The 112,925-nt window shown below is 69.5% G+C and carries 97 protein-coding genes and 15 pseudogenes (2 of these 112 running past the window's edge); 56 read left to right on the top strand and 56 right to left on the bottom strand.

What is annotated here, in order from left to right:
* The 3 genes from ABZ877_RS09305 to ABZ877_RS09295 all read left to right on the top strand — a co-directional run.
* A protein-coding gene (locus ABZ877_RS09305; protein ID WP_361066869.1) for a zinc-binding dehydrogenase crosses the window boundary here: on the top strand, positions 1-237 show its final stretch. It extends 672 nt beyond the left edge of the window; only the last 237 of its 909 coding nucleotides appear in the window; its start codon lies beyond the left edge, outside the window; the stop codon is at positions 235-237.
* Between the two features lie 70 nt (positions 238-307).
* Positions 308-1,225 (top strand): AraC family transcriptional regulator, encoded by a 918-nt coding sequence (locus ABZ877_RS09300; RefSeq protein WP_361066866.1) that lies wholly within the window; start codon positions 308-310, stop codon positions 1,223-1,225.
* Positions 1,226-1,644: 419 nt separating this feature from the next.
* Positions 1,645-3,399 (top strand): endo-1,4-beta-xylanase, encoded by a 1,755-nt coding sequence (locus ABZ877_RS09295; protein WP_361066863.1) that lies wholly within the window; start codon positions 1,645-1,647, stop codon positions 3,397-3,399.
* Between the two features lie 22 nt (positions 3,400-3,421).
* On the opposite strand, the gene ABZ877_RS09290 is transcribed toward ABZ877_RS09295, so the two are convergent.
* From ABZ877_RS09290 to ABZ877_RS09280, 3 genes are all read right to left on the bottom strand, one after another.
* Positions 3,422-3,562: a hypothetical protein gene (locus ABZ877_RS09290; RefSeq protein ID WP_361066861.1), complete on the bottom strand. Its 141-nt coding sequence runs from the start codon at positions 3,560-3,562 to the stop codon at positions 3,422-3,424.
* Positions 3,563-4,300: 738 nt separating this feature from the next.
* Positions 4,301-4,771, bottom strand: coding sequence for a hypothetical protein (locus ABZ877_RS09285; RefSeq protein WP_361066858.1), 471 nt, complete (start codon positions 4,769-4,771; stop codon positions 4,301-4,303).
* 467 nt (positions 4,772-5,238) lie between these two features.
* Positions 5,239-5,691 (bottom strand): Rrf2 family transcriptional regulator, encoded by a 453-nt coding sequence (locus ABZ877_RS09280; protein WP_361066855.1) that lies wholly within the window; start codon positions 5,689-5,691, stop codon positions 5,239-5,241.
* Positions 5,692-5,849: 158 nt separating this feature from the next.
* Between ABZ877_RS09280 and ABZ877_RS09275 the strand changes: the two genes are divergently transcribed.
* Both ABZ877_RS09275 and ABZ877_RS09270 read left to right on the top strand, forming a co-directional pair.
* On the top strand, positions 5,850-6,320 hold the full coding sequence (locus tag ABZ877_RS09275) for a nuclear transport factor 2 family protein (protein ID WP_361066852.1): 471 nt from the start codon (positions 5,850-5,852) through the stop codon (positions 6,318-6,320).
* A gap of 332 nt (positions 6,321-6,652) precedes the next feature.
* Positions 6,653-7,636, top strand: a complete 984-nt coding sequence (locus ABZ877_RS09270; RefSeq protein ID WP_361066849.1) for a recombinase family protein — start codon at positions 6,653-6,655, stop codon at positions 7,634-7,636.
* Here ABZ877_RS09270 and ABZ877_RS09265 read toward each other — a convergent pair.
* Together ABZ877_RS09265 and ABZ877_RS09260 are read right to left on the bottom strand one after the other, a co-directional pair.
* Positions 7,611-7,986: pseudogene (locus ABZ877_RS09265) on the bottom strand (IS5/IS1182 family transposase); the annotation flags it as partial. The gene ABZ877_RS09270 and the pseudogene ABZ877_RS09265 sit on opposite strands and share 26 nt — an antisense overlap.
* A gap of 164 nt (positions 7,987-8,150) precedes the next feature.
* Entirely contained in the window at positions 8,151-8,552 is a 402-nt protein-coding gene (locus ABZ877_RS09260) for a hypothetical protein (protein WP_361066846.1), read from the bottom strand.
* A 113-nt stretch (positions 8,553-8,665) separates the two neighbouring features.
* On the opposite strand from ABZ877_RS09260, the gene ABZ877_RS09255 reads away from it, so the two are divergent.
* Together ABZ877_RS09255 and ABZ877_RS09250 are read left to right on the top strand one after the other, a co-directional pair.
* Complete coding sequence (locus tag ABZ877_RS09255) at positions 8,666-9,385, top strand: DUF4253 domain-containing protein (protein ID WP_361066843.1); 720 nt, start codon at positions 8,666-8,668, stop codon at positions 9,383-9,385.
* Positions 9,386-9,721: 336 nt separating this feature from the next.
* Positions 9,722-9,955 carry a hypothetical protein gene (locus ABZ877_RS09250; protein ID WP_361066840.1) on the top strand — a complete coding sequence of 78 codons (234 nt, stop codon included), beginning with the start codon at positions 9,722-9,724 and terminating at the stop codon, positions 9,953-9,955.
* 112 nt (positions 9,956-10,067) lie between these two features.
* Here ABZ877_RS09250 and ABZ877_RS09245 read toward each other — a convergent pair.
* Positions 10,068-10,250 (bottom strand): annotated as a pseudogene (locus tag ABZ877_RS09245) (zinc ribbon domain-containing protein); the annotation flags it as partial.
* A gap of 109 nt (positions 10,251-10,359) precedes the next feature.
* On the opposite strand from ABZ877_RS09245, the pseudogene ABZ877_RS09240 reads away from it, so the two are divergent.
* The 3 genes and pseudogenes from ABZ877_RS09240 to ABZ877_RS09230 all read left to right on the top strand — a co-directional run.
* Positions 10,360-10,667: pseudogene (locus ABZ877_RS09240) on the top strand (DUF2199 domain-containing protein); the annotation flags it as partial.
* Positions 10,612-11,237: pseudogene (locus ABZ877_RS09235) on the top strand (hypothetical protein). The pseudogenes ABZ877_RS09240 and ABZ877_RS09235, both read left to right, overlap by 56 nt.
* A gap of 352 nt (positions 11,238-11,589) precedes the next feature.
* Positions 11,590-12,261 (top strand): hypothetical protein, encoded by a 672-nt coding sequence (locus ABZ877_RS09230; protein ID WP_361066837.1) that lies wholly within the window; start codon positions 11,590-11,592, stop codon positions 12,259-12,261.
* Positions 12,262-12,915: 654 nt separating this feature from the next.
* On the opposite strand, the gene ABZ877_RS09225 is transcribed toward ABZ877_RS09230, so the two are convergent.
* Positions 12,916-13,332 carry a hypothetical protein gene (locus ABZ877_RS09225; RefSeq protein ID WP_361066834.1) on the bottom strand — a complete coding sequence of 139 codons (417 nt, stop codon included), beginning with the start codon at positions 13,330-13,332 and terminating at the stop codon, positions 12,916-12,918.
* A 134-nt stretch (positions 13,333-13,466) separates the two neighbouring features.
* Positions 13,467-13,958 (bottom strand): MarR family winged helix-turn-helix transcriptional regulator, encoded by a 492-nt coding sequence (locus ABZ877_RS09220; RefSeq protein ID WP_361066831.1) that lies wholly within the window; start codon positions 13,956-13,958, stop codon positions 13,467-13,469.
* A 92-nt stretch (positions 13,959-14,050) separates the two neighbouring features.
* Here ABZ877_RS09220 and ABZ877_RS09215 point away from each other — a divergent pair, with 92 nt between their 5' ends.
* Entirely contained in the window at positions 14,051-15,331 is a 1,281-nt protein-coding gene (locus ABZ877_RS09215) for a multidrug effflux MFS transporter (protein ID WP_361066828.1), read from the top strand.
* A gap of 443 nt (positions 15,332-15,774) precedes the next feature.
* Here ABZ877_RS09215 and ABZ877_RS09210 read toward each other — a convergent pair whose 3' ends face one another.
* Positions 15,775-16,278, bottom strand: a complete 504-nt coding sequence (locus ABZ877_RS09210) for a hypothetical protein (protein WP_361066826.1) — start codon at positions 16,276-16,278, stop codon at positions 15,775-15,777.
* 152 nt (positions 16,279-16,430) lie between these two features.
* Between ABZ877_RS09210 and ABZ877_RS09205 the strand changes: the two genes are divergently transcribed.
* Entirely contained in the window at positions 16,431-16,658 is a 228-nt protein-coding gene (locus tag ABZ877_RS09205; protein ID WP_361066823.1) for a hypothetical protein, read from the top strand.
* Between the two features lie 241 nt (positions 16,659-16,899).
* Here ABZ877_RS09205 and ABZ877_RS09200 read toward each other — a convergent pair whose 3' ends face one another.
* Positions 16,900-17,346 (bottom strand): hypothetical protein, encoded by a 447-nt coding sequence (locus ABZ877_RS09200; protein WP_361066820.1) that lies wholly within the window; start codon positions 17,344-17,346, stop codon positions 16,900-16,902.
* A gap of 697 nt (positions 17,347-18,043) precedes the next feature.
* On the opposite strand from ABZ877_RS09200, the gene ABZ877_RS09195 reads away from it, so the two are divergent.
* The 6 genes and pseudogenes from ABZ877_RS09195 to lysA all read left to right on the top strand — a co-directional run bounded on the left by ABZ877_RS09195 (position 18,044) and on the right by lysA (position 24,364).
* The gene (locus ABZ877_RS09195) at positions 18,044-18,958 is read left to right on the top strand and encodes a helix-turn-helix domain-containing protein (RefSeq protein ID WP_361066818.1); all 915 of its coding nucleotides are present in this window, start codon (positions 18,044-18,046) and stop codon (positions 18,956-18,958) included.
* Positions 18,955-19,791: a helix-turn-helix domain-containing protein gene (locus ABZ877_RS09190; protein WP_361066815.1), complete on the top strand. Its 837-nt coding sequence runs from the start codon at positions 18,955-18,957 to the stop codon at positions 19,789-19,791. Before ABZ877_RS09195 ends, ABZ877_RS09190 begins: the two co-directional genes overlap by 4 nt.
* 821 nt (positions 19,792-20,612) lie before the next feature.
* Positions 20,613-20,939 carry a hypothetical protein gene (locus ABZ877_RS09185; RefSeq protein ID WP_361066812.1) on the top strand — a complete coding sequence of 109 codons (327 nt, stop codon included), beginning with the start codon at positions 20,613-20,615 and terminating at the stop codon, positions 20,937-20,939.
* 222 nt (positions 20,940-21,161) lie between these two features.
* A pseudogene (locus tag ABZ877_RS09180) lies at positions 21,162-21,410 on the top strand (ISKra4 family transposase); the annotation flags it as partial.
* 1,189 nt (positions 21,411-22,599) lie between these two features.
* Positions 22,600-23,007, top strand: a complete 408-nt coding sequence (locus tag ABZ877_RS09175) for an SAV_915 family protein (protein ID WP_361066809.1) — start codon at positions 22,600-22,602, stop codon at positions 23,005-23,007.
* Between the two features lie 16 nt (positions 23,008-23,023).
* Positions 23,024-24,364 carry a diaminopimelate decarboxylase gene (lysA, locus tag ABZ877_RS09170; RefSeq protein ID WP_361066807.1) on the top strand — a complete coding sequence of 447 codons (1,341 nt, stop codon included), beginning with the start codon at positions 23,024-23,026 and terminating at the stop codon, positions 24,362-24,364.
* A 799-nt stretch (positions 24,365-25,163) separates the two neighbouring features.
* On the opposite strand, the gene ABZ877_RS09165 is transcribed toward lysA, so the two are convergent.
* The 3 genes from ABZ877_RS09165 to ABZ877_RS09155 all read right to left on the bottom strand — a co-directional run bounded on the left by ABZ877_RS09165 (position 25,164) and on the right by ABZ877_RS09155 (position 28,122).
* Positions 25,164-25,946: an IclR family transcriptional regulator gene (locus ABZ877_RS09165; protein WP_361066804.1), complete on the bottom strand. Its 783-nt coding sequence runs from the start codon at positions 25,944-25,946 to the stop codon at positions 25,164-25,166.
* A gap of 71 nt (positions 25,947-26,017) precedes the next feature.
* Positions 26,018-26,950, bottom strand: a complete 933-nt coding sequence (locus ABZ877_RS09160) for a dihydrodipicolinate synthase family protein (protein WP_361066801.1) — start codon at positions 26,948-26,950, stop codon at positions 26,018-26,020.
* A 2-nt stretch (positions 26,951-26,952) separates the two neighbouring features.
* Positions 26,953-28,122 (bottom strand): mandelate racemase/muconate lactonizing enzyme family protein, encoded by a 1,170-nt coding sequence (locus ABZ877_RS09155; RefSeq protein ID WP_361066798.1) that lies wholly within the window; start codon positions 28,120-28,122, stop codon positions 26,953-26,955.
* Positions 28,123-28,239: 117 nt separating this feature from the next.
* On the opposite strand from ABZ877_RS09155, the gene ABZ877_RS09150 reads away from it, so the two are divergent.
* Positions 28,240-29,586: an MFS transporter gene (locus tag ABZ877_RS09150; RefSeq protein WP_361066795.1), complete on the top strand. Its 1,347-nt coding sequence runs from the start codon at positions 28,240-28,242 to the stop codon at positions 29,584-29,586.
* A gap of 1,244 nt (positions 29,587-30,830) precedes the next feature.
* Here ABZ877_RS09150 and ABZ877_RS09145 read toward each other — a convergent pair.
* Positions 30,831-31,052: pseudogene (locus ABZ877_RS09145) on the bottom strand (transposase); the annotation flags it as partial.
* Between the two features lie 257 nt (positions 31,053-31,309).
* Between ABZ877_RS09145 and ABZ877_RS09140 the strand changes: the two are divergent.
* From ABZ877_RS09140 to ABZ877_RS09130, 3 genes are all read left to right on the top strand, one after another.
* Positions 31,310-31,750, top strand: a complete 441-nt coding sequence (locus tag ABZ877_RS09140) for a MarR family transcriptional regulator (RefSeq protein WP_361066792.1) — start codon at positions 31,310-31,312, stop codon at positions 31,748-31,750.
* A gap of 82 nt (positions 31,751-31,832) precedes the next feature.
* Positions 31,833-32,723 (top strand): NmrA/HSCARG family protein, encoded by an 891-nt coding sequence (locus tag ABZ877_RS09135; protein ID WP_361066790.1) that lies wholly within the window; start codon positions 31,833-31,835, stop codon positions 32,721-32,723.
* Between the two features lie 96 nt (positions 32,724-32,819).
* Positions 32,820-33,719 (top strand): NADP-dependent oxidoreductase, encoded by a 900-nt coding sequence (locus ABZ877_RS09130; protein ID WP_361066787.1) that lies wholly within the window; start codon positions 32,820-32,822, stop codon positions 33,717-33,719.
* A 249-nt stretch (positions 33,720-33,968) separates the two neighbouring features.
* Here ABZ877_RS09130 and ABZ877_RS09125 read toward each other — a convergent pair.
* Both ABZ877_RS09125 and ABZ877_RS09120 read right to left on the bottom strand, forming a co-directional pair.
* A pseudogene (locus tag ABZ877_RS09125) lies at positions 33,969-34,055 on the bottom strand (IS5/IS1182 family transposase); the annotation flags it as partial.
* Positions 34,056-34,178: 123 nt separating this feature from the next.
* On the bottom strand, positions 34,179-34,649 hold the full coding sequence (locus tag ABZ877_RS09120) for a MarR family transcriptional regulator (RefSeq protein WP_361066784.1): 471 nt from the start codon (positions 34,647-34,649) through the stop codon (positions 34,179-34,181).
* Positions 34,650-34,700: 51 nt separating this feature from the next.
* Here ABZ877_RS09120 and ABZ877_RS09115 point away from each other — a divergent pair, with 51 nt between their 5' ends.
* Positions 34,701-35,642, top strand: a complete 942-nt coding sequence (locus tag ABZ877_RS09115; RefSeq protein ID WP_361066781.1) for an amidohydrolase family protein — start codon at positions 34,701-34,703, stop codon at positions 35,640-35,642.
* A gap of 391 nt (positions 35,643-36,033) precedes the next feature.
* A pseudogene (locus tag ABZ877_RS09110) lies at positions 36,034-36,354 on the top strand (cupin domain-containing protein); the annotation flags it as partial.
* Positions 36,355-36,739: 385 nt separating this feature from the next.
* On the opposite strand, the gene ABZ877_RS09105 reads toward ABZ877_RS09110, so the two are convergent.
* Entirely contained in the window at positions 36,740-37,996 is a 1,257-nt protein-coding gene (locus ABZ877_RS09105; protein WP_361066779.1) for an alpha/beta hydrolase, read from the bottom strand.
* A 140-nt stretch (positions 37,997-38,136) separates the two neighbouring features.
* Between ABZ877_RS09105 and ABZ877_RS09100 the strand changes: the two genes are divergently transcribed.
* Positions 38,137-38,583, top strand: coding sequence for a MarR family transcriptional regulator (locus tag ABZ877_RS09100; RefSeq protein ID WP_361066776.1), 447 nt, complete (start codon positions 38,137-38,139; stop codon positions 38,581-38,583).
* Here ABZ877_RS09100 and ABZ877_RS09095 read toward each other — a convergent pair.
* From ABZ877_RS09095 to ABZ877_RS09085, 3 genes are all read right to left on the bottom strand, one after another.
* The gene (locus ABZ877_RS09095) at positions 38,568-39,710 is read right to left on the bottom strand and encodes a polysaccharide deacetylase family protein (RefSeq protein ID WP_361066773.1); all 1,143 of its coding nucleotides are present in this window, start codon (positions 39,708-39,710) and stop codon (positions 38,568-38,570) included. The two genes, ABZ877_RS09100 and ABZ877_RS09095, sit on opposite strands and share 16 nt — an antisense overlap.
* A complete protein-coding gene (locus ABZ877_RS09090) occupies positions 39,638-40,063 on the bottom strand; it encodes an acyclic terpene utilization AtuA family protein (RefSeq protein WP_361066770.1) in 426 nt (141 codons plus the stop codon). The genes ABZ877_RS09095 and ABZ877_RS09090 overlap by 73 nt, the downstream gene beginning before the upstream one ends.
* Before the next feature lie 146 nt (positions 40,064-40,209).
* The gene (locus ABZ877_RS09085) at positions 40,210-41,064 is read right to left on the bottom strand and encodes a methyltransferase domain-containing protein (protein ID WP_361066767.1); all 855 of its coding nucleotides are present in this window, start codon (positions 41,062-41,064) and stop codon (positions 40,210-40,212) included.
* An 84-nt stretch (positions 41,065-41,148) separates the two neighbouring features.
* On the opposite strand from ABZ877_RS09085, the gene ABZ877_RS09080 reads away from it, so the two are divergent.
* Positions 41,149-41,688 carry an XRE family transcriptional regulator gene (locus tag ABZ877_RS09080; protein ID WP_361066928.1) on the top strand — a complete coding sequence of 180 codons (540 nt, stop codon included), beginning with the start codon at positions 41,149-41,151 and terminating at the stop codon, positions 41,686-41,688.
* Positions 41,689-41,872: 184 nt separating this feature from the next.
* Here the strand turns inward: ABZ877_RS09080 and ABZ877_RS09075 are convergent, their stop codons facing one another.
* Positions 41,873-43,396 (bottom strand): monooxygenase, encoded by a 1,524-nt coding sequence (locus ABZ877_RS09075; protein WP_361066764.1) that lies wholly within the window; start codon positions 43,394-43,396, stop codon positions 41,873-41,875.
* Positions 43,397-43,460: 64 nt separating this feature from the next.
* Between ABZ877_RS09075 and ABZ877_RS09070 the strand changes: the two genes are divergently transcribed.
* Positions 43,461-44,129, top strand: coding sequence for a TetR/AcrR family transcriptional regulator (locus tag ABZ877_RS09070; protein WP_361066761.1), 669 nt, complete (start codon positions 43,461-43,463; stop codon positions 44,127-44,129).
* A gap of 209 nt (positions 44,130-44,338) precedes the next feature.
* Here ABZ877_RS09070 and ABZ877_RS09065 read toward each other — a convergent pair whose 3' ends face one another.
* From ABZ877_RS09065 to ABZ877_RS09055, 3 genes and pseudogenes are all read right to left on the bottom strand, one after another.
* The gene (locus ABZ877_RS09065) at positions 44,339-44,989 is read right to left on the bottom strand and encodes an HAD family hydrolase (protein ID WP_361066758.1); all 651 of its coding nucleotides are present in this window, start codon (positions 44,987-44,989) and stop codon (positions 44,339-44,341) included.
* Between the two features lie 155 nt (positions 44,990-45,144).
* Positions 45,145-45,738: pseudogene (locus tag ABZ877_RS09060) on the bottom strand (nucleotidyltransferase family protein); the annotation flags it as partial.
* A gap of 179 nt (positions 45,739-45,917) precedes the next feature.
* Entirely contained in the window at positions 45,918-47,390 is a 1,473-nt protein-coding gene (locus ABZ877_RS09055; RefSeq protein WP_361066755.1) for a M1 family metallopeptidase, read from the bottom strand.
* Positions 47,391-47,759: 369 nt separating this feature from the next.
* Between ABZ877_RS09055 and ABZ877_RS09050 the strand changes: the two genes are divergently transcribed.
* The 4 genes and pseudogenes from ABZ877_RS09050 to ABZ877_RS09035 all read left to right on the top strand — a co-directional run.
* On the top strand, positions 47,760-48,506 hold the full coding sequence (locus tag ABZ877_RS09050) for a maleylpyruvate isomerase family mycothiol-dependent enzyme (protein WP_361066752.1): 747 nt from the start codon (positions 47,760-47,762) through the stop codon (positions 48,504-48,506).
* A gap of 564 nt (positions 48,507-49,070) precedes the next feature.
* A complete protein-coding gene (locus tag ABZ877_RS09045) occupies positions 49,071-50,177 on the top strand; it encodes a hemopexin repeat-containing protein (RefSeq protein ID WP_361066749.1) in 1,107 nt (368 codons plus the stop codon).
* 487 nt (positions 50,178-50,664) lie between these two features.
* Positions 50,665-52,101 (top strand): vanadium-dependent haloperoxidase, encoded by a 1,437-nt coding sequence (locus ABZ877_RS09040; protein WP_361066746.1) that lies wholly within the window; start codon positions 50,665-50,667, stop codon positions 52,099-52,101.
* Between the two features lie 107 nt (positions 52,102-52,208).
* A pseudogene (locus tag ABZ877_RS09035) lies at positions 52,209-52,602 on the top strand (amino acid permease); the annotation flags it as partial.
* Between the two features lie 192 nt (positions 52,603-52,794).
* On the opposite strand, the gene ABZ877_RS09030 reads toward ABZ877_RS09035, so the two are convergent.
* The 8 genes from ABZ877_RS09030 to ABZ877_RS08995 all read right to left on the bottom strand — a co-directional run bounded on the left by ABZ877_RS09030 (position 52,795) and on the right by ABZ877_RS08995 (position 61,234).
* On the bottom strand, positions 52,795-54,279 hold the full coding sequence (locus tag ABZ877_RS09030; protein WP_361066743.1) for an alkaline phosphatase family protein: 1,485 nt from the start codon (positions 54,277-54,279) through the stop codon (positions 52,795-52,797).
* Positions 54,280-54,503: 224 nt separating this feature from the next.
* Positions 54,504-55,556 carry a 2-aminoethylphosphonate ABC transporter substrate-binding protein gene (locus ABZ877_RS09025; RefSeq protein ID WP_361066740.1) on the bottom strand — a complete coding sequence of 351 codons (1,053 nt, stop codon included), beginning with the start codon at positions 55,554-55,556 and terminating at the stop codon, positions 54,504-54,506.
* A 70-nt stretch (positions 55,557-55,626) separates the two neighbouring features.
* Positions 55,627-56,424 (bottom strand): ABC transporter permease subunit, encoded by a 798-nt coding sequence (locus ABZ877_RS09020; protein WP_361066737.1) that lies wholly within the window; start codon positions 56,422-56,424, stop codon positions 55,627-55,629.
* Positions 56,411-57,283, bottom strand: coding sequence for a 2-aminoethylphosphonate ABC transporter permease subunit (locus tag ABZ877_RS09015; RefSeq protein WP_361066734.1), 873 nt, complete (start codon positions 57,281-57,283; stop codon positions 56,411-56,413). Before ABZ877_RS09015 ends, ABZ877_RS09020 begins: the two co-directional genes overlap by 14 nt.
* Positions 57,276-58,340, bottom strand: coding sequence for an ABC transporter ATP-binding protein (locus tag ABZ877_RS09010; RefSeq protein ID WP_361066731.1), 1,065 nt, complete (start codon positions 58,338-58,340; stop codon positions 57,276-57,278). The genes ABZ877_RS09015 and ABZ877_RS09010 overlap by 8 nt, the downstream gene beginning before the upstream one ends.
* Positions 58,340-59,095, bottom strand: coding sequence for an HAD family hydrolase (locus tag ABZ877_RS09005; RefSeq protein ID WP_361066728.1), 756 nt, complete (start codon positions 59,093-59,095; stop codon positions 58,340-58,342). The genes ABZ877_RS09010 and ABZ877_RS09005 overlap by 1 nt, the downstream gene beginning before the upstream one ends.
* A 97-nt stretch (positions 59,096-59,192) precedes the next feature.
* On the bottom strand, positions 59,193-60,317 hold the full coding sequence (locus ABZ877_RS09000; RefSeq protein ID WP_361066725.1) for a TIGR03364 family FAD-dependent oxidoreductase: 1,125 nt from the start codon (positions 60,315-60,317) through the stop codon (positions 59,193-59,195).
* Between the two features lie 161 nt (positions 60,318-60,478).
* A complete protein-coding gene (locus ABZ877_RS08995) occupies positions 60,479-61,234 on the bottom strand; it encodes a GntR family transcriptional regulator (RefSeq protein ID WP_361066722.1) in 756 nt (251 codons plus the stop codon).
* A 313-nt stretch (positions 61,235-61,547) separates the two neighbouring features.
* Between ABZ877_RS08995 and ABZ877_RS08990 the strand changes: the two genes are divergently transcribed.
* The 3 genes from ABZ877_RS08990 (at position 61,548) to ABZ877_RS08980 (ending at position 64,207) form a co-directional block, all read left to right on the top strand.
* Positions 61,548-62,024 carry an ATP-binding protein gene (locus ABZ877_RS08990; protein WP_361066719.1) on the top strand — a complete coding sequence of 159 codons (477 nt, stop codon included), beginning with the start codon at positions 61,548-61,550 and terminating at the stop codon, positions 62,022-62,024.
* Between the two features lie 351 nt (positions 62,025-62,375).
* The gene (locus tag ABZ877_RS08985) at positions 62,376-63,833 is read left to right on the top strand and encodes a GAF domain-containing SpoIIE family protein phosphatase (RefSeq protein WP_361066716.1); all 1,458 of its coding nucleotides are present in this window, start codon (positions 62,376-62,378) and stop codon (positions 63,831-63,833) included.
* A 5-nt stretch (positions 63,834-63,838) separates the two neighbouring features.
* Positions 63,839-64,207, top strand: a complete 369-nt coding sequence (locus ABZ877_RS08980) for an STAS domain-containing protein (protein WP_361066713.1) — start codon at positions 63,839-63,841, stop codon at positions 64,205-64,207.
* Positions 64,208-64,284: 77 nt separating this feature from the next.
* Here the strand turns inward: ABZ877_RS08980 and ABZ877_RS08975 are convergent, their stop codons facing one another.
* The 9 genes from ABZ877_RS08975 to ABZ877_RS08935 all read right to left on the bottom strand — a co-directional run bounded on the left by ABZ877_RS08975 (position 64,285) and on the right by ABZ877_RS08935 (position 76,153).
* Positions 64,285-66,597: an FdhF/YdeP family oxidoreductase gene (locus ABZ877_RS08975; protein ID WP_361066710.1), complete on the bottom strand. Its 2,313-nt coding sequence runs from the start codon at positions 66,595-66,597 to the stop codon at positions 64,285-64,287.
* A gap of 56 nt (positions 66,598-66,653) precedes the next feature.
* The gene (locus ABZ877_RS08970) at positions 66,654-67,247 is read right to left on the bottom strand and encodes an SRPBCC family protein (protein WP_361066708.1); all 594 of its coding nucleotides are present in this window, start codon (positions 67,245-67,247) and stop codon (positions 66,654-66,656) included.
* A gap of 183 nt (positions 67,248-67,430) precedes the next feature.
* Positions 67,431-67,967 carry an alpha/beta hydrolase fold domain-containing protein gene (locus ABZ877_RS08965; RefSeq protein WP_361066705.1) on the bottom strand — a complete coding sequence of 179 codons (537 nt, stop codon included), beginning with the start codon at positions 67,965-67,967 and terminating at the stop codon, positions 67,431-67,433.
* 93 nt (positions 67,968-68,060) lie between these two features.
* Entirely contained in the window at positions 68,061-68,153 is a 93-nt protein-coding gene (locus tag ABZ877_RS08960) for an alpha/beta hydrolase fold domain-containing protein (RefSeq protein ID WP_361066702.1), read from the bottom strand.
* Positions 68,154-68,258: 105 nt separating this feature from the next.
* Positions 68,259-70,916 carry a hypothetical protein gene (locus tag ABZ877_RS08955; RefSeq protein ID WP_361066699.1) on the bottom strand — a complete coding sequence of 886 codons (2,658 nt, stop codon included), beginning with the start codon at positions 70,914-70,916 and terminating at the stop codon, positions 68,259-68,261.
* Positions 70,917-71,539: 623 nt separating this feature from the next.
* Positions 71,540-72,811 carry a hypothetical protein gene (locus ABZ877_RS08950; protein ID WP_361066696.1) on the bottom strand — a complete coding sequence of 424 codons (1,272 nt, stop codon included), beginning with the start codon at positions 72,809-72,811 and terminating at the stop codon, positions 71,540-71,542.
* A gap of 38 nt (positions 72,812-72,849) precedes the next feature.
* Complete coding sequence (locus ABZ877_RS08945; RefSeq protein ID WP_361066693.1) at positions 72,850-74,118, bottom strand: HAMP domain-containing sensor histidine kinase; 1,269 nt, start codon at positions 74,116-74,118, stop codon at positions 72,850-72,852.
* Complete coding sequence (locus tag ABZ877_RS08940; RefSeq protein ID WP_361066690.1) at positions 74,109-74,762, bottom strand: response regulator transcription factor; 654 nt, start codon at positions 74,760-74,762, stop codon at positions 74,109-74,111. The genes ABZ877_RS08945 and ABZ877_RS08940 overlap by 10 nt, the downstream gene beginning before the upstream one ends.
* 59 nt (positions 74,763-74,821) lie before the next feature.
* Positions 74,822-76,153, bottom strand: coding sequence for a hypothetical protein (locus tag ABZ877_RS08935; RefSeq protein WP_361066687.1), 1,332 nt, complete (start codon positions 76,151-76,153; stop codon positions 74,822-74,824).
* Between ABZ877_RS08935 and ABZ877_RS08930 the strand changes: the two are divergent.
* Positions 76,064-76,545, top strand: a pseudogene (locus ABZ877_RS08930) (IS5/IS1182 family transposase); the annotation flags it as partial. The gene ABZ877_RS08935 and the pseudogene ABZ877_RS08930 sit on opposite strands and share 90 nt — an antisense overlap.
* 801 nt (positions 76,546-77,346) lie before the next feature.
* Complete coding sequence (locus ABZ877_RS08925; RefSeq protein ID WP_361066684.1) at positions 77,347-78,459, top strand: hypothetical protein; 1,113 nt, start codon at positions 77,347-77,349, stop codon at positions 78,457-78,459.
* A gap of 812 nt (positions 78,460-79,271) precedes the next feature.
* Here ABZ877_RS08925 and ABZ877_RS08920 read toward each other — a convergent pair.
* Positions 79,272-80,117, bottom strand: a complete 846-nt coding sequence (locus ABZ877_RS08920) for a DUF3152 domain-containing protein (RefSeq protein ID WP_361066681.1) — start codon at positions 80,115-80,117, stop codon at positions 79,272-79,274.
* 161 nt (positions 80,118-80,278) lie between these two features.
* Here ABZ877_RS08920 and ABZ877_RS08915 point away from each other — a divergent pair, with 161 nt between their 5' ends.
* The 6 genes from ABZ877_RS08915 to ABZ877_RS08890 all read left to right on the top strand — a co-directional run bounded on the left by ABZ877_RS08915 (position 80,279) and on the right by ABZ877_RS08890 (position 85,045).
* The gene (locus tag ABZ877_RS08915; RefSeq protein ID WP_361066678.1) at positions 80,279-80,968 is read left to right on the top strand and encodes a response regulator transcription factor; all 690 of its coding nucleotides are present in this window, start codon (positions 80,279-80,281) and stop codon (positions 80,966-80,968) included.
* A 77-nt stretch (positions 80,969-81,045) separates the two neighbouring features.
* Positions 81,046-82,485 (top strand): HAMP domain-containing sensor histidine kinase, encoded by a 1,440-nt coding sequence (locus tag ABZ877_RS08910; protein WP_361066925.1) that lies wholly within the window; start codon positions 81,046-81,048, stop codon positions 82,483-82,485.
* The gene (locus tag ABZ877_RS08905; protein ID WP_361066675.1) at positions 82,482-83,174 is read left to right on the top strand and encodes a hypothetical protein; all 693 of its coding nucleotides are present in this window, start codon (positions 82,482-82,484) and stop codon (positions 83,172-83,174) included. Before ABZ877_RS08910 ends, ABZ877_RS08905 begins: the two co-directional genes overlap by 4 nt.
* Before the next feature lie 175 nt (positions 83,175-83,349).
* Positions 83,350-83,517 carry a hypothetical protein gene (locus ABZ877_RS08900; RefSeq protein ID WP_361066674.1) on the top strand — a complete coding sequence of 56 codons (168 nt, stop codon included), beginning with the start codon at positions 83,350-83,352 and terminating at the stop codon, positions 83,515-83,517.
* Between the two features lie 119 nt (positions 83,518-83,636).
* Entirely contained in the window at positions 83,637-84,230 is a 594-nt protein-coding gene (locus ABZ877_RS08895) for a hypothetical protein (protein WP_361066671.1), read from the top strand.
* A gap of 581 nt (positions 84,231-84,811) precedes the next feature.
* Positions 84,812-85,045, top strand: coding sequence for a hypothetical protein (locus ABZ877_RS08890; RefSeq protein WP_361066933.1), 234 nt, complete (start codon positions 84,812-84,814; stop codon positions 85,043-85,045).
* Between the two features lie 53 nt (positions 85,046-85,098).
* Here ABZ877_RS08890 and ABZ877_RS08885 read toward each other — a convergent pair.
* Positions 85,099-85,200 (bottom strand): annotated as a pseudogene (locus tag ABZ877_RS08885) (hypothetical protein); the annotation flags it as partial.
* A 77-nt stretch (positions 85,201-85,277) separates the two neighbouring features.
* Here ABZ877_RS08885 and ABZ877_RS08880 point away from each other — a divergent pair.
* The gene (locus ABZ877_RS08880; RefSeq protein WP_361066669.1) at positions 85,278-86,429 is read left to right on the top strand and encodes an SMI1/KNR4 family protein; all 1,152 of its coding nucleotides are present in this window, start codon (positions 85,278-85,280) and stop codon (positions 86,427-86,429) included.
* 421 nt (positions 86,430-86,850) lie between these two features.
* A pseudogene (locus ABZ877_RS08875) lies at positions 86,851-86,934 on the top strand (hypothetical protein); the annotation flags it as partial.
* A gap of 438 nt (positions 86,935-87,372) precedes the next feature.
* On the opposite strand, the gene ABZ877_RS08870 reads toward ABZ877_RS08875, so the two are convergent.
* The gene (locus tag ABZ877_RS08870) at positions 87,373-87,855 is read right to left on the bottom strand and encodes a hypothetical protein (RefSeq protein ID WP_361066922.1); all 483 of its coding nucleotides are present in this window, start codon (positions 87,853-87,855) and stop codon (positions 87,373-87,375) included.
* A 711-nt stretch (positions 87,856-88,566) separates the two neighbouring features.
* On the opposite strand from ABZ877_RS08870, the gene ABZ877_RS08865 reads away from it, so the two are divergent.
* Entirely contained in the window at positions 88,567-88,719 is a 153-nt protein-coding gene (locus ABZ877_RS08865) for a hypothetical protein (RefSeq protein ID WP_361066666.1), read from the top strand.
* Positions 88,720-89,012: 293 nt separating this feature from the next.
* On the top strand, positions 89,013-89,348 hold the full coding sequence (locus ABZ877_RS08860) for a transposase (RefSeq protein ID WP_361066663.1): 336 nt from the start codon (positions 89,013-89,015) through the stop codon (positions 89,346-89,348).
* Positions 89,349-89,722: 374 nt separating this feature from the next.
* On the opposite strand, the gene ABZ877_RS08855 is transcribed toward ABZ877_RS08860, so the two are convergent.
* From ABZ877_RS08855 to ABZ877_RS08840, 4 genes are all read right to left on the bottom strand, one after another.
* Positions 89,723-90,322 carry a sigma-70 family RNA polymerase sigma factor gene (locus tag ABZ877_RS08855; protein WP_361066660.1) on the bottom strand — a complete coding sequence of 200 codons (600 nt, stop codon included), beginning with the start codon at positions 90,320-90,322 and terminating at the stop codon, positions 89,723-89,725.
* 172 nt (positions 90,323-90,494) lie between these two features.
* Positions 90,495-91,223 (bottom strand): hypothetical protein, encoded by a 729-nt coding sequence (locus ABZ877_RS08850; RefSeq protein WP_361066657.1) that lies wholly within the window; start codon positions 91,221-91,223, stop codon positions 90,495-90,497.
* 345 nt (positions 91,224-91,568) lie between these two features.
* The gene (locus ABZ877_RS08845) at positions 91,569-93,206 is read right to left on the bottom strand and encodes a carboxylesterase family protein (protein ID WP_361066654.1); all 1,638 of its coding nucleotides are present in this window, start codon (positions 93,204-93,206) and stop codon (positions 91,569-91,571) included.
* A 438-nt stretch (positions 93,207-93,644) separates the two neighbouring features.
* Positions 93,645-95,459 (bottom strand): coagulation factor 5/8 type domain-containing protein, encoded by a 1,815-nt coding sequence (locus ABZ877_RS08840; RefSeq protein WP_361066651.1) that lies wholly within the window; start codon positions 95,457-95,459, stop codon positions 93,645-93,647.
* An 857-nt stretch (positions 95,460-96,316) separates the two neighbouring features.
* On the opposite strand from ABZ877_RS08840, the gene ABZ877_RS08835 reads away from it, so the two are divergent.
* A complete protein-coding gene (locus ABZ877_RS08835) occupies positions 96,317-97,276 on the top strand; it encodes a PHB depolymerase family esterase (protein WP_361066648.1) in 960 nt (319 codons plus the stop codon).
* Positions 97,277-97,419: 143 nt separating this feature from the next.
* Here ABZ877_RS08835 and ABZ877_RS08830 read toward each other — a convergent pair whose 3' ends face one another.
* Positions 97,420-98,364 (bottom strand): LysR family transcriptional regulator, encoded by a 945-nt coding sequence (locus tag ABZ877_RS08830; RefSeq protein WP_361066645.1) that lies wholly within the window; start codon positions 98,362-98,364, stop codon positions 97,420-97,422.
* 403 nt (positions 98,365-98,767) lie between these two features.
* On the opposite strand from ABZ877_RS08830, the gene ABZ877_RS08825 reads away from it, so the two are divergent.
* From ABZ877_RS08825 to ABZ877_RS08800, 6 genes are all read left to right on the top strand, one after another.
* On the top strand, positions 98,768-99,589 hold the full coding sequence (locus ABZ877_RS08825) for an ABC transporter substrate-binding protein (RefSeq protein ID WP_361066642.1): 822 nt from the start codon (positions 98,768-98,770) through the stop codon (positions 99,587-99,589).
* Positions 99,586-99,876 carry a hypothetical protein gene (locus tag ABZ877_RS08820; RefSeq protein WP_361066639.1) on the top strand — a complete coding sequence of 97 codons (291 nt, stop codon included), beginning with the start codon at positions 99,586-99,588 and terminating at the stop codon, positions 99,874-99,876. Before ABZ877_RS08825 ends, ABZ877_RS08820 begins: the two co-directional genes overlap by 4 nt.
* The gene (locus ABZ877_RS08815) at positions 99,852-100,952 is read left to right on the top strand and encodes an iron ABC transporter permease (RefSeq protein ID WP_361066636.1); all 1,101 of its coding nucleotides are present in this window, start codon (positions 99,852-99,854) and stop codon (positions 100,950-100,952) included. The genes ABZ877_RS08820 and ABZ877_RS08815 overlap by 25 nt, the downstream gene beginning before the upstream one ends.
* Entirely contained in the window at positions 100,949-101,797 is an 849-nt protein-coding gene (locus tag ABZ877_RS08810; protein WP_361066634.1) for an ABC transporter ATP-binding protein, read from the top strand. The genes ABZ877_RS08815 and ABZ877_RS08810 overlap by 4 nt, the downstream gene beginning before the upstream one ends.
* 352 nt (positions 101,798-102,149) lie before the next feature.
* A complete protein-coding gene (locus ABZ877_RS08805) occupies positions 102,150-104,435 on the top strand; it encodes a heavy metal translocating P-type ATPase (protein ID WP_361066632.1) in 2,286 nt (761 codons plus the stop codon).
* Complete coding sequence (locus ABZ877_RS08800; RefSeq protein WP_361066630.1) at positions 104,432-104,962, top strand: copper chaperone PCu(A)C; 531 nt, start codon at positions 104,432-104,434, stop codon at positions 104,960-104,962. Before ABZ877_RS08805 ends, ABZ877_RS08800 begins: the two co-directional genes overlap by 4 nt.
* On the opposite strand, the gene ABZ877_RS08795 is transcribed toward ABZ877_RS08800, so the two are convergent.
* A complete protein-coding gene (locus ABZ877_RS08795) occupies positions 104,952-105,908 on the bottom strand; it encodes a LysR family transcriptional regulator (RefSeq protein ID WP_361066627.1) in 957 nt (318 codons plus the stop codon). The two genes, ABZ877_RS08800 and ABZ877_RS08795, sit on opposite strands and share 11 nt — an antisense overlap.
* An 88-nt stretch (positions 105,909-105,996) precedes the next feature.
* Here ABZ877_RS08795 and ABZ877_RS08790 point away from each other — a divergent pair, with 88 nt between their 5' ends.
* The 3 genes from ABZ877_RS08790 (at position 105,997) to ABZ877_RS08780 (ending at position 108,398) form a co-directional block, all read left to right on the top strand.
* A complete protein-coding gene (locus tag ABZ877_RS08790) occupies positions 105,997-106,395 on the top strand; it encodes a hypothetical protein (RefSeq protein ID WP_361066624.1) in 399 nt (132 codons plus the stop codon).
* A gap of 64 nt (positions 106,396-106,459) precedes the next feature.
* Positions 106,460-107,365, top strand: coding sequence for a sugar phosphate isomerase/epimerase family protein (locus tag ABZ877_RS08785; RefSeq protein WP_361066621.1), 906 nt, complete (start codon positions 106,460-106,462; stop codon positions 107,363-107,365).
* 244 nt (positions 107,366-107,609) lie between these two features.
* On the top strand, positions 107,610-108,398 hold the full coding sequence (locus ABZ877_RS08780; protein ID WP_361066619.1) for a glycine betaine ABC transporter substrate-binding protein: 789 nt from the start codon (positions 107,610-107,612) through the stop codon (positions 108,396-108,398).
* A gap of 120 nt (positions 108,399-108,518) precedes the next feature.
* Here ABZ877_RS08780 and ABZ877_RS08775 read toward each other — a convergent pair.
* From ABZ877_RS08775 to ABZ877_RS08750, 6 genes and pseudogenes are all read right to left on the bottom strand, one after another.
* Positions 108,519-108,693 (bottom strand): annotated as a pseudogene (locus ABZ877_RS08775) (IS701 family transposase); the annotation flags it as partial.
* Between the two features lie 487 nt (positions 108,694-109,180).
* On the bottom strand, positions 109,181-110,089 hold the full coding sequence (locus tag ABZ877_RS08770) for a DJ-1/PfpI family protein (protein WP_361066616.1): 909 nt from the start codon (positions 110,087-110,089) through the stop codon (positions 109,181-109,183).
* 7 nt (positions 110,090-110,096) lie between these two features.
* Positions 110,097-110,702 (bottom strand): isochorismatase family protein, encoded by a 606-nt coding sequence (locus tag ABZ877_RS08765; RefSeq protein WP_361066614.1) that lies wholly within the window; start codon positions 110,700-110,702, stop codon positions 110,097-110,099.
* Positions 110,703-111,487: 785 nt separating this feature from the next.
* Positions 111,488-111,985 (bottom strand): 4-hydroxythreonine-4-phosphate dehydrogenase PdxA, encoded by a 498-nt coding sequence (locus ABZ877_RS08760; RefSeq protein ID WP_361066611.1) that lies wholly within the window; start codon positions 111,983-111,985, stop codon positions 111,488-111,490.
* Positions 111,918-112,373 (bottom strand): annotated as a pseudogene (locus ABZ877_RS08755) (4-hydroxythreonine-4-phosphate dehydrogenase PdxA); the annotation flags it as partial. The pseudogene ABZ877_RS08755 and the gene ABZ877_RS08760, both read right to left, overlap by 68 nt.
* A gap of 123 nt (positions 112,374-112,496) precedes the next feature.
* Positions 112,497-112,925 carry the 3' portion of a nucleotide-binding domain containing protein gene (locus ABZ877_RS08750; protein ID WP_361066608.1) on the bottom strand. Its footprint extends 321 nt past the window's final position, so 429 of the gene's 750 nt are visible here — the last part of the coding sequence; its start codon lies beyond the right edge, outside the window; it ends in the stop codon at positions 112,497-112,499.

Raw genomic sequence — 112,925 nt, 5'->3', positions numbered from 1 at the left:
CAGGACACCACGTTCCCGTCCGGGGCCTTGTTCGGCTTCGGCGCGCCCCGCACCATCGCCACCTACGGCGACATGACGCCGACCGGCGATGAACTGACGGACCTGCTGGGCCTCATGGCCGCCGGGAAGCTCTCGGCACCGGTCGGCCTGCGCGGCGACTGGAGGGACGTGGGCGATGCCGTCCAGGCGCTGTTCGCGCGGAAGGTGCACGGGAAAGTTGTCCTTGACGTGGCCTGAGGCTGTGGGCGAGGACACACGTGTCGTCGGCCGTCGGCGGCGGTTCGCGTCGGTGGACGAGAATGGACGCATGGATGTGCTGGCGGAGGCTTTGCGTGTTTCGGGTGCGCGTGGCGCGCTCGGGGTCAAGCTGAAGGCTGGAGGAACCTGGGGCCTGTGGCTGGACTCCTTCCCGGGAGCGGCACTGCACGTGGTGTCCCGCGGCACCATGTGGCTCCACGTCACAGGCGAGAAACCTCTTCAGGTCCAGGCCGGCGACGCCGTCCTGGTACCGCCGGGCACCGCACACGGGTTGGCCGGCGCCGCCGACGTGGCGATGGGTTCCTGCGACCGGGAAGAGGCGGCCCGAGCCATGTGCGATGGCCGTGCCCTGCGTCTGGGCTCGGCGCCGGTACAGACGGAAGTGATCGTCCTGCACTATGAGCAGGACCCGGAGGTACACACACCGGTGCTCACCTCCCTCGCCCGGCCGATGCACGTCACAGCCCGGGAGAACGCGCAGCTCGGAAGGACCGTCGAACTTCTCGCTGCCGAGCTCGCACAGCCGCAACTCGGCACCACGGCCGCCATCAACAGCATCGTCGACCTTCTGCTCGTCCAATTCGTACGCGCCTGGCTGGCCCGCCACCCGCAGGAGCAGTCCGGCTCATGGCTGGGAGCGATGCGTGATCCGGTCGTGCGCGACGCTCTGGCATGTGTCCACGCCCGACCGGAACACCCCTGGACCACGGAGTCCCTGGCCGCCGCGACGAAGGTCTCCCGGGCGACGCTGTCCAGGCGTTTCCGGTCCGCCCTCGGACAGACACCGGGCGCGTACGTGACGCAGTGGCGCATCGACCTGGCGTCCGTCCGGCTCCGCGATACCGATGAGCCGGTCGAGTCGATCTCCAGCACGGTCGGATACGGCTCTCCGCACGCTTTCAGCCGTGCCTTCAAACGCGCCCGAGGCACGGCCCCGGGCGAGTACCGTTCTCGACTTCGCCAGTGAAGCGGGCTCGGGGGAGGGGAGCACCAGTCAGGTGGTGCCCCCGTGCCCACACGCCACGAGACACCGCGCCGACGGGGCGTGGCCGTGTCGCTTCGGGGTCTGTGAACCATGCGGGCAGAGCGGCTGTGGCCGACTCCCCGGCTCCGCCTGCGGGTAGAGCGGTCCCGTCAGTAGTGAAAGGGCGTACCCAGCGCTCCTACAAGGCGCCCCAGGGCGCGCACCTGCGGTAGACCCGGCTGTGGCAGCTGAGCACGGGAACGAAGTCGAGTGAACGAACAACACTCCCGAGGACTTCAGGCACGCTCCGCCACACGAAGCAGGAACATGCCACACGAAACTGCCGTACCTCATGTGTGATGAACTGTGGCCCGGTTTCGAGATGTTGACCTCGTCTCGAACAAGACAGTGGGGGAGAGACCGTGAACCTTGGTGGGGCCACGTGGCGGCGACTGACTGCCGTAGCGCTCGTCATGGCGGTGGCGGCCGGGTGTACGGGGCAGGGCGAGGGCGCGGGCGGCGGAAACGACGAAGACCTGCTGCGGAACCACGACTGGACGCAGTTGCCGGGCACCACCGCGCGAAACGACATCCTGCGGGTCAGCGCATTGGATCGGCGCATCGTGGAGCAGGACTCCTCCGGCGGCCAGCCCAACCCCCCACTGAACCTGGCCGGCCCGCATCTTGAGTCCGATGGCGACTTCACCGTCACCGCGCGCATGTCTGGTGTGGGCGACGATGGCGGCGGCTCATGGCTGCGGCTGTACGGACGGGTACCGGTCATCTATGACGAGTGGCGGCAGGAGCGGCCCTCACTGCGCGTCGGCGTGACCGCCGACGGACATGTGAAGGTACAGATATGGGACGGCGAGGACGATGAGCCGGCCACTTCCAAGGATTTCGACTGCGGCTGCTCCGGAACGGTGACGCTCGCCGTGTCGAGCATCGGTGACACCTTCCGGGTGAAAGCCGACGGGCGGCAGCTGGGAACCGTGCAGGACCCGGGGGTGCTCGCCGAAGGCACTGTCTGGTTCGGTCTGGAGGCGGACGCGGGCGAGGACGAGCACCGAGAGGGATGGCGTCTGACGCGGCTGACCGCGCGGGCAGAGAGCGGAGACTCGCTCCGCGTGATCAAGGCGCCGCGGCTCCGCCAGAAGCAGACCGACGACTCGCTGCGTGCGCGGGCCGCAGAGGTGGGGCGGCCGTTCGACATCGGCACCGCCCTCGCCGAGAACCCGCTGCTCACCGACGCACGCTACCGGGCGCTCGCGGGGAGCCAGTTCTCCATGCTCACTCCGGAGAACGCGTTCAAGCCACAGTTCCTCCACCCGCGCCGGGGCGTCTACGACTTCCGCGACGCGGACCTGCTCGTACGCTTCGCCCGCGCGAACGACATGAAGGTGCACGCGCACACCCTCGTCTGGCACGAGGCTCTGCCCACCTGGATGCGGGAGAACGACGACCCCGAGGAGGTGCGTCGGACCATGCTCCGGCACATCGCCGTGGTCGCCGGGCACTTCAAGGGAAAGGTCGCGGAATGGGACGTGGTCAACGAGCCCATGTCCGACGACGAGGAGAGCTACACCAACGGGGACCTCGGTCTGCGCTCCGAGCAAAGCCCGTGGTTCGAGGCCATGGGCGAGGAGTACATCGACGAGGCGTTCAGGACCGCCCACCGGGCCGATCCGAAGGCACGGCTGTTCCTCAACGAGTACGGGGTCGAGGAGGAAGGCGAGCGCTGGGACGCCCTTTACGATCTCGTCAAGCGGCTCAAGGAACGCGGCGTACCGATCGACGGCGTGGGTTTCCAAAATCATGAGTACGCGCCCGGCGACCGCACCGACCCGGAGACCTTCCGCGGCCATGTGCGCGATCTGGCGGAGCTCGGGGTTCAGGCGCGGGTGTCGGAGATGGACGTCCCCATAGGTGAGGACGAGGAGGACGGACGGCAGACCCAGGCTGATGAGATGGCGGGCAAGCTGCGCGTCTGCCTGGAGGAGCCGAACTGCACATCGTTCTCCACATGGGGATTCACCGACCGGTACGGTTCCACCGCCGACATCAAGGTCTATCCTCCGCGCACGGCCGATTCCCTGCCTTGGGACGCGGCCCTGCGGCCGAAGTTGGCGTACGAGCGCCTGCTCAAGGTCTTTGACGACGAGAGAACTGGGCGGTAGATCGCTGTCATGGGGCTTCATCTCATGGGGCTCCGGAGCCGCGTGCCAGAGCGGCGAGCCACACCGTCATTTTGCCCAGGTGCAGGTACAGGGGCGTGTAATCCCGGTACTCCTGCCAGACCTTCCGGTTCCGCGTCTCGACCTCGAGCCCACCCAGGGCCATGGGCGCCACCGTGACACGGGGCATGACACGGGCCAGCCCCTACTTGAGCTCCGTCCGTGGTTGGCGCCGCGTCATTGCGCTGCCGCGACCAACCCGGCCGATAAGCCCGCGGATCGCTACACCACCCGGCGGGACCCGCGATCGGCGAGCATCTGTCCGACGCCTTCCCCTGCGTGCGCGGAAAAGTCCCTGCAGCCGACATGAGCAGGTTGAACCGAGGACGATGCGCTGGGGCTGATCGGTGCCCTGCTGGCCGTGGTCGGGTTCACGGCCACGGCCCGCCGCATCGACCCGACTGCGCGAGCCTCTGGGACTGCCCGAGCTGCAGCGTGGATGGCGGACGAGGACCCCCCGCCCTCGAGTTGCGCCGTGCCGTCCCCCTGCGGCGGCTGCAGCGCACCGCCTACGGCATCAGCTGCTGCCTTGACGCGGCCAGCCAACCCGACAATCCGCCGGGCGAGGGTTGACGTCGACTGCCACTCTGCTTCGACGCCTGGTGTCCCCTGGGGCCGCAGCGGACACCAGATGCGACCCCAGCTCCCGTCCTTCTTTCCGGTGGTCTGCTCCCACGAGCCGCAGGGAAAGGAGCACCCCGCGTGGCGAGCGGGAAGGGGAGTCGCTCGCAGTGCGTACCGTGCCCGCTCGCAGTCTCAGAGCTGCTGACGGGCGGGAGACGACCTCAGTAGCCGGCTGACTGATCAGGAAGCCCTGGCTTCCGGGGGCATCGCGCGCAGACGGTCAGGCTCGACGGTAGCTGTCGACCGGGCCACCCCAGCCACCGGCGGGCCCGTCGAAGTCGATCACGAGCGCGGAGTCGTCCGGTTTCATCTTCAGGTGGCCGAGGCCGCGCCCGCCGTCCTTGCCACCCTGGCAGGTGTAGGTGATGGTCGCGGATTCCTTGTCGTCCTTCACCGGCACGAAGGTGCCCGTGCACGAGAGCTTGGCGCCCTCGGCCTTGGCTTTGCCGTCCTTGATGGTGAGGGTGTCCAGTGTGGTGTCACTGGGGGTGGCGATGTACTTCCAGGTGCCAGATGCCCGTTCCAGGAGCGTGCCCTGAGGAGCGGCGACCCGCGCGGGCTTCTCTGTCGCGCCGGTGGTGCCACTCGCCGTGCCGTCTGCCGCCTTCCCATCCGTGTTCTCGTTACCGCAACCGGCGGCCATCACGACCACGCTGAGCATCGCGATCGCTGTCCATCGCGCCTTGCGCACACCAACGCCCGTACTCTCCTTGCGCTGTTACAACGGCCGCAAAACGTAACAGGTGCCGGCGGGCGAGCCGATCTGCCCCTTGGCGGCACCCGGCCGCCGAACCGCCTCCGACGGCGCCGGGGCCCGGCCGACTCACCCGCCATGGCCGGTCGAGGGAGTGGATCAGGGCGGCACCGCAGAATCCGCGCGTATGTCGCGCGGCTCCGCAGCCAGCTCGGCGGTTGGTCATCGTGTGTGCTGCGTGGACTGCAGGACTGCTGTCAGGAACCGGTGCACCGATTCCAGCTCTTGCGTGTCGAACGTGTCGGCGACGGTGGTCACTTCCTGATCACCGGTCCGAAGAAGGCCCAGCCGAGTTCATGTGCTGTGTCCTCCACGGTGAGCAGCACGCGGCGCCGGTCGGCGGTGTCCTGGGTTCGGCGTACAACAGCACTCCTACCGCCGCCCCCTACGCCTCGGTGAGCAGGTCAGAGGGTTGGCGAGGGCGTACCGGCAGCGTCAAGTACGTCCCTGAGCACCTTCTCGAGCGTGACGCGGGCCAGTTCGCGCCTCAGGGTCTCCTCGATGTCCTGGTAGATGCCCCGCATTGCCGGTTGGATGCCGTGACCCACTACGCATCCCTGGTCCGGGGTGGTGCGGTGCATCGCGAACAGCGGGCCGGGTTCCACTGCCTCGTACACGTCGAGCAGGGTGATCGACTTTAGCTCACGCGCCAGCGACCAGCCCGCACCCACGCCTCGCCGGGACTCCACGAGCCCGGCCCTGCGCAGTTCGCCGAGCAGCCGCCTGATCACCACGGGGTTGGTGTTCGCGCTGGCTGCGATCTGCTCGGAGGTGGCGACCTCGTGGCCCTGGCGCTGGTAGAGACCGATCCAGGCCAGCGCATGGGCGGCCATGGTCAGCCTGCTGTTGGCGCTCATGATGCCTCCTCCGGTTGCAACGTTCCATGTTACGGCAGTGCAGTCGTAACAGCGAAGGTTGCGACAGGCCGTCGTAACGCTTACCGTTACGACAAGTGGAGGGCGATCAATGACAAGCGCGGACCGTGAGCGTGTTGCGAACTCGATGGAGGACAGGAATGGAAAGTAACGAAAAGATCATTCGCGAGGCTTACCGGCTTGCGGAAGGGGACGTTCTTGACGGTGACGGTTTCCTGGCCTTGTTCACCGAGGACGGGTCGTTCAACGACATGTCGACCTCGCAGAGTTTCCGCGGAGAGCAGATTCCTCAGGTGATCGCTGGCCTCGCCCGCTCGTTCCCCGATGTACACCGTGAGCTGCTCGAGGTGCATGCGTTCGGTGATGTCGTTGCCGTCGAGCTGCGAATCCAGGGCACGCATCTCGGAGGGTTTCCGACTCCGGTCGGCGAGATACCGCCGACCGGGAACCGGATCGACGTGCCGGCGGCGGACCTCTGGTACCTCCGTGACGGGAAGATCGAAAAGTTCAATTGCTACAACTCGAAGAACGTGTGGCTTGACCAGATCGGGGTCCACCCTGACTTCAAGTCCGCAGTCGAAGCCACCGAGGCAGGAGCCACGACGGCGTAACTCTGCCGGTCAGCGCCGAGTATGCGACAAGACACTCCCTTCTTCGGGCCGCGTACCCGGCGCTGCTTCTTAAACAAAGTTGTTGTTCGCACCCAACCGCCGACATGGTCCGGCAGGCCGACTCATCGAGTATCTGCAGCCCTGGTCGGCAGGTGGGGCAACGACCCACATCGAGTGACGGTCTCCGGGCCCGCCTCCACGAGACACACGGCTGCGACGAGACCTCATCCCAAAGATCATCGAGGCACGCGGGGCCGGACTGGCCTTCCCCATGCCGCCAAGGCCTGCGCATCCGACGCTGACCGTGGACGAGTTCCACTTGTGCGCGGACCGTGAAGGGCTCGGCCTGCCCTGATTCCGTGACGAGCACGATAACCGGCGCGGAGGTTGGCATAAGAGACGGCACCACCCGCGCCCCTTGCTCCGCTCCTGGACAGGACGACGACTCCCAGCTCGACGCCTTGCGGGCCACGGCACCTCGAGGGACAGGGCCCTCAGCGACAAGACCAACACCCGGGTCTGCTGCGGAGGGCCCAGTTCGAGGAGGTGCTCGTACGGTGCGGGAGGTCAAGGCCCGCGCCCCGCACTGCCGCGTCGTCCTTACCGTGTACGAGATGAAGCGACTCGGTCGCGACGCCACCGAACTCATCGCGCCCGCCGACAACCTCACTGCCCACGGCCTGGTCCTGAAGATGCACGCCGGGCCCCTGCCCGGCACTTACGACCCCACCGGCCCCGGCAAGCTGCTGTTCGCATTCTTCTCGGCGATGGCGGAGACCGAACGGGAGGACATCCGGGAGTCGACGCTGGAGGGGCTCGACACGGCAGCCCGCGAGGGCAAGCACGGCGGCCGACCCCCGGCCACCACCGCCGACATGCTCCACACCGTGCTCCGCCACCGCGCGGGCGGCGAGTCCGTCGAGCAGATTCAGCCCGACCGGATCGCCCTCACCGGCAGGGGCAAGGGACTGAACCCCTCCGTCGCCAGCATCTACCGGGCGCTCGCCGACCACGCCGAGTGTGAGGCGCACCCCGAAGCCGTTGAGGCCGCGGACGCCGAACTCGCCGCTCCACGAAGACCCTGGACGTTCCCGCCCCGCGTACGGCGGACGAGCCGGAGCCCACCCGGTACCCCGCGGTCCTCCAGTTCGAAGAGGGCGGCCCGGCCATCACCGGTAAATGGACCGTCGACGCTCTTGCCCTGCGCACGTACCGCGGCGGGGTCGGGCTGTACGGCAGCCAGGACAGCGTGGTCGTCCGCCTCAAGGCCCGGCATCGTTGCGACTGCCGGCGGTAGTTCTTGCTTGAGGCTGTGATGCCGCGGTCCCGGGTGGGAGCGAGCGTGCTGTCGACGATGTAGACGGTGTTCTCGCGCTTGCGGCGGGTTAGGGAGATCGCCAGCAACGGCGCGAGGTGGTCCAGGAGCCGGTCCGTGGCCGACCTCGAGGTCCCATACGGCGGCGCGACCTGCCGCAACGTCAGGTTCATGCACCAACACGCACGAACTGGCAACGCCGGTCCTCCAGCGGCAACCGCCGTGGCCGGGCCCGCTTGACGTCACCACGCGCCGACCCACCAGCGCCACGAACCGGTCGAGCTGCACCGGACTCAGCCCGGTGAACGGCTCGATCCGCTTCAGTGCATCTGCTGACATCACCCCGCCCATAACCGGAAGCGCCCCAACAGCCCCATCAGTCACTGGGACAGCCTCCAGCGGCACCTGTCCAAAGGGCTCCGCACCCGCTACGAGCGACGCCCCGATCTCCATCAGGTCGGCCTTGCAACCGCATATGGCGTCGCCATCTACATTTACGGACTCCCCTGAAGTGTTCAATCGGTGACGCTGAACCACCCTGGTCGCACCTCGGTCAGAGGCGGTTGCAGGGTCTGCACCGCGGTCCGCAGGTTCTGATCCGTGACGGCAAGGGGCTCCGGCAGGCTCAACCCGTACCAGTGCAGCCGCCAGAGGTCGAAGACTTCGCTCCCGTCGGCCGCGAAGTCGACATCTACCTCGGTACCGTTGTCGCTGGCGAAGCGGCACCCTGTTCCATGAACCGTGTAGGAATGGGTGCCGACCCGCCCACTCCGGCTGATTTGGCGCGAGTGGACCAGGCCGAGGACATCTGCGAGTCGCTCAAGCGAGGGGATCGCCGCCCTCATGGCCTCGTCAACTCCGTTCAGAGCATCGACGTAACCGAGCACGAGCTCTCGTGCGGCCCCAATCCGTTCCATGCGAGTCACCCCTTTGAGCCCGTAGTTGCAGAGATTAGGCGGCATGTGGCCGGGCCGCACGGTGTTTGTGCTGGTCCTCACCGCATGTCAGTGCAGTCGCGTAGGTTCCGCCTGTGCCTGTGCCTGAGATTTTCGACGAGAAGGTCCTACGCCTGCTGGACGGCTTGCCGCCCGGCAGGTTGCTGGGGCCGTGCAAGCCTCCGTATCCGGTCGTGTGGCTTGGCGACGGCCCGCTCAGGGACGCCGCCGACTGGTGGAGACGGCTGTACGCGCAGCGGGGCGAGACCGGCCTTTACCCCCTCCTGCTTGAGTATCCGTACGACTCGTTGCAGCCCGCGTCAGGTCCCTACGGCGCTGGTGTCGATGCCGGCTCCTGGCTGCGGAGCCGGTGGCGGCCCGACGAGTGGCCTCCCTTCGAGAAGTGGCCCGGTCTCGCTCGGCCTGCTGAGGTGATGAGGGACCCCGATGTCTGCGCGGGGGAAGTGGCGACCGGACTGGTCCGTGACGGCCTGGCCCGGTGCCCGGCTCTCGTCCAGATCGATCGTGGCGCTGACGCACTCGCCGCACTGCGTTGGCGGGGGATGACTGAGCAGATGTCAGCCGTGTTGCGCTCCTGGGAGGACCGGTTCGGTGTCCGTGTCGTGGGGTTGGGACATGCGAGCTTGTATCTCTCGGTCGCCGGCCCGCCGACGGAGGCACACCAGGCCCGTGTTCTTGCCGCGGAGCACTTCCTCGCCTGCCCGGACGTCTTCTTCGCGGACCTCGACCTGGACTGGGACACGTACCACGAGGAGCTCATGGGGCGCCACGAATGGCGGTTCTGGTGGGACTGAGAGTGGGTGGGACCGCGAGCGGAGACGGCGACCCTACTGCGCTGGCACCCGACCGCCGACCGGGCCACGATGGCCGTACGGAACAAGTTCGCCCGAGGCCGCGGCCACCAGGATGTCGAGTACTACCGGCCGACCAGGAAGCCGACGGCGCCCGACCGCACGCGGCTTCTACCGGACCGCGTGGGGCTCCTGCCGCCCACAATTGTCCCCGCATAGGCCGGGTCGGCCACGCGCTGTCCCAGGGCTGTCTGATCGAAGGGGCGGTCCATGAATTGGTCAATGCCTGAGGCCAGTAGGTTGGGCCGGGTCAGGGCGTGGGGAGTCGTAGGGGTGTGTATGAGCGGTAGTCAGGTCACGATCCAGCTCACGAGTGATGAGGCGCTGGTGCTGTCGAACTGGCTGGAAAGGCTTCAGATGACAGACCTGAGCCGCGTTGTCGACGATCCGGCGGTCTGGGCGCTGATCCACCGGATCGCTGGAACGCTCGACAAGACACTTCCTGAGCTGTTCGCGTCTGACTATGACCAGCGACTTGAGGCCGCTCATCGGCGACTTCGGCCTGAGGGTTGATGGTGTCGTCCGGCCGCCGGAGCGCACGGCGTTCTGCAACGGGACTGAGCGCGGCTGCGTGCCGCGGGCGGGAGAGTAGGGCGGTGGCCGGGCCGGGTGGCCGGTGCTTGATGTTGACGGCGGCGCCGATGTCGGCGTGAGTGGCGTGCCTGCAACGGGTGCAGGTGAACGGCTCGCGGGTGCGGCGGCTCTTGGCGTCGACGTGGCCGCAGCTGTTGCAGGTCCGGGAGGTGTACGCCTGGTTCACGGCGGTGACGCGGGCCCCGTGCCGGGCGGCCTCGGACAGTTCCTGCACAAGCGTACCGAGAAGGTGCTGAGCGGATTGTCGGCAGCGGTTCGAGTCCTGTTGTCGGGAGATGGATTGGGCTTCTGACCGGCACGCCTACGCTTCCGGTGAGGACATGGGCATGATCGAGATACCGGCCATCGGCAGCGAGGAGGTGTTCTCCTGGGGCGTGTGGACCTCGCTGAGCCGCGAGAGCCTCTTCCAGACTGCGGATCTGTGGGACACCCCCGGCCGTGAGGCCGAGGCACCGTACTTCGGCTGGCTCATCACCGAGCTGCCGGTCCACCCGGCCACGACCCTCAACCTCAAGACGCGCGTCACCCCCGCCCCGTCGGCGAGCGCCCTTTCGTCGAACTGGAGCCGACCGAGCATCCCCTCGCCGTCGAGCACGTCGAACAGCGCACGGGGATCACCTGGGACCGCGTGCCCCCGGCAGGACATCCGGCACCACCGCGACGCATGGATCAGGGCCGGCATCCCCGCCGCGGAGATCGAACGGGCCGCCAACTTCCAGGACCGGTGGGGCGGCCTCGCCCTTCCACCGGCCCCGTTCTACGAGGGCGGCCCACGCGTCCTCAACGCCGGCCGCCCCGACGGACCGGCCGCCGAGAGCTAGTCCTTCCCGGCGGGGGACTGCCGGGTCTCCATGGCCTACGGATTCATGATCGGCCCCGACGGTGCTTTCGGCATCGACGGCCACCACTGGACGCCCCTGTATGCGAGCACCGACGGATGGGTGGAGTCCTTGGCGCTCGCCGCGCATGCCCGCCGCTCGGCCACAATCGTCACACGGCTTATCGGCAAGGCCGCTGCGGCACTGGACCTGGGCGGCTACGAGCCTGTGCCCGAGGCACAGGGCGTGATCGACACCTGGTGGCGGGGCAAGGACTTGCTCGTCGCCCTGTACAGGGGCGAGGCCGTGGGCTCGATGCCCCGCAATGCCTTGAAGCGGACATCTACGAGGGCCTCGACGAGTGGTACCTTCACGGCGGCTGACCCGCAGGCGCGAGCGTGAGCATCTACTTGGCTAGATCGGCCAACTACCCCGCTCAGTCACACTTCCGGCTGTGACTGAGTGCGATGGTTGGCCCGTCAGCGCGAGAGCTGGCCCGCTGGAGCCGCCCCACTGTGCAGGTCAACCTGCTGGACGCGCGCTTCACTGGCGGCGGGGCGAGGCGGAATGGTTGTGCGGGTGAAGGCGGCAATTGCATAACCGTCCGACGGATGCTTGATCACATCACCTCTCCCCGGATTCCACCTGCTGCTCGGGACCGGACAGGATGAGTCCATCACCCACCTGCGGCTTCGGGCGTCTCCGCGTCAGGCCTGGTACTCAGAGGATCGACCCTTGTACAACGGCCGGACGACGACCCTGCTTCTGGTGCTCTTGGGACTGACCCTCTCAGCCTGCTCCTCGAACTCGCCCGCACCGCCGAAGAGCGGCCCGCAGGCCGTGCGCGACCGGCTGGCCGCAGCCGATGACGTCCCGTACTCGGCCGCGCTCAGAGCTGTCACGCAATCCGGGCCCAGGCGACTCCAACTCGTGGAGGGGCGGGTCAACCTCAACGCGCCTTTCACGGGGCGTACGACAGACAGAACCGATCAGTACACCGAAAACGTCGTTATCACCCGGCAGAAGGTGTACAGGCGCCCCAGCGGAACTCACAAGGCATGGCAGGAGTTCCCTGCGCCGACGGCCAAGGGGGGTATCCCCGTGGACAGACTCCCGCAGTACATCCGGCTCATGCTCGGCCACAGCGCCTCGGTGCACCAAGAGAGCGAGCCCCTGCGTATTTCGGCCCGACTCACCCCGAAGGACGTCGAGTCGGTGGACACGACCGTCGGCCGTAACCTGCGACCCGCCACCGCGATAGACGTCGACGCATGGATCGATCGCGAGGGCCGGATCGTACGCATACGCCAGAAGATCCACTTCGAGTCCGCCCCAGACATCAAGGCGACGATCACGCTCACTGAGTTCAAGAGCGCCATGCAGGTAAGCGCACCCGTCGGGCGCTGAGCATCAGCCATGTAACTGTTGAGAACCTGGCACGCTGAGTACCCGCTGGCCTATCGGGCCAACTACGGCGCTCGGTCGCAGCGGTGGATTCCTGTGCGGCCGCGCCGGGCGGGGGAGAGAGCGGACGTACGGCAATGGGGCCGCCCTGCATCAGGGGGGGAGGCGGCAGGTGGGGAAGGTCGGTCGCCGTGAGATCGGGGCGGGTGCGGTGTCAGCGGGCGGGGTGGCGCCCGCGGCCGGAGGCATCACGGGTGACGTCGATACCGACTTTTACAACCAGGCCGGTTCGACGAGCGTGACGTTTAATGAGGCGCAGCGGCCCCATCCGGCTCTGAAGGTCCAGCCCGTCCATGGATGCCCGGGCTGCCCGGCCACAATCGGGGGAGCGACCGTGGTGCTGGCCGTGCGGGCCAGGGCGGTGGTGCGGCCGACGTACTGCAGCCGTTCCGCCACCGCCGGCCGGATAGGTCGTCCAGCCGTTTGAGACGACGCCCTCCATCCCTACCGATGATCACGTCAGCCATTCGTGCACGGTTTACGGATCGGTGGTCGACGGGCACAGCGTCGAAGGCGCCGACAACCGGCGGGCGGTGAACAGGGCCTCGAGTTGAGCCCGGCGCCGCCGGTAGGGCCATCCGGTCGTGTCCGTCCCGGCTAGGCGCAGCAGACCAAAGGCGACGTAGTGTGCCGACTGCTCTCGGGCCGCGGGTGGCAGCAGCGCCGCGGCGGGGCGAGGCGGTGCTGCCGCCACCCGAACGCGAGGCGTCCCGCGTTATCCCACACGATCAATTCGCCGTTCAGCGCGGTCGCCTCCGGGATCTGCACCGCTCCTGCCACGATCCCCCGGAAGGCCGGCGCCATCTGGATGCCCTGCCGGGAGCGCAGCGCCACCCGGTGCGCGTCGACGGGTCCGCCGTACCAGTACGCCGGGCCTGCCAGGCCGGGCTGCTCCGCCGCCCTGACGGACATTTCTCGGGCTGCCGCCGCGAGGGCCAGGAGCTCCATCGTCGGCGTCCGCCGCTCGGGCATGATCAGCACCGAGCACTCCTCCCGCACTCCGCGGGACGCCACGCTAGCTCCACCGTCCCCCCACCGTGACAGCCGAGAATGACTGCCCGACGGCCGGTTCCGCAGACGTGTCAGGGCGCGACGAGCGGGCCGGGGAGGGGCTGTCCCGGCTGGCGCGCGGTGCCGTGACTCGGGAGTTAGCCCCGGCCCGGACCGCTCCGCTGCTCCCGCAGAGCGGTGGCGAGGGAGCCCAGGGCCGTGGCGGCACCGGCGAGCGCGGCGCGCTCGTCCGGGGACAGAGCCGCCAGGGCGTCGGCGAAGATCTCCGACCACGCCTGTTCGATCCGGGCCATGCCCTGGATCGCGCCCATGGTCGGGTACAGCTCGATGGCCCGGCGGTCGTGGGGCGCCGGTTCGCGGCGCAGGAGACCCTGGGAGACCAGGCCGCGCACCGTGGTGCTCACGTTGCTGGCGTGCAGGCCCAACTCCTGTGCCACGGCGCCGACGCCGATGCCCGGCGACTCCAGTACATGGCGCAGCACCTCCAGGTCGGAGGGCGGGAGGGGCGTCAGACCGGCTTCGTCCACCCCGCGCAGCCGCAGTACCCGCCCGAGGGCGTACAGGGCCGGGGTCAGCTCCCTCGCGTCGCGCTGAAGCGCTTCGTCACCTGCCGGTTCGTTCGCCTTCATGAACCGACAGTAGCAATACTTATAGCTATATAACTATAGTGAACCGGCGGAACCAGCGGAGACTCGCCCATGCCAGTTCTGAGGAGTACGTGATGTCCACACCGTCCACCGCCCGCGGGCGGACCGGCTCGGGAACGCCCGCGGTGTCGCTCACCGCGACGCTCGCCCTGCTGTCCTTCGTGATGCCGCTGGCCACGGACATGTACCTCCCCGCCTTCCCGCGGATGGCCGACGACCTGGGCACCGACCCCTCCGGAGTCCAGCTCACCCTCACCGCCTTCCTGATCGGACTCGCGGCGGGACAGCTGGTGCTCGGTCCGCTCTCGGACCGCTACGGCAGGCGGCGACCGATCCTCGTGGGCCTCACCGTGTGCGCGCTCGCCACGGCGCTGTGCGCGCTCGCCCCCACCCTCCCGGCGCTCATCGCACTGCGCTTCTTCATGGGCTTCGCGGGCGCCGCCGGAATCGTCGTCGGACGCGCGGTCATCTCCGACGTCGCCACAGGAGCCGTCGCCGCCCGACTCTTCGGCGTGCTGATGGCCCTGGGCGGAATCGCGCCCATCGTCGCCCCGCTCGCCGGCGGCGCCGTCGTCAGCGACGCGGGCGGCTGGCGCGGGGTGTTCTGGGTACTGGCCGGGGTCTCGGTGCTGATGCTGCTGGCCGCCCTGGCCTTCATCCCCGAGAGCCTGCCCGAGGAGCGGCGCCGCGCGGGCGGCATCACCTCCACCTTGCAGGCCGCCCGCTCCGTCCTCACCGACCGGGTCTACGTCGGCTACACCCTGGCCTTCTCCTTCGCCTGCGGCGCGCTCTTCTGCTACATCGCGGGATCGGCGTTCCTGCTGCAGAACGTGCTCGGCCTCAGCGTCGGCCAGGCATCCGTCGCGTTCTCCGTCGGCGCCCTGACCGCCACCCTCTCCAGCACCGCCAACACCAAGCTCGTCGGTGTCTTCCCGTCGGCCCTGCTCCTGCGCATCGGCCTCGGCACCCTCCTGCTCGCCACTACGGCAGCCCTTGGCATCACCCTGGCCGGGCAGCTCAACCGCGTATCGGCGCTCGCGCTCATCGGCATCGGATTCCTCGGCCTCGGCCAGGCCTTCGGCACGGCCACGGCCCTCGCCATCGAACGGGTCCCGTACGCCGCCGGGACCGGCTCAGCCGTGCTCGGCACGCTGCAGAGCGTCCTCGGAGCCGTCGTCGCACCCCTCGTCGGCCTCGGAGGCGACGACACCGCCGTGCCGCTGTTCACCGGCATGGCGGGCTGCTCGCTGGTCGCGGTCCTCGCCCTGTTGCTGACCCGCGAGAGCGGCCCGGCCGGCGCGCCGGAGGCGGCCCCGGCCGACGTGCTGGAGGGTTCGGCCGGGGCCACGACCTGACACACCTCCATGACACCTGACCAGGCCGGCCTAGCTTTCCTCAATGGTCGCGCGGCAGCAGTTGGCGATCAGCAGGCGTTCGGGATTCACCTCGCTCCGGTGTGTCCGCCGGGTGGCCTTGCTCGACCAGGCTCGGCTCGAATCGATGCCGTCGCCAACTCTGAGGCGCTTCCCTTGTCTTGCAGCTGGCGGCCGCGAAGACAACCCCAACCTGACCGCAGCGCTGGCAGCGGAATACGGCCGTCACCGGCCTTGCCTTCCAGGGGCGCAGATAGCGGAGCGGACCGACTGGCAGGTGGAGTTCGCGCACCCGACGCCGACCGGGAATCTCGTGCCCGACGGGCTCGGGCTCCTGGCCCGACGGCGACCACGCGTTCTTGGAGATCGACCGCACCCCTTTGCGGTGGCGACGGGCCTGTTCGCCATGTCCCCTGGTGCTCCTGCTACTCCTCGGGTCGGCAATGCCCCCGGGGCGGCGGAGGTGCCCGCTGTACGCACGGAGCGACCAGCCCGATCCCGCGGCGCCCCAGCCCCGGTCGGCGACCAGCAGGACGAAATCGATGTTCAGGGAGGCGATGCCGGAGAGCTGGCCCAGGGCAGCCGACCGTGACGAGACGGGCGAGCACAGGGTGACGGCCAAGGTTCTTGAGACCGTCGCCGAGGTCCTGCCAGAACGAGGGGGTGCGGGCGCCCGGGGCCGTTGACGCCGGGTCATCGGCGGTGGGTGGGGGGGGCTCGCGGCGGGCCTCCACGGCGGGCTCGCCCAGGCCCTCGTACAGACGGTAGGCGTCGGCCACGATGCGGTAGCGCAGGTAGATGCGGCTGTTGATGTTGTCGAGCGCGGGCCGCTGCAACAGGGTGGCCAGACGTGTAGTGCCGGTCAGGATCAGAGGGATCGGCTGGTGGCGGTCGGTGGCGGCGCGCCAGGTCCCGTTCAGCACCCCCACTGGCACCTCCTCGACGAGGACGACGACGAACTGGAAGAGGAGGACGCAGGCCCGCTCCCCCCGAGCACGGCCGCCGTGCTCGCCCTGGCGGGCGAGGAACTGTCCACGTCGGTCTGGCAGGAGCAGGAGCAGGAGCAGGAGCAGGATGGGCAGTGGCGCCGTCAGGTGGCCCGCACTTCGACGACCTCACCGACGACCTGCGCGACACGCCGCCCGCAAGGGTGGGACCAAAGTGCACGGGCGAGAAGATGGCCCTGCACCTGATGATCAACCACTCCCGGGCGAACACGGCCAACCGCCCCAAGGCCGTCCAGAACCTTGTCGCCCACCTGCTCCAGTACGGCGCCGACTACGACTGGCGAGGCTGCTCGAACCTTTGAAGACTCGGACAGCGACGTCCACCAGGGTGTGGGCATGGCCGTCTCGGGAAGCGGCGTCACAGGTGCTATGCACGATGGCGGGCGGGCAGTTCAGCCGCACACCCGTGTACAGGATTCGGATCGAGTTGCGTTGCGTGAGGGCGGATTTCCGGTTCACCCCCGTGGATCCAGCGATCCGCCCCCACGCCTCGCCTCGCCGATGGCCGACCGCCTGACGTCCGGCTCTCGACCTGATGGCCTGTCAGCCCGCTGTCGTCCAGCTGTGCCACTTGCCGCTGTAGAAGCAGTTCTGCCAGTAGTGGTAGCCCCGGTTGACGTAGACGAGGATGCAACGGCGAGGGTCGCCGGTGCTGTTCGGGCCCATCATGTCGTCGGCACGGCCGTTGCCCGGCATCACCTTCCAGCCGCCGGCGTTCTTCCAGACATGCCAGATCGTCCGGTTCGGCGCGATCACGAAGACTTCGTCGGTGCGGCCGTCACGGTTCCAGTCGACCTTGCTGACCTGGGTGCCGCACTTGTAATAGCCCTGGAAACCCCACGCCTTGATGGACTTCTTGCAGCTCGCGGCAGAGAGGACGGTCTCCTGGTGGGCCGCGGTCGGCGTGGCCGCGGCGGCCGGCAGGGCAGCGCCCATCACGCTTGCCAGGGTTACTGCCACACCGAGAGTGGCCTGTGGGATGACGCGCATCGGTTACTCCGTTTCGATTCTGTGTGAGTTCTTCGGTTCGTGTGCTGATGAGCCTTACGGTTTGTGCGCGAGTGGTCGCCTTGATCGGTGAGTGTGGCGAACTCTCAGCAGGCTTTCCCTGGGCGGCACCGATCATCGAACGGAATGTTCGGTCGGCGGCGTACCGGAAGGCGAAATTCCTCCGATTTCCAGGGCCCGGCGAAAGGTCGCCGATCAGGTTCCGTTCGTGTTGGAGTCGTGTTGGAGGCAGACTGCACGGCCATGGCGTCAACCGGGCCGGGGCAGTGCCGACCGAGACGAGGCCGGCGGAGTTGCCGGTCGAGGGGCGGCCACCGTCGAAGCGGCGGCGGTTAGTTGTGTCTTGGCCACAGGATCTCCCTTGCTGGGTTGTGGAAGGAGGGCGAGGACGATGCGGGTGGACCGCGCAATCTGGTTCGCATCACTGAGATTGCTGGCCATTTCGTGTCAGGGCTAGCGACATCTGCCCCGTTGGGACGTCGTGGGACGTCAAGGGCGTTGACCTGCTGGGACGTCAGGGGAGACGCGGCACGGCTGGGACGCCTGCCGCGGTGGAGGCTGGCCGAAACACATGAGCATGGCGCCTTGGGCCGGGATCACGACGTGTGCTCAGGTGTATCCGATGGAGAGACCGGAGAGTGAAGGCATTGCGGTGCCGTGAGACCGGACGGGGTTGAGCATGTCGCCTTGGCAGGAATTACCGGATTCGCTGGACCAGAGGGTCCGGCAATGCGTGGTGCAATTGCGTAGATTGAAGGACCGCAGCGGGCTCAGCCTGGCCTCGCTCGCGTCCAAGACGAGATACAGCCGCTCGTCGTGGGAGCGCTATCTCAACGGCAAGGCGCTGCCGCCCCGGCAGGCGGTGGAGGAATTAGCGCGGATCACAGGGGCGGACCCGGTCCGGCTGCTGGTGCTGCACGAAATGGCCGAGGAAGCCTGGCAGGCGGCCGTGCCGTCCTCGTCGGCCGGTGCGAAGGGCGGAAGCGGTCCGGGAGCAGAGGACGAGGCTTCTGCCGAGCAGTCCGGTGAGGCCGAGCAGTCCGATGCGGCCGAGGAATCCGGGGCGTCGGCGGTAGGGCCCAGGACTTCGGGAGAACGGCCCGCGGTAATGCGCCCGCGGGGCGTGCCGAGGCTTGTCGTGCTGGCTGCCGTTGTAGCTGCCGCGCTCGTGGGAGTGGGCGTTGGCCTGCTGATTGCCGAGTCCTGGGACGATGACGACAGCGGCCGGCACAAGAACACGATGTCGGAGGTGGGCACGCCCAGTCCGAGCAGGTCCGCGGCTGCCGCCGAGGGGCCGGGCCGGTTCGTCTTCGAGCCGGGCAAGTCCTATCCCTGCAAATTCCGAAAGACCGACGGGGCGGGGGGAGGGCTGTTCGCCGGGTACAGCACGACACGTACCGCTGTCCTTGCCGGACCGGGGTGGGACGTGGTGGAGGCGCAGTGCCTGCTGCTGCACCATAAGTTGAAGCCGGGCGTTGTCGATGGCGTCTACGGGCAGCAGACCATCGCGGCCGTGAGACGTCTGCAGGAGAAGGCCGGGCTGCCGGCGGACGGCGTTGTGGGCCCGCACACCTGGCAGGTGCTGCGCGGATGACGGCCCCCGCACCTGAGTGCTTGGCACTGGCCGAGGGGCTCCGCCAGGTGAGGGCGCGTACGAACCTGAGTCTGGCCGCGCTGGCCGATCGCACCGCCTACAGCAAGTCGTCCTGGGAACGCTATCTGAACGGCAAGAAGCCACCGCCACGGCACGCTGTCGAAGAACTGTGCGCGATAGCGGGAGAACCTGCCGGGCGGCTACTGGCGTTGTGGGAGTTGGCGGACGCGGAGTGGAGCGGCCGCGCCCGGCACACAGGCCTCGCTGTATCGCAGTCCCAGCCCCGGTCCGCCCCGATGCCCGCGGGTGCGGTGGACGCACCCGGCGTCCACGGGCGAGTCATGCGGTGGTGGTGGTTCGTTGCCGGTGCGGGAGTGGTCGCAGTGGCCGTCGCTGCGACGCTCGTAGCGCCGGTCGTGCAGGGGCATAGCGACAGACAGCCGACGATCCTGGTGTCTCCCCGGCTGGACCCTCCGCCCGGATGTCAGGGGAAGGCGTGCGACGGGAAGGATCCCAAGCAGGCGCTCTGCGGGCTCGTGCCCGGCCGGGCGGACACGCTCGGGGCGCAGCACCGTGCCAGAAGTGGCACGAGGGTGGAGATCCGGTACAGCCCGGTGTGTGCCGCCGCGTGGGGTCTGATCTGGCACTCGAAGGTCGGAGACACGATCGAGCTCTCGGCCCCCGGCGCCCGCCCGCGGCGAGTGGTCATCAGAAACACCGCGGACGCGGGCGCCTACCGCTTTACGCCGATGATCGGCGGTCCGGACCGGAGCAGACTACGCCTGTGCTACACACCGGCGGGTGGTACGGGCGCGGAGTGCTTCGAGTCCTGAGGTGAGGGTGGCGCCGCATTTGACTTCTGAGAGGGAGGCGATGGTGCTGCGATGGCGGTCGACCGCCTGACCACCCGCTGCGACGTCTGCCCGGGGGAGCAGACGCTGTGGCGGACGCAGTAGGAGGACGGCCGTGCCGGCTCGGGAGAGCCCCGACGCCGACGCCGAGGAGCCGGACCCGGCCAGGCGCCGGGCCCCGGTGAGGGCGGAGGTGCCCCGCCGCGTAGTCGGCGCCGGGAGTGCCCCGCGCGAGGACTTCGGGCTGGGAACTGTGGAGGGCCCCTGCCCTTGGCCGCCCGGTTGCTCAGGTGCCATACGCGGGGCCCCATGTTCGCCGCCGGGTGCCCGGTACACGGTGTCCGTGGAGGTCGGGAGCCCGCGCGACGTCTGACTGGCCACCTGACTGGCCCGGCTGTCGTACGGGCAGGCCCACGGTCTCGGTGGACGCGCACATGACCGTTGGCGGGGCCGTACGTTCTCCGGGTTGTTGTGCCCCCGCATCGCGGTGAGCCTCGGCGGGCTTGCCCCGGCGACAGCAGGCGCTGAGGTCAACTGCGGGCGATTGTGCCGTCCCACGCGCCCACGCACACCTCCGCAGAACTCACAACGGCCGCTAGCAGACGAAAATCGCTCAGTCAGGCGGACCGGTGCGTCCCACCCGTGCGTCACGCGCCGAGCTGTTCCCCCAGGTCAGCCGAGGGACGTCCCACGAATCACTCGTTTCTGCCGCAGCCCTTGGTGACTGAGTTGGCGACCACGCAACCTCGGTACGAAGTCAGGAGGCGACCCGCTGCCTCCACCACCACGGAAGGACAACAACGATGCTGACAACGAAGGGCAAGGCCCTCCTCGGTTCGGCCACTCTTGTGCTGACAGGCATTGTGGGCGCTGCGGCTCCGGCACAGGCCGTCTCCGCACCCGTCGCCGCCGCCGGCGGAACGGCGCCCGCGTGCATCGATCGGAGTAGGGTCAGCAACAACCCCGACGGTGGCATGTCAGGCTGGGTCTACAACGGCTGCGGCAGGACGATGCGCGTCAGGATCATCGTCCACAACTGGCGGGACACCTCCTGCCAATCCATCCCCAACAGGCAGAGCAAGTACTTCCACACCGTCGGCGGGCGCTACGACCGAACCGTGGTCTGCTGACGGACGACCGTCCGCACGGTCGCACAAGGAAGGCGTACCGGAAGCCGCCACCATGCCCGCCTGCGCATGGTGGCGGTTTCCGCGTGCCCAAGCCGGACGCTTCGGAGTTTGACTCCGTCGGGAATCCTGGGGTTGCCCGGTGCGGCAGCATGATCAGCGGGCAGGCTCGGGCAGTGGTGCAGGCCGCTCCAGCCGATGAGGGGCACGTTGTCCGTTGCGTGAATCGTGATGAGACCCGAGGCCCTGCGCGAGGCCCCCCCGGCAAGCCGCCGCCCGCCGTCAGCGGACCTTCCGCACCCGCCTTGCCGTCGGAGAAAAGGACGCCCGCAAGCACATGGCCACGCTCGGCACGGTCTACGACGCCGCGCCCGCACCGCACCGCGCCGCCCGCACGACGTGATCACCCCGCCCGGCGGACGAACCGACGACCACAACACCCCGCGACCTGGCCCCCTCACCCAGCAGAAGTGGCTGTGAACATCCGTCCGCCACGACGCGGAACACGTTGTCGGGCAGCTCCTCGACCATGCACAGGCCTGCGATTCTCATGGCAGCCGCTACCGCGCCTCAGCCGCCTACTGGCTCACAGCCCTGCGGAGTACGAGTACTTGAATACCAATTACCTTCTTGCGCAGATGACTGTCGAGCGAGCGTCGCACGATACGTACCGTGAGCGGCTCGCCGAGCGCATCATCGAACTCTCGGAATGAACGACACCTGCCTCCCGCCGGACTGCCCTCCGGACACGGCCTCGCGCATGCCGACGCCGTACTCCACCCATTCCGTCTGGGACGGTCTGGGCCTACGAGGGGGCCACTTATGGAAACCGGGTGCTGCATATGTACTTCCCGAAGGCTGGCATGATCATCGCCCTTGCCGTCAACAGCGCCGTAGGGGAAGGGGACACGCTGGCCGACCTCGCCGGTACCGTCTACAAGACTCTTTCAGCGCAGAAGGCACAGGCTCTCCCACGGCACCAGTAGCCCCGGAGCCGGCTGCGTAACTTCCAGGTAGCTGCACGGCGGCGACGAGGTACGACAAAGCTCGCTGTCCGCCATGAGGCGGTCGTGGCGCCGCGTGACACACTGCTACGTTCCCTGATAGCGCGTAAACCTGCCTGCGGTCATTCGAGTTCGCACTGCGCTCGGCCGTGCCGATGTGCAGTCGTGCTGTGCACGAGCTTGCGCCCGGGCGGCGGTGCGGCGGCGATACCACGGCGCATCGCCGCCAGCTCGACGGCCTGGCAGCCGGCACGGACGAGACAGCAGCGGCTCACCGACGGGTGCGGCGCGCGACGCGGTCGGCTGCGGTGCCCGGTGCCCACAACCGCGAGATCGTGCAGCCGCTCGGCAGTCTCAGCCACGGGCGCTTTGCCCAGGCATGTCGATGGGTGCTTCCTGGCGCACCGCCGACGTCGACCGCCCCTCCGGGCACGGCAGGGTCCGTCACCATCGCGTCAGCATCACCGCGCTCCACGTCAGCGTCCCGTCAGGACGGGCGGGGGATCCGGGCAGGTGGGCATAGCGTCACCGGAGGGTTCCCGGCCGTCCCGCGGTCGGGGTCCCGTCATCTGTACATCTGAGCGACCGTACGTGCCGGGCGCCGTGCCACCCCGTCTCGGAACGTTGCGTACGAACCGGATCATCCTGGAGGCAACCCCATGACAGAACCCTTGAGCGGCGAGGACTCGGAACCTTCCGAACGGATCCCGGCCGGACCCTTGTACGTTCCCGTCCGGTCGGGGCCCCTCGGGCACGCCGCCCGTATGTTCCGTACCCCGCTCGGTGACCGTACCGCCGTCGGTTTCTCCTCCGAACGTGCTCTTGTTGTCGCGCTCGGCCCCGCACAGTCGTGGATCCGGCTGGCCGAGCCCGCCCTGCGCGCGATGACCGCGCCGCTCGGCGTCACCACCGTCACGGTGGATCCTCAACTGACGGCCCCCACTCCGGCCTTCGCCGAAAGGAGCCGGGCGCACCGCCGTGGCGGCCGGGACCCGCAGGTGATCGGCGCGCCACGGGTGACCGCGACCGCTGCCCTGGCCACCGCCGTGTCGTACGTGATCGGCTGAGGGGGACGACGCCACGATGACCACCGTTCACGAACCGTCCGTCACCGGCGCTTCAGCCGTCGATGAGCTCTCGGTGTGGCCTGCCTCCACGGCGGAGCCCCGCCCCGGGGACCTCACGGTCGGCCAGGTCTCGCTTGCCGAGATCGCGGGCCGCTTCGGCACCCCGGTGTACGTCCTCGACGAGGGCGAGGTGCGCAGCCGTTGCCGCACCTACCGACAGGCCTTCCCGGAGGCCGAAGTCCACTACGCCGCCAAGGCGTTCTTGTGCCGGGCCATGGCCCGCTGGGTCGAAGCGGAAGGGCTCGGCCTCGATGTCTGCTCCGCCGGCGAGCTCGAAGTGGCCATCGCCGCCGGGTTCCCGGCCGACCGGATCGTCCTGCACGGCAACGTCAAGACACCGCTCGACCTGAAGAACGCCTTGCGGTACGGCGTCGGCCGCATCGTCATCGACAGTCCCTCGGAGATAGCCCGCATCGCCGCCGCGGTCGGGCCCGGCGGCCGTCAGAAGGTGATGGTCCGCATAGTGCCCGGGATCAGCGCGGGCGGCCACGGGAAGATCCGCACCGGAACCGAGGACCAGAAGTTCGGCCTATCCATCACCGACGGCTACGCCCAACACGCCATCGCCCGCATCCTCGACCAGCCTCAACTCGACTTGACCGGCCTGCATTGCCACTTGGGTTCGCAGATCACCGACGTCAAGCCCTATCTGTCCGCGGTGCGGCGCATGGTGGGCCTGATGGCACGACTGCGCGAACATCACGGCGTCACACTCCGGGAGATGGATCTCGGCGGCGGCCACGGCGTCGCCTACCGCCCCGGCGAGCAGGCCATGGACGTCACCCGCCTGGCCCGCAAGGTCCGCGCCGAACTGGCGGAGGCGTGCGCGGCAGCCGGGCTCACCGTGCCGCGTCTGATCATCGAGCCAGGCCGGGCCATCGCCGGGCCCGCCGGAACAGCGCTCTACCACGTCGTGTCCGTCAAGCACACCTGCGGCCTCACCTTCGTCGCCGTCGACGGCGGTATGAGCGACAACCCCAGGCCCGCCCTGTACGGGGTGCGGTACGCGCCCCGCCTGGTCGGGCGGCGCGGCAGTGCGACGCTCGCGCCGGTCACCGTGGTCGGTCGGCACTGCGAGGCGGGTGACGTGGTCGCCGCGGACGTCCTACTGCCCGACGACGTACGCGCGGGTGACCTGATCGCCGTGCCCGTCGCCGGGGCGTACCACCTGTCGATGGCCTCTGGTTACAACATGGTCGGCCGCCCGCCAGTGGTCGCCGTGCGCGACGGCAGCGCCCGTCTCCTCGTACGCCGCGAGTCCATGGAGGACCTCCGCAGTCGCGACGTGGGCCTGTAGGCGCGGCCTCCTGGCCCACCTCCGGGCGACTGCAGGCGCCGCAGGACATGCACGTCGGGTCCGATGGGACGGACGTTGTCGGGCATAGCCGATTGCGCGGTCGACGGGCGGTGGAGGGCAGCCGTGCGACTTATGTTCAACGCGGTATGGCGTTCGACGTCGGGACTACCTGCAGGCCGTACGTGATCGCTACGGGCCTGGCGCCGGACGCCTCGGTGCCACACGTCCCGGTGAAGCGCCGGTCATGTGCGCGGCGGTTTGTGGGTCATCGAGGTGACCGGCACCGCCACGGTCTTCACGTTCCGCGCCACTGTCACGAAGCTGCCGCAACGCAGAGCCGAGGCTACACAGACCTGGGCTTCTCGCACCCGCCGCCCGGAAATGGCCAACGGCCGGCGGAGGGGCCAGGTCGCTTTGGCGCCGGCGGCCGGGGCGAATCCGGGAAGTCCTGCTCTGCCTCGGGCACTGACCGCGGAGTCGAGCGACCGGCACCGGCATCTATAGGGACCAGCCCCGCGCGCTGGCGGCGATGGGTGCCGTGCCGGGGGCTCTGGGAGCCGACAGCGGCCGGGCGGCTCAGGCATGGGCGGGAGCGCACGACGATGTTCCCCGTTCCCCATGCCGACACTGTCGGGCTGTTCGATCGCGAAGGCGATGGCACGCGCCATCACGTCTGGCGTGATGGAGTCCGCGACGTTAGTGCGCACCAAGCCGGCCAGACGACGATGACCCGGCCGCCGTCGAGCAGCGGGCACCTGCCCCTGGTCCTGAACCGGCTGGATGGACACTAAATAGACCCTCAGTGCAGATACCCGAGCCCCGTCGAGACCTGGTCGGCCTGTTCGATGACGCGGCCGCCGAGTTCTTCCTCGCGGTGGGCGAGGTCCATCGCGGACAGGGAGCCGGACACGGACAGCGCGGCGACGACCTCGCCGGAGCGGTCGCGGACCGGGACCGCCAGACAGGCGCGGCCCAGGGCCAGTTCCTCGATCTCCGTGGCGTAACCGCGGCGGCGTACCTCGTCGAGGGAAGCGATGAGGGTGTCGAAGTCGGTGATCGTGTGCTTGGTGTAGGCCGGGTAGGCATGGCCGAGCAGCGCTTCGACCTCGTCGTCCTTCATGCCGCTCAGCAGCGCCTTGCCCATGGCAGTGGAGTGCAGCGGGGCGAGCCGACCCGTGAGCGTGAACGAGCGCGGAGCACGGGGCCCCTCGAAGTGGCACAGGTAGAACATCTGGTCGTCGTGGCGTTCGGCGACGTTGGTGCCGAGCCCCGTCTCGTGCGCCAGGTTCTGGGCGATCTGGCGGGCGGCCCGGTGGACGGGTGACTGGTTGAGTGCGATACCGGCCAGGCCGACGAGGCGGGGGCCCAGCCGGTGCAGGCCGCTGCGTTCGTCGCGCGCCAGGTAGCCGAGGGATTCGAGCGCGCCCACGAGACGCGAGACGGTCGACTGGCCGAGCCCGGTCAGTTCGACGAGTTCGGCGATGCGGCGCTCGGGCTGCTCGTCGGTGAAGTAGGTGAGCAGCGAGAGCGCGCGCTCCACGGTCTGCGTGCCGGGACCAGCACTCCGAGATGAGGCATCCATATAGTGCATCCTATATGCCGGGCTGCTGCGGTGTCGGTCCGTCCGGTTTCCCGGGCTTCGGACACGCGCCGTCAGTGCGGCGGCAGCGCCAGTTCGCCGAGGATCTCTTCCAGCGCGGCTCGGGTGACCGGGTCGAGGGGCGCGGCGGGCAACCGTACCGTCGGCGAGGCGATGATGCCGCGCCGGACCAGGACCTCCTTGTGCACGGCCCACGCCTGGCCCTGGCGGACCCCGAGCTGGATGAGCGGCTGAAGGGTGCGGTACAGCTCCCGGCCCCGGACCCGCTCACCAGCGTCGAGCGCGTCGAGGACGTCCCGTAGCACATCCGAGAACTCGCAGGCCGGCATCGTGCCGACGGAGCCGTTGGCGTGCTCGTCGAGCAGGAACTGGGCGTTCTGGCCGCCGAGGACAGCGAAGCCCGCCCCCGTAGCCGCGGCGACGGCGGCCATCTTCACCGGCGGCGCGGGCACCTCGACCTTGACGGAGGTGATGCGCGGCTCGGCGGCGAGCTGGGCGATCTGCTCGACCGACAACGCAACGCCGGTCACCCCCGGCGCGTCCTGGATCATCACGGACGCGTCCGTCGCGTCTGCCACCTCGGCGAAGAACTCCACGACCTGGGGCGGGGACGGCTTGGTCAAGAACGGTGGCAGCACCATCAGGTGGTCGGCGCCGCCGTCGACCGCGCGCCGGGCCAACTCGCACGAGGTAATGGTGCTGGTGCCGTTGACCCCGGCGACGACGGGCAGTTCGGGCCCGGCCACCTCCCGCACGGTGCACAGGATCGTGGCGCGCTCGGGCTCGGTGAGGGCGAAGCCCTCGCTGGCCATGCCGAACACGGCGAGCCCGTCGACACCGCTCGCGAGCTGGAACTCGATCAGGGAGCGCAGGGAGGGGACGTCCAGTTCCCCGGAGTCGGTGAAGGGGGTGGCGAGGATCGGCATGAGGCCGCGGGGCAGAGCCTGCGTGCGGGACAGCGTGGTCGTGGGCGTGATCGTGGTCATTGTCAGTGCTCCTGGGAGAGTTCGCGGATGGCGTCGGCGTCCACCTCGATGCCGAGCCCCGGCCCTGTCGGCAGGGTGTAACCGGCCGGGGTGGCCTCGATGGGCGTGCGCAGGATGCTCTGGGCGACCGGCAGCGAGTCGGCCTGGAACTCGAAGAACGGACAGTCCTGCGTGGCGGCGCTGACATGGATGCCCGCTGCCAGCGCGACCCCCAGGCCGACCGAGTGGTGGCAGGCGATCGGGGTGTGGGCGGCGGAGGCGAGTTCGCCGATGGTGGTGGCCTCGGTGATGCCGGTGCGGGCCACGTCGGGCTGGGCCAGGCGCAGCGCGCGGCGGCCGAGCCACTCGGCGAATTCGTAGCGGTTGCGCATCGCCTCCCCGACCGCGACCGGGGTGTTGATCCGTGCGGCGAGTTCGCGGTGACCCTCGATGTCCTCGGGCGCGAGCGGCGCCTCGAAGAAGAGGGCGCCGCGGCGGTCGAGTTCGGCGCCGAGCGTCAGTGCCTCACCGATGCGGTAGGCCCAATGAGCGTCGACGGCGATCCGCAGGCCCGGAGCAGCCCCGGCGACGGCGTCATACGTGGCCAGGTCGGCCTCGATGCCCTTGCCGAGAGCCAGTTTGACCATGGTGGCGCCCTGTTCGGCGTAGGAGACGGCGAGACGGGCACGCAGTTCGTCGGTCGGCTCCGGCAGTCCGGACACGTACGCCGGTACGTGGTCGCGGTGGGCGCCGCCGAGCAGTTCGGCGACGGACAGTCCGGTGAGCCGGCCGTGCAGGTCCCACAGGGCGATGTCGACGGCCGCCATGGCGTCCGCCTGGTGCCCGGTCAAGTGCCCGCGTTCGCGCATCAGCTCCCGCATGCGGTGCCACAGCGGGCGTACGCGTGTCGGGTCCTGTCCGAGGAGCTGGTCGGCGAGGAGGCGGTCGACGACGGCGGCTGGGATCTCGGGGCCGACGGGCGCGAGGGCTTCGCCCCAGCCGGTGCAGCCGTCGTTGGTGCCGATCTCCACGAGCAGGGTCTCGAAGCGGCCCGAGTACAGGCTGCGCCAGGGCTCGCGCACGACGTACCCGTGCTCCGGGGTCAGCTCGGCGCCGTCCTCCAGGCGCCCGAGATAGGCGCGCTCGCCCCTGAGTTTGAGCACGTGGGTGCGTACGTAGGTGATGCGGGCCATGCGAGGTCCTCTCAGGATGTCTGCACCGGTGGAAGCAATGCACGTTCTCGATTGACGATGTGATCCACATTCTGCATACGTCTTGTAAATAGAGCAACCATCGTTAATATCGTGGCCATGTGCTCTCAACACGTCGGCCAGCAGCCCGCCACGCCTGCCGGCTCGGACGCCGGCGCCACCGCCACCACGCCCTCGCGCCGCGTGCTGATCGCCGGAAGCATCGGCAACTTCGTCGAGTGGTTCGACATCGGCATCTACGGCACGCTGTCGTCCGTCATCGCGGGCAACTTCTTCGCGGACGGCGACCGCGCCTCCGCGCTGCTGTCCACCTTCGCGATCTTCGCCGTGGGCTTCGCGATCCGCCCGGTCGGCGCCCTCTACTTCGGTCCGCTCGCCGACCGCGTCGGCCGCAACCGGGTCCTCGCCCTCACCGTCCTCATCACATCACTGTCGACCTTCGCGATCGGCGTCCTGCCCACCTACGCCACCGTCGGCGCCCTCGCGCCCCTGCTGCTCGTCCTCGTACGGCTCGTCCAGGGCTTCGCCGCAGGCGGCGAGACCTCCAGCGCGGTGAGCCTGCTGTTCGAGTACGCGCCACGCAACCGGCGCGGCTACTACACGAGTTACGGTGCCGCCCTCGGCTTCGTCGCCTTCGTGTGCGGCGCCGGAGCGGCGCTCGTCCTGTCCCTCGCGTTCGGCGACGACCAGATGGCGTCCTACGCCTGGCGCATCCCCTTCCTCATCGCCCTGCCGCTCGGCCTCGCCGGTCTCTACCTACGGCTCAAGCTGGACGACACACCGGAGTTCCGGCGCATGGAGGAGGCCGGCGAGACACCCAAGACGCCGCTCCGGGAAACCCTGCGCACCAGCGGGCGCCCCATGCTGATCCTGGCCGGGGTCATCGTCCTCAAGGGCGTGGCGCACTGGACCCTGCAGACGTTCATGGTCAGCTACCTCAGCGACACGATGCACTTCAGCCAGACCGCGTCGTTCGCCGCATCGACCGTCTGCATGGGCGCGGTCGCCGTCCTCATCCCCTGCGCGGGCCTGCTCTCCGACCGCGTCGGCCGCAAGCCCCTCCTGATCGGCGGCGCCATCGGACTCATCGCGCTCGCCTGGCCGTGCCTGTTCCTCATGTCCTTCGACAACGCGCCGCTCGCCGTCGCCGCCATGGTGATCCTGGGCCTTCCCATCGCCGCCTACGACGGCGCCGCCAACGCCAGCATGGCCGAACTCTTCCCCGCGCGGATCCGCACCGGCGCCATCGCCATCCCGTACAACATCTCCGTCGGCCTCTTCGGCGGAACCGCCCCCTACATCGCCACCTGGCTGGTCACCTCGACGGGGAACGACCTCGCCCCGTCCTGGTATCTGATGACGGCCGGGGTGCTCACGCTGATCACCGTCGTTCTCGGGGTACGAGAGACGGCGGGGCCGCGCGCCGAGAAGGTCGTCGCAGGCTGAACCCTGGCAGGCCGAAGTGGTCCGGCCGGCGGCTGGGCCAAGGACGACGATGGCGCTCGGGCTGACGGCCTTGCGGATCACGTCGTCAGCAGCGTCCGCGGGGGAGTGGCCAAGCGGCATGCGCTGGCGACGCGGTCCGTGCTGGACCGGTGCACGTACCGCTCGTGAAGTGCCCTCCGCTCCACGCCGATCGCACTGCCGGGTCGGCCGTCACGGGGAGTCGCCTCGGCCCTCGGGGCGACGGGCGGAGCTCTCCTGACTGGGATCTTCGTTACCGCACAGGCCGAGCAGCACTTCATCCGCACCAAGGACCGCCAATGCAGCAGCTCCAGGACGCGTCGCATGGCGGGCGGCCCACGAGCCCGCTGGCGGTGTGTCTTCCAGTATGTGGCGCCTGCCGGAGGCGTTCGGTGACGGTCGCGGGCTCGGTGAACGGACGTACGTCGTCTTCCTGTCGGTTCTGTCCGAAGTTCTCGCGTCCGCCGCGATCGGTCTGATCGCCCGCTGGGGTGAGGTGTGCCCAAGCTGGATCCCGTTGCTTCGCGGCCGACGAGTGCAGAAAAGGGCAGCCCTCCTCCTGGCCGCCCTCGGGGCCGTGAGCCTCACTCTCCTGTTCCCCCTTGCGTTCATCGCCTCCGAGGTCAGGGCACACGATCCGAAGGTGGCGACCTTCCGGCTGACTACCCCAGTCAAGCCGGTGGCTGGGAAGCCGCCTAGTTCCATCTCTGCTACGTGCCGCTGACCTTGTGGGGGCCGCTGCTGGGTGTGCTGACCGTCGCGTACTGGAAGCGCCGTTCCCGGGGCGGAGAGGATTCCTGCGGCAGCGTGAGACCGCCGTGGCGGGCGACCAGTCGACCGGCCGCAGCATCACGGAGACCCTGCTGTGCAACCCCGGCCACGCACTGTCTGCGCGGGCGTTATAGGGAGGGCACTGACGGCCGATCAGCAGGACTGGCAGGCCCCGTCCCGCCTCGCGGCGAAGCACTGGTGGGACGAACTGCCGGTGCGCTGAACCGGCGGTGGCCCTTCCTGACCAACCAACCACACGTGGCTGCTGCGGGCTGTCGCGCAGCACGCTGGTGTGGTTGCGCGCGATCACCGCCTGCGAGATCACCGAGCGAACGGTCCAGGACATCGCCACCGACCTCGGACAGGTCGGTCGCTCACCTGCGCTGGCGGCGGGACGGACAGCGCAGCCATGACATGGCATGAGCTTCGACAAACCGGACCTGGGCGGCTCGGCGCACGTTGGCGGAGGTCTTGGCGCTCCGGGAGGCAATCCGCAGGCGGACGGCTCGCCGGGGTCACCTTCGGCCTCCAGGACCAGACGCCGCAGCGGACCGCCGAGTTGCTTGAGGACGCCGTCCTCCTGTCAGCCCGCGAAGTAGCGGTAGGGGGCGCCAGTGCGGAAAGTCGTGCGGCAGGTAACGCCAGGCGATGCCGGTGTGGTCCACGTAGAGCAGCGCGTATGTCAGAAGCACGGGTTGTGTGCTCCGGCGGGCGGCTGGTGACAGCGATGCGGCGAGGTGCGGCTCGTGGGCGGCCGGGTTGCCTGCCGTCAGGCGGCGTCGAGGGGTGAAGGGATCGGGTTGGTCGGACAGAGTCGGGCGGGGCAGGAGTGCCAGGCCGTTCTCGCAGGGGCGGGCATCTCCTGGTGAGTGGCGTGGTCTGTCGGCACGCGACGGGTAGACTGATCGTTCTTTATTGGACCGGGGAGGCCGGCGTGGACTATGGCGACAAGCTTTTCTGGCTCTCGGTGGTGATTCAACGCAAGTACGCGCAGATCTGCGCCGAGTTCGACCTGACCCCCTCGCAGGCAACGCTGCTGTGCGCGGTCAGGAACGAGTCGCGGCAAATGGCTGACCTCGCCGCGGCGTTGGGTATGACCAAGAACGCGTTGAGTCAACTGGTCGACCGCACCGCGCGGCGCGAGCTGGTCGGCCGGGCAGCTTCGGAGCAGGACCGACGAGTCATCATGCTCAGTGCGACGCCCACGGGGAAGGTGCTCGCCGAGGCCCTTTATGCCGAGATCGCCAAGCGCCTGCCCGAGATCGCGGGGAATCTCGACGCCGACGACCAGCGCGACTTCGAGCGTGTGGCCACCGCGATCGTGGACGCCTCGGACCTGACTTCGCCCCCCTCGAACCAGCCCACCACGCCGTGAGGTAACGCCGCCCCGCACCTTGACGTAGTTCATGCCGTGAACTAATTTCGTTCACGCCGTGAACTACTGAGGGGTGGCAGTGATGAGTACACAGACGACCGGCACGATCGCGGTCTTCGGCGCGACGGGACAGCAGGGCGGGGCGGTGGTCGACGCGTTGCTGGACTACAAGGCGCGGGTGCGGGCTCTGGTCCGCGACCCGCAGTCCGACCGGGCTCACGCGCTGGCCGCCCGCGGCGTCGAGCTGGCGGCCGTCCGGACCGACGACCCGGCGTCGCTCGCCGCCGCGCTGGCGGCGGTCGAGGGGTTCTACTTCATGACCCCGGAGGCGAACAGCCTCGAAGAGGTCGAGACGGAGATCCGCATCGGTACCGCGCTCGTCGACGCGGCGGTCGAGGCGGGCGTCCCGCACGTCGTGTTCAACTCGGTCCTCGGAGCGGACCGGGAGTCGGGTGTGCCGCACCACGACTCGAAGCACTCGATCGAGGAGCACCTGAGAAAGTCCGGCCTCAGGGCCTCGATGGTGCGCGCGACCGCCTTCATGGAGAACTTCACGAGCGTGATGGCACCGAGCCTGGAGCACGGGGAGATCGTGCTCAGGCTGCCGCTGCCGGAGGACGTCGCCCTGAAGATGATCTCGGTCAGGGACATCGGGCGGGTCGCCGCCGCACTCCTGCTCGGCACCGCGGAGGCGCCCGGCGGAGTGGTCGAGCTCGTCGGCGACGAGCTGACGGGCCCCCAGATCGCCGCGGCGTTCGGCGCGCGCGCCGGGCTCCCTTCACGGTACGAGGCCCTCCCGTTGAGCGTGCTCCCCACCGACCTCGACAAGGCGATGTTCCGCGAGTTCGCGAAGGCGGCGGAAGACCCTGCGGACCTGACGGTGGTGCGCTCGATCGAGCCGGACACCCTGGATCTGGCCGGGTGGATCCGATCCAACGGCTGGACCGCGCCCGCTGACGTGGCCCGTTCCTGAGCCTCCGAGTCGGAACGAGTCGAAGTGCTGATGCGGCCGCCACCGGTCCCGGCCAAGTTGATCTTTCACCTAGAGCGACGAGCACTGGAGCAGGACATGAAGGCGATCACCTACAGCGAGTTCGGCGGCCCGGAGGTCCTCCGTCTCGAAGAGGTCGACGAGCCGCACGCCGGACCCGGGCAGGTGCGGCTGAAGGTCGTGGCGGCAGGGGTCAACCCGCTCGACGTCAAGATCCGCAACGGGTGGAGGCCGCACATCGCCCCGCCGTTCCCGGTGATCCCCGGCGTGGAGGCGGCCGGCGTCGTCGACGAGGTCGGGGAAGGCGTGACCGGCGTCGCGGTGGGTGACGAGATCCTGGGCTGGACCGTGACCGGCGCATACGCCGAGCACGCGCTGGCCGTCGACTTCGGCCCGAAGCCCGCGGACCTGGACTGGGACCTCGCCGCGGCACTGCCCGTCGCCGTCGAGACCTCGGTCCGCGTGCTCGACGCCCTCGGTGTCGGGGAAGGTGACACGCTCCTGCTGCACGGAGCCGCGGGTGTGGCCGGCGCCGTCGGTGTTCAGCTCGCGGTCACCCGCGGCGCCACGGTCATCGGCACCGCCTCCCTCGGCAACCACGATTACCTGCGCTCGCTGGGTGCGATCCCGGTCGCCTACGGCGCCGGCCTCGCCGACCGGGTCCGCGAGGCCGCACCCCAGGGCGTCGACGCCGTGTACGACGCCGCAGGGGCAGGCGACCTGGAGGTGTCGATCGACCTGCGCGGCGGCACCGACCGGATCATCACCATCGCCGATCCGAAGGCCGCCGAGCTGGACGTCACCTTCTCCGGTCCCGGCGCCCCGTTCGGTTCCCGCCTCGGCGAGTACGCCCGCCTCGCAGCCGACGGCAAGCTCACGGTGCGCATCGCGCAAAGCCTTCCGTTGGCGGACGCCGCGAAGGCGCAGGAGCTGAGCGCGAGCGGCCACGCCACCGGGAAGCTCGTCCTGCGGCCGTAGCTCAGCGCCCGGTCGGCTGAGGAAGCGCGACGGCAGCACACCGGCCAGTCGCCACGGCCCTGGCGAACCCGCCCAGCTCGTCCGCCTCCACCGGTCCTGCCCGCCGCAGGTGGCCGAGACCGCGGGCGAGCAGCAGTTTCACCCGCTGCTCGCACCACGCAGCTCGTTCGGGCAAGCACCGTGGCAGTACCAAGACGGTGTTCCGTGCGGTGAGGCGGACAAGTCTCTTGTAGTAGCACAGGGCTACGGCGAGACGTCGATGAGGCGGGAGTCATCGAGTCGGTGCAGCACTGCCTCATGCGGCCGGTCCCACACTCCGGCCCGCGACCAGATCAACAAAGGGTCTACGTCTTCCACGGCACCGTCACCCCCGCAGCGGTCCGCCTCTGGCTTCGCCAGTGATCCGCCCGCGGCCGCCAAGGCCCGCCATACCGCCCCGCGGCCGAGGGCACGGATCCGTCAACCCTGTTCGATCAGCGCGGCCAGGCGGGGCAGGAGGCGAACGAGCTGCGCTCGCTCCTCCGGTGTGAACGCCTCGTAGGCACGTGCTTGGCGAGCGCGGCGGTGCGCGACCACGTCCGCGAGCAAGGCAGCGCCGCTTGCCGTGAGCCGGACGAGTACCTGCCGCTCGTCCTGCGACGACCGGCGCCGGACCACCACGCCGCGTGCTTCCAGCTGCTTGACCATACGGGTGACGGTCGGCACGCTCACTCCGGCCGCCCGCGCCAGACGCCCGACCGGCACCTCGCCCTCGTCGGCCAGCGGCTCCAGTACCGCCAGCTGCGCCAGCGAAAGGCCCCCGTCGCCCGCCGCGCTCGCGGAGCGTGCGGCCCGCATGGCGTAGAACAGCGCGTCCGCGGCCTTTCCCATCTCTTCCGCGGAGACCCGTTCGGCACCTTTCCCCGCTCCTTGCGCATCTGCTGTTTCCATAAGTGCTAGCGTATCAATGATTAGCGTGCTCACTATTAGGAGGCGAACGAAATGGCAGCCACGGCCCGCATCGACGTTCACCAGCACCTCATCCCGCCCACCTACCGGCGCGTCCTGGACGAGCGCGGTCTCACGGCCGGCGGATGGCCCACCCCCGACTGGGACCCGCAAGCCGCGCTCGACATGATGGACCGCCGCTCCATCGCCACCGGCGTGCTGTCCATCAGCGCCCCCGGTACCCATTTCGGGGACGACAGGGAGGCCCGCAGCCTTGCCCGAGAGGTGAACGAGTACCACGCCGAGCTGGTCAAGGACCGTCCGGACCGTTTCGGACAGTTCGCCTCGATCCCGCTCCCCGACATCGAGGGGGCGGTCGCCGAGGCCACCTACGCCCTGGACGAACTGCACGCGGACGGCGTCGTCCTGTTGTCCAACGCGCACGGCCGCTACCTGGGCGACAAGGACTTCGAGCCGCTGTGGGCGGAACTCGACGCCCGCCGCGCCGTGGTGTTCGTCCACCCCACCGAGCCGCCCATCCCCGGGCTGCCGGGCCTGCCCAGTCCAGTGCTCGACTACCCGTTCGACACCACGCGCACGGCGGTTCACATGACCGTGGGCGGGGTCATGAGCCGGTTCCCGCACATCAAGGTGATCCTCTCCCACGCCGGCGGCTTCCTGCCCTACGCGGCCACACGGTTCACCGCCGCCGCCCAGTTCAATCCAGGCACGACACCGGAGGGGATCCTCGCCGACCTCAAGCGGTTCTACTTCGACACCGCCTTGTCATCCACGCCGTACGCCCTGCCTGCCCTCCTGGCCTTCGCCGAGCCAGGACACGTGCTCTACGGCAGCGACTTCCCCTTCGCCGGGGATGAGCTCGGCACGCAGTTCGACCGGGGCCTCGACGCTTACGACCACTGGGCGCCTGGAGAACTCGAGGCCGTCAATCGGGGCAACGCCGAAGTGCTCTTCCCTCGGCTCGCCTCCGCCTGAGCCCGGGCTTCCCGGCACGTGGGAGCACAAGTTCGCCGGCCGGAACCAGCGACTGCGCCGCTCCCCGGCCGAGGCCCGCGCCACCGTACGCGCCCCGCATGCGCGCAGGTGGTTGGCGATGCTACGCACCGACTTCGGTGCGCTTGAGGCGGGCTCCGAGCACAAACGCCGTATCGCCCGCAGCACCGAGGCCGACGGCACGCAGCAGGTGGAGCAGGCAGCGGATCCCTGGATGGCCCGGCGGGCGCAGGGAGTCAGTTGGCAGCGGTGCTGGGTTTGCCGTCCTCTCCCGGGCTCTTCAGTGGCGGGTAGTCGGTGTATCCACGATGGTCACCGCCGTAGAAGGTGGTGTGGTCGGGTTGGTTGAGCGGGGCTCCGGTCTGCCAGCGGGCCCGTCAACCGCGACGGAATGACCTATGTGCCATTGAGCCGTCGCCCTGGCGGACTGCACGCCCACAAACTCGTCATAAGTCCCGGCAGTGACCAGCCCGAGCTCCAGGTTCATGAGGGCTACGAGTGGATCTACGTGCTGGACGGTCGGCTGCGCCTGCTCCTCGGCGAGAGCTTCCTGCTCCTCACGCCGGGTGAGGTCGCAGAATTCGACACGCAGGTTCCGCACTGGCTAGGTGCCGAAGGCGATCAGCCGGTGGAGCTGTTGATCATCTTCGGCAAGCAGGGCGAGCGGGCCCACCTCAGGGCCCGTCCCGCCTGATCGTCTCGCGGTCATTCCGTACTGGGGACTCCCTGGCGGCGAGCGGCAAGCCGTGCAGCCGTGCAGCCGTGCAGCCGTGGAAGTCGGCACCATCAGCTATCTGAACAGTCCTTGCACAGCTCTCCCGCGTGCACGATGAACTCAGGTGACCCCGCGTCTACGGCGGTGAGGGATGAGCAGGCCGGACCTTGGTGACCGCCATCGGCGATCACCGGAAACGGTGAAGGCCTGACTGTGCCGAGCGCCGGTGCACCCAGGCGGAAGCCGGTGGATGCGACCGGGGCCCGTGGGCCCGGCTTCCTCAAGGCCCCAAACGCGGAGAGGGTGGGCGGCTGGTGTTCGCGGACACCCTCTCCTGTTGGTGGGTGTCATCGATGCCCTGGCGTCATGCCTGGCCGGCGGCGGCGATCTGGCTGGGGGTGGTGCCGAGCCACCAGGTGGGGTTCGCGGTGCCGTCAGTGGTGCGGCCGTCGCTGTGGACGTAGTGGCGCACGTCGCGGCCGGGCTCGGCGAACTCGCCGTTCAGGGCGCGTTCGGTCCACTCGGCGCCGAAACGGAAGACCTCGGCGGCGGTACCGCCCAGCGGATGGAACTCGTTCTCGTAGACACGTATCTCCTTGGGTGCGCGGACGCGCTCGTAGCTGGCCAGGGCCTGCTCCAGCACGGTGAGTTCGTCGAACTCACCGATGCCGTAGAGGACTGGGCAGGTAATCTCCTGGACCAGGTCACCCAGCGGCATACGGGCGACCAGCTCGGTGTCGAAGGCCTCCTCGTCGGTATAGCCGGCCATGTACATGTAGTTGTTCTTGAAGGTGGGCTGGGCGCGCTCGAAGATGGTGGTGAAGTCGCCGGTGACGGCCTCGAAGGCGGCCAGCGCGGCCAGGCGCGGATCGCTGGCGGCGGCGCGCGAGCCCCAGTAGCCGCTCATGGAGATGCCGAACATGGCGATCCGGGCCGCGTCGACCTCCGGCAGCGATGCCAGGTGGTCGATGTAGCGGCTGATGGCGCGCTCGTAGTTGGTGAGGTCGACGGTCAGCCCGTTGGCCCGGCTCTCGCCCTGGCCCGGGCCCTCGATGGACAGGGCCACGATGCCGCGCGACGTGTAGTACCGCTCGGCCGCGTAGATGTAGTCCTCCTTGATCATGTCCATCCCGGGGCCGAGGATCACCGCGGGGGCGTTGCGGACCTCGCCGGCGGGCAGGTGGAGGAGGGCGAAGATCTGCTTGCCCTCGAAGTCGAGGACGACGCGGCGCACCCGGTTGTCGCGCAGTGCACCCAGGCGCTCGACGCAGTGGTTGGCGTGCTCGCGGAAGGCGAGTTTGCGCGGGTCGGTGGCGTCGAAGATCGAGTACTGCGCGCGGCCCCACATCACGGCGGCGCGCACGTAGAGGTCGGCGGCGGTCTGGACGAAGCCGCCGCGCTCATGGTGGCCGGCGCGCTCCTCGGCCTGCCCGGCGATGGTGGCCCAGGCCTTGGGAAGCATCACGCCGCTCTGGACCAGGTCGAAGACCTTGTCGAAGTCGGTGTGGTCGTGGCCCAGTTGCTCCAGGGTGCCCTTGGCCTGGGGGTGCAGGGCGTCGAAGCCGCCCTGGGCAAGAGCGATGTCCAGGGCCCAGCTCTGGCCGGTCGAACGAACAGTCATGACAGGTGACCTCGTGTCTTCGGTTCGGGTGAAGGAGGCGGGAGACGTCCCATCCGGCTACGCCTAAGTACTTACTTATTAAGTACTTAGGGTAGGGTGGTGTCAACCCGACCACCGACCAGCGACACGGAGATGCACTGGTGTCCGACACCAGCCGCGATGCGGCCCTCGACCAACTCGCCCGCGCCGCCTACAGCCTCAGCGCCGCCGACTCCCGCCTGCGCGGACGCGCCACCCGCACCCCCGGCGCACTCTCCCTCACCCATGCCCGAGCCCTGCGCGTGCTGGCCGAGGCGGGGCCGCTGCCGACCGGCCGGCTCGCCGCCGCCACCGAAACCACCGGCGCCGCCACCACCCAACTGGTCAACGGCCTCGCCGCCGCCGGTTACGTCACCCGCGAACGCCCCGCCGACGACAAGAGATCGGTGCTGGTCACTCTCACGGACGCAGGCCGAAGCCGCCACCGCGAACGCCAAGCCGCCCTGACCCAGGCCCTCGATGCCGCACTCGCACACCACGATGCCACCGCCCTGAACACCGCGACCGACGTCCTGCGGCAGCTCGCCGCCATCTACGACCAGCTCTGAGCGCGTATCCGTGGTGTGTGGTGGTCGAGGACCGGACGGACCGACCGGGGCTCTACCGGTTCAGCCGCTACCCCGCCGCGTATGCCGCGTTCGGCAATTTCGACAGTCCGGCCGCCGCGGGCCGGGGCCTTCGGGGCTGCTCGTACCTGGAGCGGTGCGCAGTGCTCCTGGACGTCCTCCAGCCGCTCGGTCCGCCCTTGCAGATCGAAGTAGTTGTCCGAGGAGGACGTCGAGGGCATCGTCGCCGAGCGCGTCACCGCCGCGTACCGCCCGCGCCCGGTCCGTCTGGCAGTGTCGATGACTTCGCCCGGGGCGGAGGGGGAGGTGAGGAGGGTACGGAGGTCGATGACCCGGTAGCCGCGGGCGGTGATCGCGTCGAGGATGCGGGGGAGAGCCTCAGCGTCGATCACCTCGGTGCGGCCCTCGGATGCCCCGACGTGCATCTGCAGGACCGCCCCCGGGCGCAGGGCCTGAAGCGCCCGGCGCACCGCGCGGTCCACGGTCATGCCGCCCTCGGTGCCTTGCCACCCGTTGGTGTCGGTGGTGAATTCGATGTCCGCGAACCCCAGCCCGTTGACTTCCCTGATCTGCGCGAAGTTGGTCTCGCTGTAGGGGAACCGGAAGAACGGGGTCAGGGCCTCTCCCGCGCCGGCCGCGCGCAGGGCCCGGTCCGCTGCCAGGACTTCGCGGCGCCTCCCGGCCGCGGTCAGGTCCTTGAAGTAGGGGTGGCTGTAGGAGTGGTTGCCCAGGCCGTGTCCCGCGGTCACGATCCTCCTCACCGCCCCGGGGTATCGGTGGGCGAAGTCACCGGTCAGGAAGAACGTGGCAGGCGCGTGCTGGCAGGCGAGGTCGCCGAGGACGCGGTGCAGGCCGGCGTCGTTCCATGCCGCGTTGAACGTCACCGCGACCACGGGCTCGCGCGTGCGGATCACGCGGTTCTCCGATCCGAACAACGCCCGCAGAGCCTCTTGGTCCGCAGCCACTGCCGGGCGCGGCGCGGCCGTCCCGGCGACTGCCGCCGGGGGCCCGGGTGCCACCATCCACAGGGCGGCGGTCAGCCCGATGGCCACCCGGAGCAGGCGGCGGGCCACAAGAGAGTGCGCGGCGAGGACGGGATGCGTTTCCATGCCACCGCCATCGGCGGACGGGAGCCTGTCCTTGAGGGAGAGTTGCTGCCTGGTGGCGGCTTCGGAGAAGGCCGGGGGAGTGCGAGGGCGCAGTCGGTGAGGGGTGCGTTGGTCGGGATCGCTGCTGGATTGCACTCCCACCCTTCCGAATGTCGGGTACAAGGCGCTGCCGACGGCGGGATGGCGCAGGCGGCGCCGCACTCGATGGTCTTGGCCATGTGCCAGATCGGGCCGGGGTCGGCGCCCTTGAGGTGTGGGAGGGCGGCGAACAGGGCGGTGTCGCTGGCGCGGCCGGCGAGGATGACCTCACACCCGTCTTGGAGGGCTTCCTGGATGGACTCGACGCCCATCATCGCGACGGTGTGGCCGCGCGCGAAGACCTCGCGGTCGATTTCGGCCCCGCGAACGGCCCGAAGATGGCCGTGGTCGTCTGTGCTGACGGTGTGGGGTCGGCGATGCGGAGTTGGGTGAGGGGGTTGGTTTGGTGGCGTGTGAGGGGTCAGGGGCGGCGGGCGATCCAGGTGGTGCGGGTGGTGTGCACGCGCAGGTCGTCACGGCGGGCGACGCTGTTCGGCTGTGATGGGTCCAGCAGGATGTCCCAGGCCGCGAGGTCATCGGTGTCGAGCAGGCCGGTGGCGTGGGAGTGCAGTTTGGTGAGGAATCCGTGGGCGTAGGGGTTCACGGATGGTCCTGCCTGGGCGTGGTCGAGGCGGATCTCGAAGGGCCGCTTCTCGACGCTGAACCCGGCCTTTTGGAGCTGGTCGGTCCATTCGTGGTCGGGTTGGGTGTTGGTGGCGGCGTGCAGGCGGGCTTCGAGGCCGGGCCGGCCGACACCGGGGTCCTCGGGCAGATACCGGGGGAAGAAGTCCATTTCGGTGACGGCCAGGAGTCCGCCGGGCCGCAACTGCGCGAAGGCGCGGGCGAGGGTGCGGGCGGGGTCGCTGACGTGGTGCAGGAATGAGGCGGCCCAGATCAGGTCGTAAGGCCCCCTCGCGCCGATCTCGGCCCACGACCCGTCTATGTCTGCCTCAAGGGTGCTGAGCCGGCCGGTGATCCCCTGTGCGCGAGCCCGCTCGCGCAGGCGGTGCAGCATCTGCGCGGAGATGTCCACCGCCGTCACCTGCGCCGAGGGGAACTGGCGGGCCAGGGCGAGGCTGCCGGTGCCGGGGCCGCTGCCCAGGTCCAGGATCCGGGTGGGAGTCGGGCTGGCGAGTGCGGCGAGCAGGCCGGTCAGCTCCGCAAGGTAAGGGGCCAGGACTTCGCCGTCGAGTTCCAGCAGTCTGGCCAGCGCGAGGTCGGGATTCTCTGCCTGCTCGTACCCGATCTGGCCGTGAGTGTCATGGTGTGTGGTCATGCCTAGACGGTAGGACGATCACGGCTGGTGTGTCATAGGGTCTTGCCTGTGGAGCAAGAATCGTCTCTGGACGCCGTTGTCAGGATGCGCATCAGGTCGCTGCGCAAAGCGCGTGGCTGGTCGCTGGACAATCTGGCCGAGCGTGCCGGCATCAGCCCGTCGCAGCTCAGCCGGATCGAGACCGGGCACCGCCGGATCAGCCTGGATCAGCTCACCGCCATCTCCGGGGCGCTGGGCAAGTCCCTCGACGAGCTGGTGGCGTCCCCGGATGACTCCGATGTGGTCATCCGGCCCACGCGGGACGAGGCCCGTGGTCTGACTTCCTGGCTCCTGACCAACGACGACGGCCCCCAGGGGCTGACCGTCGCCAAGATGCGCATCACTGAGCAGGCGGGCAACGTCGCCCCCGAGGACCTGGGTGTGCATCCCGGCAGGGATTGGTTCACCGTGCTGTCCGGCACCGTAGTGCTGTATCTCGGCGAACGCGTCATCCGCGTCGAGGCCGGTCAGGCCGCCTCGTTCTCGACCATGGTCCCGCACGCCGTCCGCAGCGACCGCGGACCCGCTGAAGTCTTGGTCATTCTCGACCACCATGGTGAACGCAGCCATCTCCCCGTGAGATGACCCGCTCCGACCGGTGATCAAGCGGCGGCCCCACAGCATCGGCACTCGCCCCGGAGGCTGCCGGGGCCAGCAGGGTGACCACGGCCGGCCGGGCGAGGCCGGTCCCGCAGTCGTGCGCTTGTTGACTGACGGTTTCGCTCGTTGGTGCGGGAGGAGCGCTGCGCTCCGATAGTCACCGACGTGATCAGCTTCTCGAGGAGGGCGTGCCCGCCCAGGCGGCGAGTGCCTGGGCCCGCTCGTCGCGGCGTGTGGTGTGGTCGGCGGTACGGGTGGCCCACGCGACGTGACCGTCGGGGCGTATGAGCACCTCGGTGACCCCGTCGAGGTCGGCGTGCTCGTCGTACTTGTCGACGGATACGGCCGTGATGCGGGAGGCCCGGCCGGGGCCGACGGTCTCCCGCAGGGAGGGGTCCTTCGCCAGGGCGAGCAGAACGAAGCGGCCCTTGGTGAGGAGTTCGTAGACCCGTGTCGCCGTCGAACCGGCGGCGGTCAGTCCCACGTCGGGCATACGCCGCCCCACCAGCGGGTCGGCGCCGGGGTCCGCCGACGGGTAGTGGATGCCGAGGGCGGAGACCTGATCGGCGAGCCGGCGGTTGACCTCCGCGATGCCCAGCAGCTGGTCGAAAAGCGAGCGCAGGGCCGCGGCCGGGCGCTGGTACCCCGAGATCAGCGTCAGCTCCGCCAGCAGCGTCTGGACCTCGGTGTTCTCGGTCACCGCCCGTCCGACCGGCCAGCGCTCCGCGTCGTAACTGTCCAGCAGTCCAGGCGGGGCCCAGCCCTGCACCGCGGCGGCCAGCTTCCACCCCAGGTTCATGGCGTCCTGGAGCCCGGTGTTGAGCCCCTGGCCCGCCGCGGGGAAGTGGATGTGGGCGGCGTCGCCCGCCAGCAGGATCCGTCCCGAGCGGTAGCTCTCCGCCAGCCGCGTGGCATTGCCGAAACGCGACAGCCAGTCGGGCTCGGCGACCCCGCAGTCGGAGCCGGTGATCCGGGTGAGCGACGTACGGAACTCCTCCAAAGTCACGGGCTCTTGGGACGGGACCCGCATCCGCTCCGGGTCCAGGCAGACGAACCGGGTGAGCCCGCCCTCCAGCGGCGCGACGATCACGCCACGGGCCCGTGCCGCATCGAGGGCGCCGGGTCGTGGGTCGACGACCGCGAAGTCCCCGAGTATCCCGGTCAGGGTCTCGTCGGTGCCGGGGAAGCCGATCCCCGCGCTCCGCCGTACGAGGCTGCGCCCGCCGTCGCACCCGACCGCGTACTGGGCGCGTACGGTCTCCGGGCCGCCGCCGGGGACGCGGGTCTCCACCTCGACCCCGTCGCCGTCCTGGCTCACGCCGAGGATCTCGTGTCCCCGGCTGATCTCCACCCCCAGCTCGTGTGCCCGCTTCTCAAGGATCGCCTCGGTGTGCGCCTGGGCCAGGAAGAGGGTGTAGCCGTGCCGGGAGTCGAGGGCGCCGAAGTCCAGATGGGTGGGCAACCCCGCGAAGTGCCAGCCCGGCACGGTCCGGCCGAGCGGGAGGAACCGGTCGAGCAGTCCGCGCTGGTCCATCAGTTCCACGCTGCGCGGATGCAGGCTCAGTGCCCGTGAATGGCGCTGCGGTTCGGTGCGGCGTTCCAGGACCCGGGTCCGTACGCCCGCCAGTGCCAGCTCGCAGGCGAGCATCAGCCCGGTCGGGCCGGCGCCCGCGACGATCACGTCGGTGCTCATCGGAAATGACCTCCCCATTTAGTGAACGGTGTTCACGTGAACGATGTTCACTATAGTGGGGTCCATGAGCGCACCGTCAAGCCCGGCCAGGGGTCGGCCCGCCCGGCTCAACCAGGCCCGCACCGTCCAAACCGCCCTCGACCTGCTGAACGAGTCCGGGCTCGACGCACTGACCATGCGCAGGCTCGCCGACGCGATGGGCGTCCAGGCCGGTGCGCTGTACCGCTACTTCGCGACCAAACAGGACCTGCTCACCGCCATGGCCGAGCACATGGTCGGCGGCGTCGCCGACGCCACCGGCCCGGCCGGGGACGGCGACTGGAGCGAGGAGGTGGCGCGTCTGGCCCGCGCCCTGCGCACGGCCCTGCTCGCCCATCGCGACGGTGCCCGTGTCTTCGCCGGTACGCACTCGACCGGCCCGAACACCCTGGGCTTCGCCGACGGTCTCATCGGGGTGCTGCGTACGGCGGGCTTCAGCGACGGTGAGGCGGCGCGGGCGCTCTACGCGGTGTCCCACTTCACCGTCGGCCACACCCTGGAGGAACAGGCCGCCCTCCGGCCGGAGGACGGGGGGCCCGCCAACGCGGGGGCCCTGCACGACGCGGTGCTGGAGTCAGGGACGTATCCGCACCTGGCCGCCACCCTGCCGGTGCTCACCAGTACGGACTTCACGGCACACTTCGAGTTCGGGCTGCGACTGCTCCTGGACGGGCTGCGTGCTGTACGGCGGTGAGCCCGGTGGCGTTGCCCCCGCCGCCGCGGTCTGCCTGCGGGGTGTGGGCGTCCGGACCGGCAGGTGCTCGTCCGGGAGCAGATGCGGCTCGTACGCGGTGATAGGCCACTCAAGCCGCGGACAGGCGGTCCGCTGGATCGAGGCCCACAGCCGCACCAGCCCCAGTGGCGGTTATGGCCGGATGGAACAGCCGGAGCGACTGTCGTGCCTCAACTCGCCGCGCCGATGACGTAGTTGATCGCGCTGGCGACATCCTCGTAGGCATGGGTGGGGCGGAAGGAGCTCTGGGTCCACGGTTTCCCGTTCGACACCCACACGCTTCGCATTCCCAGTGCGTGCGCGCCGGCGATATCGGCGTGCGGTGAGTCGCCGATGACCCATGAGGCGGTAAGAGGTATGCCCACGGTGTCCGCGGCAGCGTGGAAGATCTCCGGGTCAGGCTTCTTGTGGCCGACCTCCTCCGAGATCACCCAGCCCTGGACAAGTCGGTCGAGCCCGGAACTGCGGATTTTGTCTTCTTGCTGAGCGGTACGGCCGTTGGTGACGATCACGCACGTCCAGCCGTCACTGTGCGCCTGCTCCAGGGCCTCGCGGGTGGGAGCCGTGAGGGTGACGCTGTCGGCCGCGCCGTGGTCGAGCAATGCGTGGATGGCTTCGGCGGGCACCGCGTCCCGGTATCGGTCGGCCATGGCCGTGGCGACATCGTGGCGGGCGGTATAGCCGCTCGCATCGGTCGTCATCACCCATGTGAGATCGGTGTCGGGCAGGCGGTGCTCGGCGAGGAATGCAGCGACGGCGTCTCGGAAGGCGGAGTCGCGGTTGACCAGGGTGTTGTCGAGGTCCAGCAACAGCAGCGACATGAGGGGCAGTAGATCATGGGCGGCAACCTCGCGGCGGTGGGGTTTCGTAGCCGTGATCGACATGGTCAGCAAGACAGATCAGAGCGGGCAGCAGGTCTGTCGCCCGGGACGGGGTCACGATCGCGGTCAAGGCCTGAAGCCGCCGTGATGGCTGCGGACGGCCAGCCCAGCACGGTCAGTTCGGGCCATTCCTCCTGCCATCGTGCTGCCTTGGCCTCGTAGACCGTCCGCGGAGCGAGCACGGGGTTCGGCCGAAGGACGAGGTTGAACACGTCCGACAGGCCATGAGGTGCATAGACGCGCCACTGCCCGTCCGTCTCCACACGTACTCCCAGACAGCAGGTCGTTGCGGCGAAGCTGTCGATCGCCGCCTCGGTGGAGTCGTAGGGCGGGCACGGGACGCCGAACTTGTCCTCGTACCAGAGATGAACCCGCGCCTCCTTCCTGATCTCCACCTCTGCAGGCAGATCGGCGAAGACCTCCCGTCCGGCCTGAATCACGGCGTCCTCGGCCTCCCAGGAAAGATCGCTGCCATCGAAGTAGAAGACGTCGTAGTCCTTGATACCGCTGGTCGCAGGTCTGTCCGTGACCACGTTCCATACCGTCTGGAACAGACACCCGGCTGTCACGTACCACCCCGGCAGGCTCAATGAGGCAGTGCGCGCCAGTACCTCCGTCAATACGTGGTTACGGGAGAGCGCCGAACGCAGGGACTCGAGTTGTCGGTCGAGAGGGAGTCGGCTGATCATCAACACTGCCTACCACAACTCGCCCATGGTCACGGCGGATGTTCTTGCGGCTGTCGTCAACCGGCTCGCCTTCAACGGCACGATCATCGAGACCGGCACGGAGTCCTACCGCCTCGCCCCCCACGCGATGCCGTACGTGTCGGACGTCCATGCCCGTCACCCGCGAGTGGAGCGCGGCTTCAGCGGATGCGGTGCTTCCGCCAGAAGGGGCCGAGGTCCCTGTGCGTCATCGACTGTGCGGCCCTCTTGAAGTCGGCGGTGGTGGAGACGCCGTACCAGTGGTCGCGGGCGTACTTCTTGATGAGGCGCGCCATGGGGCCGGCCCCGAGGACGTGCTCCAGGTCGGCCAGGACGCAAGGGCCGATCCCGTACACGACCCGGGAGTACTCGCCACGGTGTGTGGACCAGTAGGCCATCGAGTCGGTGAGCGCGGCGGCGGCGCTCGGCCAGGAGTCGTCCGGCGAGCACTCGAACCCGTCCCAGCGGTAGTAGCGCGCGTTGGCGTACTGAGCGAAACTCTCGTCCAGCCAGGGTGCGTTGTACTCGTCGTTGCCCACGACGCCGTACCACCACTGGTGGGCGATCTCATGGGCGGTGGCGCCGCCCTCCTTGTCCGTGCCGAGGAGGACCAGGCCGGGGTACTCCATGCCGCCGGCGAACCCGGGGGTCATCACGAGGTCTATCTCGCCGTACGGATAGCGGCCGAACTCCCTGCCGAACCGGTCGATGGCGGCGACGCCGTCCTTGCGGTTGAGGCGGACACCGGCGGCGGGCGTGTTCGGCGACCAGTACGACTTCACGCGCACGCCATCGGGCGAGGTCTGCGTCGCGGTGCGGAACGGGCCCGCCGCCCATGCGAAGTCCCGCACCCGCTTGGCGACGCTGTGGGTGACCGTACGCCCGGTACCGCCGGAGCGGGTCCATGTGCTGCCGGTCGCCGGGACCTTGAGGGCGGACGGGTGGTCGAGGCGCACCCGGAAGTCGCTCGCCAGGGTGTAGAAGCTCTCGCCGTACGACACATACGGATCGAGGTGCCACCCCCTCGCGTCGTGCACGGCGAGGACCGGCAGCGCGTTGCCCAGGAAGCGGAACGCGCCTTCGCGGCCGAAGCGGTTGTTGCGTGTGGGCACGGTGAGGGCCACGTCGAAGGAGACGGCCGTCCGCTCACCGCGTGCGAGCGGCTTTGGCAAAGCGATGCGCAGCGCCGTGCACTTCACGCCGGGGCGGCCCGGAGTGCCGCCGCGCACGTGGGAGACGCGGACGGGGGACGGTCTTCCGGATGTCCCGCAGCCGTCCTCGCCATTGCCCCACAGGCGTAAGTACACCTCACGCAGGGGCCGGCTGGAGGCGTTGCGGAAGGACACCGTCTGCCGGCCCGCCCAGTGGGAGCCGTCGGCGTCGGCGCGCAGTTTCGCGTCGTAGCTGGGGCGGTCGGGCGTCGCGGGTTCGGCCGCGCTCACCGCGGCGCCGGGAGCCGGGCCGGACGGCGTGCCGGCCTCGGCCACGGTGGAGCCTGCTGTCGCGAGCAGCGCGAGCAGGGCGACGAGCAGACGGCGACCGGTTCTTGAGGGGCCCGTGGGCGACGAAGGCGATGAAGACAACGGAGGCGATGAAGACAACGAAGGCATGGCAGACGACATGACAGATGACATGCCAGCGGATCTTGTCACAGGGTTCCTTGCGGCCGACACAGGTCCGCGCGAAGAGGGGAGGTCGGCTCCGCTTGGGCGGCGGAAATGCCAGGGTGCGCAGGGGATGTGCGCTGCACGTTGGCGCACAGTGAATGGCTGTTGTCGTTCTGAACTTGAGGAGTGAGTTCACGTCGCCGAGGTGCCTGGCGATTCGGCGAGATCAGAGCGCCCACGGGCACGACGCCTGGTCCACTGCCACCACCGGCGTCCTCGCAGCAGCGCGCAGTTTGTCCCCCGAGCGGTAGGAGGCGAGGACGTCCGCACTGGCCGACCTGCGGAGACCGTGTAAATCGCTGTCCGGTCGCGGGAGCACGGTGATAGACATCCGGCGTGGAAAAGAATCTTGAGTTCACCGATCTGTTGCGACTGATCGATGAACGGTCAACCGCCTTCCGCGCCGTGGTCGCCGCCGCGCCCGATCTCGACGCACAGGTGCCGACCTGCCCTGGGTGGGCGCTGTTCGATCTGGTGACGCACCTGGGTGGGGGAGACCGTTTCTGGGCCGCCATCGTCGGTGCGGGGCCCGCCGACGCGCCCCCGTCAGAGGCCATCGCCGCGCGCGCCGCTCTGGACGTGCCGCAGGAGCGTGAGGCCCTGCTGGCCTGGCTGGACGCGTCGACGCAGCTTCTGCTGGGCGCGCTGCGCGCGGCGGGACCGAAGAGCGGGTGCTGGACGTGGTGGCCCGCGTCGCAGTCACCGCAGACCGCCGGCGGTATCGCCCGGCACCGGGTCCAGGAGACCGCGGTGCATACCTACGACGCCCAGCTCGCCGGGGGCGCCCCGCAGCCGCTGCCGGTCGAGGTGGCACTCGACGGTGTGGAGGAGTTCCTGTTCACCGTCTGTGCAACGCCGAGTGCCTGGCCGCACAAGCCCACGGCTTTCGACTTCCGCGCCGCCGAGGGCCGCTCCTGGCGCCTCACCGTCGACGGCGACGGCGCACGCACCACTCGCATCCCCACGCCCATCGCCATGACCGGCGAGGACTCGGACGCAGTCGGCGCCTCCGTCCGCGGCACGGCCAGTGAGCTGGTCCTCTACCTGTACGACCGGATTCAGGCCGACTCCTTGCATGTTTAGGGAGATGCAGCCCTCCGGACCTGCTCCGCGCCTGGGAGCCGGAGGAGAAGTAGGACGTAGCGGGGGTGGTTGTGCCGCTCCTCGAGCATCGCTGATCCCCTCTTTCCGCGTATGGACATGGAGGCGGACTGGACCGGCTGTTGCTCACGGATCTCGTGGTTCCTGTTACCGCACACGCCCGCGGACGTGAAGCAGCATGTCCGGGTGCGGGCAGAGAAGTGAACGGTACCGGCGTCACAGCGCTGGGCCGCGGCAGCGGATGTGGTCGATCGCAACGTATCGGACAAATCCGCTGTGCAGGCTGCCGGTACCGCCTGCGTGCACTTCGCCCAGGGACCTGCCTGTGACCAGCACTGCCGTATGGCGGCTATCGGCGATCCCACCCGCGGCCGTGGCCGCATCCCGCCGCACAAGACCTGCGGCCGGCCCCCGGGGCACGAACGGCGCCCCGGCTTCTGTGGACTCGCCCGGTCGCCGCCCCTAGGTTCCTCGGCGATGGGCGGCAGCGCGGTACGGCAACCGGGCTGTGCCGGACACTCCGCCCCGAGCGCCTCAGGAGGATCAATGACGATCCAGGCAGCGCTGAACCGCTCCCAGATCAGGTGGGACACCTACATGTTCCTGGGCAACCAGTACCTGTCCTACGGCCTCGCCTCCAACACGGTGTTCGTCGGCCCCCGCAGCATCGCCGCCGGCTGGCCGGGCCTGGCCGACACCCAGTTCGCCGAGGGGATCGACGCGATAGTCCCGTACTCCTACCCGCCGGTCATCTCGACAGTGCCGGTGATCCCGACCGAGAAGGACTACATCTACATCTTCCGTGGCGACCAGTACGTCCGGTACGACTTCGCCAACGAGAAGATCATCTACGGTCCGCTCAGCATCGCCGAGTGGTGGCCGGGCATGAAGGACGTCGGGTTCGACCGGGACATCGACGCCGCTTTTATGGACCACCGGGGCGACTTCGCGCAGGTCTTCGTGGACACCTACATCTTCTTCAAGGGCGACAAGTACATCACCTACGATCCCCGAGCGGACAAGGTGAGCGGCGGCCCCTACCCCATCGCCGACCGTTGGCCGGGGCTGAAGGAGGCCGGGTTCACCCGGGACATCGACGCGGTCGTCTTCAACGTCGTCGAACCCTCCGCCCTGGGCGGCAACAGCAAACGAGAGTGCTACTTCGTCAAGGCCGACAAGGTCCTGCACTTCGACATCGAGAACTGGAAGCCGCTGACCGGCGCCCGCAACATCGCCGACTTCTGGCCCGGTCTCAAAGGCACCGAGTACGCCGCCGCCACCGCCCCGCCACCCTACCCACAGGTCAAGGCGCGCGCCGACTTCAGGATCGCCTTCAACAATCCCGGCGAGAACAACCCCAACCCCTATGGCTGGATCGAACTGAGGACCAAGAGCGGGCAGCCCTTCCGGATCTGGACCCAGATGAACCAGGGCAACGCCACGCCGGCCCGCGCGAGCGCCGCGCCGTCCATGAACCTGCCGTTCACCTCGTCCGAGATCGCGAGCCTGGGCGCCTACGTCGACGAGTACGACCTGCTCAGCGGCGACGACTACCTCGCCCGCGGCAGCAAGAACTACAACGGCAACGGCAGGTACACCCTGTCCTCCGACGACGGAAGCGTGGACATCGACATCACCGTCACCGACCTCTGACCCCGCCCGGCACTCACGCGTCCCGCTCGCTGCTCGCCCTGCCGATCCCTTACGGAAGATCGTTGTTGTGGGCATGGACAGGGTCGTCGAGGGCGTGGATGAGGCTGTCGCGGCTGCGGTCGGGTCGGGGGAGATCGGCTCCTCTGCAGTGGTTGAGGGGGCCGCTGATCCGGAGTTGGCCGAGCAGGCCGCCGAAGTCGCGCAGCCACGTCACTGATCCCGGATGCCGTGGCTTCGGACCTGTCTGTCGCAGTCGCTGCGCACCCGCCTGCGCGACGAGCCGCCTACGCCACATGAGCCTGCGCCAAGCGGTGCTCCTGCCGTCACGCCGGACGTGACGGTCCGCGTGCGAACGACGCCCGCCCCGGGCTGGACATTCCGCCAGGAGTCAACTCCCCCTCCAGTCACCAGGGCGAGGCTCTCGCCGCCACCACCTCAAAGGTGACCCATCAGGACGGCGACGGCGACCAGGGGGATGCCCATGCCCATGACCATGCCCACCAAGAACCGGACCGGCCGAGCCGAGCGCTCCAAGCGCTGGCGTCGAGCGCTGGCGGCGGCCGCGGTGCTGACCGCCGCGGGCACCACACTGACCGCCGTGCCACAGCCAGCCCACGCGGCGCTGCCGCCCCAGACCATCGCGGATCCGGTGCACTACTGGAACGACGTGTTCATGAACGTCATCCGAAGAGAGGGCGGCGGCCCGGGCCCCATGGCCAGGTCCGCCGCGATGCTGAACGCTGCCATCTACGACGCGGAATCGTCCTACCAGCTCAAATGGAAGGGCAAGATCACTTCCGAGCCCTACATCCACGCCGAGAAGTACGCGGGCTGGGTCGAGGGCCCGGACGAGGAGGAGCGCGTCGTCGGCCGCACCGCGTACAACGTCCTGCTCGGGCTCTACCCGGGGCAGACCTCCTACCTGGACGCCCGCTTCCGCGAGCGCTTCGGCACCGAACCGACCGGGTTCGACCTCCTCGACACCACGGTCGTCGGGACGATGGTCAACCAGATGCGGAACGCCCGCAACGGAGACGGGTCCGACAACGACCAGGTGTACGTGGCCGACAACAAGCCCGGCGCCTGGCGGCCCACCAGCTACCCCGACATGGTCGATCCCGGCTGCACCCAGGACAGCCAGGCGGTGACCCCGTTCTGGGGCAAGGTGAAGCCGTTCGCCCTGACGTCGGGCGCACAGTTCCGGCCGCCCACCCCCGGGATGTACGGAACGTACGAGAACCTGCTGGCCAGCGACGCCTACAAGCAGCAGGTTGAGGTGGCCCGCACGGCCGGCGCCGACAGGCCGACCGCCGACACCCCCGTCATCAACCGCACCGCCGACCAGGAGGCGGCAGCCTGGTTCTGGGCCAACGATCTGGACGGCACGTACAAACCGCCGGGCCAACTGCTGCAGGCCACCCGGGACGTCGCGACCCAGCGCAAGCTCACCACGTACGAGAACGCCCGCCTGTTCGCCCTCGTCTCGATCGCTCTCGCGGACGCCGGGATCGCCGTGCGGGACGTCAAGTTTCTGACGCCGATCGATCTGTGGCGGCCGGTCTCCGCCATCCGTGAGAGCGGCCTCGACCCGAAGTGGAAGCCGCTGCTCAAGACGGCGTCCGGGGTCAATGTCACCCCGTGCTTCCCGGCCTGGGCATCGGGGCACGCGACCTTCGGCGCCGCCTGGGCCGGGGTGATGAAGCGCTACTTCGGCAACGACAACGTCGCCTTCACCATGTCCACCGACGAACCGCAGTCCCCGGTCAAGTACCGCTCGTTCACCAGCTTCAGCCAGGCTGCCCGCGAGGACGCGCAGAGCCGGATCTGGCTCGGCGTGCACTTCCCGTGGGACGCCGAGGACGGACTCGTCCTCGGCGACAAGATCGCCAACTACGTCTGGACGACCAGGCTCCGGAGTCTGTGACGAGCGCGAGGGCACCACGGCCGTGAAGGCGGCCGGGTCCACCCACGTATCGTCTTCCGGTGTCGGAGCAGGCGATGTACGCGGCTGTGCCGCCGGGGGAGTGGGCCATGAGCACGCCATCGACCATCGTCGGGGCGAAGGATGAACTCCGGCGGCCGCTCGCGGTCTTCGACGCCGTGGTGATCGGCCTCGGGTCGATGAGTCGATGATCGGCGCGGGGATCTTCGCAGCTCCGGCGTCGGCCGCGCGCGCCGCCGGGTCGGGGCTGCTCAACGGTCTGGCGGTCGCCGCCGTGGTCGCCTTCTGCGATGCCACGTCCTCGACTCGGCTCGCGGCCCGCTACCCGGCCCTCGGCGGCACGTACGTCTACGGCGGCCCGTGAACGTCTCGGAGGCTTCTGGGGCGATCTGGCCGGGTGGTGTGTCCTTCCTGGTCGGCAAGACCGCCTCCTGCGCGGTGAGGGCGCTCACGGTCGACTCGTACATCTGGCCGGGCCAGGCTCAGCCCCAGGTCCGCAAACGCGCCCGCAGGACCGGCTCCGCGTGCCCGGCCACCCGCAAGATGGCTTCGGCCAGTTCGACGCCGTCACGCTCGCGCCCGCTGTTGGACCACTGGTAGGCCAGCGACTCCGCCAGGCTCCCCGCCGGGCGGCGTTCAGTCCGATGCGGTAGGTGCGCCGGAGCCGCACGACCGTCAGAGCGTCTGGGTGAGGTGGACGCCGTCGATCACCCAGTACCAGTTGTTGCCGCCGGTGTAGCGGAAGCGGACGCGGGCGGTTCGTGCCCCAGGCGGTGTCTGGAGGGTGATGGTTTCGGTGCGGGAGGCGACGTCTGCGGTGTATGTGCGTACGGGGACGGGGGCGCCGTCGTCGTAGGAGATGAGGACCTCGCCCTTCTGCGGGGACTCGTGCCGGTAGTAGGTGGTGTAGGTGAGGGTGGCGGGGTGGCCGCCGGTGATCGCGTACGCCGGGCTGATCAGTGTCGAGTCGAACGTGCCGGTGAAGGTCTTGTCCTGCCATTCGTCGCTGTCGGCGACCGCGAAGACGTTGCGGGCGCGGATATTGGACTCGCGTGACTGGTCGCGCTGGGCCTGGGTCCAGAACTCGTCGGTGGTGAAGGTCCAGCCGCGCCATTCGGTGACGCCCCCGGTGCCCATCGCGGAGTTGTCGACGGACCAGCCGGCGGGCGGGGTGTGGGTGTAGCCGAGGACGGCTGCCGGGATGCCGGTCTCGTCGGCACGGGCGGTGAGGCGGGTGCGCAGCGTGTCGAAGTCGTCGGGCCGCGGCTGCTGGAGGGGGCGGCCGTCCAGGTCCCAGGCCGGGTCGAGGGCGATGCCGAGATGGGCCAGGGCAGAGGCGGCGACATCGGGCATCTTCACGTCGTGGCGGACGGAACCGGCGCTCAGGGTGGGGCCGGTGGCGATCATGAAGTTGGAGCGCTCGGCCAGGGTTGAGCCGCCGTGGCCGCCGGCGTCGGTGTGGCCGTGATCGGCGGTGATCATGATGAGCCAGTCCTCGGAGCCGTACGTGGAACGGGACTTGACGGCGGCGACCATCTGGCCGACCTGTCCGTCGGCGGTGCGGATGGCGTCCGCGTACTGAGGGCTTGCGGCGCCGTGGCTGTGGCCGGCGTGGTCGACGTTGTCGAGCTGCACGAAGACCGCGTCCGGATTGCCGTTCCGCAGCTGGGCCACTGCGCGGGAAGTGGTGCCGGTGTCGTATTCGGCGCTCGGGGTGGAGACGCGGGTGTCGACCCTGGAGGAGAGGACGGTATCGGTGATCGGGGCCCAGGAGGAGACGGCGTACGTGGTCAGGGCGGGCCTCGCGGTCTCGATCCGGGTGAGGAAGTCGGGGTACTGATCGAATCTGTGCCCGGTGAAGTTGTTGTCCTTCACGTTGTGCTTGTCGGGCCAGACGCCGGTGAGGAGGGTGGACCAGCCGGGGCCGGACATGGTCGGCGCGAGCGGGTTGGCGTAGATGGTGCTGGGGGCGGTGAGGCCGACTGCCATCAGGGCGTCCAGGTTCGGGGCGTCGGCGGTCTGAATGCGGGTGAGCAGGGCGCCGTCAAGACCGATGACCAGGACCTTCGGCGTCCTGACGGCGCCGCGGGCGGTGACGGCCAGGGGCCCGGTGGTGGCCGCGAGGGCGGCGGCGGACAGGAGCAGCGAACGACGGGACATGCGGTACGGCACGTTTCCTCCACGGAGGCGGGGGCGGGTGGGTGGATGTGCGGCATGGCAGCGCTATGGGGGGCCAGGGGGTGGCGGTGCGGTTCAGGGTGCTTCTGGTTGCCAGGTCTCTGAGCGGTCGGCCAGGGGACTGACTGTCGATCAGCCCGGTCTGTGGGCGGCAAAGTCGGGGCCAGTTGCCGGTCGGCCCGGTCCCTGGGCGGGTGGCCAGAGGTTTAGCTACCCGTCGCGGACTTCCACGCATCGACGTACGACGTGATGTTCTTCTCGATGTCGGCCCAGTCGGGCTCGAAGACCTCCACGCCGTCCGTGAGTTCGGCGAGTTCGACGGCGTTGTCGTCGGTGGCCTTGATGTCCTGGCGGGCTGCGAAGCCGCCGCCGACCTTGCTCACCTGCGTCTGGGCCTTCCGGCTCAGCATGTAGTCCAGGAGCTTCTGGCCGTTGGCGGTGTGCGGGGCCTTGGTGACCAGGCCGGCCGCGTACGGCAGCGCGAATGTGGTGGGCTTGCCGCCCTTGGGGGCCGGGAACCAGATGCCGAGGTTGGGCATGGATCTCGACTGGGCGTGGTTCATCTGCACGTCGCCGTTGGCGACGAGCAGTTCGCCCTTGTCGACCTTGGGCGCGAGCTTGCCGGTGGAGGCGGACGGACCGACGTTGTTGGCCTGTAGTTTCTTCAGGTAGTCCATGGCCTGCCGCTCGCCGCCGAAGTCGTGCATGGCTTTGATGAGGACGGCGGTGCCGTCGCCCGCGACGCCGGGAGTGGAGTACTGCAGCTTGTTCTTGTACGTGCCGTCGAGCAAGTCCTCCCAGGTGGTGGGCGCCTGCTTCAGCTCCTTGGTGTTGCGGATGAAGCCGAAGTAGTTGTTGACGACGCAGGTCCAGGTGCCGTTCTCCGCCTTGTTGGCGGCGCTCACCTGCTCGGCGCCCTCCGGAACGTACTTCCGCAGCAGTCCCTTGCTGTCGGCCTGCTGGATGAACGGCGGGAGGGTGACGAGGACATCGGCCTGCGGGTTGCGCTTCTCACGGACAGCGCGCTGCACCATCTCGCCGGAGCCGCCCTCGACGTACTCGACCTTGATGCCGGTGTCGCGCTCGAAGTCCTTGAAGACCTGGTCGTACCAGCCGTCGCCGTTCTCCCCCTTGAGCCCGTCGGCGCTGTAGACGGTGACGACCTTCTCATCGGAGGCAGCGGAGTTTCCGCCGCAGGCGGTGAGCGGGAGCGCGAGCAGGCACAGGGCAGTGACCGGCAGGAGGGACTTTCTGGGCATGGCGAGGTGAACTCCTTGCACACATACGTGGGGACGTGGATACGTGGGTACTGAAGGGTCAGCCGTACGACTAGCGGTACGACGCTCTCGTGCGGATCCTGGCGACCGCCGACAGCATCAGCAGCGTGGCCGCCATCAGGACCACGGCGATCGCGGAGCCGGTGAACAGGGCACCGCGGTCCGTGGAGGCGTAGATGAGGACCGGCAACGGGGTCCAGTCGGGCGGGTAGAGCATCATCGTGGCGCTCAACTCACCCATGGACAGCGCGAAGCAGAGGCCCGCGGCGGCCGTCAGGGACGGCAGCAGCAGAGGGAGCCGCACCCGCCACAGGACGTACGCGGGGCTCGCTCCGAGAGAGACCGCGGCCTGTTCGTACGCCGGATCGAGACGGGTGATCGCGGCGGAGACGGACTGGTAGGCGAAGGCGGTGACCAGGACCGTGTGCGCGATGATCACGATCCAGCGGGTGCCGTTGAGGAGGAGTGGTGGCTGGGAGTAGGCGACCAGGATCGCGAGGCCGACCACCACCGAGGGCACGGCGACCGGCAGTACGAAGAGGGCGTCCATCGCCTTGCGGTGCCGCTGTTTCAGCGCGGTGGCGGCGAGCGCGGCCCAGGTGCCGACGACGAGCGCCAGGAGGCTCGCGGTGAGGGCGGTGACCAGGCTGGTGGTGAGGGCCTGGAGGGCTTCGCCGCGGGTGGCGGCCTGGTAGTTGGCGGTGGTGAATCCGGAGGGCAGGGCGCTGGACCAGTGCGTCGCGAAGGAGGCGCCGAGGACGACGAGCAGGGGCAGGGCGAACAGGGGAAGGAAGAGGACGAGGAAGACGGCCCACAGGGCCCACCTCGCCTTGCGGCTATGCACCAGCACGGCGGCTCACCACCCGGTACAGGCCGTACAGGCCCGTGGAGATCAGGATGTTGACGACGGCGACCGCGCAGGCGCCCGGGTAGTCGGACTCCAGGATGGCTTTGCCGTAGACGAGCATCGGCAGGGTTGTCACGCCTTTGGCGCCGGTGAACAGGACGATCCCGAACTCGTTCAGGCAGAGCACGAGGACCAGGCTGCCGCCGGCCGCGAGGGCGGGCAGTGCCTCGGGGAGGATGATCCGCCGCACGATACGGGGGGCCCGGGCGCCCAGTGAGCTGGCCGCCTCGATCTGCGCGGTGTCGGTCTGAGAGAACGCGGCGAGCAGTGGGCGCATCACGAACGGCGTGAAGTACGTGATCTCCGCGAGCAGCACCCCCCACGGCGTGGTGAGGAACTGGAAGGGTCCGTCGGCGGCGCCGGTGATGTCCGTCCACAGTCCGTTGGCCATGCCGACCGTGCCGTAGAGGAACAGCAGGGCGAGCGTGATCAGGAAGGACGGGAAGGAGAGGAAGACGTCGATGAACCGGGAGACCGCCCGGGCGCCGGGGAACGGCACGAAGGCGATGACCAGGGCCAGGACGAAGCCGAGGATCAAACAGCCGGCGGTCGAGGCGAGCGCCAGCCAGACGGTCGTCCACAGTGCCTGGCGGAACGCCTCGGAGGCGAAGAGGTCGGCGTACGGCTCGATCGACGTGCCGCCGGTGTCGGGCTGGAGGGACTGCCGGACGACGAGGGCGAGGGGGTAGAGGAAGACGAGGGCGAGGAGGGCGACGGGCGGCAGGGCCCACACCCAGGACGGGGTGCCGGAGCGCCGGAGCCGGGTCTTCTTCGCCGGGGTGGCAACGGCCGCGCTAGCCATCTTCGCCCACCCCCGCGGGCAGCAGCACCGCGTCGTCGGGTGCGAAGTGCAGCGTCACCGTGGCGCCAAGGACCGGCGGGTCGCGCAGTTCACGCAGGTCGGCCATGATGCGGTGGCCGTCCACGTCGACGTGGAGGCGGTGGGTGGCGCCGCGCCACTGGATCTCGGCGAGCGTTCCCGTCAACCGGTTGGGTCCCTCGCCGATGCCGACCAGGTGCGGCCGGACGCAGAGGGTGGCCCGCGCGCCGGTCACGGCTCCTGCCGTGTCGACGTCGACCTGCGCCCCCGCGAAGTCGGCGCCCTTGGGGCCCACGGTCACCGGCAGCAGGTTCGCGCCGCCCACGAACGAGGCGGTGAACTCGTTGGCCGGCGCCCGATACAGCTCCCTGGGCGTGCCGCACGCCTGGAGACGGGCCTTGTCCATCACCGCGATGCGGTCGGCGAGGGTCAGCGCCTCGACCTGATCGTGGGTCACGTACAGGATCGACACGTCGGGGAGTTCGCGGTGCAGTCGGCCGAGTTCGGCGAGCATGTCGGAGCGGAGCTGCGCGTCGAGCGCGGAGAGCGGCTCGTCGAGGAGGAGGACGTCCGGGCGGATGGCGAGGGCGCGGGCGATGGCGACGCGCTGCTGCTGGCCGCCGGAGAGTTCGCGCGGGTGGCGGCGGGCGTAAGCGGCCATCCCGGTCATCTCCAGCGCCTCACCCACCCGACCTCTGATCTCCGCCTTGGGGACCTTGCGGGCCTTGAGGCCGAAGGCGACGTTGTCCTCGACACGCATGTGCGGGAAGAGGGCGTAGCTCTGGACGACCATGCCGAGGCCGCGCCGGTGCGGCGGCAGGTCGGTGACGTCCCGGTCGCCGAGGAAGACCCGCCCGGAAGCCGGCCGTACGAACCCGGCGACCGCCCGCAGCGCGGTGGTCTTGCCGGATCCGGACGGCCCGAGCAGCGCCATGACCTCGCCCGGTTCGACGGTGAGGTCGAGGGCGTCAAGGACGACGTTGCCGTCGTAGGCGACGGTGACCGAGTCGAAGCGGATACCGCTGCTCGTGGTGGTCATCAGCTGGCCGCTCCGCGCAGAAGTGCGGGCAGGTCGGTGACGGAGTCGAGCAGGTGGGTGGCGCCCGCTTCGCGGAAGGCGTCGTCGCCGTGCGCGCCCGTGCGCACCCCGGCCACTAGGCCGGCCCCGGCCCGTACGCCGCTGAGCACGTCGTACGAGGTGTCGCCGACGACGGCGACCTGGGCGAGGGAGTCCGCGGCCTTGGTCCGCAGGAACGCCTCCAGGACCATGTCCGGGTACGGCCGTCCGCGCCCGCCCGCGTCGGCGGGGCACAAGGTGAGCGGCACCAGACCGTCCCAGCCGAGGGCTACGAGGATGGCGTCCTGGGTGACCCGGGCGAACCCGGTGGTCAGGACGACGGTGCGGCCGTCGGCGGCGAGCTCTTCGATGGCCTCGCGGGCCCCGGGGACCGGCGCGATCAAGCCTTTGTCGACGAGTTCGCCGTACGCCTTCTCGAAAGCGGCGTTGGCGCGCCGGGCGTGCTCCTCGTCGCCGAAGAGGTGCCGGAAGACAGAGATCTTGGACTCGCCCATGGTGGCGCGGACGTAGTCGAGCTTCCGGGCGTGGTCGGGGCTGCCGGGTTCGACGCCGAGCTCGCGGGCGGCGGTGTCGAAGGCCCGCTCGACCAGTCCGCCGTCGGCGACGGTGGTACCGGCCATGTCGAGGGCGACGAGGCGGAAGTCGGGTGCGGGTGCGGGTGCGGGTGCGGGTGCGGTGCCAGGGGTGTGGGTGGTCACGGAGGTCCTAGTGGTCATGGGCGTCTTCGTCGTCCTGGGCGTCTCAGCAGTCCCGGGCGTGTCAGTAGTCCCGGTCATCGCAGTGGTCCGGTCATCTCAGTGGTCATACGGGTGTTCACCAGCCCAGTTCGTTCGCGGTGGTCTCGGCTATGGCGGGTGAGCAGGTCATGCCACGTCCGCCGGGGCCGGTGACGAGCCAGATCCCTTCGCTTACCTGTTGGCGGTGCACGACGCGGGTGCTGTCGACGCATTGCGCGTACACGCCCGCCCAGCGGCGGCGGATCCTCGGCAGGGGACGGCCCAGGAGGGACTCGACGACGCCGGCGAGGTGTTCGTAGGGCTCCTCGACGGTGTCGAAGGCGAAGGGGTGCTCGTACTCGTGGGTGTCGCCGATGGTCAGGCCGCCGTCGGCGCGCTGGACCATCAGCAACTGCATCTTGTGCTCGGCGGCGGTGGCCGCCTGCGCCTGCCGGGCGTTGAGTTCGTCCAGGGCGGGCGAGGCGTACGCCGGGTAGTAGCGGAAGCTGTCGGCGTCGGCGACCGAGGTGGTCAGGGTCTCGCCGAGGGGGTCGGTCTGCATCATCTGCAGCCGGACCCGGCGTACCGGCAGGTCGGGGCCGGCCAGCTCGCGCACCAGCCCGCCGAGCCAGGCGCCGGTCGCCAGGATGACGGTGTCGGCGGTGTGGATGTCGCCGTGGTCGTCGCGGACGGTCCCCGGTCCGGTCACCTCACGGACCTCGCGGCCCGACAGGAAGGTGTAGTTCGGCGACTTCGACAGCTCGGCGCGGAGGGCGAGTTGGGCGGTGCGGGGCTCGACGGCCGCGTCCCGTTCGCAGTAGAGGGCGGCGTCGAACTCGCCGCGCAGGGCGGGGTTGACCGCGCGGGCCTCGGCGGGGGTCAGCAGCTTGTAGCCACGCGCGGCGGCGTCCGGGCGGGATACGGCGGCCTCGGCGACGGCGAGTTCCAGCTCACCGCGGACCGGGGTCAGGGAGCCGTTGGGGCGAAAGCCCAGCGCCGGGATCCGGGCGCCGATCTCCTGCCACAGCTCCCGCGCCCGCAGCGCGGTGTCCAGTTCCTCGCCGCCGGCGCGGCCGCTCACCCAGATCTGGCCGAAGTTGCGCAACGAGGCACCGCGAGCCTCCCGTTCGCGCTCGATCTGTACGACCTCGTGGCCGCGTTCCACCGCTTGCCAGGCGTGCATGGTGCCCACCACACCGGCTCCTACGACTGTCACTCTCACGTGCTTCACGCTCCTTGTCCTCGGCGAACCGGAGGGATCCGGTTGTCAACGAAAGCGTGAACCGGGCATCACATTTGGGCTAGACCCGTTATCTTTTCGTGATGGGGAAGTCAGTGGTTACCCGGAAATATGGGGCGTCGCTGACGCCGGTGTCGGTGGCGTCAGCCCCGCAGTCGAGCCGAGAAGGAGAACCGGTCGCCCCGGTACAGCGTGCGCACGCGCTCCAGTGGCAGGCCGTCGGTGTCCCGGGAAACGCGGTGGATGAGGAGCATGGGCAGGGCAGGCGGCGTACCGATGAGCAGGGCCTCACGTGGGGTCGCGAGCACTGTCTCGATCCGTTCGTCGGCCTCGCCGAAGCGGATGCCCCGGGCGGCGAGATGGGCATAGAAGGAGGAGTCCGGCTCGAAGGCGGTGTCCAGATCCGGCAGCCGCTCCACGGCCACGTACGTGCTCTCCAGGCCGACCCGCTCATCATCGGCGAGCAGTACGCGTTCCAGGTGCCAGACGGGTTCGCCGCGCGTGAGACCGGTCTCGGCGGCGAGCGCCTCCGGGCAGGGGAATCGGTCCAGGGTGACGAGAACGCGGCCCGGCTCACGGCCTTGGCGCCGCACGCCCTCGGTGTAGCTGGCCAGGGACAGCGGCTGCTCCAGCTTGGGACCGGCGACGACGGTGCCTCGGCCCTGCCTGCGCAGCTTGCCCTCCAGCACCAGTTCGCGCAGCGCCTGCCGGACGGTCTCGCGGGCAACCTCGTAGCGCTCGGAGAGATCGCGTTCGGTCGGGATCGTGGCGCCCTCTCCCAGCTCCGCCACGAGACGGTCGATCCGCGCCTTGACCGCGTAGTACTTCGGTACGCGGCCGTGCTCGGGGATACCGGAGCGGACGGGAGCGCCCGGGGCCTGATCGTTCGGATAGTCCACGCGCAAATGTTCGCAGACCGCGTGGCCGCCCCTTGCCTCGGACCAGCGGCGCCTACGTACTGCGACGAGGCACATTCACGGACTGCGTATGACGCCAGTCCCCGTTCTTGCCCGAACGAAAGCCCTTACCGGGAGCAGCCAACCCCTGCGCACGGTGCTGCACGTTCCGCTCCGTCTCATGGCTTCTGCCCGACCGGGCATACTGTAGGGAAATTTTCGGAAACAACAGACCTCGTCGGTGTAGCGGATGCCGCGAAGCATCCGGGGTAGCTGGGTGGGGCACTGCTCGGCGCTTCGGAAGTGAGGCGGGTCCATGGATGCTGCTGCCCAGAACGAGGGCCGGGAGCCGCTCGCCGACGGTCCGATAGCGGTTTCCGCAGCGTTCGAGGGCAGCGCGGAGATCGCCGGGGCGCGTGCCCTGGCCCGCGAGTTTCTTGCCTCTGTGCAGGCTGAGCACGGGGTGCCGGTGTCGGCGCGGGCGATGGGCATGGTGCAGCTGGTGGTGAGCGAGCTGGTCACCAATGCCCGCAAATACGCGCCAGGACCGTGCCTGCTGGATCTGGAGATCAGCGGGGGAGTCGTCCAGATCAGCGTGTGGGACAGCGGCACCACACTGCCGTCGGTGCAGGCGACGAACCCCGACCGGGTCGGCCAGCACGGCTTGGAGATCGTCATGGCGGTGTCCCAGACGTTCTGCATCCAGCGGGAGCCGGTGGGCAAGCGGATCACCGCGTCCGTCGTACTCGCCGACGACCCCGGCGGAGACGCCGCAGACCGTCAGGCCGTGTGAGGTCAGGCCGCACGGTCCAGGGCAGGGGTGCTCCTGGCCGGGGCAGGGCAGGCGGCGCCCGGCCGTCTCCGGAGAATTCTGCGATGCGTGACTTCTTCGTCGACGACCGCCTGATGATCACCCCTGCTAGCACCTGTGCGTGACGACCGGCCCCGAACCACGCCCGACCTCACGGCTGGCAGAACACGGCTGGAACCGACTCGACGCACTGCGCCTGCGGTGCGGACAGCAGTGTGTGGTCCAGCCGAGGGTGCCCCCCCTGATGATCCTCGTGGAGTCGTTCCGTTTAGGCTTTCCGCTGACCCCGCTCCACGCCAGGTGGCTGCGGGAGGTTCTGGAGGTGGAAGGCCGATGCCCGAGCAGGCTTCGGCGTCCCACGCCGTTCCCGTCAGTCGTCTGCACTTGGTGCCCGACGAGGAGGCCGAGGCCGACCGGATGGGGGCGGTGCGCCGCTACGACATCCTCGACACCCCGCCCGACGGCGCGTTCGACCGGGTGGCCGCGCTGGCGGCCCGCCTGTTCGACGTTCCCGTGGCGACGGTGACGATCGTGGACGAGGATCGGATCTGGTTCAAAGCCACACACGGCCTGGACGGAGTCAGCGAGATCGGCCGCGACCCGGGCCTGTGCGGCTCGGCCATCCTGCGCGACGACGCACTCGTCATCCCCGACACCCTCCTCGACGACCTGGCCTGCGGCAACCCGCTGGTCACCGGGCCGCTCGGCGTGCGGTTCTACGCCGCCGCGCCGATCACCACCGTGGACGGGCACAAGCTGGGCACCGTCAACGTCCTGGACACCAGGCCCCGCTCCATCACCTCGGAGCAGACCGCCACCCTGACCGACCTGGCGGCGATCGTGATGGACGAGCTGGAGCTGCGCCTGTCCGCGCTGGGTACGGTGCGCCAGGAACAGCGGATCGCGGAGGCGGAGCGGGCAGCCCGGGAGCAGGCGGAGAGGGACAAGGCGGCGATCGCCGCCTTCGCCTCCACCCTGCAGCGCACTTTGCTGCCGCCGGCGCTGCCGACGGTGCCCGGCCTGGAACTGGCCTGCCACTACCACGCCGCCTCGGTGCACGACGTAGGCGGAGACTTCTACGACGTCTTCCCCCTGGCCGACGACAAGTGGGCCTTCTTCCTCGGTGACGTGTGCGGCAAGGGCGCCGAAGCCGCCACCATCACCTCCCTGGCCCGCTACACCCTGCGGGCCGCCGCCCAGCACACCGCCGACCCCGTCGCGGTGCTGGAGGCACTGAACAGCGCCCTGCTGGCCGATGTGTGGGCGGGCAGCCGGTTCTGCACGGCCGTCTTCGCCACCCTCAGCCCGTCCCCGGCCGGGGACTTCACGGTGGAGCTGGCCACCGGTGGGCACCCCCCGGCCTACCACCTGAGCCCCGCACCGCCACCAGCCGGGCCCACCGCGCCCACGCGGGTGGAAGCGGTCCACCCCGCGGGCGGCATGCTCATCGGAGCCTTCCCCGGCGCCCGCTTCGCCTCCACCACCCTGCACCTCGGTGCCGGACAGGCCCTGCTCCTCTACACCGACGGCCTGACCGAGGCACACACCAGCGCCGCTTCCCGCCTCGGCGAGGACGGGCTGGCGGCCTTCCTCACCGCTCGCCCCGCCTCGTGCGGAGCGACACAGTTGATCAAGGACACCGTCGGCCTGCTCGACGCGCTGCCCCAGGGCGCCCGCGACGACGTCGCCCTGCTGGCCCTGTCCGTCCCCACCCCCGACCAGGATCCCGCACTCACGGGGGCCGGATCCAGCGCCCACACCACCGCAGCGCCCGCCGACGAGGAGCGCTGACCGCCGTGAGCGACGACATCGAGCTGGTGCTGACCGCGGCCCCCGGTCCCGCAGCCATCGCCACCGTCACCGGGGAGATCGACCTGCACACCGCACCCGGGTTGCGCACCCGTGCGCTGGAGCTGATCGACCAGGGCCACCACCATCTGATTCTGGACCTGTCCGGGGTGGGCTTTTGTGACTCCGCCGGCCTCAGCGCGCTGATCGGCATCTGGCACGGCACCCAGGGCGCCGGCGGCTGTCTGGCCCTGGCCGCGGTCCCCGACAGGCTGATGCGCATGCTCACCCTCACCGGCGTGGACAGCGTCCTGCCCCACTACCCGACCACCGCCGAGGCGCTCGTCGCCCACCAAGGCGCCCCCGACGTGGCCTGAACCGTCCCCGCCCCACCGCCAATGGCCCCCTTGACACCGTGACCCGTACCGAGCCCGACCGCAGTTTCGTTGATTGCCTAGACGGGCGCCGGCCGGGACCGGTCGCCCGTGGGGTCCAGGCGGACGACGATGCCCTTCGACGTGGGCTGGTTGCTCATGTCGGCGACGCTGTCGAGCGGCACCAGGACGTTCGTCTCCGGGTAGTAGGCGGCGGCCGAGCCCTTGGCCGTCGGGTAGGACACGACCTCGAAGTCCTCCGCCCGGCGCTCGGTGCCGTCCTCCCAGACGCTCACCAGGTCCACCCGGTCACCCTGGGCGAGGCCGAGTTCGGACAGGTCGGCCGGGTTGACCAGGACGACGTGGCGGCTGCCGTGGATGCCCCGGTAGCGATCGTTGTTGGTGTACGGGACGGTGTTCCACTGGTCGTGCGAGCGCAGGGTCTGCAACAGCAGGTGCCCCTGGGGGGCCTGGGGGACCACCCGCTCATTGCAGGTGAACCGGGCCTTGCCGGTCTCGGTCCTGAACACGCCCTCGTTGACCGGATTGGGCAGCTGGAAGCCTCCCGGACGGGCCACGCGGGCGTTGAAGTCGTGGAAGCCCGGCACGATCCGGGAGATGCTGTCGCGGATGGTGTTGTAGTCGCCTTCGAAGTTGGCCCAGGGGATGTCGCCCACGCCGTCGACGGTCAGCCGGGCGAGCCGGCAAAGGATGGCGACCTCGCTCAGCAGCGTGCGCGAGGCCGGTTCGAGCCGCCCCCGGGTGGTGTGCACCTCGCTCATGGAGTTCTCGACGGTGAGGAACTGCTCGCCATCGGCCTGGACGTCACGCTCGGTGCGCCCGAGTGTCGGCAGGATCAGGGCGGTGTCGCCGCAGACGGTGTGCGAGCGGTTGAGTTTGGTGGAGATGTGGGCGGTCAGCCGGCATGACCGCATCGCCTTCTCGGTGACCTCGCTGTCGGGCGCCGCGCGCACGAAGTTCCCGGCCAGGGCGAGAAAGACCTTGATGCGGCCCTCCAGCATCGCCTTGATCGAGTTCACCGAGTCCAGGCCGTGCGGGCGCGGGGGGTCGAAGCCGAACTCCTTCTGCAGGGCGTCCAGGAAACTGTCCGGCATCTGCTCCCAGATGCCCATGGAGCGGTCGCCCTGGACGTTGCTGTGGCCGCGCACCGGGCAGGCGCCCGTGCCCGCGCGTCCCAGGTTGCCGCGCAGCATCAGGAAGTTGACGATCTCCCGGATGGTGGGCACGCCGTGCTTGTGCTGGGTGATGCCCATCGCCCAGCACACGATGACGCGTTCGCTGCCCAGGACCTCGTCGCGGACCTTCTCGATCTCCTGACGGGTCAGTCCCGTCGCCGCGCGCACGTCGTCCCAGTCGACGGTGCGGGCGTGCCGGGCGAAGTCCTCGAAACCGGAGGTGTGGTCGTCGATGAAGCCATGGTCCAGGACGGTGCCGGGAGACGCGTCCTCCGCCTCAAGGAGCAGCCGGTTCAGTGCCTGGAACAGGGCGAGGTCCCCGCCCGGCTTGATGTGCAGGAAGCGGTCGGCGATCTGGGTGCCCCGCCCCATGACGCCGCGCGGCTTCTGCGGATTCTTGAAGCGCCGCAACCCTGCCTCCGGCAGCGGGTTGACCGCCACGATGCGGCCGCCGTTGCGCTTGGCCTCCTCCAGGGCCGAGAGCTGCCGGGGGTGGTTGCTGCCCGGGTTCTGCCCCACCAGGAAGATCAGGTCCGCGTGGTGGAGGTCGTCGAGACTGACGGTGCCCTTGCCGACGCCGAGCGTCTCATTCAGGGCGAAGCCGCTGGACTCGTGGCACATGTTGCTGCAGTCCGGCAGGTTGTTGGTGCCCAGGGCCCGGGCGAAGAGCTGGAAGACGAAAGCGGCTTCGTTGCTGGCCCGGCCGGAGGTGTAGAAGACCGCCTCGTCGGGCGTGTCCAGTCCCTTGAGTTCCTGCGCGAGTACGCCCAGGGCGTCGTTCCAGCCGATGGGCTCGTAGTGGTCCGATCCGGGTCGTTTGATCATCGGCTCGGTGAGTCGGCCCTGCTGGTTGAGCCACATGTCGGAACGGGCGGCCAGATCGGACACGCTGTGCTCACGGAAGAAGTCGGCGGTGATCCGGCGCGTCGTGGCCTCGTCGTTGATGTGTTTGGCGCCGTTCTCGCAGTACTCGTTGCGATGGCGCCGGCCCGGGGCGGGGTCGGCCCACGCGCAGCCGGGACAGTCGATCCCGCCCACCTGGTTCATGGTGAGCAGGTCGACCCCGGTTTTGCGCGGGGAGGTCTGCTCCAGGGAGTACTCCAGCGCGTGCACGACGGCGGGGACGCCGGCCGCCCACTTCTTCGGCGGTGTCACGGAGAGGGAGGTCTCCGGCTCCCGACCGGGTGGGTTCTGCATCGTTTGGCCTCTCTCTTGCCGTGTGCGGAGTCTCTTGCCATGTGCGGAGGGACGGGTCAGCCGACGGGCCACTGGGCGACACGGCTCCTGGGCGGTTCCGGCGTGTCGTGCTGGACGCGGCCGTTGCGGATGGTGCCGCGCCAGGCGCCGCCCTCCTGGCCGAGCCCCTCGATGAAGTGCTTGAAGCGGACGAGTTCGGCGCGCACCAGCCGGACGACCGGCCCCGTGAGCCGGGGGGAGCGGGTGAGGACCTTCGCGGCCCCAGGCGGTCGCAGGAGCACCCGGACCGTGATCGTGGTGCCGTCGGGCCCTACGGGCCTGAACTCGGCCTCGCCCTCGTGGGTGGGGTGCTGCCCCAGGCCACGCCAGGCCAGGTAGGCGTCGGGGTCCTGCTCCACGATCTCGACCGGGAAGCGGTGGCGCAGTGGGCCGTAGCCGACGGTCCACGCGGTGACGGTGGGCCTGACCTGCTCGACCTCGCGCACCACGGCCGAGAAGCGCGGGAACGTCTTGAACTGCGTCCACTGGTTGTAGGCCGTACGGACCGGCACCGCGACCTCGACCGTCTCCTCGACGTGCCACGCACGCAGCGGACGTCGGCGTGTGACGCCGTCGCCGTCGGTGTGTCCGTCGTCCTCTTCGTGCGCCATCGTGGTCCTTCTTCCGGTGAGCAAGCCAGGGGATCCGGGCACCCGTCCTCCCCACATGGGTCAGGTCATCCCTTCTGGTTCCCCGATCCCGGGTTTCGAGTCACCCCGACCGCACCGGTGTCCCCGGGCGTGGGTCCGGCCGCGAGAGGAGCACCGGACCCCAGGTACCGAAGGGAGCGCCGCTCACGGGTTTCTCCCGTTCCCGGCAGACACCTCCAGCTTCACCCCTGGACCCGGCCCTCTGCCACTCACCACGCCCCAACAGGGAGGCGGAATCCCCCGCATCCCGCTGCGGTACGAGCACGGCGTACTCGCCGGGGCGGTGGTGCGGGTGAAGCCGCGTATCGCCGCTGCGACCAGGTCCGGCGGCCTGCGCTGCCGCACGGGCCAGGTCAGCACGTCTTGGGAGAGGAGAGTTGCAACCGAGCCGGTGAAGGAGAGGAAGCCGTGGACGGCTCCCTCGACGGGGAGGTGCTGAACCGGCACGGCGGCGTCGGCCAGCCTGCGGGCGTAGTGGTCGCCCTGATCGCGCAGGGGGTCGTTCTCGGCGGTGGCGATGACGACGGGAGCCAGTCCGGACAGTTCCTTCGAGCGTGCGGGCGAGACCAGCGGGTCGGCTCCCCAGAACCACGCGAGGTAGGCACGGGAGAGGACCGGGCACCTGGAGCGTGATGCGGGGTCCCCCGCAGCGCAGGGACTCCTGTGCGAGAACCGCGGCAAGGTTGCCGCCGGTGCTCTCGCCGAACACGGCGATGCGTTTCCCGTCGCCCTCGAAGCCGGGAGCTTTGTCCGCGATCCTCAGGCCAGCGCGGCCTAGGCGTCGTCGATCGCGGCCGGGAAGCGGTGTTCGGGTGCCAGCCGGTAGCCGACGGAGACCACGGTGTAGGCCGGGCGGACCAGCAGCAAGGATCACTTGGGGTTGCTGTCCTGGTGACGGCGAACTCGCACAGGTCCATGAGGCGGCCCGCGCGGACGTGCTCGCGGGTTTTCGGCGCGCCGTATCAGGGTGTGTCAGTCGCTGGGTGGGTCCGTGGTCTTGCGTGCGCAGGGGAAGGTGTCCGGTGCCGTGCCCCAGGTCGTGCGGTTTTGCCGGTCGGGCAGGATGCCGCAGCTGAGGAGTGTGGACGGGGTGCCGCGAGGCTGGGTGATCTCTCGGATGTAGACGGCCTTGTCGGGCGGGTACTTGTTCTTGGCGTCCAGTTGCAGCACGCCCGAAGCACCGGGGTATTGGGACACGCCGTGGGCGGTGAGCCACAGGTAGATGTCGTTGGGCTGGACGTTCGGGGAAGCCGGGAGGAGATTCTCGATGACCTTGGAGACGATGCCGACGGTGTCGAAGCCGCCGGCGGCGTCGGCGTCGGCGCTCACGCGTCCGAAGACGGCTGCGAAGTCCCGGGTGAACTGGGCGTATGGGTCCCGCGGGTCCGGCGTGGGGGCATTGGTGGTCTCGTAGAAGAGTGTCATGTACGGATAGGTGCGTGCCGTGCGGGCGGGGTGGAGCTGGAAGTCGATGGGGGCGCTTTCGGCGATCAGGGGAATGGTGGTGCCTTCCGGTGGCTGACACTGACCGCCGACGCTCTGCATGGCGTTGAGGAGGCTGGGCAGCACGCCCGACCGTCCGAGGTAGACGACCATGCCGTGTGTCGCGGAGACCTTGTTGCACACGTCGGTGGCGATGCTGTCCGGTGTGGTGGCTCCGGGCTTCTCGCTGTAGGTCACCTGGTCGACGCCGCCGTATCGCTGGTAGGCGCGCAGGAAGACGTTTTTGAGGTCCGTGCTGAAGGAGGTGTCGGTCGGGTCGTAGACGACGACGGCGTGGGGCTTGCCGCTGGTGAGGCGGCGGACTTCGGGGGAGTGGCGGACGAAGTCGGCGAAGACGGGCCCCAGGCGCGTGTCGGGTGCCGAGATCTGGAAGTAGCGCTGCGGGGAGTCGGGTCCGATCATGGTGTTGCCGGACACGCCGTTGGCGATGACCGGGATGCTGGCCCGGTCAAGTTCCTGGACCGCTCTCAATGACTGGGGGCGGCTCTGCGTGATGCCGATGACCGCCGCGATGTGCTCTTCGCGCCGGCGGTTGATGATCATGCGCGCGACGTCCGGGGCCTTCGGTGCTGCGTCGTTGCGGGCGCCGTACCGGAAGTATTGACCGGTGTTGGCGATGAGCAGGCGGATGGGCATCTTGTTCTGGCGGACGCCGGTGTTCAGCTTGTGCTGCCGGGCGATCGCGCCGCGCAGCATCTGCAGGCCGAGCGGGGGGTCGTCGTACACACCCTTCTGCAGACTCAAGGGTGCGAGAAAGACCAGGGTGCGGTAGCGCCCGTCGGGGATCCGGGCGTTCTCGTCGGCCACCTGGCGCTCCAGGTCACGCAGTTCCTTCCCGGCGTCTGCGGGGGCGGCCAGATCGCACTGTTTGCCGTCGGTGACACCGACACGCTCACCGGTGCCTACGGTGACGCACGAAGGTGGTGCTGGACGCGCGGCTTCTGGCTCGTGGGACACGGGGGTCAGGTAGAAGGCGGCGGCCGCGAGGGCCAGGGCAGGCAGGATCGAGGGACGCATCCAGTCCAGTGGGTGGTCCTTGCGTGCCGTGACGCCCGTGCTGGTCTCGACCCTGTTGCGTGCCGTGCCCTCGGCGTCGTCCTGGGCCGGCAGCGTGACCAGGCGTACGGGTTCAGGGCTGTCCTGGCTGAGGATGGCGAAGACCTTGTCGGCGATGCCGTTCGGCCGGTCGAGGTCGACGCCCAGCGGGACGGCGTAGTCCGGCGGTGGTCCGGCGCAGCCGGCCAGGACGAGCAGCGGCCGGGACGGGTGGTCGCCGGCCAGTTCCGCGAACGCGCTGAGAAACGACCGGCCGGGTCCGTCCGTTGCTTCGATCTCGGGGATGAGGACGACGAAGGACCACCGTCGCCGGGCCCGCAGGTGGCTCAGCCGGGTCCTGCCCCGCGTCGCCGCGCGGAGGTCGTCCAGCAGGGCGCGGAGCAGGATGTGCCGCACGAGCGGGTCCTCGGCGTCCATCTCGCCGTCCCGGCAGAAGGCGAGAGCGGCGTCCAGGAAGTTGGCGCTGCGGCAGTCCGTCGCCACCCACCGCAGGCCCCAGTGCCGCAGGAAGAACCGGTAGGCCAGCTTGGGAACGCCGACGAGCACGGGGGCGACGAGCCATTGCAGCCATCCGGTGACGATGTGCTGTCCCAGGAAGTCCGCCACGTACGCGGCGGCGTTGAGCGCCCGGTGCCGCTTGAGGAGTTCCGCGTACAGGCTGTCGACGATGGGCTGCTGCTGGGACCGCAGGTCTCCCGTGCCGCGCTCCGACTCCAGCACGGCTCGGCAGGTATGGAAGGCAGGCAGCCGCAGTCGCCCTGAAAGCATGGTGAGCTGAAACCGCAACGCCACTCGGTCGACCGCCACGAGGAAGCCGCCGCCGGTCAGTTCTGCGTCGTCAACGACCGCGTGCGGAACCTGACCACGTCCTCCCGCCAGTCGGTGCTCGTACTCCCGGATGACATAGGCGGGCCATCGAGAATCACCGCCGTCCTGCCTGTTGAGCACGAGAGCGGGCACGCGCTCGGCGCCGCCCCTCAGGGCCGCGAACCGGTCGAGCTGGCGTATCAGGCGGTCCGACCACCGGGGGTAGGCCGGTGTCGAGTCCACGGGGGCGGGAGAGTTGGGCACGCGGAACCTCCCCAGGAAGAAGTAGAGGCAACATGCCACGAACACTTGACCCGCAAGTACCTCGTGTCCGGCAGTGGTCTTTACTGCCCGGTTCAGGTCATTCAGGCGTCGGAGGGTGGCAGATCGGTGCTGCCCGGGTTCCGCACCTCGACGACAGGCGCAGTGCGGCCCGCAGTCCCGTGAACGGGCACGTCCAACAGATGCCTGACCGTGCGGACGGTCGAGCCCCGATCGGTTGTGGTCCGGCGTGGTCGGTGCGAGCGCGGCAGTGAGGCCGGAAGACGGGTCCACCGCGAAGCCGATGGCCTCACGGGCTCCGGCGCCTACTGCTGCCCATGGCGGCACGGGCTCGCTCTTCGCCCTGCCTCGCGTACGCGACGAACGGGACTGGCCCGGCCGCGGCTGCTCACGGCGTAAGTCGGCCGTGTCAGCCGGTGAGGCCGTTGCGGTAGGCGTGGATGACGAGTTGGACGCGGTCGCGGGCGTCGGGCTTGGTCGGCCGGTGGGGGACGCGGGTCTTCACCGTGCCCGCGCCGATGTACAGCCGGACACCATGGGCGAGGGCTTCGACCTCGCCCTGAGCCCTTCTGTAGAAGTGCCGACCAGAGGCGTTGTGCGGTCGGTCAGCCCATGTCCGTCAGGAGGGCGTTCAGTTCCGTCTCCTGCTGGGCCGGCGGCATCGGCGGGTTCGAGTGATCGATGCCGAAGGTCCCCAGCACCTTGTCCATCTGAGCGTCGATCGAGGTCCAGCCGGTCTGGTCCAGTGGCTGCAAGGAGGCCTGGTCGGCGTCCCACAGGTCACGCAGCGACTGGGCGGCGGCGTGCGCGCCCTTCGCGTTCCCCGCGCGTGCGTCCTTGAGCGAGGTGGAGGCGAGGTTCCTCAGCGCGGAGACCTTGGCAGGCGGGAACTTCTTCACCGCCTCGCCCGGGGCCATCCGGACGGCGGAGGTGTTGTCCTCCTCCGGCGCCGGACCGGTGTGCGGCTGGCCGTGGGCCCAGATCAGCAGACCCGTGGTCGCGACGGCGAGGAGTCCGAAGCCGGCCAGCGCGACGCGCTCCTTGCGCAGGTCACCGGTGGCGTGTTCGGCATGAGCCGCCTCGTGGGTCCCGGCCACGTCCGAACGCGTCACGGTCAGGTAGACCACCGTCGCCAGGATAAGACCGAGGAAGATCAGGCTGGTGGTGAAGGTGCCCAGCGCGAGACCCGTCGGCTCGCCCGGCTGAGCGACTTTCGGGGATGCGAGCCAGTCGCCGATGTTGGCGCCCAGCGGGCGGGTCAGGATGTAGGCGAGCCAGAAGGACAGCACCGGGTTGGCGCCGAACTTCCACAGCAGCGTGATCGCCGCGATGAGGCCGAGCGGCAGCAGCACCGAGGCACCGGGGCTCCAGCCGGTCAGCTCGAGGGTCCAGTCGCCGGTCGCGGTGCCGAGCGCGAAGGTGACGAGCACGGCGAGCCAGTAGAACGACTCCCGCGGCAGTGTCGTGACCGAGTGGATCGACAGAGTGCGCTCGCGCAGCCACCACACGCCGAAGACCACGGCGAGCAGGATCGAGAACACGGCGGAGCTGCTCCACAGCGGCACGTTGAGCTGGTCGGTGAGGATGTCGGTGTACAGGGTGCCCGTGACGCTGACAACGACCACGGTCAGCCAGTACGGGAAGGGAACGTACCGCTTCAGCCGCAGTTGGGCAGCCAGGACCACCACGAACACTGCGGTGAAGATCCAGGCCGTGTTCACCAGGCCGACGCCCAGCTTCATGTTGATCCAGTCGGCGAAACTCTCACCGACGGTCGTGCACAGGATCTTGATCACCCAGAACCAGATGGTGACCTCGGGAACCTTGTTGAGCATGAGACGCCCGCTGCGCATGGGTGCTTCCGTTGTCGTTGTCATGCGGGGAGACTCGCGCGAGGAACCTGCACATAACCTGACTACGTGGCCGCACGCGCTGCCGGGAGTGTCACCTCGACGTGACCGCGGCCGTCCGCGATCGCGCGGACCTCCGCACCGGCCGAAGCGGCGATACGCCGGACCACCGGCAGCCCCAGGCCGTACCCGTCGCCGCCGGTCACGCCCGCTTCGAAGACGCGGTCGACGTCCACGGAATCGAATCCGGGTCCGTCGTCCAGGACATCGACCACGACGGCCTCGCCCTCGATGCGCGCGGTCATCCACACACGTGACCGCGCATGCCGCAGACCGTTGTCCAGCAGAGGTGACAGCAGCGCCACGGCGACGTCGGCGGCCACCGCGACCTCGACCTTCGAGGGGAAGGCGACTTCGACCGCACGGCTGGCGATCGCCTGACGTGCGACGGAGCGCAGATCGCACCGCTCGCCGGTGGCTGTTCTTGTGCGCGCGGCGCGCAGAAGCGTCGTGATCGCCGTATCGAGGCGGTCGACCTCGCGCAGCACCGCCTCCGGCGGCACCGGCTCACCGGACAGCTGCGCCAACTGCGCCTCGGCCCGCAGGACCGTGAGCGGCGTCCGCAACTCGTGGGCGATCTCGTCCGTGAGTCGGCGCTCGTCCGCCAGCGCGGTCTCGACGCGCTCCAGGAGATGGTCCAAGGTCCGCCCCAGTTCCCCGAACTCGTCGCGAGGAACCCCCAGGTCGAAGCGGCGGCCAGGTTCGTGGTGGCCCCATTCGTCGGCGAGGGCGGCCATCTCGTGCACGACCCGCAGCGCGCGGCGGACCACGAGGTGTGCGACACCGCCGGCGAGGAGGATCGCGAGGCCGCCGAGTATCAGCGACAAGGTCAGGCCGCGCTGCTCGGACGTCTCGTAGGGCGTGAGGTCCACCCGGACGATCACCATGACGTCGTGGCTGTGGGTAGGGACCTGCCTTGCGTACAGGAGGTGATCGCCGAGCGTCACCGTCTGCGATCGCCCCGAGTCCGCCATCTCCTCGACGCGACCGACCATGCTTGTCGGCACGTTCCCGTCGATCAGGCGGCCGTCGGCATACACCCAGGCGACCTCGTCCAGCGCCTCGCTGCCGTTCTCCGTCAGTACAACTCGGCCGCCTTCGACGGTGACGTTCGCCGCGACCGCCTCGGCGCGCGTGCGCGCCAGATCGCGCGCGTCGGCGTCCGTCACCCGGCTCAGCAGGACATGGGAGATCACGATCATGATCGCGACCACGGCGGTGGCGATCAGCACGGTGAGCGCGACGACCCGCTGACGAAATCCCGTCACTGCCATCGGTAGCCCACGCCGCGTACGGTCGCCAGACGCTCGGCCACACCCAGCGGAGCGAGCTTTGCCCGCAGCCGGCGCACATAGGAGTCGAGGGTGTTGTCGCTGACCTTCGCCCCGTGCGGCCAGCCGGCAGCGGTCAGGGCATGGCGGCGTACCGCGTCGCCTTGGGAGGCGATCAGGCGGCCCAGAAGCCGGAACTCGGTCGGAGTAAGGCTCATGCTCACCGACTCATAGGTCACCACGTGCTTTGCCGGATCGAGGACGACATCCTGCGCCGCGGGCGCCGCAGTGGACCGGCGCAGCAGCGCCCGGACGCGGACCAGCAGCTCCGGGATGTCGAAGGGCTTGGTCATGTAGTCGTCCGCGCCGGCCTCGAACCCGCCCACCTTGTGATGCAGGCCGTCCAAGGCGGTGAGCATCAACACCGGCGCGTCGACGCCGCGCGCCCGCAGGGCCACGCACAGATCCCGTCCGTCGGCGTCCGGGAGCCCGAGATCCAGGACGAGGAGACGAGGTGCCGGTTCGAGCTGCCGCAGCAGACTCTCGGCCGTGGCGGCGACAGCGACGGTATGGCCATCGTGCTCCAAGGCGCGTTTGAGGACGCCGCGGACCGCTGCGTCGTCTTCGCACACCATGATGAAAGCCACGCGCTGACCCTAGACACTCCCGTCCCGGTTCTCCATTCACCCTGATCAGACCCCGATAGTCAGACGAATCCCCGTCTGAGGGGAGGGGCGTCGCGCGGAAGGGAGGGGTGCGTGAGCGGGTACTGGGTGCGGCGGGGCCAGAACAAGACGTAGGCCGCCGTGGCGAGGACGAGGGCGAGCCGGACGAGGCCGCGTGCGGGGTACGACGGAATGCACAATTCCGCGCCGTACAAGGCGACGAAGGCGGTCCAGCTGACCCACGGCACGCGGCGGTGCTCGCCGATCACGTCCCAGATCAGGGTGCCAACGAGCACCGAGGCGTTGTAGTACGAGTGGACACCGGGATCCAGCAGAATACGAGCGTCCACGCCCAGCAGGACCACCGCAGGCCAGCGTCGGCGGCGGACGGCCAGGGCGCCCAGGGCGACAGCCAGAAGCATGTGCGCGGGCCGGTCCCACCAAGGGGTGCTGGGGGCGTGAACCCCCAGCCAGCGCAGTGCGGAAGCCGGGTGATTGAGGATGGTGAACCGAGCTGCGGCTGTGCTTCCCGGATGCGAGAGGTAGAAGGGCAGCCACGCGACGGCGACCAGAGCGGTGACGATTGCGGCGGAACGCAATCGTGCGGTTCGAGGAAGGACGAGCAGAAGAGGAAGGAAGCCGGCGGCCCAAGGCTTCGAGTCGATGGCCAGGGCAAGCAGGATTCCGACTGCGTCGGCGTGCCCGCGGACCAGTGCGTGTACGGCGAAAGCGGTGAAGAGCAGAGCGAGGACATCGTCGAGGTGTCCGAAATACACCGAGACATCTACCCACGAATACACCGAGACATCTACCCACGCCGGGGCGAACGCGGCTCCAGCGATCAGCAGACTCCGCTGCGGGCGATGAAGGTCGATGCCAGTGTCACGGCAGTGATGAGCAGCGGTGCGGCTGAGCAGAACGAGGATGCACAGGCCGAGGCCGCACATGAACGCGTCCGCGAGTTCCTCGCCGACGTGGAAGCAGAACGGTGCGAACGCCGTGGCGGCCAGAAAGCTGACCGGACCGATCTGAAGCTCCGGGTGGCTGGCGTACAGGGCGAGCCCGCCCCCGGGTGCACCATCGACGAGCAGTTGCTCGCCGGTCCGGAAGTAGTGCCAGGAGATTGCCGGATGGAGCTCGGCAGTGGGGATCCATACGGCCGCCCATCCCGCGACGACGAGATACTGCCAGAGCGGTGGGATGCGACTGATCCGTCCAGCGGAAAGCAGGTTCCTGGACTTCTCGCGCCGCTCGTGCCAGTCTCGCATTTCCCTCCAGCTGGCGAGCGGGGGTTCGCCGCCCCGGACCATCCTGGCCTGCGACTGCGCACCCTGGAGGATGTGTTCGCTTACGCCCAGGCCGAGAACGTTCAACTGCGCTTGGACGCCTGTGGACAGACACCCTCAGGCCAGGGCGGATGCACGACGCAACCGCCGCCCGCACGGTCGGGATCAGCAGATGCTTCGAACGCTTCGACCTCGTCCAGGTCTTCCTCGACGACGGCTACCTCGGCCTGGGACGGGATCACCCGGGCCAGGCCCTCACTCCACCGCGCAAACTACGGCCGGGCGCGATACCACCCTTCGGCGAAGCCCGAGCACGCCAAAGGCATGACCACTCCGCTTGCCGCATCACCGTCGAACACGCCCTCGCCGACCACAAACGCTGGAAGCAACTGACGCGTTGGACCCATCGCCGCGACCGCCTGCCCGACACCTACCGTGCCATCGCGACCCTCGTATCCGCCCGCACCGCCACCGCCTGAGGAAGACGCTCAGCGGGACAAACACGTCCCCACCGCTATCACGCACCAACTCGTTGGCCCGCCTCCGGCGACCGGGAGAACCAATCGCTGGATCACTACCTTGAAGCGCTCAGTGCCTGGACCGATGACATGGACGGCTACTTCCGCAACCGAGGAGAACCGATCCCGGACCGCCCGGACTGGAACCTGATCGCCAGCATGCTGAGGGCGGCCTGCTTCTACGAATGAAGATCCAGTCTTCGATCTCCGTATCGAGCACCGTCGTCTGCGGGAAGGGTTGCGCTGTGCGTTCACCGACCCGGGGTGTCGTCGAGCGGTCGTCCATCTGCCGTGGCGGTGGGGGAGGTGGCGGCGGCGATGTGTCGCTGATCGAGGAGTTGAGGGCGCGGGTGGCTGCGGCCCGGGCAAGGGTGGAAGCGCTTGAGTCGCAACTCGCGCAGTGGAGGCCGAGCGCGAGGTGCGAGACGGTGGCTCAGGTGACAGCGGAGATCTCCGCCCGGAACACCTCCGACACCACGGAGGCGGAGAAAGGCGGTGAACGTCGCGCCCGTGCGGTAAGTGGGGCCGATCATGGTGCCGCCATGGACTCACCGGCCGGCCAGGGAGAGCACCGAAGGACAGTTGCCGGCAGTGCCGCCTGCATGTCCGGGCAGGCTCGCGGCGCCTGCTTGTACGTCATCTGGCGCACTGACCCCACTACAAGTGACGCATTGAACTACACGCGATTGTCACGCTTGGCTGTGCGTGGCCCTCCGGTGAGGTGCCGGGGGCAGAACACAAGTTCAGATCTGAGGGGGGAACATGAGGAAGAACCTGGAGCGGCACGGCGGGATCAGACGTCCGCGGTCCCTGCTGAGTGCGGCGGTCGCCGCCTGCGCGGTCACGACGGTGCTGCCCGCGGCCGCCTCGGCCGGGCCTGGCGTCGCGCGCGGCGGGGGAGCGGGGATCGAGCGGGTCAGTGTTGCGTCCGACGGCACTCAGGGTGATGGCGACTCCACCGGTGCCACCATCAGCGACGACGGGCAGCGCATCGCTTTCCGGTCGCTCGCGAACAACCTCACATCCGCAAGTGCGTCGTACTACAACCGGGTGTTCATGCGCGACCAGCGAACGGGTCAGACCACTATGGCCAGCACCACCAAGTCCCCGAACGACCGCCCGGTGATCAGTGGTGACGGCCAGTACGTCGGCTTCTGGGCGGATTTCCAGAAATACACGGAGACCCACGTGACCACGGTGAGTTCGGGGATCACCATGAAGCTTGCCTGTGCGGGACTCAGCTGCCGACAGCCTTCACTGAGCACGAACGGCCGCTACGTCGCCCACTCCGCCACCTTCGGCCAGCTTCCGACCCGCCAGCGTATCGAGATACAGGACTGGCAGAGCGGCACCTCGCAGTACGTCGCCGAAATACCCAACGCCGCCCTGGCCCGGCCGTCCATCAGCGGCGACGGTCGCTTCGTCGCCTATCAGGACGGCGTGGCGCAGGATGTCTACGTGTACGACCGGACGGACAACACCGTCGACGGCCCGGTCGAAGGTGCGGGTACGGCGGCGTCGCTCGTTCAGATGAGCAGGAACGGCGACAAGATCGTGTACCTCGCGGGCAACGACACCCACGTCCAGGAGGAGAGCACGGGCGCCGAGCAGGTGGTCGCGAACGCGCGGGGCCTGGCCATCGACCCCACCGGACGCTACCTGCTGTACACCCCGCTCGACACGAGCGGGCCGTCCCTCGTACTGCGCGATCTGCGGACGGGCACCGACGAGACCGTCACGGACCAGCCCGCCACGGCCGGTGCCGACTCGGTCAGCGCCGGGGGACGCGACGTGATCTTCTCCTCCAAGGCCGACAACATCGTGCCAGGCGACACCAACGGTAAGGCTGACGTGTTCGTCCGCCGCTTCTACTGATCGGTCACTGCTGCCCATCCCACCGGCCGTTCGGGCCACCACTTCATGGTGATCACCCGTGCCACCCGGCGCATCGTGCGCCCTTTGGGTGAGACAGGGGCTGAGCGGCGCGCCATCACAAGGGGCGGTCACCGTCCAGCCCTTGTTGAACAGGAAGCGGTGGCTGCGGCAGGCGTAATGGTGCCGGCGGTGGTCGACGCCCGGCACGGTGAGCGCGAGGGGGGGAGCGGACATCCCAGGTGTCCGGTACATACGACAGTGGGTAGCGGCCGATGGTGACGCTCTCGCCCTTGGCATGCCGCGTCGTCTGCCACAGCGGCGCGTTCTCGGGGAGGGCGTCGTCATAGTCGGCGCCGTGGCACGCGGACATGGACCCGGCTCCCTTCGGGGCGGCGATGCCCGGCGGCGCCGTTGTCGGCGGTTTTGTCCGCGACGATGCCCAGACCGGTGCCGACGATGGTGGGCACCAGGCGGTTGTCAGGGGGAGGGCCGTGAGCCGGGAGGCGGGGACGGCGGGCATCGAACGACGGTGGCGACAGTTCGGTCAAGGCCGTCCGCGGGCAACTCGACGGTCAGGTCGCAGACTGTGGTGCGCGGCGGGGTCGACCTCGGTCGGCCGCTGGCGGGCCGTACACACCAGATGAGGATCGACGTCCACGCTCGGCACCCGTTCATCGCTGAGGCGGGCGCAGGTCAGGTCGGTGCCCCAACCATTGCCGCGGATCACCAGCGACCGACAGGTGTCCGTACCTGGTCAGCGTAAGACGGCACCTGGTTGCCCAGGCGGCGTCCCCGTACGCGGGGTGGGCGCCCTACGGGACGCTCGGCCCGCCCAGGTACGTGCCGTGCTCGTCGTACGGCCAGGCGTTGGCGCGGCAGCCCTTGAGCCCGTCGATCTGCTGCATCATCGCGGGCGCGGGCCGTCCGGGGCCGGGACAGGTCTCGTGGCCGTGGCCGATCCGGTGTCCGACCTCGTGGTTGACGATCAGCGCGCGGTACTCGTGCAGCGGTCCGGCGAACTGAGGCGAGCCCGTGTTCCAGCGTTTGAGGTTCACGATGACCTGGTCGCCGACGTCGCAGTTGACCTCGCCGCGCGTGTGCAGCCCGGCCGCGCCGCAGATCCGGTCCACCGTGTCCGGCGTCGCGATCTTCACCTCGAAGTCGTACGGGCCCGAGGCGATGAGCCGGAAGCCGTCACGCCCGTTGGCCGTCCAGCCGCGCGGATCTCCCAGAATCGCGTCGATCTCCTTGGCGGCGGCCTCGGCCGAGATCCCCGTACCCTGCTCGACCTGCACTTTGTACCGCCGGATCGTGCCTGTCCCGACCGAGGCGCCGGAGGCGGCGGCCGTGTCGAACGTGCCGGGTCCGCTCGTCGGCCCCGGCGAGTGGGACGCGGGCGCCTTTCCCTTCCGCTTCGGCGGGCTGGTGGGCTCCGGAGACTTCGGCGCCGCACTCATCCCGGGCTCCCTGGTCGCTCCCCTCGCCTCGCCGGACGGACCGGCGGTGCCCTCGTACCCGTAGATCATCAACAGGGTCAACAACGTGATGACCGTGAGCGCGAGCAGACCGAGCAGGCGCGTCCCACGGCTACGGCTACGGCTACGGCTACGGGCACGGGGTCGGCGGCGGCGTGCGGAGGGCTTCTTGGCGTGGCGCATGGCCCCAGGCTTGGAAACCCATGTGATGGGACATGGCGCGTCAAGTCACGGAAGGGTAACGAGCGGAGGGGGCGGGCGGTCAGTAAGACCATTGCGTAACGACTGCCGTCCACGGGCCCCCGCCGCCCCGGGACCGCGCCCCGCACACGCATACTGAACGCATGTCCCGCGTGCTGCTCATCGAGGATGACGACTCCGTCCGCCGGGCCGTCGAACTCGGGCTCAGACGCCAGGGCCACGAGGTCCGCACGGCCATGACCGGGGAGGACGGACTCCTCCGCATGGTCTCCTTCCGCCCCGACGTCCTGGTCCTCGACCTGATGCTGCCGGGGATGGCGGGCCTCGACGTGTGCCGCCGGGTGCGGGAGACCGACCAGTTGCCGATCATCATCGTGACCGCCAAGGGCGACGACGTGGACGTGGTCGTCGGCCTGGAGGCGGGTGCGGACGACTACGTCGTGAAGCCGGTACGGGCCCGGGTCCTGGACGCCCGGATCCGCGCGGTGCTGCGCCGGGCCGACGCTCCGGTCCCGGCGGGTGCGGCCCCCCGCGTCGAGTCGCACGGCTCGCTCTCCATCGACCGGACCGGACTCGCCGTCGCCCGGCACGGCGAACCGGTGCTCCTCGCCCCCTCCGAGCTGCGCCTCCTGCTGACCCTGTCGGCCTCGCCCGGCCAGGTCTTCAGCAGGCAGCAACTCCTCGAAGCCGTCTGGGAGCACAGCTACCACGGGGACATCCGGCTGGTCGACGCCTGTGTGAAGCGGCTGCGCGCCAAGCTGGGGGAGTCTCGCACGGAGCCCCGCTGCGTCGAGACGGTGCGCGGCTTCGGCTACCGCTTCCGTCCGGCGTGAGCGAGGCCAAGGGCGAACGCGCACCGCTGAGGACGTGGTCCGCCGCCCGCCGCTCCCTGAGCAGCCTGCGGGTCCGGCTGCTGCTCTCCTTCGTCCTGGTCGCCGCCGTGAGCGCGCTCGGCACCGGCGCCCTGACCTTCCGGGAGGCGCGGACCGGGGTGCTCCAGCAGAGCCAGGACACCGTGGTCAACCAGTTCAGGCAGAGCGTGAACGCGCTGATACCCACGGTGCCGCCCACTCCGGGCCGGACCGATCTCGACCACCTCGTGTCGCAGCTCGCCCGCGACCACCGCCAGGAGGGCTGGCGCGTCCTGGCCACGTACGGGCGTCTGACCGCGGACTCCGCCCCGGCCCCCGGGCCCGGTCAACTGACCCCGAAGCTGCGGAAGTCCGTCTCTACTCGCGCCGTCGCCGTCTTCCAGCGCGTCCGTTCGAAAGGGCAATCCGTCCTCGTCGTCGGGCTGCCGGTCACCTACAGCGCGGACGCCTCGGCCACCCGCACCCTGTCCGGCCTCTCGCTCTACCTCGTGGTGCCGCAGAAGACCGAGCAGACCTACGTGAACGCGCTGGTCACCGCCGTCGAACGGGCCACCCTTCCCGCCCTCGGGCTCGCCGTCCTGCTTGCGCTGCTGCTCGCGCGCGGAGTGCTCCGCCCCGTACGGGCGCTGCGCGGCGCGACCCGCCGCATGGCCGGCGGCCACCTCGACACCCGGCTCGACGTCCAGGGCTCGGACGAACTCGCCGATCTGTCGCGGGCCTTCAACGACACCGCCGCCGCCCTCGAGGCATCCGTCGCCGAGCTGCGCCGCATGGAGGACCGGGCCCGCCGCTTCGCCGCCGACGTCTCGCACGAGCTGCGCACCCCGCTGGCGGCGATGAGCGCCGTCACCGACGTCCTCGCCGACGAGGCGCCCGGCCTGACCGGCGACACCGGGGACGCCGTGCGGCTGATCACCGAGGAGACGGTGCGCCTCACCCGGCTCGTCGACGACCTGATGGAGATCTCCCGCTTCGACGCCGGGGCGGCCCGGCTGCACGCGGACGACATCGACGTGGCCGAGTCCCTGCGGCGCACCCTCTCGGCACGCGGCTGGCTCACGCAGGTGGAGACGGACCTGGCGGACGGAGTGCGCGCCCGGGTCGACCCGCGCCGTCTCGACGTCGTCGTCGCCAACCTGGTCGGCAACGCGCTGCGGCACGGCCGCCGCCCGGTGACGCTGACGCTGCGGCTGACGGAGAACGCGACGGGCCAGGGTCGGGGGCCATGGGTGGTCATCGAGGTCGCCGACCGCGGGCCCGGCATCACGGCGGAGGCGCTGCCGCACGTCTTCGACCGGTTCTACAAGGCCGGTCCCGCCCGGAGCCGCAGTGAGAGCAGCGGCCTGGGGCTTGCGATCACGGCGGAGAACGTCCATCTGCACGGCGGCCGGGTCCGCGCCGCCAACCGGCCGGACGGCGGCGCCCTCCTCACCGTCCTCCTGCCCGTGAGCCCGGACACCGGAGGGGGTGTGCGATGAGGAACGGTACGCGGCGGAGGGCGCAGGCCCTGGGGACGGCCGCGCTCGCGCTCGGCCTCGCCGGGTGCGGGGTGCCGCCGTCGGAGGTGGTCGAGGTGGGCGAACCGGCGACCGGGATGTCCCCGGCGGCCATGGTCTATTTCCTGGCCGCGGACGACCCGTCCGACCACCTGACAGACCCTGTGAGCGGGGTACCGTCGAGTGCACCCCGAGCGGCGGACGGCCCGGGAAGTCTGAGGGGAGTACCCCGCCCGGCGGCGGCCACCGGTACCGACCCGGTCTCCTACGCGGTGCGGCAGCTCCTCGCCGGACCGACCGCCGCGGAGGCCAGGACGCTGACCACGGCGCTGCCCCGGCTCAAGGACCCGTCCCGGCTCGGCGTGGAGACCGGCGCCTCCGGGACCGTCGTCGTCCGCCTCCCCCCGGGCAGCGACCGGCCGTCCGCCACCGGACTGCGCCAGTTGGCCTGCACCGTCGCACGGGCCCATGTCCCGGACGCGGCGGAACGGACTGGGTCCCTCCCGGTTCCCACACCGCCGTCGCCCACCGGTGCGGTCGGCGGGCCGGTCACCGCCACTGTTCCGGAGGAGGCCGGCCCCGTCGAGGTCCGCGTCACCGGCCGGCGGACGGCCGGGGAGCCCGGCGGCGGGTGGCAGGTCACCCTGGCCGCCGAGCGCTGCCCGGCATGAACCGACCACCCGCAGGAACCGTCCGGGGTGCGACAACGAGCCAGCCCCGGGCCGCGGGAGGTCTCAGAGGAGCTGACGGTGGCGCGTCGCCCCGCAGGCGTGCGGACCACACCCGGGTCGAGAGGGAACCGCGCCGCAGCGGTCGAGCAGTGCGAGGAGTGCCCGCCTCTTCGCCTTGACTTATGAGGGCGGGGCCGGGCGGTGCGCCTGTTCCGCCCAGGACGGATGGCCGCTGCTCCTGCTCGGCGTCTTCGCCGGCTGCCTCCTCGCCGCCGCCCACGGCCTGCTACTCATCGCCTGCCACAAGGCGACCCTGCACACGGCCATGGCCCATCCCTGCTGATCGGCGCGCTGCTCGGCGTCGCGGCGGGTGGACTGCTCGCCCGACGGCTCGCGCGTCGGCCGGAACCGGTTGTCAGTGACGGCCCGTAGGGTGCGCTGGCATCCAACGAGGAGGTTTCCATGGGCTTTTCCGGTCATCTGGTCTTTGCGCGCAGCGCCCGCCCTTTGCGCGAGGCGCCCCTGTTCGCCGATGTCGATGCCGGGCTGGGGGACGAGGCGCGGGAGTGGCCGCCGCGCCCGGGCGGCTGGCAGACCCTACAGCTGGAGCACGGCATCTGGGCGGACGAGTATCTGCCCGCCCTGGTCGAATGGTCCGGGGCACCGGCCTGTGTCGCTGATGTCTCGGACAGCAGCCTGGCCTTGGTGACCGGCCTGGACACCGGCGGGCAGCGCTGGCAGGCCTGGCTGCACCTGGTCAACGCCGCAGCTCTCCTCGTCGAGGAACCCGAGGATGTGGACGACAGCAGCCTGTGGGCGTGCTCGCCGGCCTTCGAACGAGCCCTCAGACGCCAGCGCGCGGAACTCGACGCGGAGGTACCGGCCGACGCCGAGGGCGCTCGCACCTGGGCGCTGGCAGCCGGTGTCCGGCCGGCGCCGCAGTCGCGGATCGAGGAGCTGTTGCGCTCGGAAGAGATCTTCGTGGAGGAGCTGTTCGATGTGCTGGTGGACGCACTGGGCTTCCCCGCAAGCGACCGTTGCGTAGGACGGTCATGACAAGCGGTGCCGAGGAGGTGTCCCGATGAGTGTTCTGGCCAGTGTGACCCTCGACGGCAGCACGGCGGGAAGCACCGGGCGGGGCATGGTCTCCTGGTTCGAAGCGGCGCTTATGTGGCCGCTGGCCGGCTGGCTGGAGCGCGAACGCGACGGCACCGCCGAGTCACTGGCCGTCACCCGGATGCGCGAAGACACCGATCGCGTGGACTTCTTGCTGGCCCCGGGAGACTGGGAGACCATGCGCGGAGTTGACGGGAGGGCCCGAGACCGCGGATGTCCTTGTCCTGCACGCCGACGCGGACCCCCGGCTGTACACCTGCACAGTGACAGCATCCTGGCCAGACGGCCCAACGTCGAAGCCCTGGACGCGGTCAACCCCGCCTTCGGCCGGGTCAGCGCGGGCGAGCCACTCAAGCAGAAAACCAATCTCGACGCGGTGCTGTGCCGTAGGGTTACGCCCGGGCGCGCGGCAGCCGAGACGCTCCCCTCCCTGTTGGCTCCGCCTTCCTGGGCAGGATCCGCCCCTCTTGCCAACCACAGGAAACCACGCCTTCTTCAGGGGCCGGGTCGACGCACTGACCGTGCGGACCGCCCAGGCCGCCGAAGAACTGCCCTGCTCTGATCCGACCGGCGCAACCCGGCCCGGTGTCGGACCGGACCTGGTGGCGAAGCCGGTCACCATCCCAGGCATCGGCGTGCGCACGACCCGAACGCTGCCGGCCGAAACAGACTCTGCGCTGTCTTTCGGCAGCGCACGGACGCCATTGAGGATGAGCACCCGGTTGAGAGCGCTGGGCACCCTGTACGCCTTCTGAGCCCGCTCGTTCCCCAACGGTAGGCAGTGCTCCTCGACGCGGCGCCGCGCCGTGGGCAGGCCAGGCACAATCTTCTGGGCCCCGACGACCCAGACCGCACGAGGAGCGGCACCGGCGTAGCCGGGCAACTGACTCCCGCTGGCCGAGGCGACCACCAGGGAGCCGGTCTCGGTGACGGTAAGGCTGGTGGGCGGCGATCAAGCTGTCAGTGTCTGTCCTTAAGGTCAGCACCATGACGAAGGACCTGGTCGAGGCTTCGTGGAACCGTGTCGACGAGTGGCTGCGCGAGCATGCCCCTCGCACCTTCGCGACGCTCAAGCCGCCCGCGGGACATGAGGAGATAGGGGCAGCGCAGGAGGAGCTGGGTCTCACTTTCCCTCCCGACCTGGTCGCGTCGCTGCTCCGGCACGACGGGGCGGTGGATGGTGCGGAGGCATTCCGGTTCAGCACGCACGACCGGCTGCTCGGAGTGAGTGAGGTCCTCGGGGATACCAGGTTCATGCGTGCCGTCGCCGACGACCTCGACGAGGAGGCGGCCGAGGACTACTGGCAGCACGGCTACGTGAAGTTCGGTTCCTACGGGGCGACATCTGACGGTCTCATGATCGACTGTCGCACTGGGCGGGACTCCTTCGGTGCGGTCGGACGGTTCTTCGACGAGACCGGCACCAGTTTCGGGAACGCCGACTCTCTGGGTGGGTATCTGGCAGAGCTGGCCGGTCAGCTCGGGCGCGGCCGGGAGGCTGGTGTCGTAACGTTCAACGGCCGGCTGCTCTGGGAATGGGCCATGCCCGCACGCCCGGAGTGGGGCAGTGCGGACGATCTCCTTCCCGCACCGAACGAGCAGCTGCCGGAGCTGGACCTCTCCTGCAGTCCCACCGACCTCCTCCACGCAAGCCACCTGGACGGATTTGAGGAGCTCGGTGCACTGCTCGCGGTCCTGCCGCGCGAGCGGGTGGCCGAAGCCGCGCAGAAGCAGTTGCGCAGACTGGCCGTCGAAACGGGCCTGGACAAGTACCCGGAGGTCAGGTCAGCCCTGGACGCGCTGGAGCGGGGTGAAGCCCCACCGCGGCCAAGCCAGACCGACCCGCTGGTCCTGCGGCTACGCGCGGTGCTCGTGCAGGCGAGCGCCCACCGAGACGTCACCCGCGGGTGGGCCGCGGAGAAGATGGCACACGGGATCTGGGGCTCGCCCTACAGGTCCGTGTACGAGAGCGCGGGGATCCGCAGTCGCCTCACCGTCGACTGGCGCACAGACCTGCACGCGGACCTGGGTAACCCGCCACTGCCACCGATACCCGATGATCACTTCTGGGGGACCCTGCGCAACCCCGCCATCGACTCCAGCTGGTACGCAGCCCAGTACATCCAAGATCAGAAATGACCCCGAGGGAACCTGTTCCGCGTGAGCGCTTCAGCTGACGGCCTCCGTCAGCTGATGCGCTGCTCACCGTGTTGGCGGGTTGCTTCCTGTCCTTCGTACGATCGGGAGACCCGGGGGCCTGGGAGTGGCTTTGTCGCGCTTCGCCCAGAGCTCGGGCATTCGAGCCTCCCTCGTCGTCCGGTTGTCTGGCCCCTGCGGACGACCACGCCGGCGTGTCCGGGGACGTATGCCGGCAAGGCCGCGCATCACTGCGCGGTGATCGACACGGACGGGACGAAGGTGCTCTCGCGCCGGGCGCCCAGCAACGAGCCCGAGCTTCTGGAGCTGGTAGGCGATGTCCTTGCGCTGACCCTCCCGCGATCGCCGCGGAGATGTAAAGACGGACGCGAAGGACGCCTACGTCATCGCCGACCAGGCACGGATGCGCCGGGACCTGCAACCGCTGCGGGAAGGGGACGAGATCGCGGTGGATCTGAAGATCCTCACCGCCCGACGCTATGACCTCGCCGCCGACCGCACTCGCGTCCTCGACCGGATGCGGGCACAGTTGCTGGAGCACTTCCCGGCCCTGGAGCGGACCTTCGATTACGCCGCGTCCAAAGCCGCCCTCGTGCTGCTGACCGGCTACCAGGCCCCGGGCGGCCTACGCCGGGTTGGCCCGAGCCGGCTCGCCACCTGGCTGAAGAACCGCCAAGTCCGTGGCGTCCGGACGATGGCCGATGCGGCCGTCGCTGCGGCCCAGACCCAGCACACGGCCGTGGCCGGGGAGGGCCGGCCACGGCCGCGGCTGTGGTCTGCGCCCTGGCCAGAGCGGTGTTGGCTCTCGACGATGCGATCGTGCAGCGCTCTTGGAGGTTCTGGAGACGCCCGGCCCGCCGTTGCAGGCGGTGCCCGCAGGGGAGCTTGCAGATCCGTGCCTCGTGCTCAACCGCCGCTGACCGCGCTACAAGTCCTCCCCCCTACTGGGTCGTTCAGGAGGATGCATCCCGCCACCGTCCTTGGGGTCCGCTTCACAGGTGCGTCGGTCGTAGGACTGGTCATTGGGAATCAACAACACTGCGGCCACCTGCTCGGGGTGCTCGACGGCGAGCCAGTCCTCGCCTGTGCGGGGATCGTCGGCCGGCCCGAACGCCTGGGAGGCGGAAATCCTCTGGCACCCCAACGTCACACGCTCCTTGTCGACCGCGCAGGCGTCCACTGCCGGGTCGGAATACTCATCGGCGCCGTCGAAGCGGAAGTGAAAGTGGACCCGGTCCCCTTCGGAGGGCACCTGTGGGTGAGGCGCAGGGCTCCAGTCAACGACCGCGGCGGTGACGCCGAGAGGCTGCCCGTCGGTGTTCACGACCTGCACCCTGGCCTCCGCCTTACCGCGCTCGGCCATTGTGTCGGTGCAGCCGAGGGAAGAGCAGCCGGACAGGGCGAGCATCACCAGAGCGAGCGGGGCAACGGCGGATACCCGTGCGAGAAGCACTGAAATGACCTCCGGTCGGGGGGTGCGGGGCAGTGTATCCCGGGGCCTTGCAACGGCTGGGTGGCTTCGTCAGTCTGACCGGCCCAGCGCGTCGGCTTGATGTGGCCCCATTTCCTGATCTCTGGATGGGTTGGGTAAGAGAGTTTGGCCTCACCAAGCGGAGGGGCGGAGAGCTAATGGCGCTCAAACCAGCGGGCGTTGAGCGGATCTCAGCCCCCATAGTCTCGTCTGAGTCGTCATGGCAGCCAACCGACGAACGCCCCCAGCACTGGATGACCGCGAGCTGCGGTTGTGGAAGGTCGGCCGGGCCCTGGTCCCGCCTTCGTCGCCGCGGTCCTGTGCGCGGGCGACGTCCTCTACGGACCGGTGGAACTGCTCGGCTTCAAGGAGATCGACCGTCCCGCGAGGCTCGACGCCGCGGGTGGGCGCGTCTTTTCCCAAGACATCAGCAACCGCCTGATGCGAGCCTTCCGGCGGTCCGGACCGAAATGGTGTTCGGGCGACGGGCCTACAGCTCGGGAGAGACGCCATGACCTGAACCGAAGGAGCGTACTGCGAGGGGCACTGGTTACCGCCGCGGCGGCGGTGCCCGCGGGGGAGTAGTCCGCAGCCGCGCACGCCGCCACCGCACCACGCCAAGTACCCAGTGCGGCCGCAGGGTTCAACGTGGCCCTGGTCGACGCGAACAACAAGATCATCACCAATCACCACACCGACAGCATCACGGACAACACCTTCGGCAAACCCTGGGCCAGCTTCCGCACCGGAGAGGGCGCGGCGGCCTGGGACCCACTGGAGAGATCAAGCTCCGCAGGCTGAAAAGCGGGGAGACCGCGTTCCTCGTCTGTGGCGGAGACAGCAGCAACGGCCACCTCACCATCCACCGCAACAGCGACTCCACCGGACTCGGCTCGGCCAGCGGGCTGAAGAACTTCCCGCACTCCCTGGAGTACCTGCCGACCGCCGACGCGATCATCGTGGTGGGCACCGCGGGGCCTGGACGGCGTGGACCCGGGCGGCCCCAGGACAGGCGGCTCCTTCGAGCTGTTCACCGCCCCCAACGAGCGGGCCTTCCGGGAAGCGCACGGCGTCGTGTGGGGCGGCAAGTACGTATGGCTCTACGGCGGCGACAAGATCCGCGGCTACTTCGTCAGAGGAAGCGGGATGAGCACCCGCCTCGAGGCGGCGCCCGGCGCGGAACTCAAGAACGCCACCATCTTCGAAAACGGCCACGACCTGCAACCCGACCCCGTGGCACCCTTTCGCAGAACGTCCGGGCCCACGGTCTGCGACGTTCTCGCTATCGCGGCCTTGCCCGCACCCACGTCCAGCACGTCCTCACCGCGATGGCCTGCAACGTCGCCCGCGTCGCCGGCTGGATCGACACCGCGCCCAGCACACTACGCCGGGCCACGCACTTCCACGCACTGTGCTCAGCCACCGCATGAAGTCACCAGCGGTCGACACGCCGACCAGTTCCGCCACTTGCCCCGCGCTGCAGCCCGCCGATGTGCCAGCACTGTTCGCGGGGGAGTCCAGTACCCTCCCGGCCACAACACTTCATGACGCGCACGGCAGGCATCCGCCCCAGCGGTGCCCGACCCATCGCCCGACCGACCTCCGCCGTTCGACACACTGATCCTGACCTGGACGGGCATGGCAAGGGATGGGCTGGCTGGCGGCCTTTTCGTCTGTGTGAGACCTCATCCCGACGGTCCGAAACACCAACCCCTAAAGGCGGCCTTCTTCTGCGAGAAACATGGCGGCCCAGCGGTCCGTCGCCGCGGAGTACCGCGGCGACGGACCGGATCGCGACGAGCAATCAGGCCGCGACGAGCGCTCCTACGCTGCCCGGCGTCGCTGCGGCGTCGGCCAGGCATTGGGTCAGGAAGGCACGGGCACGCGACACACGCGACCGCACCGTTCCGACCGGGCAACCGGTCAGGGACGCGACCTCGGCATAGGACAGGCCGAGCAGTTGCGTCAGCAGGAACGCCTCCCGGCGGTCCGCCGGCAGCGTCCCGACCAGCTGCATCACGGCGATGCCCTCATCGAAACCGGGCAGCCCTGTCGGCTGGCTGTACTCGGCGGCGCCCTGCCAGTCGGCGACATCGGCGATGCGCGGTCGCACCGCGGTCCGCCGCAAACTGTCGGCCACCACGCGCCGGGCGATCGACAACAGCCAGATGCGGGCCGAGGACCGGCCTTCGAACCGGTGCAGACTCGCCAACGCGCGCAGGAAGGTGTCCTGTGTCAGGTCGTCGGCCGCTTGCGCGTCCCTCGCCAGATAGGTCACAAATCGGCGCACGTCGAGCTGGAGCGCTCGTACGAAGCGTTCACGTGCGTCACTGTCGCCCCGCGCGGCTGCAAGCGCGATGGCGGTCACTGTCTCGTCGGACATCACAGGCAAAGCAGGGGTCATGGCCCAGGTTCCTCTCTCGGATCCCGCACGGCGCATACCGGTGCGCCGACAGCGGACACGCCGACGGGGCACTCGCACGCGTACGAGAAGGCGGGAAAATGGCCGTGGCGCGACGGCGCGCACGGCGGCACGCCCTGGCGGCGGTCAGCCGCAGGGCGTGTGGTACCGGCTGTCATGCGACAGCGGGCGCTCCCGGAGGACCTCGAGACGTGAGGGCATGGGCGAGGAACTGGGGGCGCAGGCGCGCGACCGGGGCGCTACTGCGACGGATCGGTGAGGGGACGTCACAGGCGGGGCAGACGGCAAGGATCAGGCAGAGCGGGACGAATGCCCGGTCGGCCACCGAGCGCAGCACCCGAAACGCGGCCCGCTCACCCTGCGCCAGCCATACGCCGCACAGCAGGGCGGCCAGCAAGTGCGCGGCCGGCATCCCCCACGACGTACCCCCCTCCGTCATCCCGCCCAGGTGATGGACGCCGGACATGCCTGGTATGCCCGCCATGCCATGGGGCATCGCGGCGCCGTCGCCGGCGGCCGCCTGCAGGTGCGTGCTGTGCAACAGCCCAGCCCGGACTGCCAAGTCGTACGCGCGCGCGGCCTCCTGCGGCGACGGATTCCCGCACAGCATCTGTGCCCAGTCCGGCCCGCGCGCCGACGTGGCGCCGGGCATCGACACCGGACGGGCAAGTGACTGCGCCAGGGCGAAAGCTTGATGCAGACCTGCCTGCACGGTCACGGTCAGGACGATCACCGTGCGCCGCCGGCGCTCCGCGGCCGCGAAGGCCCACCCGGCCAGGCCCGTGCCGACACCGGCCAGTACGAGGGCCGGCCACGGCACGGGCACCCCCGTCATCAGCACGTGACCGGCAGACGCGAGCGTCACGCACACGGCCGCGAACATCGCGGCGCGAGATGCGCGAGCTACCCGCCTGACTGGCATGGCCACATCTTGCCCTGCCCTCGCGGGCCGCAGAACATCGGGGCGGTGAGAGATGCTGTCGGCGATGACCCGGGCCGGCCGTTCTGGAGCCGTTCCCGCATGGTGCGCGCCCTTCACATCAAGTGACCCATGAATGAAGGCAGGATGTGCCCTACGGAGCCTTTCCGTGGTTCCGTGCGGCGGCGAAGCAGGCCGGACGGGCGCGGACAGCCGCAGCAGCGTGGTCGGCGAGTGCAGGCGTTGATCTCTTCTGTTTGCCATGGCAGCCGCACCGAATGATGTCCGTCTGCGACGCTGCCACTCGCCTTACGAGGTGATGCGGTCCCAAAGAGCGCATCGGTGCTGCTCGGAGTAGTGGTGCAAGGGCAGGCTCCGTGTGCGCCCGGGCTCCAGGGCGCGGTATGTCCGGGTGCGGTCGAGCGGCTGCCAGCCGTGGTCGAGCGCGCCGGTGTGGTGAGGGGCGCGTATGAAGTCGCCCCAGGCGGCGCGCATGGACTGGGCCAAACGATGCTGTTCCGGGGTCATCTGCTCGGAGAAGCGGGTGCCGTGCGCGTCGGCGAGACGGGGGAAGAGGTAGGGCAGTTCGTAGGCGTGGGCCGCGGCGTAGTCGTAGTCCGCGGGTTGCTCGGACATGCGTGGGGGGTGTGGGTCCTGCAACTGGTAATAGTAAATGGGTTGTTGAAGGCCGATGGAGCGCGCGGTGCGCAGGGAGGTGCAGCCGCCCAGGCCGCGGGTGCCGCTGTCGGTGATGACGGCGGCGATCGCGTAGGCGACGGGGTAGGGCTGCGGGAAGTCGGCCGGCGCATAGGCGGCGGCAATGGCCTGGGCCGTGGCGGGGGTGCCGAAGACGGGCGCTCCGGTGGACAGTGGGGGCCATGACGGAGCGGTGGTGAGCCACCTCTGCCAGTCGGCCTCGGTGTCGTGGAGGTGGTCGGTGGCGAAGGCGCGTCCTTCTTCGCGATTGCTGCCCATGAGGACGGGCACGGCGTTCCAGCGGCCGGTGGCGATGGCGGTGGCCGGAAGCAGCGGCAGCGTGCCACTGATGTTGGGGGCGATGTAGTTCGTGTTGGCCAGCAACCGACTGACGGGGGCGGCGCGCAGGCAGGCCGCCGTCTGCCGTGCGCTGGTGTGGTCGCAGTGCAGGGCCGTGGTGATGGCGGTCGCTCGGGCCTGGGCTTCTTCGTAGGTGTCGACGTCGTGGATGCAGTCGTCGCTCTCGATGATGGCGGTGCTGAACAGGTCGCGGGACTGGGGCGAGGCCAACTGGGCGCAGACGGATCCGGCTCCTGCGCTTTCCCCGGCCAGCGACACCCGGTGCGGATCGCCGCCCCAGCCGGCGATGTTGGTGTGCACCCAGCGCAGGGCGGCTTGCTGGTCGAGAAGGCCGTAGTTCCCGGCCGTGCCGTGACGGGCCAGCGCGGGGGAGGCGAGGAAGCCCAGGGCCCCCAGACGGTAATTGACGGTGACCACGATGGCCCGGTTCTCCGTGACGAACTCGAGGGGGTCGAAGTCGTTGCCCGAGCCGCTCGTGAACCCGCCGCCATGCAGCCACGTCATGACCGGCAGGCGCTCGCCCGGCCGAGATGAGTGGGGTCGGTAGACGTTGAGGAACAGACAGTCCTCCGAGCCGACGCGCCACTGCTGGGGACAGGAGTCGCCTTTGTGGTCAGCGTCGCGTACTCCCCGCCAGGGGGTGTTCGGCGCGGGCGCCTGCCAACGCAGGCGGCCCAGGGGCGCGGCGGCATAGCGCACACCGAGCAATTGGTCGGTGCCCTGATCGGTGACGCCGCGCAGCACACCGTCCGGAGTGGTCAGCAGCAGCGACGCGCGCGTGGGGTGGGTCAGAGCGGCGGCCGGCGGCACGGTGGTGAGCAGCATGCTCACGGTGCACCACAGCAGGAGCAGCAGACCACGGAGTGCGGGACGTCTGCGGCGTGGGGGCATGGGGTCTCCTAGGGCGCCGGCGTGCGGTGAGCGGGGCGCCGCGGGGTCTGGCTCGCGGATCACCGTGAGCACATGGCCGGTCGGGGCCTTGCGGGCGCCGGGCTCCCGTACGGGACGGCCCGGCGGTGCGGGCCTGAGGTGTGCGATGGGTCGGGGCAGGCGTGTCGCCCGCGCAGATGACGGCACATCACATTGAGCGTGCGCTACGGAGGCCGAAGAGGGGCCTGCGCGCGTCGAAGCCGCTGCGATGGTGCTGCGGCGCCACCGCAGTGGAAGCGGGACGGTAGGTGGGGGCAGGCTTGTCCGGCAGCGGCAGCGGCAGCGGCAGCGGCGGCGATGGTGACAGCGGCAGCGATGGTGGCAGCGGCGGCGGCATGTCCGGGCAGGTCATGTGGCGAGGTGGGAGCGCACCCCTTGTCGGGGGCTCGCAGGGCGGCGTCAGCCCGGGTAGTCGGTGACGCGCGCGCTCATGGACGACGGGGTCACGGGCCCGCCTGTGTTGTTCACGACATGGTTGATGGTTCCCTTGCCACCGAGGGTGAGTATGACCATGTGGTGAAGCTTGACCTGTGGGGTGTTGGGAACTTCGAAAGCGCGCTCCGCGACGACCGTGGGGTTGGCATTGAAGAAGCAGTAACTGCCAAGGCCCCAGGCTTCGTGGGTGGTCACCGCGTCGCTGACTTTGTAGGCGGCGTAGCCTTTGGTGGAGCCGTTCATCCAGGCCGCCTGGTTCGGCGGGTCGTACGGCATCTCGTTCTGGAAGAAGTATGTACGGCCCCGCTCGCCGTTCCACAGCACTTCGTACTCCTGGTAGTGCTCGACGAACAGGCCGTACATCGTCACGTCGTCACCGTTGACGATCAGGCCCTTGGCCGCGGGGTTGGTGGTCCACCCAGTGAGGCTCCCACCGTTCATGTCGTGATCCGCGCGCCAGATCCACAGGTGATCGCCGATCACGTGGTTGCTGTTGATGATGAGGCTGCGCTGTGCCTTGCCCGCGTTCGCGCCGCCGACGCGGAGGAAGACGTCGTGCAGCGAGGTGGGGTTGGCCGAGTGGTCCGCCGTGGCACCGGCGGTGCCGATGCGGGCCAGGGCGTAGGAAGCGGTGGTGCCCGCGGAGATGATGATTCCGGCGATCTTGATGCCGTCCACGTCGTCGGTGTCCAGGGCGATGATTCCGTTGTCCGGGATCAGCGTGGCCAGCCCCAGTCCGAGTATCACGGTGTTCGCCTTGGTGACCTTCAGGGTCTCGCTGAGGTGGTAGACGCCCGGCGTGAAGAGCAGGTGCCGACCCGCGGCGAGCGCCGTGTTGAGTTCTTTCGCGGTGACGCCCGGCTTGGCGATGAGGAAGTCGCCGATCGGGATGGACGTGCCTGCCGGATTGCCCGCGGACCAGGAGGTGCCCTGGGTGTTGGTGCGCAGGGCAGGAACGAACACGGCGTAGTTGCCGGCCGTGTCGACGTACATGAAGGGCTTCTCGCGGATCACCGGTGTGCGGGTGACGCGGGTGTATGCGGAGCTGGGCCAGTTACCGGTCGGTGGGTTGTCGCTGCCCAGGAACATCATGTTCCAGTTGCCGTTGCCCGACCAGCCGTTCAGTGATGAGTTGCGGGTGAACCACTGCTGCTGGCCGCCGGGATCCACTGCCCCGTCGAACTTGCAGTCGGCGAGGTATCCGCCACTTGACCAGCCGCCGTCGTCGAGGAGGAGGCGGCCGCGCAGATGGATCCTGCGATAGGGGGCGGCCTGCGAGACGGCCCACCGGTCGACGCCGCCGGTGGGGGTGACGGACAGGTTCTCGGCACTGCGCCAGAAGTTGTGTGTCGCGTTGCCGTTGAACCAGTCCGCCTCGGCGTGGACGGCACCCCGGATGGTGACGTCGTCGGGAGAGAGCCCGAGGCCGGCTATCTGGGTGTAGAAGCCGATGTTGGCGTCCACGGCGTAGGTGCCCGGCTTGAAGAGCAGTGCGAAGCGCGAGCTGCCGAACTGGTTGGTCTGCTGCTGCGAGAAGACGGCGTTGAGCCGCGACTGGATCGTCGCGGTGGACATCGACGGGTCGAACACCGAGACGTTCGGGCCGAAGTCCGGGGCCGCTGCGGCCTTCTCCTCCGAGGCCGCGGCCACGCTGCCGACCGCCACTCCACCACCGGCGAGTGCGGCCGAGGCACCCAGCATCGCGGTGAGAACCGTCCGACGCTGCACACTGCCCTTCGCCGTGCGGGGTAACGGGCCGGTGCGCTCAAAGTCATTCATCGGGTCTCCATTTCGAGTGTGCTGCCGTGAAAACAGCAAGGGGGATGCCGGACCGGCCCGTGCAAGGCGGGCGGAAGTTCTGCCCGGTCGAGTCAACGGCCGCGACCATAGCGCCACTTCTTGGCTCCACAACATGTCTGCGAGGCGTTTTTTACGGAGGCATCGTTCACATCTTGATGCCAATTTCGGGCAGAAGGCACCGCTTGCCGCGGCCGACCGGAAACAAACATCGCAGCTCAGAAGAGGCAGGGGAGGAGCCGGAGCTGCTCGCAGGAGCCGGTCGGCGCAGCTTCATGAACTCAATGAACTCAATGACTCAACAACTGCAGGCGCTTGCTGCACACCGACGCCCTTGTTTCGCCCCATGCGGCGGGCTCGAGTGCGATCAGAGGAATTCTCGTCAACGCGTCTTCTGTCTGCCTGTGTCCGCTGCAATGCGCGCATTGTTCATATGCACATGACGCATGATGTACGGAGGCGCAGGATGTTCGAGCGCCTCCGGCGCCCACGTGACGCGGCTGCGTCACGGCGGAGACTCCCTCCCTGCATCGGCCCGCCTCATTGCGTTCATAAAGAAGATGGAGGGAGCGGGCGAACGGGCCGCGCGCTGGGCTCCGCCTCCCCATACACGTCTGACGTGCGCGTTCACGACCTCATGCGGCACAAGACGGCGCCCCTTTCACCCCCTTCGCGCCATCGGAAGGTGAAGGGGGTGGGCAACAATTCCGTCGCCGGGGGATGCTGCGGCGCGGCTCCGCGGAGTTAAGGTCCCGACGGCCGGTCAGGAGGAAGCCGCTGTCCCCGATTTCCGCTTCCCGCCGGCCGAGCCCTGGTCCGATGTCCCGAACGGAGTCCTCATGCGCCTGCGCACTTCCCCGCTCGTCGCCGCGCTCACGGCGGCCGTGGCCGCGATCGCCCTCACCGGGCCCGCCGCCGCGTCGCCCCCGCCCGAACGGTCCGTGTCCGGCGCCCCATCCGCGGGCTGCAACGCCGATCACCCGCAGTCGCGGCCACCGGCCGGGCGGAGCGTCGACCGTACCGTCACCGTCGACGGAGAACCGCGGACCTATGTGCTGCACGTCCCGGCCGGCTATGACCCGGCCACCCCGACACCTCTGGTCCTCTCCTTCCACGGGCACGGCCGTACCGCCGCCTACCAGGAGAGCCTCACCGGCATGTCGGCCCTGGACGCCCTCGTCGCCTACCCACAGGGCGTGGTGGGCACGGACGGCAAGACCGCCTGGCAGGGCGCCCCGTACTCGGCGGACGTCGACGACATCGCCTTCACCCGGGCCCTCATCCACCAGGTCGCGGACGAACTGTGCGTCGACGGGCGCCGCGTCTTCGCCGCCGGCAAGTCCAACGGCGGCGGCTTCGCAGCCCTCGTCGCCTGCCGCCTCGCCGACCGGGTCGCCGCCGCCGCGATGGTGTCCGGCGCGTTCTACCCGCAGGGCGGCGCGTGCCGACCCGGACGCCCCGTGCCCGTCCTCGACTTCCACGGGCAGGCCGACACCACGATCCCGTACACGGGGAACGCGGCCAAGGGGCTGCCCGCTCTGCCGGACTGGCTCGCCGACTGGGCCCGGCGCGACGGCTGCCGCGCCACACCCCACACCACCCGCGTCGAGGTCAACGTCGTCCGGCAGCAGTGGTCCGGCTGTGCGGGCAAGGCCGCCGTGGAGCACTACCGCATCGAGGACGGCGGCCACGTCTGGCCCGCCACGACCCCCAACGAGGACTCCGCCACCCCCACGACCATCGACGCGACCCCGCTGATCTGGACGTTCTTCAGCCGCCACCCGTTGCCGAGGCGCTGAGACGCCGACCGCCGCCACGCCTGCCCGCGCGGTGCGGCTCGTTGGTCAGGACCACGAGAACCAGTCGGCCCCGAGGTGCGGGCACAGCCGGCCCGGCGCATCGGCTGCAGAGGTGAAGGTGAAGGTGAGGGTGAAGGTGAAGATCAGCTCGAACCATCGCTCGTTGCCCGGGCCGGCGTCCTCGGAGGGGGGAGTTGGCGCGCCGCGTCACGGATGACGTCGCGCAGCCAGCGGTGCGCAGGGTCGGCATCGACACGCGGATGCCATGCCATGCCATAAGGGAAGGACAGCAGCTCCTGGGGCGCCTCGACCACCCGGTAGGCGCGGTTTCCGACGTACTGTGCGGCGGCCCGCCGGGGGAGTGTCGCGATGAGGTCGGTGCCCGGCAGAGCCAGCGGAACGGCTGAGAAGTAGGGCACCCGCAGACCGGCGAGCCGACGCACCCCGGCCTCGGACAGGCGCTGCTCGACCATCGCCTGCTCCCCTGCCAGCAGTGCCACGACCACGTGCCGGTACCGCGTGAACTCGTCGATCGCGAGCCGCTGCCCCTTGAACGGGTGGTCGTGGCTGAGGAGGCAGACGAAGTCCTCCTCGAAGAGGGTCTCCCATCGCAGCGGTGCCGGAGCCATGACGCCCGCGATCACCACATGGGTCCGTCCCTGTTCGGCGTCGGCGAAGCTGTCGTCCTTCAGGGCCAGAGTGTTGAGGGACATCCTCGGGCCCTCGTGGAAGACGCGTCGGAAGATCGCCGGTCCGAGCGCGCTGGTGGCGAAGTCCGTGCAGTGCATGCGGAACTCGTCGGTGGCTGTGGCCGGATCGAACCTGCCGCCGCGCAGCAGCGCCTCCAGCCGCGGCAGGATGTCGGACAGCTCGGCCTGGATCTGGCGCCCTCGCGAGGTGAGCTCATAGCCAGTGCGGGTGCGAATGAGCAACTCGTCCCCGAAGGTGTCGCGCAACCGCTGGAGCGTCCGGCTCATGGCCGACTGGCTGAGGAGGAAACGGTCGGCCGCGCGGGAGATGTGCCGCTCCTCCAGGAGTATCGCCAGAGCCTCGAGCAGATTCAAGTCCGCATTTCGCAACTGCGTCATGCGATCACCGTAGGACACGCTTATGCGTGCTGCGCATACGGATTGCAGGTCTCAGTGTATGCGTTGTGCGCATGGCGCAGGTGCGAGGAGTGCATGAAAACCTCCGGGAACTGAGACCGCTTCTTGCGCGACCAGTGGGTGTCAGGCGCTTACGAGCTGTTGCCTGGCATGAGCTGTCATTCGAGAGGTATCCACGTTGCTGTATTCCCGTCCTGCCGTAGCAGGCTTGACCGCGGTCCTGCTTCTAGGTGCCCTGGCGAGCTGTTCCTCGCCGCCTTCGCCCCCGCCCGCCTCGGGCGACGCATCCACCCGTGCTAGCGCGGCGGGCAGCGGCACAGGAAATGCGGAGCCCGCGTGCCCGGCAACGGCAAACACGCCGAGAACACCGCGACGTATCGTGACCATGGATGCCGGCGCCGCCGCGTTCCTGATTGCGTTGGGCCTCAAAGACAGGATCGTGGGGACCGCCGCGCCGGATTTCAAGGCGGACTTCTCCGGCGCGATGCGCGAGCAACTCGACGACGTGCCCGTGCTGAGTGGTGGACGGGGAGACAAAGAGACGGTCATCGCGGCCAAACCGGACCTCGTCACCGGCATCTCCCCGTACGAGTTCGGCTCCTTCGACGGCACCCCGACCTATGCGCAGCTCCGTGCCAATGGCATTGCCGCGCTCGTGGCCTGTGACACATCGCGCCGGCCCGTCACCACCATCGACGCCACCTACGAGTACATCCGCCACCTCGCCGACCTCTTCCACGTGCCAGGCAGAGGAAAGAAAATCATCGCCTCGATGAAACGCGAGGCGGCGGCCCGTACCTCCACCGTGGATGGGGCGCACAGAACTCCGGTCCTGACGCTCTCGGCTGTCCCGACCGGAGGGGCCGGGATCAACACCAGCGGCGGGGCGAGCCTCACGAACGGCGTGATCACGCTGGCCGGCGGACACAACATCGCGGCCTCCAAGGTCAGCAAGTTCGCCGCGCTGTCAGCTGAGGAAGTGGCGCGCCGCAATCCGCACGTCATTGTGGCGGTCACGGGATTCACCAGCAAGACGGATCGTCAACTCATCGATGCGATCAAATCGAGTCCGTTGCTCGCAGATACGGACGCCGTCAAGAAGGACCGTGTCATCGCCGTGCCCCAGCGCATCCTTTTGTCGCCCAGCCTCCTCAACCCGCGGGCGATTCGGGACGTGGCCGAAGCCGTGAAGGACGCTTCCTCATGACGGGGACCTACCGGATGGACGTGCCTTCTTTCGACTGGGAAGTGCTTCGTTTCTGGCAGCGACTGAGCGACCGCCCGTTGCAAGTGCGTACGGTCGGCTCCTGCCCGACGACGCCCGTGTGCGACCACGTGCGCCATGGTGACGCCGGAACGGTCGTGACCAGCGTGGGCGTGTCAGCCGGCATCGACATGTCCCTGCACTTGGTGCACCGCTTGGAACCAAGGGAGATGGCCCACTCCATCGCCCGTGCGATGGAGTACGCATGGCAGCCGACGTCCACCGTCTGACACCAGCCGACCCACACCACCAGGAGCGACGCCACCAGAAGCGGCGCTCATCGGGACTGCTCGGACGCACCCCGTTCCCCCTGACGGTCCTCACGCTTTCGGTCCTCACCGTCGCGGCCGCCGTGTGCGCCGTCGGCATCGGAGCAGTCGCCATCGCCCCCGACCAGGTTCTTACCGCGGTCATGCGCGGCATGCACGGCACCGGAACCACCGGCGACAGCTTCATCGTCTGGCAACTGCGCCTGCCTCGGGTCCTCGAGGCGCTGCTGGTCGGTGCGGGGCTCTCCGGTGCGGGCGTGCTGGTCCAGGTGCTGGTGGGAAATCAGATCGCCGACCCCTTCACCCTGGGGCTGTCCTCCGGCGCCTCTCTTGGCGCCGTCACCGTCATCACGACACTCGGGGTGGGCGCGGCCGCCGGCCTGACCCTGCCCCTGGGCGCCTTCACCGGCGCCGCCGCGGCCGGTGCCACCGTTTTCCTGTGCGCCACCTCACTGTCCGGACTCTCCGCATCCCGGCTCGTCATGGTGGGCATCGCGGTCGGCCACCTCCTGTCCGGCGTCACCTCCTTCCTGATCCTGCGTACGGGCGACAGCGAAGCCACCCAGCAGGTCATGTACTGGCTCCTCGGCAGCTTGTCCGGGGCCAACTGGGAACTCGTGCGCATCGCCACCCCGCCCGTCCTCGCCATGCTCCTGGCACTACCCCTCCTCGTACGCCGCCTGGACCTGCTCGCTCTGGGGGACGGCACAGCCGCGGCCCTCGGAATCCACCCGGGCCGCACCCGTATCGGCGTCTTCGCCGTGGCGGCCGTCCTCACCGGCACCGTGGTCGCCATCTCCGGCACCATCGGCTTCGTCGGCCTTGTCGTGCCCAACCTCGCGCGCATGCTGGTCGGCGGGCTGCACCGCAGGATCCTGCCCGTCGCCCTGCTGCTCGGCGCCCTGTTGATGCTGCTCGCCGACACCGCGGCCCGTACGTTGCTGTCCGGCACCGAACTGCCGGTCGGCATCCTCACAGCCGCCATCGGGGTACCAGCTTTCATCCTCGTCGTCCGCCACGCAGGCGGTGCACGATGAACGCCCTGACCATCCGGGGGCTGAGCGTCAGCCTCGGCAGGACACCCGTCCTCCACAACATCGATGCGCACATCCCCGCAGGCCGGCTCACCGCCCTGGTGGGACCGAACGGCAGTGGCAAGTCGACGCTGCTCGGCTCGATCACCGGCGTCGGCGGTGCCAGACGCAGTGGCTCCATCCACCTCGGCACCGAGGACGTCCTGCGCATGCGACCACGAGAACGTGCCCGGCGCATTGGGGTTCTGCCGCAGGAATCCGAGCCTTCCCCTCCGCTGACCGTCGCCGAGATGGTCGGACTCGGGCTCGCCACGATCCGGCCCCGTCGCTGGACACTGGAGTCCGGTCACGGCGTACGGCGCGCCGTTGATGCGGCTCTGCACCGCGCCGGAGCCTTCGAGCTGGCCGAGCGTATGGTGCACACGCTGTCGGGCGGCGAACGGCAACGTGCGCTGCTGGCGCGGGCGTTGGTGGCAGACCCGGAAGTGCTCGTCCTGGACGAGCCGACGAACCACCTCGACCTTGCCCACCAGTTCGACGTGCTGGACCTCGCCACCAAGGGAGGCCACACCGTCATCGCCGCCCTGCACAGTCTGGACCTCGCCCTCCAGTACGCCCAGCACCTCCTCGTACTCCAGCACGGCAAGGTGGTGGCTCAGGGAAAGCCCCTGCACGTGCTCGACCAGGACCTGGCACGCGAAGTCTTCAAGGTCCGCGGGCAGGCCGTACCGGACCGCTTCGAAGGCCGCCACCACTTCCTCGCATCACCCCTGCCCACCCCTCATGACGCCCGGCCGCAGGGGAACGAACCCCACGGTGGCTCCGGCACCGACAAAGAGCTGAAGTGACCGACCGATCCACCACGGGCACCACACCACATACACGACGCCAGGACACGACGCAGCGGCGGCGGTCGGCACCACCAGGAGAATCAGTGAGCCAGCTCCCCACAGGCGAGAGTTCTTCCACCCCACTACTCCCCGGCCCCCGCTCGCTGCTCCGCGGTCTGCCACCGCCCACCCTCGTCGGATTCGTTCTGCTGCTCGCGGTCGTGTTCGGCATCGCCTATGCCACAGGCCAGGCAGTCGGACCGGTCGCCCCCGGGATGCATGGCGCAGACGTCGGCAACGACCCGGGCGGGCATCAGAGCGAGCCGGAGCCAGGGGGCGGCATGGACATGGAACACGGAGGTGAGGGCTGATGGACACCAGCGTCGCACCGTCGATGACGGTCACTGACCTGTCGGTCGGCGGAATGACCTGCGCCGCGTGCGTGCGCCGGGTGGAGAGGAGACTGGCCACCATCGAGGGGGTCGCCGCCAGCGTCAACCTCGCGACGGGCATGGCCCGGGTGAGCCACCCCACCGACGTCAGCCCGCTGCAGCTCCAAGCCGCCGTGGAGCGGGCCGGTTACACCGCCCGGCTTCCCGAGCCGCAGGCGCAACGTGGACACGACGACGAGAAGCCCGACGAGGCACGCGCGGAACGGCAGCGGCTAATCGTTGTGGCCGTGCTGTCCACGCCGGTGCTCGTCCTGTCGATGCTTCCATGGCTGCAGTTCCGCCACTGGCAGTGGCTGTGCTTCATGCTGGCCGCTCCCGTCGTTGTATGGGGCGCGCGGCCCTTCCACGAGCGAGCCCTGAGCGGGCTGCGGCATGGCGCGGCAACCATGGATTCACTGGTGTCGCTCGGCGTCGTCGCGTCGTTCGGCTGGTCGGTGTACGCGCTGTTCGTCGGCGGGGCGGGGCAGGCCGGGATGCGCATGCCTTTCACTTTGGTGCCGTCCGGCTCCGAGGGGGCCGCACATCTCTATCTGGAAGCCGCGGTCGGTGTACCGCTGTTCGTGCTGACCGGGCGTTTCCTGGAGGCACGGGCCCGACGGGACACGGGTGCCGCCCTGCGGTCCCTGGCCCGCCTCGGCGTCAAGGAGGTGGCGGTACGCGACGGCCGCGGCGAGCGGCTGCGGCCCATCGAAGAACTGACCGTAGGAGACGCCTTCCTCGTACGTCCCGGGGAACGCATCGCCACCGACGGCGTCGTCCTGGAGGGCAACTCGGCCATCGACCAGGCGTTGGTCACCGGTGAGAGCGAGTTGGTGGAGGCGGGACCCGGCGACGCGGTGATCGGCGGCACGGTCAACGCCGGGGGACTGCTCCTGGTACGGGCCGCATCTGTCGGCGCCGACACGCAATTGGCGCGCATCATCGAGCTGGTGTCGCAAGCACAGGCGGGCAAGGCGCGAGCCCAACGACTGGCGGACTCCGTGGCCGGGGTGTTCGTGCCGGCCATCCTCGCCCTGGCGGTGACGACGCTGGGCTTCTGGCTGGGCGCAGGCGCAGAGCCTCAAGCCGCGGTCACTGCCTGTGTGGCGGTACTGGTGGTGGCCTGTCCGTGCGCTCTGGGACTCGCCACACCGACGGCGATCATGGCCGCGACCGGCCGGGGCGCACAGATGGGCGTGCTGGTGACCGGGCCGCAGGCGCTGGAGGGCTTGCAGCACATTGACACAGTGGTGCTGGACAAGACCGGCACGCTGACCTCGGGGCACATGAGCGTCGTCGCCGTCACGGTCGCGCCCGGCGGGCTCGCGCCGCAGGAGGTGCTGCGCCTTGCCGCTGCTGTGGAGGACGCCTCCGAACACCCGCTGGGCCGTGCCATCACAGTGCACGCGGTACGCACCCTCGCCGACGAGGTCCTGCCACGCGTGCGCGACTTCGAGGCCATGGCGGGTTTCGGTGTGCGGGGCCGTGTCGAGGGGCGCCTCGTTGAGGTGACCACTGTCACGGACGGTCTCCCCGACGTGCTCATGGCAGCCCTGCGCACCGCCGATGAGGGCGCCTACACCGCCGTACAGGTGCGCGTCGACGCGGCGACAGTGGCGCTGATCGCGGTCGGGGACGTGGTTCGGCCCGGCAGCTTCCAGACCGTGGACCGACTGCGCCGCCTGGGCATAAGGCCCATCCTGGCCACCGGCGACAGAGAGAGCCCCGCTCGTGCGGCTGCCGCCCACCTGGCCATCGACACCGTCCACGCGGCCTGTTCGCCGAAGGACAAGGCCGCACTCGTCGCGGAGCTCCAGTCCGAAGGACACCGGGTGGCGGTCGTCGGTGACGGGGTGAACGACGCCGCGGCACTGGCTTCAGCAGACGTGGGGATCGCCATGGGCACGGGTACGGACGTCGCGATCGGCGCGGCCGACGTGACGCTGCTGCGCGGCGACGTCGAGGCGCTCGCCGACGCCGTCCGGCTCTCCCGTACGACGCTTGCCACGATCCGCGCCAACCTGGCGTGGGCGTTCGGCTACAACGTCGTCACGGTGCCGCTGTCCATGGTCGGCCTGCTCACTCCGATGCTGGCCGCCGCAGCGATGTCGGCCAGCTCCGTACTCGTGGTCGCCAACAGCCTGCGGCTGCGCACCTGGCAGGCCGCGCCTGTCTCGGTCCGTGCACAACGCAGGCGCGCGCAACAGTCGAGGAACCAAGGGTGAACACATCCGCATCACAGAAGCCGCCGTCCCAGCCGAACCGTCAACTCAGGAAGGCCCTGTCCGCGGCAGCGCCTTCCGTCATGGCGTGTGTCGCGGCGCTCGGTGGGCTGAGCGCCTGGACCACACTCGGTTACGCCGGCACCCCGCCCGACCTGGCCGTGACGAGAGCCCGCGTTCTGCAACCGACGGGCGGTACTCCGGAGACCGCGGCGTTCTTCCGCATAAGCAACAGAGGTACGTCGTCCGACGACCTGCTCAAGGTCACCTCTCCGACGGTGTCGAACGGGGTTGCGCTGAGTCGACACCGAATGACACCGCAGGGCGCCGCTTATCGAGATGCGGCGGATCGGTTGCCGGTGCCCGGCCGCGGCACGCTGGACATGTCGCCGATGTCGAGCGACGTCACGGTTCCCGCTGATCAGAACTGGCGTACCGGCGACCGGATTCCGTTCGTGCTGTGGTTCAGACACAGCGCTCCGGTTCGGGTGGACGCGGAAGTCGTACGGCCCGGAACAGCTATCGGCTGACGGGTCGGCGCGTTCCGGCGCGAGCCGCCTCCTCCTCCTCCTGATGAGCCCGGGGCGATGTCAGAGGGGCCGCGTCCCGCAAGAGAGTCAGGAAGCGGTCCACGAGGCCGTGCGGTTGGCTGCGCAGATAACAGGTCAGCTCGCGGAAGCGTGCGGGCCGGCACGGGACAACGGCGGCATCAAGGCCCGCGGGTACGGCATTGTCCGGCAGCAGGGCGGGCCCTACGCCGGCGGCCGCCAGCCGCGCCGCCGCGTTGACCTGCCAGGTGCGTACTGCCGGAATCGGCCGGAAGCCCTCGCTCGAACAGTAACCTGAGATCAAGTCGTTGAGACCGTGCCCCTGGCCGAACAATACCCAGCCCTGGTCCGCCAGGGTGTGCAACTCGACGGCCGTGGCCCGCGCCCCGGTGGCTTCATCCAACAGGGGATGGCCATGGGGGAGGACCACCACGAACTCCTCGTGTCCCAGGGAGAGGACCGGGCCGTCCCAGGCGCGGGGCCGCGGGCCGATGGCCAGGTCGCCCAAACCGTTGCGCACCTGCTCCTCCAGCACATCGCGGTGGCTGAACTCTTCGAGCCGCACGGGGCACTGTGGGTTCTGGTCGTGCCAGGTCCGGATGACGTCGGGCAGCACACCGGCCGCGACCGAGGAGACGGTGGCGATCCGCAGTTCGGCTGATTCCCCGCTGACGGCGGCCCGTGCGGAACGGTAGGCGCGTTCCGCACCGCGCAGTGTACCCAGTGCTTCCGGTAGGAAGGCGCGGCCGGCGGGAGTGAGCTGCATCCCCCGTGGGAGCCGTTCGAACAAGGGGCCGCCCACCCGCCGTTCAAGCGCTTTGAGCTGCTGGGACAGGGACGGCTGGGCGATACAGAGACGTGCTGCTGCCCGGCTGAGAGAGCCCTCTTCGGCCACCGCCACAAAGTACTCGAACTGCCTCAGGCTCATACCCTCACCTTACGTATAGGTGGAGCCTATGTGTATGCGTAGGAAGAAAGTCTTAGACTTGCCACACGGGCCGAGCCATTCTCAGGACATGGGTAACCGTCACATCACCGGAACCGCGGCCCGCGACGCCGCGCACCACAGGCCGTCGGAGGCCGAGGCCGCGCAAGGGAGTCTCAACCGGCAGGTCGGCACCCGCCTCCTGTTCGAGAACAGCGCCGTGCGCGTGTGGGAGGTCGACCTCGAGCCCGGTGCCCGGGCACCGCTGCACTGCCACGCCCTGAACTACTTCTGGACCTGCACCGAGGCCGGCACCGCCCAGCAGTGGCAGCACACCGAAGGGGAATGGCGGATGCGGCGCCGCTCGTACGCCGTCGGTGACACGGAGTTCTTCTCGTACAGCAACGTGTCGCCGGTCGTGCACGACCTGTACAACGACGGCGACACCACGCTCCGCTTCGTCACCGTAGAGCTGTCGACATACATGTAACTCCCCGTCCCGGCTCCGTCGACCCCGGTCGGCGGGTCGCCCCCATCACGCCCGGAGATGTGCCATGACCATGCGCCTGTCCATGCACAACTGGATGCGCTCGGAACCGCTGGAGGTCACCGTCGCGCGGCTCGCCCGGTGCGGTTACGACGCCCTGGAAATATCCGCCGACCCCCGCGGCACCGATCTCGCCCGGACCGCCCGGCTGCTCGAGGAGCACCGTATCGCCTGCGCCGGCGGCCTGGCGCTGTTCATGGGTGGCCGCGATCTGATCCACGAAGATCCGTTCATCCGGCAGGCCGGCCTGACCTACCTGATCGAGACCATCGACTTCGTCGCGGCACTGGGCGGCACCTTCGTCACCGTGCCTTGCACGGTCGGCAAGCTGGTACCGATGGCCGACCCACATCTGGAGTGGGACTGGTATGTCGCCTCCCTGCGCGAGGCTCAGAAACACGCCGACGACCACGGCATCAGGCTCGCCATCGAGCCGCTGACCCGCTACGAGACCTATCTCATCAACCGGGCCGATCAAGCCTTGCGCCTGGCCGAGGAAGTGGGCGAGACATGCGGGATCTGTCTGGACATCTTCCACATGAACATCGAGGAAGCCGACTGGCGAGCCGCCATCCGCGATTGCGCGGGCCGTCTGGTGAACTTTCACGTCGCCGAGAACAACCGGCTGGCACCAGGATCGGGAGCGATCGACTGGGCGGCGCTGCTGCGCGAACTGAACGCGGCGGGCTACGACGGTCACCTGTCCGTCGAGTTCATGCCCGCTCTCGACCGTACGCCCCTGTCCCAGAGGCAGATCGCCGACGCCGCCGAGGGATCCCTCAGCCAAGGAATGATCAAGTGGCTGCGCGACCATGCCTCGGGCGTGCTCCCCGAGGACCTCTACGAGGCATACACCGCTCAGTCGGCCGACGTCCTGCGCCATCACCTCGCCCAGGTGGGCACGGACGTCTGAACAAGCCTCCGCCGGGGTGCAGTTCCCCCTCCGCGCCCCGGCGGATCTCCCGCGTCTGCCGCTCGCCCGGCATGACGTGCTGCGCCCGCATTCCGATCGCACGGTGCAGGAGGCGCTCCTCGGACGGCCCTGGGTGACGTATCCGCACGCGAAACGAAGCCCTCGAAGGTCCAGCAAGCCCCGGACGCGCCTGATGCATGTGCGTGTTCCGCAGTACAAATGTGTGCAAGGAGTTGTTGTCGTCGTGTCCTTCTCCCCTTCTCGCCCGGCCTTGACCGTAGGTTCGATCGCTCTGTCGTTCCACCGCGGCGTCGCCGCCGTCACCACACGCGTTCTTGAGTCCTGCGGTCATCGGGTGGACATCGTGGAAGCGCCCCATGAGCAACTTTTTCGTCTCCAGGACGAGGGCCGCGTCGACATCCTGCTCTCCGCGTGGCTGCCTTCCAGCCACGACACGTATCTGTCCCCATACCGGGAACACGTCCGGGTCCTGGCACCGCAGTACCGGCCCTACTGCGTGTGGGCGGTGCCGTCCTACGTCCCCGAGGAGCAGGTCGGGGAGGTCACCGACCTGACACGGATGGAGGTGGCCGACCGGATGTCGAAAATCATCGACGGCATCAACCCGGGCGCCGGCATCAGCCGGTTCTCCGCTCGGATGGTGCGCGAGTACGGTCTGGACGAGTTCGGTTACGCCTTCGCAGCCGGTAGCGAGCCGGACTTCTGTGCGCGAGTGGAGCGCGGGATCGCCGCCCGCGAATGGTTCGTCGTTCCGCTGTGGCGGCCGCAGTACCTCAACCGCTTGTACGGGTTGCGTGCCCTGAGGGAGCCCAAGGGTTTGCTGGGTACGGTGGACGACGCGAGCCCGGTCATCAGACGCGACGCGCTGGACCGCATGCACCCCGACGCGGTCACCCGGCTGGAAGCTCTGCGCCTGGGAAACGAGGGCGTCGAGGAGATCGACGCCCTGATCAACGTGAACGGCCTCACCCCGCTGCAGGCCGCCGACCGGTTTCTTCTCTCGCGCGCTTAGTAGGACCCCGTTGAGTCGGTGCTGATCTGCGGTTTCTGGGCAGGGGCTGCTGACAGGTGATGCAGATGCCGGTCCAGCACCTCAGGGTGTCCTGGAGCATGTCGAGGACCTGGTAGAGAGTCAGACCGGTGCGGAGACTTTTGCGGCGAGCCGTGGTTCGGTCAGGAAGGCGTGGGCGGCGGTCGCGAGGGGGGACGTGGTGATGCCGGCCGGCCCAGGAACGGCCCTCGAAGTGGTCCAGGCCCAGACCGTGCTTGAGTTCGCGGTAGGCGTGCTCGATGCGCCGGCGGACTTCGCGGCTCGGTCCTGACGCCCGTATCCCGCCCGCGAGCGCCGACCGGTGACGCAGCGGTACCGCGCAGCGCACCGTGCCACCCGCAAACCTTCTGCGGCCGACACGCCTCCGGCACCTGCTCGCCCGGCTGACCGACAACACCGCCGCTTCGCCCGTGCCTGTCGATGCTTCTTGGCGCACCTGCGACGTCGACCGCGCCTCCGGTCACGCCATGCTCCCGCCAACCACGTCGGCCTTTGGACGGTGAGTGACCGCGCCTGCACGTCGAGACCTTTGCGAACAGTGAGCTGGTTGTGGCGGTGCCGTCGACCGGAGCTTTCGCCGGCCGCACCGCGGTGCACGTCGACGAACTGGTCGACGCCCCGTCCTGGTTGCGCTGCCCGCCCGGCTGGTAGCGATGTCGGTCACCGAGGTGACCAGCGAACCCCGTCCGGGGAAAGCGCGCCGTCGGGCCCGCACCGACACGGGCTGGCTCTGCCGGCCGTCGTCAGGCCGTGCGGGCGCGCAGGCGGCGCAGCATGCGTGCGTCCTGGAAGCCGACCGAGCGGGCGGCGGCGTCGACCGTGGCGCCGTGGCTGATGAGGTGCTCGGCGCGTTCCAGGCGCAGGGTCTGCTGGTAGCGCAGCGGGGTAAGGCCGGTGGCGCGGTTGAAGAGCCGGGTGAGGGTGCGTTCGCTGACGCCGACGGCCGAGGCCAGGTCGGGCAGCGGTAGCTGTTGGTCGAAGCGGGTGTCGATGAGGTCCTGGACGCGGTGCACGGTGTCGTCGAGGTGGGACCGGTGCCGGAACATCGCGCTGGATTGCGGCTCGTGGCCGTTGCGGCGGGCGTAGACGACCATGTCCCGGGCGACCTGGGCGGCGGCGGCAGGCCCGTGCCGGCCGGCGACGAGGTGCAGGGCCAGGTCGATGCCGCTGGCGATGCCGGCCGAGGTGACCACCCGGTCGTCGGCGGTGAACAGAACGTCGCGGACGACGACCGCTCCCGGGTGGCGCCGGGCAAGCTCGTCCTGCACGTCGTGGTGGGTGGTGCAGCGGCGGCCCTTGAGCAGGCCCGCCCGCCCGAGTGCCTCCGCGCCGGCGCAGACGCTGGCCACGGTGCCGCCCCTGGCGTGGTGGTCCCGCAGGACCCTCAGGGAGGCGTCGGCCATGTCAGGCGAGTCGGCAAGGGTGACGGCCCGCCAGCCGGGGACCACGATCAGGTCCTCGGGACCGAGTTCGGGCCAGTCGGGCCCGGCCACCAGAGGCAGCCCCTGGGCGGTGGGGACCTGCTGCCGCTCGGCGACATAGGTGAGGGTGTAGGGGTGCCCGAAGTCGGCTGCGGTGGAGAAGACCTGTGCGGGGCCGGCCAGGTCCAGCAGGTGGACTCCGGGCACCAGGAAGAAGACGACGTGGCTCACTATTCGGTCAGTGTGCCTGAAGATCCGCCGCGGCCTCCACCTCGTCGACCGTCGCGATGGTGGCGAAGCGGCCGGCGAGCGCGTATTCGGTGCGCCGGACGACCTCGTCGGCGGGCAGGGTACGGGGGTCGGCGAGCAGTTCGGCGACGCTCCGGTCGGTGGGGGCGTCGCGATGCGGGATCGGGTGGGTGGCGGTCGCGTCGACGACGAAGGTGACCACGTAGCCGAGGTCGCTCGCGACGCGTGCGGTGGTCTCCACGCACTGCTCGGTGCGAATGCCGCAAAGGGTGAGTTCGCGGACCCCGTGCTCGGTGAGGAGTTGCTGCAGGTTGGTGGTGGTGAAGGCGTTGTGCGAGGTCTTGTGGATCAGTGGCTCGCCGTCCTCCCGCTGCTCCAACTCCTCCAGCAGCCGGACGTGACCGAGGGCCGGATCGAAGGCACCGTCGCTTCCGGGCTCGGAGTGCAGTACCCACACCACCAGGTCCCCGGCCCGGCGGGCCAGCCGGACCAGTCGGTTCACCTTGTCGGCGATCTTCGGGTCGGAGATCGCTTCCCACAGCGGACGGGCGCGGAAGGACTCCTGGACATCGATGACGATCAGTGCTCGGGTCATGTCCCAAGCCTGAGCTGTGCGGATGGGGCGGCGACAGGCCGCATCGGGTCCCGAAGCGGACCGATTCGGTCACTGATACCTGCGGTCGCGCTGCTCGTCGGAGGACTCGGCCATCAGGCGCAACCAGTTTCCGGCCCTGGGTCTCCCGGGACGGATCCCTGGCGTCGCCTGAGAAGAACCGTCCAAAAGTGGCCGACCCGGGCGCTCAGTCACAAGTGGAATCCCGCGCGGCCGCGCCGGGTGGGGGAGAGGGCGGACGTACGGCAAAGCGGCCGCCCGCATCAGGAAGGTGAAGCCAGGCAAGTGGGGGACGTCGGCTGCTGCGAGATCGGGACGGGCGCGGTGCCGGCGGGCGGGGTGACGTCGGCGGTCGGAGGCATTACGGGCGACGTCAACGCCGACTTCTACGACCAGGCTGGGTTCGACGAGCGTGACGTCCGGAGTGTCGCGGCTGCCCCATCCGGCGCCTAAGGTCCAGCCCGTCCACGGCTGCCCGGGCTGCCCGGCCACGAGCCGAGGGGCGACCGCGATGCTCCGGCCGTGCGGGGCAGGGTGGTGCGGCCGACGTACCGCACCGCCCCTCCCCGTCCTAGCGGCCCAGCAGCAGCGTCCTGGGTGTGGTCAGGGGCCCGGTGACGGCGCGGACGATTGCCTCGCGGACCTTGTACTTCTGCCGGCCGCGCACCGACGGCTGGCAGAAGTCGTCCAGCCGCTTGAGGACCCCACCTCCATCCTGGTCGGGGATCTGCCTGTACGGGCCACTGGTGCGGGGCCGCCGCGAAGACTCATACGCCTCTTGTGCCGGGCGCAGGGGCCTGGGCCATCTCGGCCGCTTGGCGCAGGGCCTCGATCATGCTGCCGGGATCGGCGCTGCCGGTGCCGGCGATGTCGAAGGCGGTGCCGTGGTCGACCGAGGTGCGGATGACCGGCAGTCCGACGGTCAGGTTCACCCCGGCGTCGAGTCCGAGCACCTTGACCGGCCCGTGGCCCTGGTCGTGGTACATGGCCACGATCAGGTCGTAGTCCCCGCGTCCTGCGAGGAAGAAGGCGGTGTCGGCCGACAGTGGCCCATGGGCGTCTATGCCCTCGGCCCGTACAGCCTTCAGCCCTGGAACGATCTTCTTCTCTTCCTCGCCGTACCCGAGCAGGCCGTTCTGAACCGGCGTGCGGGTTGATGTCGCACACGCCGATGACGGGGGCCGCGATCCCGGCGCGCACCATGGCCTCGTGGCCGCGGCGTACGGTACGGGCCACCAGTCCAGGTTCGATCTTCGCGACCGCATCGATCAGGCCGATGTGCGTGGTGACATGGATGACCTTGACGGTCGGGGTGGCGAGCATCATCGACACCTCGCCGGCCTGTGCCAGTTCGGCGGCGACGCGCACGTACTGGAAGGCGGCGTCGCCCGCCACCGGCGAGACCTGGCCCCAGGGCAGGTCGTCTGGGAGCAGACTGTGGTCGATAACGTCGATGCGCCCGGGAGAGGAGGATGCCTGGGCCGGAGAGGCGACGGTGACGATCTCGGTGGTCTCCGCCACGCCGAGGAGCCGGGCCGCCTTGCGCAGCCGCTCGGCGTCCCCGATGACGACGTGGCGGGATCGCTGCCGGGTCTTCGCGTCGCGCAGCGCGCCCACGATCACCTCGGGGCCGATGCCCGCTCCGTCTCCCATGGTGACCGCGATGACGGGGAGGGGGCGGTGTCGGTGTGGGCGACAGAAGGCTTCACGTGGTGGCCTTCCGTTTCGGTGATCGGTCGGGGGCATACAGCAGGCGGGGTGTTCAGGGGGCGGACATCAGGGCAGATGCGCGGATGCCAGCGCTCGCACGATGTGCCGCAGCGAGTCGGCGTCGCCGAAGCTGCCGGGGCGGGTGACGACCGTGCGGCCGTCGGGTGTGGCGCAGAGCACGGCGCCGTGGTGGATCTGACCGAGAGGTTCGAGTTCCCTCACGCCGAGGGCGTCCAGGGTGCTGCGCGAGGTCTGGCCACCGGTCAGGACGAGGTCGAGGGTGACGTCGTGATGTGTGACGGCTGAGGTGACGGCGGCGGCCAGGCGGGCCGGGGACGCACGGGTCCGGTGGCACCGCAAGCGGCTCGGCGGCGAAGGGGGATCGGGCGGGGGGCGGACATCGTCCACTGGGGCAAGGATCAGGTGATGGTGTGGGAGGTCAAGCAGGCCAGCGACCCCGTAGAAGAGGAGGGAACATGCCAACTGGCCTGCCCA

The sequence above is a fragment of the Streptomyces sp. NPDC046939 genome (assembly GCF_040644575.1).
Classification (GTDB): Bacteria; Actinomycetota; Actinomycetes; order Streptomycetales; family Streptomycetaceae; genus Streptomyces.
This window is presented reverse-complemented; position numbering and strand designations above follow the sequence as displayed.

Bases quoted from the DNA above. Each gene is read 5' to 3' on its own strand.
- ABZ877_RS08845 (WP_361066654.1), bottom strand. From the start codon at position 93,206: ATGCCCCCACGCCGCAGACGTCCCGCACTCCGTGGTCTGCTGCTCCTG.
- ABZ877_RS08840 (WP_361066651.1), bottom strand. From the start codon at position 95,459: ATGAATGACTTTGAGCGCACCGGCCCGTTACCCCGCACGGCGAAGGGC.
- ABZ877_RS09040 (WP_361066746.1), top strand. From the start codon at position 50,665: ATGACCATGCCCACCAAGAACCGGACCGGCCGAGCCGAGCGCTCCAAG.
- ABZ877_RS09115 (WP_361066781.1), top strand. From the start codon at position 34,701: ATGGCAGCCACGGCCCGCATCGACGTTCACCAGCACCTCATCCCGCCC.
- ABZ877_RS09010 (WP_361066731.1), bottom strand. From the start codon at position 58,340: ATGACCACCACGAGCAGCGGTATCCGCTTCGACTCGGTCACCGTCGCC.
- ABZ877_RS09030 (WP_361066743.1), bottom strand. From the start codon at position 54,279: ATGTCCCGTCGTTCGCTGCTCCTGTCCGCCGCCGCCCTCGCGGCCACC.
- ABZ877_RS09195 (WP_361066818.1), top strand. From the start codon at position 18,044: ATGTCGCCTTGGCAGGAATTACCGGATTCGCTGGACCAGAGGGTCCGG.
- ABZ877_RS08805 (WP_361066632.1), top strand. From the start codon at position 102,150: ATGGACACCAGCGTCGCACCGTCGATGACGGTCACTGACCTGTCGGTC.
- ABZ877_RS08990 (WP_361066719.1), top strand. From the start codon at position 61,548: ATGGATGCTGCTGCCCAGAACGAGGGCCGGGAGCCGCTCGCCGACGGT.
- ABZ877_RS09260 (WP_361066846.1), bottom strand. From the start codon at position 8,552: ATGGAACGGATTGGGGCCGCACGAGAGCTCGTGCTCGGTTACGTCGAT.
- ABZ877_RS08790 (WP_361066624.1), top strand. From the start codon at position 105,997: ATGGGTAACCGTCACATCACCGGAACCGCGGCCCGCGACGCCGCGCAC.
- ABZ877_RS08915 (WP_361066678.1), top strand. From the start codon at position 80,279: ATGTCCCGCGTGCTGCTCATCGAGGATGACGACTCCGTCCGCCGGGCC.
- ABZ877_RS08850 (WP_361066657.1), bottom strand. From the start codon at position 91,223: ATGTTCGCGGCCGTGTGCGTGACGCTCGCGTCTGCCGGTCACGTGCTG.
- ABZ877_RS09075 (WP_361066764.1), bottom strand. From the start codon at position 43,396: ATGAGCACCGACGTGATCGTCGCGGGCGCCGGCCCGACCGGGCTGATG.
- ABZ877_RS09080 (WP_361066928.1), top strand. From the start codon at position 41,149: ATGCGCATCAGGTCGCTGCGCAAAGCGCGTGGCTGGTCGCTGGACAAT.
- ABZ877_RS09085 (WP_361066767.1), bottom strand. From the start codon at position 41,064: ATGACCACACACCATGACACTCACGGCCAGATCGGGTACGAGCAGGCA.
- ABZ877_RS08950 (WP_361066696.1), bottom strand. From the start codon at position 72,811: ATGACAACGACAACGGAAGCACCCATGCGCAGCGGGCGTCTCATGCTC.
- ABZ877_RS08815 (WP_361066636.1), top strand. From the start codon at position 99,852: ATGGCAGCCGACGTCCACCGTCTGACACCAGCCGACCCACACCACCAG.
- ABZ877_RS08785 (WP_361066621.1), top strand. From the start codon at position 106,460: ATGACCATGCGCCTGTCCATGCACAACTGGATGCGCTCGGAACCGCTG.
- ABZ877_RS09065 (WP_361066758.1), bottom strand. From the start codon at position 44,989: ATGTCGCTGCTGTTGCTGGACCTCGACAACACCCTGGTCAACCGCGAC.
- ABZ877_RS08945 (WP_361066693.1), bottom strand. From the start codon at position 74,118: ATGGCAGTGACGGGATTTCGTCAGCGGGTCGTCGCGCTCACCGTGCTG.
- ABZ877_RS09215 (WP_361066828.1), top strand. From the start codon at position 14,051: ATGTCCACACCGTCCACCGCCCGCGGGCGGACCGGCTCGGGAACGCCC.
- ABZ877_RS09155 (WP_361066798.1), bottom strand. From the start codon at position 28,122: ATGGCCCGCATCACCTACGTACGCACCCACGTGCTCAAACTCAGGGGC.
- ABZ877_RS09275 (WP_361066852.1), top strand. From the start codon at position 5,850: ATGGAAAGTAACGAAAAGATCATTCGCGAGGCTTACCGGCTTGCGGAA.
- ABZ877_RS08810 (WP_361066634.1), top strand. From the start codon at position 100,949: ATGAACGCCCTGACCATCCGGGGGCTGAGCGTCAGCCTCGGCAGGACA.
- ABZ877_RS08905 (WP_361066675.1), top strand. From the start codon at position 82,482: ATGAGGAACGGTACGCGGCGGAGGGCGCAGGCCCTGGGGACGGCCGCG.
- ABZ877_RS09055 (WP_361066755.1), bottom strand. From the start codon at position 47,390: ATGTCATCTGTCATGTCGTCTGCCATGCCTTCGTTGTCTTCATCGCCT.
- ABZ877_RS09105 (WP_361066779.1), bottom strand. From the start codon at position 37,996: ATGACTGTTCGTTCGACCGGCCAGAGCTGGGCCCTGGACATCGCTCTT.
- ABZ877_RS09200 (WP_361066820.1), bottom strand. From the start codon at position 17,346: ATGCGCGTCATCCCACAGGCCACTCTCGGTGTGGCAGTAACCCTGGCA.
- ABZ877_RS09160 (WP_361066801.1), bottom strand. From the start codon at position 26,950: ATGACCACGATCACGCCCACGACCACGCTGTCCCGCACGCAGGCTCTG.
- ABZ877_RS08830 (WP_361066645.1), bottom strand. From the start codon at position 98,364: ATGACGCAGTTGCGAAATGCGGACTTGAATCTGCTCGAGGCTCTGGCG.
- ABZ877_RS09090 (WP_361066770.1), bottom strand. From the start codon at position 40,063: ATGATGGGCGTCGAGTCCATCCAGGAAGCCCTCCAAGACGGGTGTGAG.
- ABZ877_RS08870 (WP_361066922.1), bottom strand. From the start codon at position 87,855: ATGCTCGCCCTGTCCGGCTGCTCTTCCCTCGGCTGCACCGACACAATG.
- ABZ877_RS09290 (WP_361066861.1), bottom strand. From the start codon at position 3,562: ATGGCCCTGGGTGGGCTCGAGGTCGAGACGCGGAACCGGAAGGTCTGG.
- ABZ877_RS08895 (WP_361066671.1), top strand. From the start codon at position 83,637: ATGGGCTTTTCCGGTCATCTGGTCTTTGCGCGCAGCGCCCGCCCTTTG.
- ABZ877_RS09185 (WP_361066812.1), top strand. From the start codon at position 20,613: ATGCTGACAACGAAGGGCAAGGCCCTCCTCGGTTCGGCCACTCTTGTG.
- ABZ877_RS08820 (WP_361066639.1), top strand. From the start codon at position 99,586: ATGACGGGGACCTACCGGATGGACGTGCCTTCTTTCGACTGGGAAGTG.
- ABZ877_RS08860 (WP_361066663.1), top strand. From the start codon at position 89,013: ATGGCTCTACGGCGGCGACAAGATCCGCGGCTACTTCGTCAGAGGAAG.
- ABZ877_RS09045 (WP_361066749.1), top strand. From the start codon at position 49,071: ATGACGATCCAGGCAGCGCTGAACCGCTCCCAGATCAGGTGGGACACC.
- ABZ877_RS09095 (WP_361066773.1), bottom strand. From the start codon at position 39,710: ATGGAAACGCATCCCGTCCTCGCCGCGCACTCTCTTGTGGCCCGCCGC.
- ABZ877_RS08825 (WP_361066642.1), top strand. From the start codon at position 98,768: ATGGATGCCGGCGCCGCCGCGTTCCTGATTGCGTTGGGCCTCAAAGAC.
- ABZ877_RS09130 (WP_361066787.1), top strand. From the start codon at position 32,820: ATGAAGGCGATCACCTACAGCGAGTTCGGCGGCCCGGAGGTCCTCCGT.
- ABZ877_RS09165 (WP_361066804.1), bottom strand. From the start codon at position 25,946: ATGGATGCCTCATCTCGGAGTGCTGGTCCCGGCACGCAGACCGTGGAG.
- ABZ877_RS08975 (WP_361066710.1), bottom strand. From the start codon at position 66,597: ATGCAGAACCCACCCGGTCGGGAGCCGGAGACCTCCCTCTCCGTGACA.
- lysA (WP_361066807.1), top strand. From the start codon at position 23,024: ATGACCACCGTTCACGAACCGTCCGTCACCGGCGCTTCAGCCGTCGAT.
- ABZ877_RS09220 (WP_361066831.1), bottom strand. From the start codon at position 13,958: ATGAAGGCGAACGAACCGGCAGGTGACGAAGCGCTTCAGCGCGACGCG.
- ABZ877_RS08970 (WP_361066708.1), bottom strand. From the start codon at position 67,247: ATGGCGCACGAAGAGGACGACGGACACACCGACGGCGACGGCGTCACA.
- ABZ877_RS09120 (WP_361066784.1), bottom strand. From the start codon at position 34,649: ATGGAAACAGCAGATGCGCAAGGAGCGGGGAAAGGTGCCGAACGGGTC.
- ABZ877_RS08795 (WP_361066627.1), bottom strand. From the start codon at position 105,908: ATGAGCCTGAGGCAGTTCGAGTACTTTGTGGCGGTGGCCGAAGAGGGC.
- ABZ877_RS09070 (WP_361066761.1), top strand. From the start codon at position 43,461: ATGAGCGCACCGTCAAGCCCGGCCAGGGGTCGGCCCGCCCGGCTCAAC.
- ABZ877_RS09015 (WP_361066734.1), bottom strand. From the start codon at position 57,283: ATGGCTAGCGCGGCCGTTGCCACCCCGGCGAAGAAGACCCGGCTCCGG.
- ABZ877_RS08835 (WP_361066648.1), top strand. From the start codon at position 96,317: ATGCGCCTGCGCACTTCCCCGCTCGTCGCCGCGCTCACGGCGGCCGTG.
- ABZ877_RS08855 (WP_361066660.1), bottom strand. From the start codon at position 90,322: ATGACCCCTGCTTTGCCTGTGATGTCCGACGAGACAGTGACCGCCATC.
- ABZ877_RS09005 (WP_361066728.1), bottom strand. From the start codon at position 59,095: ATGACCACTAGGACCTCCGTGACCACCCACACCCCTGGCACCGCACCC.
- ABZ877_RS09300 (WP_361066866.1), top strand. From the start codon at position 308: ATGGATGTGCTGGCGGAGGCTTTGCGTGTTTCGGGTGCGCGTGGCGCG.
- ABZ877_RS09280 (WP_361066855.1), bottom strand. From the start codon at position 5,691: ATGAGCGCCAACAGCAGGCTGACCATGGCCGCCCATGCGCTGGCCTGG.
- ABZ877_RS09250 (WP_361066840.1), top strand. From the start codon at position 9,722: ATGAGCGGTAGTCAGGTCACGATCCAGCTCACGAGTGATGAGGCGCTG.
- ABZ877_RS09175 (WP_361066809.1), top strand. From the start codon at position 22,600: ATGACAGAACCCTTGAGCGGCGAGGACTCGGAACCTTCCGAACGGATC.
- ABZ877_RS08765 (WP_361066614.1), bottom strand. From the start codon at position 110,702: ATGACCCGAGCACTGATCGTCATCGATGTCCAGGAGTCCTTCCGCGCC.
- ABZ877_RS08920 (WP_361066681.1), bottom strand. From the start codon at position 80,117: ATGCGCCACGCCAAGAAGCCCTCCGCACGCCGCCGCCGACCCCGTGCC.
- ABZ877_RS08880 (WP_361066669.1), top strand. From the start codon at position 85,278: ATGACGAAGGACCTGGTCGAGGCTTCGTGGAACCGTGTCGACGAGTGG.
- ABZ877_RS08760 (WP_361066611.1), bottom strand. From the start codon at position 111,985: ATGCGGTCGCGAAGATCGAACCTGGACTGGTGGCCCGTACCGTACGCC.
- ABZ877_RS09150 (WP_361066795.1), top strand. From the start codon at position 28,240: ATGTGCTCTCAACACGTCGGCCAGCAGCCCGCCACGCCTGCCGGCTCG.
- ABZ877_RS08925 (WP_361066684.1), top strand. From the start codon at position 77,347: ATGAGGAAGAACCTGGAGCGGCACGGCGGGATCAGACGTCCGCGGTCC.
- ABZ877_RS09025 (WP_361066740.1), bottom strand. From the start codon at position 55,556: ATGCCCAGAAAGTCCCTCCTGCCGGTCACTGCCCTGTGCCTGCTCGCG.
- ABZ877_RS09190 (WP_361066815.1), top strand. From the start codon at position 18,955: ATGACGGCCCCCGCACCTGAGTGCTTGGCACTGGCCGAGGGGCTCCGC.
- ABZ877_RS09135 (WP_361066790.1), top strand. From the start codon at position 31,833: ATGAGTACACAGACGACCGGCACGATCGCGGTCTTCGGCGCGACGGGA.
- ABZ877_RS08985 (WP_361066716.1), top strand. From the start codon at position 62,376: ATGCCCGAGCAGGCTTCGGCGTCCCACGCCGTTCCCGTCAGTCGTCTG.